Below are 114243 nucleotides of genomic sequence, written 5' to 3'. Positions count from 1 at the left end.
GGCTGCCAGAGGTTTCAGGGGCGGCGGAGCCGGCAGCGCAGCCGGCCAGCAGGGTTGCGGCGACGACGGCGGCAACCACGGTTTGGAGTTTGTGCACGATTGAGACCCATTTCTGAACTGGAACCGGAGCATTGTCCGGCAAGCCTATAGCGGCTCATGCCGATTGGGGCCGTTTATAGCTATCGATTCGATAAACTACTCGGCCTCGGCGTTCGAGTCTTGCCCGGCTGCCCCAACAGCACGCACCCGCGGCCTGAACACAGGGTGAACTTTCGGCCGGTTCCGGGGCTGGCTCAGTCCTGGGGGACGGTCTCGGTGAGGTGGTGCGTGGGGATGCGGTCCCGGTCGTAGGTGATCTCGGTGTAGCCGTGGGGTTCGGGCTTGCCTTGCGGGCTGAGGTTCACGAACACGATCTCCTCGATGGTGAGGATGCTTTGCCGGGTGATCATGTTCCGCACTTCGGCGCGCATAGTCAGCGATGTCCGGCCGAAGCGAGTGGCCGTCAGTCCCATCTCGATCAGATCGCCCTGCACCGCGGAGCTGACGAAGTTGATCTCGGAGATGTACTTGGTGACAGCCCGGCCGTTGCCGAGCTGCAGGATGGCGTAAATGGCAGCTTCCTCGTCGATCCACTTCAGCAGGCTCCCGCCGAAAAGTGTGCCGTTGGCGTTGAGGTCTTCGGGGCGCACCCATTTGCGCGTGCGGAAGGTGATGTCTGCCGATTCCATAATGCGAGATTAGCCGACGGCGGCCGGCTGGCCGCAGTATGACGACGACGGCAGCTGACTGCCGCCGTCGTCAGGCCATGGCCGTGTGGGCGGCGCTGTGCGAATCGATCGTCTTGGCGTAGCAGTAAGAGTGCTCCACCCCGATGTACGGGCCGAAATTCGGCACTTCGTCGAATCCGCAGCTTTGGTAGAAGTTCCGGCCGTCCGGCTGGGCCGAGCCCGCCTCGGCGGTGATCGAGGTGACGCCCATTCCGTAGGCGTGCGCCTCCAGGGCGGCGAGGATGGAGCTGGCAACACCCGAACCGCGGGTGTAGGGCAGGACGTACAGCCGCTTGATCTCAGCCGTTGTGGAGTCCAGCATCCTCAGGCCGCCGCAGCCTACCGGCTGTCCCGAACTCTTCTCGTAGGCCACCAGGAAAACGGCCGTATCCACTTCCGACGGTGGCGGGCCGGGCTCGTGGTCCTTCGTGCCGAAGCGGGCATCCAGCTCCGCTTGCTGGGCCGCGCGCAGGTCGGCGCCTACGGGGTTGGCCCAGCTGACCTGCCTGATGTTGAGCCGGGGGTTGGTCTGCATCGCTGCCTCGATTCGCCGAAGGGTTATGCAAAATAAGCCTAGGAGCCGGCGATTACCGTGATGTTTCCTGTGGGTAAGCGTCCGGAGAACTGTAGGGCAGCTGATGGGCCGGGCCGCTTGGGAGCCGCCGTGATGGCCGTCACGCGCAATTATATGTATGCTTACTAATCCGTGTTTTGGCCGGTTTGCATAAGGAGTCGTGTGGCAGTTGGTAACTCTCGCTGAATTTTCGGGGCAGGTCGCCGGGCCGGCGACGGCCGGAGCAGCACCGTCGCTTGGCGCGCCGCGCCACTGCGGCACCGCGATGGAGTGGACCACCCCCACTCCCGGGCCGACCGGCTTCGCCTACTCCTTCGAGGCCGCCGAGGCCCCGGCTGAACTCCCCGCGGTCTGGCGGTGCAGCTGCGGCTTCCAGCTCGATTCGCTGGTGAATCCGATGCGGGCCACGGCCTAGCTGCACCCTAGCGCCGGACCAGTGTCCGCAGGAGTTTGAGCGCCACCGAGATCGAGTGGATGTCAGTCTGTCCGGGTCTGGTGGCTTCCGCGAATGTGTCCTTGATCCGCACCAGTTGCTCCTGGTGTCCGCGTTCCCAGGCCACGATCCGCTCGATGGAATCGGCGCCTTCCGAGTCAGCGCCCCTGGTCATCTCCATGACGGAAATCGTCATGTCGGCAACGGCTGAATAGACATCGTCACGCAGTGCTGCCCGGGCGAGTGCCTCCCACCGGTTCTCCCGGGGAAGGGCAGTGATGCGCAGCAGCAGCTTGAGTGCGCCGATCCGCGCAAACACCGTCCAGTACAGGTCCATGATCCGTTCGATGGGTTCATCGATCCGTTCCGAAATCAGGGAGATGTCCAGCAGTCCGAAGCTCTCGAGGAGGTCGGCGGCGCGGCGGCCCAGGTCATGCGGCAGGCCTACGCCGTCCCAGTGCGCCTGCCGCTCCTCAACCAGGTCGATGCTGTCACTGCGCAGGAACTCCCGGGTCCTGTGCCGGAGTAGCTCCAGCGTGGGCATGATCCTGGCGAGGGCCTGGGCAACGGGCTGGTCACGATGGTCGTGCGTGACATACCAGCGGATGGCCCGGTCGAGGATCCGGCGCATGTGCACGGTCAGTTCTGCGGCTTGTTCGCTGGGGAACGATGGGGGAAGCTCGGCCACCCGATCCACGAACCGCTGCAGGTCGTAGGCTTCGCGGGTTGCGACGAATGCCCTCGCAACGGCTGCGGCGGTGGCGGTGGTTTCCTCGATGGTCCGGAAGGCAAAAGTGATTCCGCCGAGGTTGATCATGTCGTTGGCCAGAACGGTGCAGATGATCTGCCGGCGCAAAGGGTGGGCATTGAGTTCCGGGCCAAAGCGATCCGCGAGCTGGTGCGGGAAGTAGCTGCGGAGTACCTGTTCGAACCAGGCATCCTCGGCCACGTCGCTGTCGTTCAGTTCCTTGGCCAGTTCGATCTTTGCGTAGGCCGCCAGCACGGAGAGTTCGGGGGCGGTGAGGCCCTTACCCGTGAGCAGCCGGTCATGGAGCTGTTCGGTGCTGGGCAGTCCTTCCAGGCGCCGGTCAAGGTCGGAGGCGTTCTCCAGCCAGTCCATGGTCCGCTCGAAGCCAGGACTCCAGTTCAGGACCAGTGCCCGGTCATTGAGCAGCAGGGTGTTCTGGTCTTGGTTGTTTTTCAGCACGAGCCGGGCCACTTCGTCCGTGAGCGAGTGCAGGAAACCAGCGCGTTCGGAGGCTCCCATCCTGCCGGTGGCGATCATGCGGTCGATGAAGATCTTGATGTTGACCTCGTGGTCTGAGCAGTCCACTCCGGCCGAGTTGTCGATTGCATCGGTGTTGAGCAGGACGCCGCCCAGGGCGGCTTCAATCCGGCCGAGCTGGGTGACGCCAAGATTGCCGCCCTCGGCGATGATCTTTGCCCGGACCTCGTTGCCGTTGATCCTGATGGGGTCGTTTGCCTTGTCGCCCACGTCGCCGTGCGTTTCCGAGGATGCCTTGATATACGTCCCGATCCCGCCGTTGTAGATCAGGTCCACGGGCGCGCGCAGGATGGCCTGCAGCAGCTCGGGTGGCGTCATCACCGACGCCGCGCCCGGGAGCCCCAGTGCCGAAGCCACCGGGGCGGTGATGGGAACGGACTTGGCATGGCGCGAATACACTCCGCCGCCGGCGCTGATCAGCGAGGGGTCGTAGTCCGCCCACGAGGATCGCGGCAGGATGAACAGGCGGCGGCGTTCTTCCAGCGAGGCCGCCGCATCCGGAGTCGGGTCCAGGAAGATGTGCCGGTGGTCGAAGGCTGCCACGAGCCGGATGTGGTTTGAGAGCAGCATTCCGTTCCCGAACACGTCGCCGCTCATGTCGCCGATGCCGGCCACCGTGAAGTCTTCCTGCTGCGAGTCGATGCCCAGTTCGCTGAAGTGGTGTTTGACGGACTCCCAGGCGCCGCGGGCCGTGATGCCCATCTGCTTGTGGTCGTAGCCCACGGAACCGCCCGAGGCGAAGGCATCGCCGAGCCAGAAGCCGTAGTCCAATGCCACAGCGTTGGCCGTATCGGAGAATGCTGCGGTTCCTTTGTCTGCCGCCACCACAAGGTAGTAATCGTCGTCGTCGTGCCTCACCACGTTCTCCGGCGGAATCACCCGGCCGGGGGTCCCGCGCGAGGGGGACGTTCCGACGTCGGAGGTGTCCAGATTGTCCGTGACGTCCAGCAGCCCGCGGACAAAATCCTTATAGCTTTCCGCGCCTTCCGTGAGCCAGGCGGTGCGGTCGGAGACCGGACTGGGCAGCCGTTTGGGATAGAAGCCGCCCTTGGCTCCGGTGGGGACAATCACTGAATTTTTGACCGTCTGGGCTTTGACGAGGCCAAGGATCTCGGTGCGGAAATCCTCGCGCCTGTCCGACCACCGCAGCCCGCCTCGGGCTACAGGACCGAACCTCAGGTGCACGCCTTCCACACGGGGTGAATAGACCCAGATCTCGAATTTCGGCCGGGGGTAGGGTGCGCCGGGAATGTCGGAGGGCCGGAGCTTGAAGCTCAGGTAGGGCCGGTAGCGGAAGAAGTTGGTGCGGGTTGTCGCCTCGATGAGGTTCAGGAAGGCCCGCAGCAGGCGGTCAGCTTCCAAGGACGGAACGGCGTCAATCGCGTCGGCCACTGCTGCGCGGGCGGCGGCCGTCTCCTGGAGCCGCCGGGAAGGGGTGAGCTCGGGATCGAACCGGGCCCGGAACAGGCTGAGCAGTGCGTCGGTGGCGGGCACGTTGGCCAGCAGGGTGTCGGCGATGAAGCCGTAGGTGTAGATGGTTCCGAGCTGCCTCAGGTACTTGGCGTAGCTGCGCAGAATGACCACCTTCCGCCATGTCAGCCCTTCCCTGAGGACGAGGGCGTCGAAACGGTCCGACTCTTCGTCCCCCCGGACGGCTGCACCGAAGGCATCCGCCAGCAACTCGCTGGTGCTGGCGGGGTCCACCCCGGACGGATACTTGACGCCGAGATCGTACAGAAACAGCGGGCGGCTGTTGCCCCGCCGGACGTCGAAGGGACGCTGGTTCAGCACCTCCAGGCCGAGATTGTGGAAGAAGGGCAGAATCTGTGTCAGGCTCTGCGGTTCGGTCAGGTATAGCCGTATCCGGGCGTCCTCTGCCAGGGTGGGCGCGGCATCGGGGCGGATGTAGACAGCCAGCAGCGGGTCGTGCAGGTCCCGGCCGCCTGTGCCGTCGAGGTCGAACTGTTCAAACCGCCGGATGTCCTCCACCGCATCCTCGACCTCGAAATCGGCGCGGTAGCTGGCGGGGAAAGCGGCGGACCAAAGCGCCGACAACCGGCCGGCCTCCACGGGCGCCAGTCTGTCCCGGAGCGCTTCGTCCAGGCCCTCGGCCCATGTCCGCGTTGCGCTGATTACGGTCCGCTCCAGGGCGGCGGGGTCGACGTCGGGCGTCCCGCCGGCGGGCAGCAGGATCCGGAAGAACACGCGGGCCATGGGTGATTCGCCCAGCCTGACTTCGAATTCGAGCGAGGAGGCCCTGAAGGCCTGCTTGAGCTCCTGTTCGATCCGGACCCGGACAGCGGTGCTGTACCTGCGGCGGGGGAGGAACACCAGGGCCGTCATGAAGCGGCCGTAACTGTCTGCGCGCAGGAACACCCGCGTCTGGTGATGGGCCTGCAGTAGCAGGATTTCACGGCAGAGCCGGGCCAGTTCGTCCAGCTCAAGGTGGAAGAGCTCGTCGAGGGGAAAGGACTCGAGCACGGCCAGCAGCTGTTTGCCGGGATGGGAGTCCTCGGTGAATCCGAAGCGTTCCTGAACGGCCTGGACCTTGTCCCGGACAACGGGAATGCGCCGCACCGACCGGCCGGTGGCCCCGGGGGCGAACAAACCCACGAACTGCATTTCGCCCGTCGCCTGCCCGGTGCGGTCAAAGGTCTGGATGTGTATTTCATCCAGGTAGGCCGGCCGCGGGACTGATGATCTCATATCGGAGGTGGAGAGCGTAAACACCTGCTTGTGGGGAAGATCGGCAAGCGTTTGGAGGGCTTCCAGACGGGCTTCCTCGCGGCCCTCCCGGAGCAGGCCGAGTCCAGTCCCCGGCCGCAGCTCTGCCCCGCGCCGCTCTCCCGCTGCCGAGTACGCGTATTCGCAATAGCCCAGGAAGATGAAGTTGCCGCGGTCCAGCCAGGGCAGGAGTTCGCCGAGCTGCTCCGGAGTCGGAACCTTTCCGTGGGAAAACCGCTCCACCGCATCGACGGCATGCGCCAGCTTGGTATGGATGGCGGGGGTGTCGGCGGCCACCAGCTGGACGTCGGCCAGGACGCGCCGGACATTGGCGGTGAGCTCCCGGGTTCCCCGCGCCCCCGGCAGCCGGCCGATTTCCGCCGCCACCCAGGATTCGGACAACCAGCCGGGGGACGCACCGGCTGTGCCGGGCGGCTCTCTGCCTGCCTCAGCAGGTAATCCCTCGGTGCCCGGGATTCCTGCGGGCAGCCCGGACTGCGCTGCCCCCGGCCGCAGTTCCAGCACCTCGTGGGTCTGCGGATCGCGCCGGACCAGGAACGCGGGGTGGACCAGCAGGCGGATGGATTCGTTTTCGCGGGCCAGCTCGGCCGTGAGGGAGTGGAGCAGGTGCGGCATGGCGTCCGCAACCACCAGCAGTACGCTGGCGTCGCTTTCGTTCAGGACGTCGACGGCGGCCGTGCCGGGCTGGCGGCTGTCCGCCAGTTTCCTGTGGGCTGTGGCCCGCTCCTCCAGGTTTTCGGGACTGTAGCTTTGCAGGTCTTCCGGCGCCACGTGTTCGTAGTAGGCCGTCAGGAACGGCTGGTCTGGCGCGGTGGAGCGTGGGGCCGGAGCGGCCTCGCTGTGTACCGCCTTGCGTGACATGCCACTGCGCCTCCACAACGCGGGGAGCCGCCGCATGCCGCGGCGGACCATCCTGTCCCCCCGCCTGCTTTCATCATGGCTTCGTTCCGGGATGCAGTCCAGTGCCGGTTAGTGGCCGGGGTGTGCAGTCGCCGGTCAGGCCTGCTGGGCGGGCCTGCCCGTGGGATCTTCAGCGGTGGGGTCTGCCAGCGCCAGGCCGCCCACGGGGCTGTCATCCCAGTGGATGAGCTCCCAGCCGGTGTCGGGATCCCCTTCAAGCGCCACAATCCCGGTGTTGTCCAGCACGTGCCTGATGGCAAATTCGGGTTCGATGTTTCCGGCCCGCAGGCCCGCCCACACTCGGATGGCTGCGCCATGGCTGACCACGGCGACGGATCCGGAGTTGCCCGCTCCGTTTGCACGTGCCGCTATTCGGGCGATCGCGGCATCATAGCGTTCGAAGAAGTCCCGGCCGTTGGGCCCGGCGGGCATCCGGCGGTCCAGCTCGCCCCCGGCCCAGGAAAAAATGGTGCCCAGGTACCGCTTGTGCGATTCGTGGTCCGTCAGCTTCTCCAGCGCCCCGGCTTCGATCTCGTGAATGCCCTGAAGCACCTCTGTTTCCAGCCCGTGCACCCGGGCGAGGGGTGCCGCCGTGATCTGGGTCCGGATCAGGGTGGAGGCGTAGAGGGCATGGATCCGCTCGTTTGCCAAGGCACGGGACAACGCCTCAGCCTGGCGCTCGCCGAGTTCCGTCAGCCCGGGCCCCGGGTGCGCGGTGTCCAGCTGGCCCAGGACATTGCCGGGGGTCTGGCCGTGCCGGATGAGCAGGAGCCTCATTTCAGGTGGTCCACCAGCTGGTCGGCGATGCCGGTGTACTTGCCCGGGGTCAGGGCCAGCAGCCGTGCCTCGGCGTCCGCGGAGAGGCCAAGGCCCTGCACGAATTCCTGCATCCGGGCCGCGTCCACTCGCTGCCCGCGGGTCAGGTCCTTGAGCCGTTCGTAGGGGTTTTCCATGCCTTCGACGCCGGCAATCGCCTCGGCGCGCATCACCATCTGGATGGCCTCGCCCAGGACTTCCCAGTTGGTGTCGAGGTCGCCGGCGAGGACGTCCTCGGCAACGTCCAGGCGGTCCAGGCCCTTCGCGACGTTTGAAATGGCCAGCAGGGAGTGGCCGAACGCCACGCCGATGTTGCGCTGGCTGGAGGAATCGGTGAGGTCGCGCTGCCAGCGGGAGGTCACCAGGGTGGAGCCCAGGACGTCCAGGAGGCCCGAGGAGATTTCCAGGTTCGCCTCGGCGTTCTCGAACCGGATCGGGTTGACCTTGTGCGGCATCGTGGAGGATCCGGTGGCACCGGCAACGGGGACCTGCGCGAAGTAGCCGATGGAGATGTAGCTCCAGATGTCCGTGCAGACGTTGTGCAGGATCCGGTTGAAGCGGGCGACGTCGGCGTACAGCTCGGCCTGCCAGTCGTGGCTTTCGATCTGGGTGGTCAGCGGGTTCCAGGTCAGCCCCAGGCCCTCGACGAACGACTTTGCTACGTGCTGCCAGTCGGCGCCCGGCACGGAGGCCACGTGCGCGGCGTAGGTGCCGGTGGCACCGTTGATCTTGCCCAGATATTCGGTCTTGGCGATCCGGTCCAGCTGGCGGGTCAAACGGTGCGCGATGACGGCCAGTTCCTTGCCCAGTGTGGTGGGCGTGGCGGGCTGTCCGTGGGTACGGGACAACATGGGAACACTGCGGTTGTCGTCGGCCATCTGGCTGATCTGGGCCACCAGCGCCTTGGCCGCGGGCAGCCACACGTCCTCCACAGCGCCCTTGACACCCAGGGCGTACGAGAGGTTGTTGATGTCTTCCGAAGTGCAGCCGAAGTGCACCATCGCGGTCAGCCGTTCAATGCCGATCGCCGGCAGCCTGCGGCCGATGTAGTACTCCACGGCCTTGACATCGTGCACCGTTACGGCCTCGATTTCGGCCAGTTCGGAGACAGATGCGGAGTCGAACTCAGTCACGATGGCACGAAGCTGGTCCTGCTGCTCCGCCGTCAACGGGCCGGCGCCCGGCAACACATTGTTGCTGGTCAGGTGGATGAGCCATTCAACTTCCACAGCCACGCGGTCCCGGTTGAGGGCCGCCTCGGACAGGTAGTCCACCAGGGGCGCGACGGCGGACTGGTAGCGTCCGTCCAGCGGGCCAAGGGCAATCTGGTCCGGCGAAGCGGCAAGGGCCAGGCGTCCGGAAGGCGTACGGGTGTCAGCTGTGGGGGCAGTTTCAGGCATGTCCTGATTCTTTCACGAAGTCATGCCGCCCCTTAAGCGCGGTGTCCGTGTGACTTCCCCTCCTCAGCCTTGGCAGCCAACCCCGGCGTCCGGATTATCCACATGGACGACGCCGGCAGTTCCACACCGTGGTTGCGTTCCGTAGCGTCGGGACCACCGAATACGCCGGAACCGGCAGCCATTGAACGGAAATGAGCAGGGGGAAATGGAAATGAGCGGCAGCATCACCGCGGCGGACGCCAACGCGTGTGGCTCGCAGAGCTTCGAAGTGCAGCAACTGGCCTGGCGGGTTACCGACTTCGCCTACAGCCTCGATACCTCAATGCTCAGGTTCCGGCGAGTGCAGCTGGCCGAGTGGCAGTCGCCGGCAGGGCAGGCGTACCGCACCGCCATTTCGTTACAGGCGGCTGCGCTGGGGCGGGCAAGGGAGCGGCTGATGGCGGCTTCGGAAGCTGTGCTGCGCCACTCCCGGCAGGTCCCGGTCTCCTCCCAGCGGACGCCCGGAGGAGGTTACTGATGGCCGAGGCCACACCGTCCGGAAGCGGTGGTTCGCTGCTTCCGCTGGAACCTGCAACGGACGGGGACATGCGAATCCGCGGCGGGGTCGGAGGCATCTGTTTCCAGCTGGAGGAGCTCATGGCGGGTGCGGCTGAATTGGAGGGCCTGGCCGACGAAATCGCCGCGGTTGAGATCGGCGTCCGGCGGATCTGGGAAGAGCTGTGTCCCTACCAGTACGATCCTCGGCCCAGCGGCACCGCGGCGCTTATCGCTGTCGGTGAAGGCGGCCAGGCGGTCCGCGCCGTCCGGGAAGAGCTGCAGCACCTCAGCAGCCAGGTGCGGGCGACCCACCGCGACTACGAGGCCGCGGAGTCACGTGCTGCAGCAGGTATCCGCCAGCCCGAGGACGGCTGGGGCTTCCTGCCCCTGTTGTTTGTGGATCTGACTCAATCCAACTACCTGAGCAAGGATGCCGCCGAGGCCCTGGCAGTTCCCCTGTCGCTCGCAATGGCGTTGGGCATTGCCCCCAAGGAACTGGCACTTGCGTTGGCGGCCGAAATGGCCGCCGGACGGAATATTTCCGCCATCGGCCCGTTGATCCGCCGGCTTGCGGAAGGCTCCTTTCCCATGCTGAAGCCCCGGCCGGTCGCCGCGGTCGAGGAAGTCACCCGTGACGTCGCTGTTGACACGTCGCCCGCGGGCCTCCTCGCCAGGCTCCGTGAGGTGGATGCCGCAGGCCACGGAAAGATTGAGGTTGTCCAGGTTGAGAATGGCGGACGCAAGGCGTTCGTCGTCATCATTCCCGGCACCCAGCCCGGGCACCCGCCAGGGGGCACCAACCCGCTGGATGAGGCGGGGATCGCAGAGGCCCTGGGTTACGGCTCCGAACACTTGAATGCAGCCGTACTCTCTGCGCTGCACCAGGCAGGTGCCGCCAAGGGGGATCAGGTCGTGGCGGTGGGTTACAGCCAGGGCGGGGCGCATGCCATGAACCTCAGCAAAGATAAAGCGTTCCTGGCCGAATTCGACCTCAAATACGTTCTGACAGCCGGATCCCCGGTTGGTGGAATCACGCCGCAGCCCGGAGTCACCTCGCTCCATCTGGAACACCGCCAGGACTGGGTCCCCGGCAGCGACGGATCTCCCAACCCGGACACCCGGGACAGGGTCAGCGTGACACTGACGGGCAGGGCGCTCACCCTGCCGGGTGAAGACCCCGGGCTTGGACCTGGTCACAAACTCGCCAATTACGAAGCAGGGGCCAAGGCGGTTTCCGCGAGCGAAAATCCCTCCCTGGTAGCGAATACGGCCGTCCTGGCCGGTGTCCTGGGTGCCGGCGGAGCCGGGAAGGCGACGCGCTTTGCCGTCCACCGTGAAACGCAGCCAGCCGGGCCGAAGGCGGGCCCGGCTGACATCAGGCCCGCAGGAGGACGTTAGCCCGGCGGCGGGACCTGCGGGCAGCAACCGCAGCGCAGGATTTAGCGGCGGACTCCGGTGATCCTGCCGGCCACGAGGGAAACCACGGTGATGATGATGGCTGCCAGTACGGCAGTCCAGAAAAACGAGTCGATGGTGAAGTGCACCGGGGTGTAGCTGCTTAGCCAGGACGTCAGGTAAAGCATGGCTGCGTTGATGATGATCGTAAACAGCCCCAGTGTCAGGATGGTGATGGGCAGCGACAGCAAACTCACGATGGGGCGCACCAAGGCGTTGACCAGGCCGAAGATCAGGCCGATGAACAGGTAGGCAAGGACCACTCCCAACGGGTCCGTTCCCTGCGTGACGCCGCCCTGGGCTACGGCTTCCGTCGTCGCGGTGGTGGAGATGTCCAGGCCGGGCAGGATCCAGCTCGCGATCCAGAGGGCCAGGCCGTTAATGAGGACCCGCACGATGAAAGAAAACATGGCCCCATGCTTTCACACAGCTGAGGAAACCGGCAGGGACAGCGAAGTAGGCTAGTTGGCATGACTTCAGCAGAGAACGCCGCGGGGGGAATCAGGCCCCGGCCGGTTGTGGACAGGCTTCCCCGCTACGCCGCCGGCAAGCCTCCCGCCGCCGTGGAAGGCCTTGAGAGCTACAAGCTTTCCTCCAACGAGAATCCGCTTCCGCCCATTCCTGCAGTGTTGCAGGCCATCGCGGACCAGACGGACTTCAACCGCTACCCGGATCCGCTCAGCAGCAAGCTCCGGGGCGCTCTTGCGAAGTTCCTGGACGTTCCGGCCGAGGACATCGTCACCGGCGCAGGCAGCCTCGGCGCGCTCAACCAGTTGCTGGTGACCTTCGCCGGTCAGAACGACGACGGCAAAGCCGACGAGGTTATCTACGCCTGGCGGTCCTTTGAGGCCTACCCCATCTGCGTTGGGCTTGCCGGGGCGGAGAGCGTCCGGATCCCCCTGACCGCCGAGGGCCGCCACGATCTGGACGCCATGGCTGCCGCCGTGACGGCGCGAACCAAAGTCATCCTGCTGTGTACGCCCAACAACCCCACCGGTCCCATCCTTGAAAAGGGGGAAACCGAAACATTCATCCGCCAGGTACCCTCCGACGTCGTCGTAGTCATCGATGAGGCCTACCAGGAGTTCGTGCGGGCAGAAGAAGCCGTGGACGGCATCGAGATGTACCGCAAATACCCCAATGTGGTGGTTCTGCGGACCTTCTCCAAGGCGCACGGCCTGGCTGGCCTGCGCGTGGGATACAGCGTCTCCAACCCGGACCTTACGCAGCACCTCCGCGTGGCCGCCACGCCCTTCGCCGTATCCCAGATCGCCGAGCGGGCAGCCATCACCTCGCTGCAGAACTTCAGCCAGGTTGTAGAAAGGGTACAAAGCCTCGTCAACGAGCGCGACCGCGTCACGGCCGGACTGCGGAGTCTCGGCTGGTTTGTGCCGGACGCCCAAGGCAACTTCGTGTGGCTCGATCTGGGTGAAAACAGTGCGGAGTTCGCAGCGCTGGCGGGAGCGGAAGCCCTTTCGGTCCGCGCATTCGGCAACGAGGGCGTCCGGGTGAGCATCGGCGAGGTGGAAGCGAACACCCGTTTCCTCCAGCTCTGTGCAAACTATACAAAGCCGCCACGGCGTTCCTAGCGCTTAACATAGCGCCCGGCGCGCGCCTACTGCGGATAAAGTAAGGATCAGTAAGCCAAAATATATGCCGGAACGGGAATGTATTCCTGTCCCGGCATATATCCCAGCGATATTGCGACGCACTCAGTGCGGCAAGCGAGGAGACGGTATGGGCGCCACACATCTGCCCGCTACCGAGTTCGACGGAACCGGGGTAGACGACCAGCTCGAGGCGGAAGCCGAGGCTGCTCTGGGAGAGCCTTCAGCGCCCATGGTCCAGCTCTTGGGGCCGGACGGGACTCTGGGCGAGGATTCAGTGTTTTCCGAATACGCCAACCGCATCGACGCTGAAAAGCTGCGCGGGTTCTACGCGGACATGGCAGCTATTCGGCGCTTCGACCAGGAGGCCACCGCGCTGCAGCGGCAGGGCCAGCTGGCGCTCTGGGTGCCGCTCACCGGCCAGGAAGCCGCCCAGATCGGCTCCGGCCGGGCTAGCCAGCCGCAGGACTATATTTTTCCCACCTACCGTGAACACGGCGTCGCCCTGACCCGCAACGTTGACCTGGCGGAGCTGCTCCGCCAGTTCCGCGGAGTGTCCAACGGCGGCTGGAACCCCAAAGACACCAACTTCCACCTGTATACCCTGGTCCTGGCAGCCCAGACCCTCCACGCAGTGGGCTACGCCATGGGCATCCAGCGGGACCAGCAGCTCGCGGCGGCGTCGGATCCCGCGGGTACGGAACCTCCCGCCGCAGTCATCGCTTACTACGGGGACGGCGCCAGCTCCGAGGGCGATGTGCATGAATCCATGGTTTTCGCGTCCTCCTTCAAGGCCCCGGTGGTCTTCTTCTGCCAGAACAACCACTGGGCCATCTCCGTGCCCAGCACCGTGCAGACACGCGTCCCGCTGTCCAACCGGGCGAAGGGCTACGGCTTCCCGGGCATCCGCGTGGACGGCAACGACGTCATTGCCGTGCACGCCGTCACCGAATGGGCGCTGGATCATGCCCGCCAAGGAAACGGTCCGGTGCTCATCGAAGCCTTCACCTACCGTGTGGGTGCCCACACCACGGCGGACGACCCCACGAAGTACCGGCAGTCCGCTGAGGAGGACGCCTGGCGGGCTAAGGATCCCCTGGCCAGGCTGGAAAAGTACCTGCGTACGGAGGGCCTCGCCGACGACGCCTTCTTTGCCAAGGTCAAGGCCGACGGCGACGACCTTGCAGCGTATGTCCGGCGCACCACGCACCACCTCGAAACGCCGGACATCCGGTCCGCGTTCGCCAACACGTACGTGGAGCCGCACCCGCTCGTAGCCGAGGAACTGGCGTGGTTCGAGCAGTACAGCGCCGGCTTCGACGACGACGCCGGATCCGAAACTGCAGCAGGAGAGGCGGCGAACTGATGACCACCATGACCATTGCCAAGGCCATCAATGAAGGCCTCCGCGCAGCCCTGACGAACAACCCCAAGTCACTGCTCATGGGCGAGGACATCGGCCCGCTCGGCGGCGTCTACCGGGTCACGGACGGCCTGATCGCAGAGTTCGGCCCCGAGCGCGTTGTGGACACCCCGCTGGCTGAATCCGGCATCATCGGCACGGCAATCGGCCTGGCCCTGCGCGGCTACAGCCCCGTCTGCGAAATCCAGTTCGACGGCTTCGTCTTCCCGGGGTTCAACCAGATCACCACGCAGCTGGCCAAGATGCATGCGCGCAGCAACGGCAACCTCACCGTTCCCGTTGTCATCCGCATTCCGTACGGCGGCGGCATCGGTTCGGTGGAGCACCACTCCGAATCCCCGGAGGCGCTGTTCGCGCACACGGCGGGGCTGCGGATCATCACCCCGTCCAACCCGCATGACGCCTATTGGATGATCCAGCAGGCTGTCGAATGCCAGGATCCCATCATCGTCTTCGAACCCAAGCGACGCTATTGGCTCAAGGGCGATGTGGACGTGGAGGCGCCGGGCAGTGCGGAAGATCCGTTCAAGGCGCACGTGCTGCGCGAGGGGACCGACGCCACGGTGGTGGCTTACGGTCCGCTGGTTCCGGTGGCGCTGGCCGCGGCCAATGCCGCGGCCGAGGACGGCCACAGCGTCGAAGTCATTGACCTCCGGTCCATCTCGCCGATCGACTTCGACACCGTCACGCAGTCCGTGCAGAAGACCGGCCGCCTCATTGTTGCTCACGAGGCACCCACATTCGGCGGCATCGGCGGGGAAATCGCGGCCCGGATCAGCGAGCGGGCCTTCCTGTCCCTCGAGGCCCCGGTGATCCGGGTGGGCGGGTTCCACATGCCCTACCCCGTGGCCAAGGTGGAAGAGGACTACCTGCCGGACATCGACCGCATCCTTGAGGCGCTGGACCGCGCCCTCGCCTACTGATGACCACCTGCTGACGACTGCCTACTGATGACGCCTTCCAAACCGAGGACCCCATGACTGTGAACAAGTTCAACCTCCCCGACGTGGGCGAGGGACTCACCGAGGCCGAAATCGTTTCCTGGAACGTCAAGCCCGGCGACACCGTCGCAATCAACGACATCCTGTGCGAAATCGAAACGGCCAAGTCCCTCGTGGAGCTGCCTTCTCCGTTCGCCGGCACGGTCACCGAGCTGCTGGTGCCGGTAGGCGTGACCGTCGACGTCGGGACCCCGATCATCAGCGTGAGCGATGCCGTTTCCGGCGAAGACCCAACGCCGGCGGATGTGCCTCCCCCCGCGGTGCCGGCGACTCCTGCTGTCCCGGCGGCTCCGGTCGCTGAGGCGCCCCTCTACGGAAAGATTCCAGGGGACGACGGCGGGACGCCAGGTGCGCAGCCGGCAGCTGCCGGCAGCGCCGCCGGACCGCTGGTGGGCTCGGGCCCCAAGGCCGACGCCGTCAAGCGCCGCCCGCGCAAGGGTTCCCCATCCGCCGTCGCCTCGCCAGTGGCAGCCGCAGTGAAACCGCTGACCGAAGAGGCGATGCCGGCGGCCAGGCCCGCCCCGGTGGTTGAGCCGGTCGAGACGCAGGGCATCTGGATCAACGCCGGTGCGCCGTCCGCCCAGGATGCTGCGGCTACCACCCAGGAAGGCGCAGCCCGCGCCACCCTCGGCGGTACCATCAGCGGCCTCGTCAATCGGGTCCTGGCGAAACCTCCGGTGCGTAAAATCGCCCGGGATCTGGGCATCGATCTTGCAGACGTCGTCGCCACCGGCGCGCGGGGCGAAGTCACCCGGGAGGACCTGGTGAGCTACCAAGCGCAGCGCGACGCCGAGGTGGACAAGGCGGACACCTTCTGGGGTAAGTCCGGACGGCCGCAGGACCAGCGCATCGAGCGGATTCCCGTCAAGGGCGTCCGCAAGGCAACGGCCAAGGCCATGGTGGAGTCCGCGTTCGCGGCCCCGCACGTGAGCATCTTCGTGGATGTCGACGCCAGCCGCACCATGGAGTTCGTCAAGCGGCTGAAAGTGTCGCGCGACTTCGAGGGGATCAAGGTTTCCCCGCTGCTGATCCTGGCCAAAGCCGTGATCTGGGCGGCAGCCCGCAACCCGAGCGTCAACGCTACATGGGTGGACAGCCCCGACGGCAGCGATAGTGCTGAAATCCACGTCAAGCACTTCATGAACCTGGGCATTGCGGCGGCCACCCCCCGCGGCCTGATGGTTCCGAACATCAAGAACGCCCAGGACCTCTCGCTCAAGGAACTGGCCCTGGCACTCAATGATCTGGCCACCACGGCCCGCGCCGGGAAGACCCAGCCTGCCCAGATGCAGGGCGGCACCCTTACTGTCACCAATATCGGCGCTCTTGGCATCGACACAGGCACGCCGATCATCAACCCTGGCGAAGTGGCCATCGTGGCCTTCGGCACCATCAAGCAGAAGCCCTGGGTCCTGGACGGCGAGGTCATTCCGCGCTGGATCACCACCCTGGGCGGTTCGTTCGACCACCGCGTTGTCGACGGCGACCTCTCGGCACGCTTTATGGCCGACGTGGCAGCCATCCTGGAGGAGCCTGCACTCCTGCTGGATTAGGGCTTCCGGCCGGATAGGACCTCCCGGACCGGACTGGCCAAGCAAAAGGAACCCCGCCGCTGGAATTTCAGCGGCGGGGTTCCTTTGCGTCAGTCGCCGGAAGCCAGTCCGGCGGACCGGCCTAGTACGCAGGGTACGTCGAGAGCAACTGTGCCAGGGCAGGATCGGACGACATGCCGCTGAGGCCCACGGCCGCTGCGATCATCGCACCGGAAAGCCCGGTGAGGCAGGCCGTGACCACCGCGAAGAACTTCCAGTCGTTGCGCATGACGCTCCGGACGGTCTCGGGCAGGTCCAGGCCGGGCGTAATGAGGTTGGGTGCGCTGTCCGTAGAGCCGTCGTCGAGGAACGCGATCACCCGGTCATTGGCGCGGTCCACGCGCATGGTGCTGATGTGGTTGCCGTGGCGGGCAAGAAGGATGTCGTGGCCTACGAGCTGGCGCCGCTGAAGCGTAAGCATAATGTTCCCTTGAAGTCGTCGATACTCGGATGTCCGCACCATCGAGTACTCCTCAATTTTACCGTTGAAAACCGCGTCATTCCGCCGAAAACGGGGTGAGGCTGCCCACCCGGGGGAGTGACGCCGGTCTACCTGGATGCCCCCAAGGCTTGACATGCCGGACGTTCCGGTAAGCTCGGTGGGCTTCACGGCGCCCAACATGGAATGCCGCCTGGTGGACCCCCTCACGGCTTCCTGCACACCGGCGACATCGCGACCGTCCGCGCCGACGGCGTGGTGACCATTGTGGACCGGCTCAAGGAACTCATTAAATACAAGGGTTACCAGATCGCCCCGGCGGAACTCGAAGCACTGCTGTTGACGCACCCCGGCATTGCGGACGCCGCCGTCATCGGAACGCCCGACGCCGACGGTCAGGAAGTGCCCATGGCCTTCGTTGTGCGGCAGCCGGGAGAGCATGGGCAGGCGCTCGATGACGCGACCGTGATCGACTTTGTGGCCGCCAAAACGGCACCTTCAAGAAGATCCGCCGGGTGGAGTTCATCGAGGCCGTACCCAAGTCCTCCTCCGGGAAGAACCTGCGGAGGCTCCTGAAGGACGGTTAGTCGGCGACGTCCGTCTTGGCGATGTACACGTCGCACGGCGCGTTGTGGGCCACGCTGTTGGCGACACTGCCCAGCACCCGGCCGATCCCGCGCATCCGGCGGTTACCCACCACGATCATCTGGGCGTCGAAACGCTCGGCTTCCCTGATGAGGGCTTCCGCGGGCTTGCCCCGGGCCGAGGAATACGTGACCTTGAGGCCCTCCGAATGCAGCTTCGACGCAACGTCCTTGGCCACTTTCTCCGCCTCCCCGGCATCGGAGACGATCCAGCGGTCACTGCCGCTTCCGTAGACCTCTGTGCGGTCGCTGTCGAAGGCAGTGACCACGTGAAGGGTCGCCCCGAGGGACACAGCCAGCCCCTGCGCTGTTTCCGCGGCCCGCATTGCAGTCTCGCTGCCGTCAACGCCGACAACAATAATTCCGGTCATGCTCGTGCTCCTTAGGGATCGGTCAGTTTAGCCACTACGCATAGTGAATATGCCAGTGAATCATGGCCCTACCGAACCGATGCTCAGCGCCGTATGGCCATGATTCAGGCTACAGCGCCTCGATGGCGTCCCGTAGTACCGGTGCGAGTCTCCGCACTCCCTCGGCGATGGTTTCGGGGGGAACGGCGCTGAACGCGAGGCGCAGCTTGTTGGACGGTTCATCCGAATGGGTGAAAGCCGCTCCAGGGATGAACACAACGCCCGCGTCGATTGCCTTGCGCAGCAGTGGATACGTGTCCACGCCCTCGGGGAGCGTCACCCAGACGAAGAAACCGCCCTCGGGCCGGGTCCAGCTCAGCCCCTCCGGCATGTACTCCGCCAGGGCTGTGAGCATGGCCTGGCAGCGCTCGGCGTAAAGCCCGCGGTAGGTTTCGATCTGCCCCTTCCAGTCATACTCCCGCAGATAGGCCGAGACCAGCATCTGGTTCAGGGTGGAGGGGCACAGCGTCACCGCTTCGGACGCCAGGTAATAGCGGCGCTGAAGGTGGGCCGGCACCAGGGCCCAGCCGATCCTCAGGCCCGGGGCAAAGATCTTCGAAAAGGAGCCCATGTAAATGACGTCGTCGGGGTTCGCGGCCCGCAGCGGAGCCAGCGGTTTGCCGTCAAAGCGCAGCAGGCCGTAGGGATTGTCCTCCAGGACCAAAATATTCGCTCTGCGGCATATATCGACGATTTCCTGCCGGCGCTCCTCCGCCATGGTTATGCCGGAGGGGTTATTGAAATTGGGGATGGTGTACAGGAACTTGACGTTCTTGCCGGCAGTCTGCAGGGCGGCAATCCGGGCTTCCAGGAGATCCGGAATCAGGCCGTGCTCATCCATGGGGACGGTGGCCACCTCCACCTGGTAGGCCTCGAATGTGTTGAGTGCGCCAACATAGGTGGGGTCCTCCACCAGCACCACGTCGCCGGGATCGCAGAACACCTTGGTGGCCACGTCCTGGGCTGACTGGGAACCGGCGGTGACCACCACGTTCCGGGGATCGGCGTCGAGGATTCCCTCCGCCGCCATAACGTCGCAGATCTGGGTGCGGAGCTCTTCGGTCCCTTGGCCGCTGCCGTACTGGAGTGCCGTCATGCCCTGTTCGGCGATGATCTTCGCGGCCGTCTGGCCGAGCCGTTCCAGCGGAAGGGACTGCAGGTAGGGGCTGCCGCCCGCCAGCGAAACGAGGCCGGGGCGCAGGGAGATATCAAAGACATCCCGGACTGCGGACTGCTTGATGTTGGCTGCGCGCTCCGAGAAAAGTTCATCGTGGCGGTGGGCGGACGTGGCCGCTCGTTCGATTGCGTCAATTGCTTCGGCCGGCAGGACATCTGCCGCGGCATCAAGTGTTTCGTGGGTCACACTGTCAGGATACAGCCACATGTTGTCAATTAGGCAACGTTTGTTCACGGATCTTTCGGGAAACGTGTCCGGGCACGGCCAGCAATTGCTTTACCTTGGGCGACGCAGGGCATGGAATAGACCCATGACTATGCACAGCCACCTCACCCCCCTGGCCGCGGCCTTCCACGCACTTCACGCGGACGCTGCGCCGCTGGTCCTGGTAAACGTCTGGGACGTTGCGTCGGCCCGCCTGGTGGAGGAAGCAGGGGCGGCTGCGCTGGCCACCTCCAGTTCGGCTGTGTCCTGGAGCCTCGGCTTTCCGGACGGAAATCACCTGCCGCGTGAACTCGCCATGGCGGCTGTTCGCCGGATCGCGGCATCCACGGCATTGCCGGTGACGGCGGACATCGAGACCGGTTATGCGAACGTCGACGGCGCGTTCGATGAAGGGGAGCTGCGGGAGACCGTCCGCAGCGTCCTGGCTGCCGGAGCGGTCGGCGTGAATTTTGAGGACTCCGGCGAGGAGCCGCTAACGGGCGTTGAGGAACAGGCGCGCCGCATCGCCGTCGTCCGCCGGACAGCGGAGGAAGCGGGGATTGACCTGTTTATCAACGCGCGCACCGATACCTACCTGTCCGGCAGTTTTCCGGATTCAGCTTTCGCCGAAACCGTCCGCCGTGCGGACGCCTACCTGGCCGCGGGTGCCAACGGAATATTCGTCCCCGGGGTGCAGGATCTGCATGTACTCCACGACCTGTCCCGCCGGATTGCCGCGCCCCTCAACGCCTTGGCCGGACTGGGCGCGCCCTCCGTGGGTGAACTGCACGACGCCGGCGTCCGCCGGATCAGCATCGGCGGCAACACCGCAAAGGCTGCCTATGCCACCGTGTCCCGCGTGGCCGAAGATGTGCTCGGGGACGGCAACTGGTCCGAGTTGGCCGGGGCCCGAAGCCACGCGGCCATGGATGACCTGTTCCGGCGTGACTGACCTGTTTGTACGGCGTTGCTTGGCCGGCGAGCCGGGGAGCAGCATCCCGGCCATGCCGAAGGCCGCCGCGTACTGTGGGCAGCCCCGTCCTAGCGGAGGCTCAGGACCTCTGCCAGCCGCCGGCCGTCCACGTAGATCTCTGCCCGTGCCGCACCGACGGCCGAGACGGCTGTGTGCGTGAGCTGGGCTTCCAGGCGGGGGATGTCGCAGGTGCCGCCCGGCCGGATGGTGCCGGTCAGGTTCACCACCACGGTGGTGCTGTCGAAGTAGGCGGACACATACTCCAGGTCGGAGCTGTCCAGGGAGTTGTACAGTCCGGCCGGGGCGTCACTGCCGCCGAGCAGGATGGTGAGGGACGTCCTGAGCGGTTCGGCCGCCGCGGCGGGGCTGTGGAAAACGGCCACCAGGCTGTCGTTGCACCCGAAGCGCACGCCGGAAGTGCCGCCGTCGTCCAATGCTACGTAGTACACGGGCGTACCTCCGGGCAGCTTGCCGGGCAAGGCCGCCTGCCCGCCCGCTGCTGTTGCTTCCGGCGCGGGCACGGTTCCCGAGCCCGAGCTGCCCGAGCTGCCGGAGCTGCCCGAGGCGGCGCTGCCTGAAGCCGTTTCCCCGGGCAGCGGCTTTTCGCTGGCGGACCCGTCAACGGTCGCGGCGCCACCGCCGTTTGCGCCTGCCTGGGGTGCGACGCCGGCATCCGTAGGCTTCATCGCAGGGCCGGAAGCGGCGGACGGCACGGGCGTGGGCTCGAGGGACGGGGACGCAGGTGGCGGCGGCAGTGGCCGAGGTTCCGGCAGGCCGCCCGCCTGGGCAGCGGTGCTTTCCGTGGACGGGCCGTTCGGCAGGGAACACGATCCGAGCCACAGCGGAAGTATAAAAGCGGCAGCAGCCGCACCTGCCCGGATCCCAGGCGTGAACTTCATGAACGCACCGCACTTCCAGCTCTCGCACGTCCCCGTCTCAACGTTACGGCTGTGGTGCTGTGGGCGGAATATGTGCTGAGTGACGGTTTTGCGTCAGCTCAATCACGGAATGGTGACGCAAAACGCCCCCGGCAGTTGCCGGAGGCGTTTGGGGCGGACTGACGGGGAATGCCGGTCCGGCAAGTGCGAGGTTCCGCGGGCGATCAGGCTGCTTCGGCTGCAGTCCTGGCGACGGCCAGGGCGTCGAAAACTCCCTTGATCTGCTCAACAACCTCGGCGTCGTCCTTGGGGTGGACTTCGGCGAAGCGGACCATCGAGCCGGGAACGGCCAGCTTGGCATCCTCGAGGACCACCGCGCCGGCGATGCCTACCGCCTTGCGGGCCTCGTCCTGGGCCCAGACGCCGCCATACTGGCCAAATGCGGTGCCGACGACGGCGGTGGGCTTGCCGCTGAGGGCGCCGGCGCCGAACGGGCGGGACAGCCAGTCGATGGCGTTCTTGAGCGAGGCCGGAACGGTGCCGTTGTGCTCGGGGGTGACCAGAAGCAGGGCATCCGCATCATTCGCGGCGGCGCGGAGGGCAGCGGCGGCGGCCGGAACCTGGCCTTCGACGTCGATGTCCTCGTTGTAGAACGGGATATTGCCCAGACTTTCGTGGATAACAACCTCAACCTGCTCCGGCGCATTCAGCTGGATGGCTTCGGCGAGCTTCTGGTTGGTGGATTCGGCGCGCAGGCTGCCGACCAGCGTAAGTACGGTGCTCTTGGACATATGAACTCCTTGTGTCTGGCCGCGGGAGATCCGCCGGCTGATGATTCTGGAGGCCTGTTCGGGCCTTCACTGTGCTAAACGGACCGTGGTCCGCATATTATTCCCCGGGCCCAAAATCTTTTGGTGTGGCCTTCATCTCAAACCGCCCTTGGGTCGCCGCTGGACTAGACTCAAGGGCGGTCGCCTGCGCGGCAGCGGTTCATGATCACTGGGGAAGGGCTGCGTCCGAGAGGGTGCATCCCGCTGATAAGTTCCCCGCCTAGCCCACGGAGTCGATGTGCCCCACCCCTTGGAGATGGCCGAACGCCATGCGGCCGCGGCTCAGGGCCGTCCCAACCTGATGAGGAACCGCAAGGGCCTTGCTGCCTTCCTCGGGGTGATCGTGTTGGCCGGGTTCCTGCTGCTGGTCCAACTGCAGCCTCTCCACGGATGGTGGCTCCTGGCACTGACGGGCTTGCTGGCTATGGCGGTGCCGACCTCCCGCGGACTGTCCCAGCGGATAGTTGTCCTGGGCTGCCTGTACTTTGGAGCCGTCCCCTTGCTGTGGTGGGTCCCCGTCCCCCCGAATTTTCCGGGTTGGGGGCAGCTGCTCCTGGGATGCCTTCTATCCGGACTGACAATGTGGGTCGTTGGGTCCGACAACCGCAAAGTGGCGGTGGCCGCGCTCGCCCCCTCCGTGGGCAAGGCGGACTGCCTGCTTGTGGTCGCTGCAGCCCTGGGCGGAGCAGCGTTGTTGCCCTATTTTCTCGTCTTCACGGGCCCCGAGGCCTTGGGGCTGCTGCTGGCCAGCTGGGACAACTCTTCACACTTCAACATGTACAACATGCTCCGAAGCCACGGCACGGTCATCCCGATGGCCGGTCTTTCGGACACCGGCCATCCGTGGAGCTTCATTGAGTATCCGCAGGGATTCCATGCGGCCCTCGCAACCATGGCCGACCTCGTGGTGGGGCATTCGCCGGGCCCCCTGGGCATCGAACTGGTGAGCTACAGCCGGCTGAGTTCCCTCGCTGCCGTCGGAGCAACAGTGATGGTGACGGCCGGACTCACGTCGTTGCCGTGGATCAGGGAGCGGCCACTGATGTGTACGCCCTTTGTCGTACTGGCCATCACAGCGTGGTCCTTCGGCACCGCTTCCATAGCCACGCTGCACGCTTTCCAAAACTTCCTCGTTGGTGTTGCGCTGCTGGCTTGCCTGATGATCGCCGTATCCTTCGCCGAATCCCTGGCCAGGCCGGTGGTTTTCGCTACTGCAGCTGCCGCGGTGGTCGGAATGGCCAACACGTGGGCGCTTTTGCTGCTTCTGGTGGTGCCCCTGGCCATATTTGCCGTCTTCCCGTGGTCCCGGCAGCGGTGGCAGGGGACCCGGGCGGGGTGGTTAACGAACGGTGCGACGGCGGCAGCGGCCTTACTGGGCCTGCTCCTCGTTGGCCTGCAAATCTCCCGAATCCAGACCGGTACCGTTGTGACCGCCATAGGCCGGGTCCCGAGTTCCACCCACGGCGTCGAAATTGCCACATTTCTTGTCGCTCTGGCGGCGTCAATATTGCTGGTTCACGGAAACTTCAGGCTATTCCTCGCCGGTCAGGGAAAGCTGCCTGCGGCCGCCAGGCTCATTGTTGTCCCCGTTGTTGGCCTGGCATTGGTTGTTGCAGTCGGGGCCTATCAGATCATCAGTGCGGGAAAAGTCAATTACTATTCGCTCAAGCTGGCCTTGGCGATAGAGCTCATCCTGCCAATAATTGCCTGCGTCGCCGTGACCGCCCTTGTGGGCCGATGGCTTGCGTCGCAAAGGTACGGCCGGCCCAAGGGCCTGGCGGTTATGTCGGCTCTCGCCGCCCTGGCGTCCACGCAGGTGTTCGGGCTGACTGTCCAGGATACAAGGCCGCTAGGCATGGATCCGATGACGCCGTATCAGCAAGGGATGTCCACGATAGAGGCGCACACCAGCAAGAACGCTGAGGCCGCCGCGGAACTCTTCCGCGACGCAGAGTCCCATTCGGCGGACCGGGGAGATGCGATGTACATCATTAATTCCGAGCAGATCGATCCCCTTCTGGCAGCTACGTGGTACCTGTCGCTGACCGGTACCCTCAACCAAAATACGAACAGGCTGGTGGAGGAGTTGCGGCCCCTCCACGAGGGGTATGGCGGAAATCTTGCCGTAGTCGCGGAAAATGTCCTGGGAGCTGATCCCGACGTTTCCGTGGTCCTTGATCCGGCCCTACGCGACTTCCTTGCAGCCGAAGGATTGCCCCACGACCTGCTCGTGCGGACAATCAGCGCGAATTGAGTGAACTCCCCGATTTGGCTGATGCCGTGAATAATTCCTGCCCCATTTTGGGCTGCGGTCCGGGCATTAGCCCGGGGCTAGAATACTTCGTGTGAGCCTCATCCCAATCCGCTCCGGATCGCCACTCGGCGGGGAAACGGAACGCAGCGACGCCGCCCGCAACCGGGAACTGCTGCTCAGGGCTGCCCGCGAACTTATTGAAGAGTGCGGGGCGGACGGCCTCACTATGGACCGGCTGGCAGAGCGCGCGGGGGTGGGCAAGGGCACTGTTTTCCGCCGCTTCGGCTCCCGGGCCGGGCTGATGATGACACTCCTCAGCGACTCCGAGGCCGCCTTCCAGGGCAGGTTCATGTTCGGCCCCCCGCCCCTGGGTCCCGGCGCTCCTCCGCTGGATCGGCTGGTGGCGTTCGGTGCTGAGCGGATTGCGTTTGTCCTGGAGTTCGGGGAACTCGCCCGCGCTGCCGACTCGTCCGCCTATAACCGCTTCGACGTACCGGCTGCCGTGCTCTGGCACCGGCACATCGAGATGCTCCTGCGCACCGCCGGCGTAACTGCGGATCCGTGGCTTATGGCGATGTCGCTGAGCTCCACCCTGGACCCGGAGCGGCTGCTCCACGCCGTGCGGGTGCATCATGTGGCTCCGGAGCGGCTCGCGGAGTCCTGGCGTGAACTCGTCACCCGAGTGGTCAGCTGTCCCGAGCCGAGCCCTCAGGCGGACTCCACTTCACCGGGCGGGGATTAAACCGTGGGACGGCGTCCGGCCAGCCAAATCAATGCTCCGGAGTTGTTCATAACGATCCGGTACGGGCCTCCCAGTTTCCGCGGCCGGGCGCTCCGGAGAGATGGGCCAATGTGGTAGTTTCCTCTGGAATGTGACCCGCAACATAGTCCACCAGGGCAAGCCCCAAAAGGGCGCGCGGACCGGCCAGACACCCGCTGGCCATGATCCCGGATCGGCGGTGGAACCCCTGCCGGATGGGGGACGACGGAAGGATCGACTGCTGTGAATGTGGAACTGAAACCGGGCCGGGAGGCCATCTCCGAAGGGCCTCCGACGCTGCGCGGCGCGAAACTGGCAGCGGCGATCCAGAGCTAAACAGATATGTTCCGGTACCTCGCCAAACGCGCAGCCACCTACCTGCTCATGATCTTCCTGACCACGACGGCGGGATACTTCCTCGCCGTCAGCACCCTCCAGCCGGCGCTGCTGGAACAGGAACGCATTCCACGGCCCACCCCCGAGCAAGTGGCCAACTCCTTCCGACTCAAAGGCCTCGACCCGACGCTAACCCCTTGGGAACGCTACGTTGACTGGCTCACGGGGATCGTCACCCGCTGGGACTGGGGACGGAGCCCCAACGGCGCCTTCATCAACGCGGAGTTCGGTGACCGGGTGTGGATCTCCACCCGGCTCTTCCTGGCCTCCATCGTGCTCACCCTCATCATCGGGGTGGCGCTGGGCGTGTACACCGCCGCGCGGCAATACAAGTTCCAGGACCGCGTCATAACGTCCTACAGCTACCTCGTGTACATCGTGCCCGCGCCGATCGCTTACTTCCTGGTCCAGCTCGGTGCCATCAACGTCAACGAAACCATCGGCGAACGGATATTTTTCGTCACGGGCATCTCCACTCCAGGGCTGGAGGGGAACGCCTGGGTCCAGTTCGCCGACATGCTGGCCCACTACACCGTGCCCACGCTGGCCATCACCCTGGTGGGCTGGGGTACATACCAGATCGCCCAGCGCCAATACCTGCTGGACAACGTCAATGCCGACTTCGTCCGCACGGCCCGCGCCAAGGGGCTCACCCGCAACCAGGCCATCACCCGCCACGCCCTGCGCGTCTCGTTCATCCCCGTCGCGCAAAGCATCGCATTCACCATTCCGGCCATCTTCGCCGGAGGGTTCTTCGCCGAGAAGATCTTTGCCTGGCCGGGCGTCGGCTCGTGGAGTATCGACGCCATCGCCCTGCAGGACGTTAATGCGGCCACCGCCACGCTCGCGTACGGTTCAGTCATTTTCGCGATCGGGGCCATCCTCGCTGACTTCGCCACTACCCTTGTCGACCCCCGTGTGAGGGTGCAGTAGCCATGACCAATTTGAACGCGATCGACCCCGCCGCCGTCGTCGAGGAAGCACGGATCGAAAACGACGACGTCGTGATCGCCAAGTCCGCAATCATCCTGCGGCGCTTCCTTCGGAACAAGACAGCCGTCGCGGGCCTGGTCATTTTCCTCGCGCTCACCGTCCTCTCCTTCGTGGGCGGCTCGTTCTCCGCTTGGGACAAGGAAACCATCGACCCCTTCAACATCGGCATGCCGCCGTCCGCCGAGCACCTGCTGGGAACATCCCAGGCCGGCATCGATCTTTACGCACTCATGGTGGAGGGCACCCGGATCTCCATCCTCATCGGCCTGGTGGTCGGCCTCGTCTCGGTGCTGATCGCCGCCGTCTATGGCTGCACGATGGCCTACTTCGGCGGCAAAGTGGACAAAGTCATGCTGTTTGTCCTGGAAGCCCTCATCATGATGCCGGCGCTGCTGGTGGTGGCCGTTGCAACCAGCGGCGGCGGCAGCGGCCTGCGGGAGAACCTTCCCAGCTGGCTCCTGCTGATCATTGTGCTCCTGGTCTTCAGCTGGATGGGCACGGCCCGCCTGATCCGCTCCCTTTCGATGTCCCTGATGCAGCGTGACTTCGTCAAGGCCGCCCAGTACATGGGCATCCCCGCCCGCCGGATCGTCTGGCGCCACCTGGTCCCCAACATCGGCTCCCTGCTGGTCCTGGACATCACCCGCGGTGTCACCGGCGCCATCCTGGCCGAGGTCGCGTTCTCCTTCATCGGCATCGGCATCAAGGTCCCGGACGTGAGCCTGGGCGTCCTGATCAACCAGGCCACGTCCCAGGTCCAGACCTTCCCGTGGATGTTCTGGGTTCCGCTGGGGGCAATGTTCCTGCTGACAGGGTCGCTCGCCATGATGAACGACGGCCTGCGTGATGCGTTCGACCCCAGTTCCAGTTCCGGTGGCAGCGCCAAGAGTGCGAAGAAGAAGAACAAATGAGCAGTGACACCACCGCCGGCGCGGAAATGACCGCGGAGCACCTGCACATCGCCGGGCTGCATGCACCGGGTGATGCCCCTGCGGATGCAGTCCTGTCCGTACGGGACCTGAACGTCAGATTCAACTCGGAGAACGGCGTGGTCCACGCGGTCCGCGGCGTGGACTTCGACCTCCTTCCCGGCAAGACGCTCGGCATTGTGGGCGAGTCCGGCTCAGGCAAATCCGTGACCTCCCTGGCCATCATGGGCCTGCTGCCCGCGACCGCCGGGGTCACGGGTTCGGTCAGGCTGAACGGCACGGAACTGCTGGGCCTCAGTGACAAGGCCATGTGCCGGTACCGCGGCAACGACATCGCCATGGTCTTCCAGGATCCGCTCTCCTCCCTGACCCCGGTGTACACCGTGGGCCATCAGATCATCGAAGCGCTCACGGTCCACCACCCGAAGATGAGCAAACAGGCAACGGAGGCCCGCGCCGTCGAGCTCCTTGGCATGGTGGGAATCCCCAGCCCCAAGGACCGGCTGAAGGCGTTCCCGCACGAATTCTCAGGCGGCATGCGCCAGCGTGTGATGATTGCCATCGCGATCGCCAACAACCCGCGGGTGCTCATCGCTGATGAGCCGACGACGGCGCTGGACGTCACCATCCAGGCACAGGTCCTGGAGGTTCTGCATACCGCGCAGGAGGAGACCGGTGCCGCCGTCGTGATGATCACCCACGACCTCGGCGTGGTTGCCGGCATGGCGGACGACATCATGGTGATGTATGCCGGAAAGCCGGTGGAAACCGGCAGCGTTGACGACATCTACTACAACCCGCGGATGCCCTACACCATGGGCCTGCTGGGCGCAGTGCCCCGCGTGGACGTGGCGGAAAAGGCGTCGCTGGTGCCCATAGACGGCATCCCGCCGAACCTCATCCACACGCCCACCGGATGCTCCTTCGCGCCGCGGTGCCCGCTCGTGAGCGACGCCTGCCTGCACGGGGAGCCGGAACTGTGGCCGGTCACGGGGCCGCGGCGAACAGGGAACGGATTGCCCGGCAACGGAACCCACAAGGCCGCCTGCATCAAGACGGACACCCTCGGCGCCGACGTCAACGTCCACGAGATCTTCCGGGCCCCTGCCGTTCCGGTATCCCGCTTCGACGCGGTGCCGCGGCTGGAACGCAGGACTGTCCTGGAGCTCAAGGACATCCGGAAGCACTTCCCGCTGCTGAAAGGATCGCTCATCAAGCGGCGGATCGGCACCGTGAAGGCCGTGGACGGGCTGAGCTTCGACATCCGCGAGGGCGAGTGCTTCTCGATTGTGGGCGAGTCCGGCTGCGGGAAGACCACCACCCTGCTGGAAATCATGGAGTTCCACAAGGACCAGGACGGCGAGGTGACCATCGGCGGGCTCAGCAACAAGGCAGCCTCCGACGCCAGGACCAAGAGCGCCATGCGCAAGGAACTCCAGATGGTGTTCCAGGACCCCACCGGCGCGCTGGATCCGCGTTTCACTGTCTTCGAAGTGCTGTCCGAGCCGCTTGAAAACGCCGGCATGGCCAAGCCCGCCATCCGGAAGCGCATCATGGAGCTGATGGAGCTGGTGGGCCTCCAGCCGGACCACGTCAACCGGTTCCCCAACCAGTTCTCCGGCGGCCAGCGCCAGCGCATCGGGATAGCCCGCGCCCTCGCCGTCAATCCCAAGCTGGTAGTCCTCGACGAACCCGTATCCGCACTGGACGTCTCCGTGCAGGCCGGCGTGATCAACCTCCTGGACAAGCTCCGCGCAGAGCTGGGCCTGAGCTACCTCATGGTGGCCCATGATCTCTCCGTGGTGCGCCACATCTCCAACCGGGTAGCCGTGATGTATCTTGGCAAGATCGTGGAAATCGGTGATGTGGACAATGTCTTTGACAACCCCCGCCACCCCTACACCCGGGCCCTCCTGTCCGCGATCCCCGTGCCGGACCCCCGGCTGGAACGGACCCGTGAACGCATCATCCTGCAGGGCGACCTCCCGTCACCTCTTGATGCGCCCAAGGGCTGCAACTTCGCGACCCGCTGCCCCGTGTTCGCCGCGCTCCCGGCCGCCAAGCAGGAAAAGTGCCTGACGCTCGAGCCGCCCCTGGAGTCCGTTCACTCCCCGCAAGCGGCCCCCGCGGCCGCAGCGGGGCCGGACCAGCAGTTCGCCTGCTTCTTCCCCGACGGCGAACTCGATGCGGACATGCTCGTCGTCCACGAAAGTCCATGACCCGCCCCATCCCCACAGCACCAATCTCGCACCAAAAATGAAGGGAAAACCATGAAGAACCTGACCAAGATTGGCGGGGTGGCCGCCGTTGCGGCAGCGCTCGCGCTCACGGGCTGCGGCGGAGGCGGGACCCCCTCCGGGCCCGACGCCGGCAAGGGCCAGGACGCCGGCAGCGACCTCACCAAGCTGATCAGCATCAACGCCAAGGACGCCAAGGACCTGGAACCGGGCGGTACCGTGACGCTACCGCTGGGCAGCATTGGACCGGTCTTCAACGGCTTTTCCAACACGGGCAACAGCGGGGACAACACCGCGCTGCACCGTCCCATCGACGGCGCGGGCACGTGGGGCTGCTGGAACTTCGACTTTGACGGCACGGCCACACCGAACAAGGACTTCTGCGAGGAGGTCAAGAGCGAAGTCAAGGACGGCAAGCAGACCATCACCATCAAGGTGAACGAGAAGGCCACGTACAACGACGGCACACCGATCGACGTCAAGGCCTTCCAGAACACCTGGAACATGCTCAAGGGCGAGAACAAGGACATCGACGTCGTCACCTCAGGCGCGTACGAATTCGTTGATTCCGTCAAAGCCGGGTCCAGCGACAAGGAAGTCGTGGTCACCACCACCCAGCCGGTGTACCCGCTGGACGCCCTCTTCTCCGGCCTCATCCACCCGGCCGTGAACACGCCGGAAATCTTCAACACCGGCTTCACCGGTGAGCTGCACCCGGAGTGGATGGCCGGACCTTTCAAGGTGGACAAGTACGACAGCGCCGCCAAGACTGTGACGCTGGCCAAAAACGACAAGTGGTGGGGCGCCAAGCCCGTGCTCGACAAGGTGGTGTTCCGCCAGCTGGAGACCAGTGCCCAGATTGCAGCGTTCAAGAACGGCGAAATCGACGGCGTCTCCGCCAACACCATCACTCCGTACAAGCAGCTCGAGGGCACCAAGGATTCCGAGATCCGCCGGGGCCAGCGGCTCTTTGCCGGCGGCCTGAACCTCAATGCCCAGAAGGCCCCGCTGACCGACGTCGCCATCCGCGAGGCGATTTTCACCGCGGTGGACCGCGAAGCCCTGCGCAAGGTCCGCTTCAATGGGCTGAACTGGGAAGAAACCAGCTCCGGCTCGATGATGCTGCTCCCGTTCTCCAAGTACTACCAGGACAACTACCCGGCCACGGAAACCGGTCCTGAGGCCGCCAAGAAGGTCCTGACCGATGCCGGCTACAAGCCCAATGCCGCAGGCATCATGGAGAAGGACGGCGTTCCCGCCGCCTTCAAAATCAGCAACTTCGGTGACGATCCCACCACCCTTGCGTTCGCACAGACCCTGCAGAAGCAGCTCCAGGCCGGCGGCATGGACGTAGGAATTGACCAGCGCGCCTCCGCCGACTTCGGCAAGGTCCTGGGCAGCCGCGACTTCTTCCTGAGCGTCTCCGGTTACGGAGTGGCCGCCGACGCAACGGACACGGTCAAGCAGTTCTATGACTCCAAAACCAACGAAAACGGACTCGGCGATGCCGAACTCGACGCCGAGATCAAGAAGCTCAGCTCGATCGAGGACAACGCGGAGCGCAATAAGGCAGCCATGGAAGTCGAAAAGAAGCACATGGCCAAGTACTTCTCCATGGGTGTGGTGATGAACGGACCACAGATCTCGTTCGTGCGCAGCGGCCTGGCCAACTACGGACCGTCCCTGTTCAAGAGCGCTTCGCAGGTTCCGGACTGGACCACCATCGGCTGGGAAAAGAAATAGCTGCAGCCCCGTAGTCCCCGCATATAGCGACGGCAGCACTGCGTCGACGCAAAGGCCGGCATTCCCGTGATCTCTTCTCACGGGGGCGCCGGCCTTCGCCATCCCCGGCTCAGCTGCCGACCCTCTCTCACTTCTCGCCGCTTTTTTGGCGACCCTCTCTCACTAGTTGCCTGATTTTGGACGATCCTCTCTCCCTTCCTGCGCGATGCGGCGCATGAGGTGAGAGAGCGTTGGGCCGCCATCTGCAGGAAGTGAGAGAGCGTCCGGGGGTAGCGTAGGTCCATGAGCACAGAAGCAAACCCCAGCGCCGCAACAACTAAGCCCGGGATCCGCACGGCAGTAGCCGGTTATGGATTGTCCGGCCGCGTGTTTCACGCGCCGCTGATCGCCGCCAACCCGGCGTACTCCCTGGACGTGATTTCGACGTCCGACGCCGGGAGGCAGGCCGAAGCGGCCGGCAGCCACCCAGGTGCGAAGCTTGTTGACACCCCCGATGACATCCTGGCGCTCGCCGGAGACCTTGACCTCGTAGTCCTCGGGACGCCGCCGGCCACCCACTATCCGCTGGCGAAGGCCGCCCTGAAGGCGGGTCTCGACGTCGTCGTGGATAAGCCGTTTGCGGTGCGGAGCGCCGAGGGCCGGGAATTGATGGACCTTGCGGCGCGGCTGGGCCGCGTGCTCACGGTATTCCAGAACCGTCGCTGGGACGGTGACTACCTCACGGTAAAGGGCCTGGTGGCAAGCAGCGCCCTGGGCGCTGTGACCCGGTTCGAGTCGCGGTTCGAACGCTGGGCTCCGGAAGTCTCCAAGGCCTGGAAGGCGGACGCCACGGCGGATGAGGGCGGCGGCGTCCTGTTCGACCTCGGGACGCACTTGGTGGACCAGGCGCTGCAGCTCTTCGGACCTGCCGTCGTGACGCATGCGGAACTCCTGGCCCGGCGGCACGGAGAAAAAACCGATGATGACGTGTTCGTGGCCCTGCGGCATGAGTCGGGCGTGGTAAGTCACCTGTGGATGAACATGCTCTGCGCCCAGCAGGGGCCCCGCTACCGGCTCCTCGGATCAGCGGGCGGCTACACCAAGCACGGAATCGACCCGCAGGAGCCGTACATCGTGGCCGGCGGCAGCCCGCTCGACGCCGAGTACGGCGTTGAGGACAAGGACTGGGCCGGCCTCCTGGGCCGGGACGGCCACCTGGACCGCCTGCCCACCGAACGCGGCGCCTACCCTGAGTTCTACCGGATCCTGGCAGACAAGATCAACGACGGCGGAGCAGCCTCGCAGCTCCCGCTCCCAGTAGACCCGGCAGGCCCGGTCGAAGTCCTCAAATTAATAGAAAAAGCACGCGAACTGGCGAGGCATAACCCTGTTAACGCCTGAACGGCGTCCATCCGGAAGCGTGCTCCCCACCAGCACCCTAGCCTCGCAAGCTCGGCCAGGGAACCCTTCTGGCGTGGGCCCTGCGACGAAGGAGCAGCACGCGGGGATGGACGCCGTTCAGGCGTTAGGTCACGAGTTACGCCGAGACCAGTTCGTGCCAGTCCGCTACGAGGGGCAGGTCGTGCGCTTCGGAGACGGAGTGGTGTGCCACGTGTCCGGCAGCGATGTTGAGGCCGGCCGCGAGGGCTGGGTCCTTCTCGAACGCGGCCTTCACGCCGAGGTTGGCCAGGGCCACGCCGTAGCGCAGGGTCACGTTGGTGAGTGCGTACGTGGACGTGTTGGGGACGGCGCCGGGCATGTTGGCCACGCAGTAGAAGATGGTGTTGTGCACCTTGTACGTGGGTTCCTGGTGCGTGGTGGGGCGGGTGTCTTCGAAGCAGCCGCCCTGGTCCACGGCGATGTCGACGAGGACGGAGCCGGGCTTCATCCGGGAGACGAGCTCGTTGGTGACCAGCTTGGGTGCCTTGGCCCCCGGGATCAGCACGGAGCCGATGACCAGGTCCGCGTCCACCACGGACTTTTCGATCTCGTACTTGTTGGACGCGACGGTCTTCAGGCGGCCCTGGTACTGGGCGTCGAGTTCGCGCAGGCGGTTGATGTTGATGTCAAGGATGGTGACGTCGGCGCCCAGGCCCAGGGCCATGGCGGCGGCGTTGGTGCCGGCAACACCGGCACCCAGGACAACCACCTTGGCCGGGCGGACGCCGGGGACGCCGCCGAGGAGCACGCCTTTGCCGCCGGCGGGGGCCATCAGGGAGGTGGCGCCGACCTGGACGGAGAGGCGTCCGGCAACCTCGGACATCGGAGCCAGCAGGGGAAGGGTGCGGCCTTCCTGGACGGTTTCATAGGCGATGGCGGTGACGCCGGAGTTGATGAGCTCGCGGGTGAGCTCGGGCTCGGCGGCGAGGTGGAGGTAGGTGAAGAGGATCAGGCCCTTGCGGAAGCGGTGGTATTCCGCGGCGATGGGTTCCTTGACCTTCATGACCATGTCGGCGCGGGCCCAGACCTCGTCAGCGTCGGCGACGATCTCGGCGCCTGCGATGGCGTATTCCTCGTCCGTGATGCCCGAACCCAGGCCGGCGCCGCGTTCGACCAGGACAGTGTGGCCGTGGGTGCGGAACTCGTGAACGCCGGCAGCGGTGATGGCGACGCGGAATTCGTTGTTCTTGATCTCTTTGGGGACACCGATGATCATTTTTGGCTCCATCGTTGGGGGCTTTGTGGGCCGGACGTGCGGGTAATCTGTACTTCCAGAATAAATCCGCATGTGAGGTACCTGACAGGATGGGCCCGGTCAGGCAGGGGCAGGTTCCGCGTGTTTCCGGGGTTTTTGGTTTTCCTGGTTCGACATCTGTCGAGCCGTGAAGCGTCAGGTGTCGCCTGGTGTCCGTTCACGATCCGGCGGCGCCGGGCAGTAAGGTGGCAACCATGCACCAGCAGGATGTGGAACAGCTCGTTGAGCAGGTAGCACTGAAGCTCGGCCGGGGACTGTCTCTCGAGGATCTCGACGGGGTTTTGCTTGCCTACAGCTCCAACCAGTCGCACGCGGACCGGGTCCGGGTGAACTTCCTCCTCAGCAAACGCGTGCCGGTGGACGTGAAGGCGTGGCAGCTGTCGCACGGCATCGCGACGGCGGTGCGGCCCGTCGTCGTCCCCGCCAACGAGGAGCTGGGCATGCTGGGACGAGTCTGCGTGCCGCTGCTGGTCCGCGGTTTCCGCGTCGGCTACCTGTGGGTGCAGCAGGACATTGAGGACCAAAGTGCGACGGCCATCCTCACCCAGCTGCCCGGCGTCCGGGACGAACTCGAGCTGCTGTCCGGGCTGCTCCTTGAATCGAACACGGCCGAGTCGGAATTCCGGCGCCGCAGGGAACAGGAGTTCCTGAGCGCCTGCGGTGGCGAGGCCAACGCGGTGGCCGCCGTGGCCGGCTGGAAGGAAGTCCAGGGGCGCGGACCGTGGCAGCTCGTGACCGTGCTTGACGCCGACGGCTGGGCGGAGGGCTCCGATCCCATCGCGTCCACGCTGATTCACCGCTCATCCGCCCTGCAGGCCACCATCGGCGTGGATGCGGCGCTCTTCAGCGCGGGCACGGAAACACACGCCGTCATCCTGTTCCGGGAGTCTGTTGGCCGTGCGGCCCATGCGCAGGTTCTGGTGCATTACCAGCTGGAGCTCGCCAAACGGTCAGGGCGTCCGGTTCACCGGATCATCCTGGGGACGAGTGAGGGGTTCGCCAAGCCGCGCGAACTCGCGGACGCCTACCGGCAGTCAAAGCAGGCCGCCCAGGCTGCCGCAGTGGACCCCCAGCTGGGCGAGCTCGTGGACTGCAGGGCGACCGGCATGTACCAGCTGCTGGCCTCGGCCGGAGGCGGCGCAGGTGCCTGGGCCGACGCCGGATCCGTGTACTCGCGCATCCTGGAGGACCACGACCGGAACGGCGAGCTGCTGCCCGTGCTGGAACTCCTCTACGACAATGACGGTTCGGTCCAGGACGTCGCCACCAAGCTGCACCTGCATCGGAGCAGCATCTACAACAGGCTGGGCCGCATCCGGCAGGTGCTCGGGGTGGATCCGCTCAAGGGCATGGTCCGGCTGGAACTCCACGCCGCGCTCAAGGCCCGTCGCTGGTCCGGCCGGCCGCGGATCTAGCCGAGCCCACACACCTGTCTACTCGCCGAACACCTTCCGCGCCAGGAAGTCGTTGCGGAATTTGTGCTCCGGGTCCATCCGCTCCGCGAGGTCTTTGAAGTCGGCAAAGCGCGGGTACAGAGCGGCTACGGAGGCGGCGTCCGCATGGAACAGCTTGCCCCAGTGCGGCCGGGCGCTGAACGGTGCCAGCGCCTCCTCCATTACGGGGAGAAGCTCCTCCACTTCCGGCTGCAGCTGCTTCCAGGTGAAGTGGAACCCCACTGAATCCTGGCCGTAGGCCGTGCTGAGCCATAGCTGGTCCGCGGCCACGGTGCGGATTTCTGAAACGTGCAGCAGCGGGGTGATGCGGGGCGAGAGGGCCCGCAGCTCCGAAATGGCCGCCACGGCGTGTTCGCGGCGGACGAAGAATTCGCTCTGGAGCTCGTCGCCGCTGCTGGGCGTAAACGCCATCCGGAAGTGTGCCAGGCGCTCGGACCACGGTCCGGGGACACCGAGCTGCTCAGTGCAGTTCTCGGCGGAGACGCCGGGCAGCGGATGCCGTGCGACGGTGGCCCGTGTGCCGCCGAAGTGCGTGTCACCGGCCCAGGCGGCCGCGCCGCCGCCCGCGCCCGGAACGCGGCTCTTCAGCCAGGACTGCGCCACGGCATCGCCGCTCCAGTCCGTAAACAGGCTGACGCTGTAGGCGCTGGAGGTGGCGGCGTCGAAATTCTCCAGCACTGTCTGCCAGGGGAGCGCTTCAAAGACGTCCTGCCGCACCGCGAACGTGGGTTCGATGTCCAGGGTTACCTTGGTGACGACGCCCAGTGCGCCGAGGCCGACGACGGCGCCGTCAAAGTCGGGCGAGCTGCCCCGGCCGAGGTGGTGGACGGTACCGTCCGCTGCCACAAGTTCCAGCCCGGCGACGGAGGTCGCCAGGTTTCCATTGGCATCCCCGGAACCGTGGGTTGCGGTGGCGATGGCGCCCGCAACGGAGATGTGTGGGAGGGAGGCCAGGTTGGGCAGCGCAAAGCCGTTGGATTCCAGCTTTTCCGCGAGTGTTCCGTAACGGGTTCCGCCGGAGACCGTGACGGTCCGCGCGGCCGCGTCGATGCGGATACCGGGGTCCAAATTTTCCAGCGAGATCAGCGACCCGGGGGAGTCGGCGATTGCGTTGAAGGAGTGCCGGGAGCCGAGTGCGCGGATTTTTGAGGCGCCCGCCACCACGTCCTGGACTTCCTCGAGCGTGCGGGGGCGGTGGATCGCAGCCGCCGCATAGCGGTAATTCCCGGCCCAGTTCAGTTCCGGCGCGGTGCCGCCTGCTTCCGTGGAGCTGCCGGTTGCGATGGCAACGGTTTCGGTGTGGCCGGGGCGGCCGTTCAATCCGGTCATTTCGCTGATCTCAGTGCGCATGGCATCCCTTTCGCGCCGGACCAACGGGTCGGCAATGTGTTATCGCTAACAATTCTGCTGACGTGGTTCCATCCGTGTCAATGGCAATCCACGGAGCAGAAAGTCGGGTCGCAGGCCTTCAGGCCCTGCCGTCCCGTTCTGACTGGTCTGCGTCAAGGGCGCTGGGCGGTGCCCCGCGGCCTGATCCGGGAAGGCGGGTGGCAGCTTCCCGGCGACGCCGGGCGAGATGGCTTTCCATGCCTTTGGAGACGGCCACAAACGCCACGCAGCTGGCCATGAACGCGGCAGTGTTGTTCAGGCCCATGGCCGTTCCGAGGGCGGCAGTGAGCAGCATGGCGGCGAACCCCGCCACGATGTGCCACCCTCTGAATTTACCCACAAATAAAGGGTAACCCCGGCCTTTGCGGGCTTTTGGCGGTTACAGGGGATCGTTGCTTGATCCTTATCACTGCTTCACAAATGGTGTACCCACGCTAAATCAAACCCGCGAGTCGCCGGCGTCGGGGGCCTTGCTTTTCTTTTGCGTCTCCAGCCATTCCATGATGGCTGCCAGCCGGATTCGCCGGTGCGTGCCGCGGTATTCCACCGGGATTTCGCCGCGATCCGTCATATTGCGAAGGTACGTGTGCGAGATCCCGGCGAGTTCCGCGGCCTGGGAAGTGGTGAGGACTTCCTCAACGCTGCTGACGGTCACCGCTTCGCCGCGGCTGAACCGGCTCAGGAGGTCCACGACGGCGTCCCGCGCCTGGGGCGGCAGCCGGTGCACCGTGCCGTCCACGAACACCGTGATGTCGTGGCTGCCGTTGAGCGCATGTTTCAGTTTCAGGGCTTCGTCGCCGGGGAGCCCGGCCGTCACGCGGGGAGCAATCAATGCCATGCGGAAATCCTAGCGTCCCCGCGCGCCGTTCAACCGTCGATCCGCGACACCGCTGCTGACCGGCGCCCTGGGCCGCTACTCGGCGTCGAGGTCCGTCTCCAGGAGCTTGACCAAAGCGTCCAGCGCCTCATCGGCGCCGTCACCGTCTGCCCGCAGCACTACGACGTCTCCCTTGGCCGCCCCCAGCGTCATAAGCGAAAGGATGCTCGCGGCGTCGAGCGCTTCGTCCGCCGGTTCCCCCTGCATGGAAATGGTGACGTCAACGCCGGCATCTCCTGCCGCTTCGGCGAACAGTGCGGCGGGCCGGGCGTGGAGGCCGGAGCGGCTGGCGATGGTTGCGGTACGTTCGGGCATTACTTCTCCTGGTGATGGTTTGATCGGTGGGCTGCGGCGCTTAGAGGCCGAGTTCGTCGAGCACGGGCAGCTTTTCGCGAACCCAGGCCCGGGCCTCGGTGGCGCTCGGCGCGGACAGGGCCAGCTTTGCCAGCTGCTGCGCTTCAGCCAGCGTGACGGTCTTGAGCACCGCTGCCACGGCAGCGAGCGAGCGTGCGGTCATGGACAGGGTGGTAACGCCCAGCCCGGTGAGCACGACGGCGAGGGCCGGGTCCGCCGCTGCCTCGCCGCAGACGCCAACCGGCTTGTTGTGGCCTTCAGCCCGGGACCCTTCGACGGTGAGGCCCACGAGGCGGAGCACGGCCGGCTGCCACGGGGTGTTGAGCGCCGCCAGCGGGCCGAGCTGCCGGTCGGCTGCCATGGCGTACTGCGTCAGGTCGTTAGTGCCCAGGCTGGCGAACCCCACTTCGCGCAGGATGGCCTCGGCGGTGAGCGCCGCGGACGGCACCTCCACCATCACGCCGGGGGTCTTGATGCCGGCGTCGGCGCACATGGAGGCGAAACGGGCCGCTTCTTCCGCCGTGGAGATCATCGGAGCCATGACCCACACGTCCGCTTCGGACTGCTTCTCGGCCAGGGCGATGGCTTCCAGCTGGCGGTCCAGGACGCCGGGCGTGGTGAAGTCCGTGCGGTAGCCGCGGACGCCCAGGGCCGGGTTGGGCTCCGTGGAGTCGGTCAGGAACGGAAGGGGCTTGTCGGCGCCGGCGTCGAGGGTGCGCAGAACCACCTTCTTCCCGGGGAAAGCATCGAAAACGCTCTTGTAGGCCGCAGCCTGTTCCTCCACGGTGGGCTCGGAGTCCCGCTCCAGGAAGCAGAATTCGGTGCGGAACAGACCCACGCCCTGGGCGCCCAGCTTGGCGGCCGCCTCGGCGTCCTTGCCGCCGCCAACGTTGGCGAGCAGGGGCACCAGGTGACCGTCCGCCGTCGTGCCCGTGCCGCTGAACTCAGCCAGCAGGGAAGCCGTGGCCGCCCAGGCGTCCGCTGCGGCACGCAGTGAATCGTCGGGATCGGACGTGATGGTGCCTGCGGCGCCGTCCACATAGACTTCCGTGCCGTCCGGAAGTTCGTCCACTCCCACCGCGGCCACCACGGCCGGCAGGCCCAGCGAACGCGCAATGATGGCGGTGTGGGACTGCGGGCCGCCGCCTGCTGTCACCAGGGCAAGCACCTTGTTCGGGTCCAGGGTGGCCGTGTCGGCCGGCGCGAGGTCCTCGGCTACCAGCACAAAAGGCGTGCTGGAAGAGGGGATGCCGGGGGCAGCGACGCCGCGAAGTTCCGCCACGATCCGGGCGCGGACGTCCAGGACGTCGGTGGCGCGTTCGGCCATGTAGCCGCCCAGGTTGTGAAGCATCTCGGAAACTGAGGAGCCGGACTCCCAGATGGCGCGCTCGCTGGAGAGGCCGCGGGCCACGAGCTTGGCCGCGCCCTTGATCAGCATGGTGTCCTTGGCCATCAGCGCCGTGGCTTCCAGGACAGCCTTGCCGTCTCCGGTGGCGTGCGCGGCGCGGCCCTTCAGTTCGTCGTGGACAGCCTGTGAGGCTGCCTTGAGTGCTGCCGTTGCATCCTCGGGCGTGACGCCGGCGGCCAGCTGCTCGCCTGCGGGGGGTTCACTGATCGGTTTGGGCATTTGGCGGACGGTGCCGATGATGCGGCCGGGGCTGACGCCTACTCCTGGGAAGTTCTGCACTGAAGGTCCTCATTCTCTGCCGGTAAGCAGGCCCCGCCATTCGTTGCCTGGGCGATTGCCCAGATCGCCGCGACTGCTACGTCCGACGATGTTTTGCGGTGCCTGAAAAAATTGTATGTGATGCACTTCATATAGCGTTGCTATAGGTGCTAGGGTAGCGGTTATGAGTTTCGATGGCCAGCTTCCGCCTAAAACACGGCTGCTCCGAGCAGCAGCCGAGTTGCTGGCCAATTCCGGGGGAGCGGCCGTTTCCACCCGCCAGATCACACAGTTGGCAGGGGTCACAGCGCCCACGCTTTATCACCACTTCGGTGACAAGGAAGGGCTGTTCGACGCGGTTGTCGCGGCAGGTTTCGAAGAGTACGTGGCCGGTGAACGCGACTTCGCCCCTTCCGGACATCCGTTGGAAGACATCCGCCGGATGTGGGATAACCACGTCCAGTTCGGGCTCAATCAGCCGGAACTGTACTTGGTAATGTTTGGCAACATTCGCCCGGAGAGCCGGCCGGCCATCGTCGCCGATGCCGAGGCTCTCATGGAGGAAATGCTGAACAAAGCTGCGGTAGCAGGGCAGCTGAACGTCCAGCCGCGTGAGGCAGCCAGGAGCATCCTGGCGGCGAACGTGGGTGTAACGCTCATGCTCATTGCCGAGACTGCGGCCGAACGGAACCTTGAACTTTCCACCATGACCCGGGACGCCATGATTTTCGCGGTGTCCGCGGACCAGGCCAGCGGCACTCCCGAAGACTCCGGAAAGTCATCGGTGGTGGTGGCAGCGATCGCCCTGAACGCCGCGCTCCAGGCGTCGCACTCGGACCAGCTCTCCAGCTCGGAACTCAAGCTCTTTCTCGAATGGCTCCACCGGATCTCCAACAGTTCCACCAGCTAGTCGTCGAAAATATCGGACCAACCTGCGGTGCAGCAGGAATCACGGTTAGGAAATCACATGGCAACAGAGACAGTTGCAAAACCCCGCACTAGCCTGCGGGTTGGCGTCCAGAAGTTCGGGACGTTCCTGTCCGGCATGATCATGCCCAACATCGGGGCCTTTATCGCCTGGGGCCTCATTACCGCGCTCTTCATTGAAAAGGGCTGGATCCCGGTCCCGGCGCTGGGCGGCTTCGGCACCAACGCCGAGGGCGCACCGAACGTTGGGCTCGTCGGCCCCATGATCACCTACCTGCTGCCTCTCCTGATTGGCTACACCGGCGGCAAGATGGTGCACGACGTCCGCGGCGGCGTCGTTGGTGCCATCGGCACCATGGGCGTGATTGTCGGTGCAGGCATTCCGATGTTCATTGGCGCCATGATCATGGGTCCCCTCGGCGGCTGGACCATGAAGAAGCTCGACGCCATCTGGCACGGCAAGATCCGCCCCGGCTTTGAGATGCTGGTGAACAATTTCTCCGCCGGTATCTGGGGTGCACTCCTGGCCATGCTGGGCTTCTACGGCATCTCGCCGCTGGTCACGGCCTTCAGCACGGCCGCGGGCAACGTGGTCCAGTTCCTGGTCAGCAACGGACTGCTGCCGCTGACCAGCATCTTCATCGAACCGGCCAAGGTGCTGTTCCTCAACAACGCCATCAACCACGGCGTGCTGACGCCACTCGGCATCCAGCAGTCGCTAGAGCAGGGCAAGTCCATCCTGTTCCTGCTTGAAGCCAACCCCGGCCCCGGCCTCGGTATCCTGCTCGCCTACATGTTCTTCGGCAAGGGCCTGGCCAAGGCATCGGCGCCCGGCGCAGCCATTATCCACTTCTTCGGCGGCATCCACGAGATCTATTTCCCCTACGTGCTGATGAAGCCGATCCTCATCCTCGCCGCGATTGGCGGTGGCATGACCGGGATCGCGACCCTGGCCCTCACCAACTCCGGCCTCGTGGCGCCGGCTGCCCCGGGATCCATCATTGCGGTGGTCGCCCAGACAGCCCGTGACAGCTACTTCGGGGTGATCCTTTCGGTCCTGCTCGCCACGGCTGTCTCCTTCCTGATCGCTTCGGTCATCCTCAAGGCCAGCAAGACCCCGGTGGGTGAAACCGAGGAGGACAGCCTCAGTGCCGCCACCTCCAGGATGGAAGCCATGAAGGGCAAGAAGAGCTCCGTCTCCTCCGCCCTGGTGGGTGCCGGTGGCACTGCCGTGATGGCCGGCCCCATCAGGAACATCGTGTTCGCATGCGACGCCGGCATGGGTTCCAGTGCAATGGGCGCGTCCGTGCTGCGCAACAAGATCAAGGCCGCCGGCTTCCCGGAGGTCAACGTCACCAATGCGTCCATCGCGAACCTTACGGATACCTATGACGTTGTGATCACGCACCAGGACCTCACCGAACGGGCCAAGCCGGCCACATCGAGCGCCGTGCATGTCTCCGTGGATAACTTTATGAACAGCCCGCGGTACGACGAGGTCGTGGAACTGGTCCAGCACAGCAACTCCGCCGGAGCCGCCGACGCCGGTACGTCCGCAGCTGCGGCGCCCGCCGCCGCGGCACCTGCTGAGGCCGTCCCGCCGTCGGACATCCTGGTGGCTGACAGCGTCATCCTCAACGGCACGGCGACCACCCGTGATGCGGCCATCGACGAAGCGGGCCGGCTGCTGCTGGACCGCGGCGCCGTGGACAGCGGCTACATCGACGCCATGCACGAACGCGAGGAATCCGTGTCCACGTACATGGGCAGCTTCCTGGCCATCCCGCACGGCACCAACGCCGCCAAGGACCACATCATGAAGTCCGCCGTGTCCGTGATCCGTTACCCGAACGGCATCGACTGGAACGGCAAGGAGGTCAAGTTCGTGGTGGGCGTCGCAGGCATCAACAACGAGCACCTGCACATCCTCTCCTCCATCGCGAAGGTCTTCACCAACAAGGCACAGGTGGCCCAGCTCGAGGCAGCCACCACGGTAGACGAAGTACTGGAACTGTTTGGGAAGGTCAACGCATAGTGAAGGCTGTTCATTTTGGGGCCGGGAACATCGGCCGCGGCTTTGTGGGACTGCTGCTGCACCAGGCAGGCTACGAGCTCGTGTTTGCCGACGTCGCCGAAGATCTGATCTCACAGCTCGCCGCCGCGGACAGCTACGACGTCCACGAAGTGGGGGAGAACCCCACAGTCCGGACCGTGGACAACTTCCGGGCGCTGAACTCCGGCACCCAGGAGGCAGACGTCGTGGCGGAAATCGCGACGGCGGACGTCGTCACCACCGCCGTGGGGCCGCATATCCTGAAGTTCGTGGCGCCGGTGATCGCCAAGGGCATCGCCGCGAGGGCTGCCGGGCTGGCACCCCTCCAGGTGATGGCGTGCGAGAACGCCATCAACGCCACGGACATCCTGCGGGACGAAGTGGCGGCCCAGTGGGACTCCGCGGCCGGCGACCTCGGCGCCGCGGCCGTGTTCGCGAACACGGCCGTGGACCGGATCGTCCCCAACCAGGAGCCGGGCAAGGGCCTGGACGTCACCGTGGAGACCTTCTATGAGTGGGTCATCGACCGCACGCCCTTTGGTGATGCTGCGCCGGTCATTCCGGGGGCGACCTTCGTGGACAACCTGGAGCCCTACATCGAACGGAAGCTCTTCACGGTGAACACCGGGCATGCCTCGGCGGCCTACTTCGGGTTTGAAGCCGGCCTCGGCAAGATCTCGGAGGCCATGGCCGATCAGGACGTTGCCGCGGACGTGCGCGCCGTCCTGGACGAGACCAAGGAACTGCTGATCCACAAGCACGGCTTCAACCGCGAGGAGCAGGAAGCCTATGTCGAGAAGATCCTGGGCCGCTTCACCAATCCGCACCTGCCGGACACTGTGAACCGCGTGGGCCGGGCACCGCTGCGGAAGCTCAGCCGGCATGAGCGGTTCATCGGCCCGGCCGCCGAGCTGGCCGAACGTGGAATCGTGCCTGAAGCGCTGCTGGGAGCCATTGCGGCCGCCCTGCGCTTCAACGATCCTGCGGATGCCGAAGCGGCCGAGCTGGCGCAGATCGTGGCAACGTCCACGGCTGCGGAGGCCACCGAGAAGGTGACCGGCCTGACCGCCGGACATCCGCTCTTCGAGGCTGTCGCGGCTCTTATGGAGGAGGCCAAGGCGGAAGTCAAGGCTTAGGACGCTCTCTCACTTCAGCCGGTTTTTGGCCGACGCTCTCTCAGAAACTCACCCTCTGTCGCCTGGCGAGCCGTAACCCGGGACAGCCTGCGGGTGCAGATAAGGCCCATGCTCGTCATGAACATGGGCCTTACCTGTCCGCTCGCGCAGAGCGCAGAGCGCCCAGCACGGGAAACGGGGCGCGGGGCGCCGGACGCTTAGACCTTGACGGTCCCCTTCGGCACGAAGAGCGTCTCCGCCTGTTCCAGTGACATGCCGTTGGTTTCCGGCACCTTGAACATCACAAAGAAGAACGACGCCGCCGCGAACAGCGCGTACATGGCGTACGTCAGCGGCAGCGAGCCTGCCGCCATGACGGGGAAGCTCAGGGTGATGGCGAAGTTGGCGATCCACTGGGCAGCCGCCGCCAGGCCCAGGGCGCGGGCACGGATCCGGGACGGGAAGATCTCGCCCAGGAGCACCCACACCAGCGGTCCCCAGGAGGCGCCGAAGCTGATCACGAAGACGTTGGCGGCCACCAGGGCAACCGGACCCCAGGCGCCGGGCAGCGAGATTTCCTCACCGGATCCGGTGGCCGAGGCGAAGGCCAGGGCCATGGCACCGAGCGAAACGGCCATGCCGATGGAGCCGGCCAGCAGGATGGGACGCCGGCCGATGCGGTCCACCAGGGCGATGGCCACGAGCGTGACCAGGATGTTGGTGACGGAGGTGGCCACGGAGATGGTGAGCGAGTCCTTCTCCTGGAAGCCGACGGCTTTCCACAGCGTGGTGGAGTAGTAGAAGATCACGTTGATGCCCACGAACTGCTGCAGCACGGACAGTGTGATGCCAATCCACACCACGGCCTGCAGGCCAAAGACCTTGCCGCGGAGCGAACCCTTCTGGCCGGCCAGCTTGTCCTCCTCGATCGCGGACTGGATCTCGCGGATGTGGCGGTCAGTGTCCTCGGACGGCGCGATGGTTTCGAACACCTTGCGCGCCTCGACTTCCTTGCCCCTGAAGACCAGGAAGCGCGGCGATTCGGGCAGGGTGTAGGCGATCCAACCGTAGACGACGGCGGGTACGGCCCCGGCAAGGAACATCCAGCGCCAGGCTTCGATGCCGAGCCAGAGCGCCTGGTCCGCACCGCCGGCCGAGGTGGCGAACAGGGCGTCGGAAAGAAGGGCGGCGAAGATGCCTGTGGTGATGGCGAGCTGCTGGAGCGACGCGAGCCGGCCGCGCACGTGGCGCGGCGAAATCTCCGAGATATACGCAGGGGCAATTACCGAGGCCAGGCCGATGCCGAGGCCGCCCACCAGGCGCCAGAAGATCAGGTCCCAGACGCCGAACGCGAAGCCGGTGCCGAGCGCACTGACGAGGAACAGTATGGCGCCGAGCTTCATGGCGGGAATGCGGCCATACTTGTCGGCCACCTTGCCTGCCAGGTAGGCGCCGGCCGCGCAGCCCAGGAGCGCGACGGCCACGGCGAAGCCGGTGACGGCCTCGCTCAGGGCGAACTCGTCCTTGATGGCGTCCACCGCGCCGTTGACAACGGAGGAATCGAAGCCGAAGAGGAACCCGCCCACCGCTCCCGCGATTGCGAGGCCGATCACCTTGCGGGGAACGCCGGGGCGGCCTTCGGTGCTGGATGTGGACATGGATCTCCCTCGGGATTTTTTCTGCGTTGGTTTTTTAGCTGTGCGGACATCGTTGACCACGGAACCGGCCCTGCTGGCCGGCGCACACGCGCTAAACAGTGTGCCACTTCACGCTGTGAGGTTCCACTTGGGACGGAGGACGACGACGGCGGGACGTCCCGCCGTCGTACTGCTGTGCTGGACGCTGCGGGCCGTCACGCAGCGCAGGCTTTTGCCGCCCAAGGCGGGGCGGAGCCCGGGAATCCGAGGAACAGAAACGGCAGGCAGTCCAAAAGACTGCCTGCCGTGACGTGTGCGCGAACGAGTGGGCTAGTGAGCCGCCACCGCTTCTTTTGAAGCGGCCTTCGGGTCCGTCAGCTTCTTGTTCGGCAACGCGAAGCTGATCAGGAAGGCGATGCCGGTGAGCACGGCCGCGGTGAGCATCACGGCGTCGATCGACTGCGCGAAGCCCTCGGTGATGGGCCGGGTGAGCACAGGGTTTGCCGTGTGCAGCCAGCTGGTGTCGTTGAGGGAATCGTTGGTGGCGCCGTTCCGGAAGAACTCGTAGAGCTTGGCGTTGGCGGGGTCGGCGGCCACAGCGGGGTCCTTGAGCACCTGCAGGTACTCAGCGTTCTGCATGGCCTCCTTCATGCCCGTGGCGATGCGGTCCGCCGCCATGCTGAAGAGCAGGGAGATGAAGACGGCGGTGCCCACGGCGCCGCCCATGGACCGGAAGAACGCGGCGGAGGAGGTACCTACGCCCATGTCCTTCGGCGGAACCGAAACCTGCATGGCCAGCGTGAGCGGCTGCATGCAGAAGCCCAGGCCCAGGCCGAAGAACACGGCAATGACGCCCGGAACCCAGAGCCCGGTGTCCACGCCCAGCGAGAAGCCCATCACCGTGGCGGCGGCGGTCAGCACGGCCGTGCCCATAATCGGGAAGATCCGGTACGTGCCCGATGCCGAGATGGTCCGTCCGGCGGTGACGGAACCGGTGAGGATGCCCACCGTGAAAGTGATCATCATCAGGCCGGCCTCGGTGGGGGTGAGTCCCTTGACCAGCTGGAGGTACATCGGGAGCATGGCGATGGCGCCGAACATGCCGATGCCGATGATGAAGTTCAGCAGCGAGGACAGGCCGAAGGTGAGGTTCCGGAAGAGCCGGAGGGGGATCAGGGCGTAGTCGCCGGCGTGCTTCTCGGCCAGCAGGAACGCGATGATGCCCACGACGCCCAGGCCGATGCACAGGAGGGACGCCGCGGAGGTCCAGCCCCAGCTGCGGCCCTGCTCGGCCACCAGGAGCAGCGGAACGATGGCCAGCGTGATGGCGGCCGCGCCCCAGTAGTCGATCTTCTGCTTCACGTGCTTGGCGGGCAGGTGCAGGTAGAGGAAAACAACAGCCAGGGCAGCCAGGCCGATGGGCAGGTTGATGAAGAACACCCAGCGCCAGCCGTCGAAGCCCAGGATGTTCGCCGAGCCGGCGAAGGCGCCGCCCACCACCGGGCCCAGCACCGAGGAGATCCCGAAGACGGACATGAAGTAGCCCTGGAACTTGGCCCGGTCCTTCAGGGCCACAATGTCGCCGATGATAGTCAGCGCAAGGGCCAGCAGGCCGCCGGCGCCCATGCCTTGGATGCCGCGCGCGATGGCCAGTTCGGTCATGGAGTGCACTGATCCCGCGTACAGGGAGCCCGCCAGGAAGATCACGATGGCGGCCAGGTAAAGCGGGCGGCGCCCGAAGATGTCACTGAGCTTGCCGTACAGCGGGGTGCTCACCGTGGAGGTGATGAGGTACGCCGTGGTGGCCCAGGCCTGCAGCGAGAGCCCGTCCAGGTCGTTGGCAATGGTGTAGATCGACGTGGACACGATGGTCTGGTCCAGCGAGGACAGGAACATGCCGAGCATGAGACCCACCATCACTGTGATGGTCTGACGCTTCGTCAGGACGTCCCCGGCTACGGGCCCGGCGGCGGTTTTGGACATGACTGCTCCATTACGAAGAAAAGGGAATTAAGCTTGATAGTTGCTTTCAGTAACTATCTTACTTTGCGATTTGTTCCCTTGCTCCGGCCAAAACCCTGCGAAACGAAGAATTAACCTCTGCGCTCCACCAGGATCCCGTCCGGATCGCACCAGATCATGGCTCCGGGCCGCACCGTGACGCCGTCGATCTCCAGATCCACGTCCGTCTCGCCGGCACCCTCCTTCGCGCTCTTGCGCGGATTGCTGCCCAGCGCCTTCACGCCGAGCGGCAGGTCGGCCAGGACCTCGCGGTCCCGGACTGCGCCGTTGATCACGACGCCGGCCCAGCCGTTCGCGACGGCGCTCGCGGCGATCATGTCCCCCATCAGGGCGGTCCGCACGGACCCGGCACCGTCGACCACCAGCACGGCGCCGCCGCCCGGGGTTCCCAACGTGGACTTGACCAGCGCATTGTCCTCGAAGCACCTGATGGTGCGCACCGGGCCGCTGAAGTGTGTGAGCCCGCCCAGGGACTGGAACTGGAGCGCGAAGGAATCCAGTTCCTCACCGCGTTCGTCGTACAAATCGGCCGTATTGATGCTGCGGCTGGCAGCCGTGGGAGAGGCGTCCGGGGTTTCCGGCGTGCTTGCGGGGGAATCAGTCATTGGTCCTCCTCGAAATGGGTGTGGACAACCCGGGTACGGGCCGTGCTGCTCACGATAGTCTGAAACCACACCGACCATCAGTTCATGGGGGAGCCGCAATGAGCCTGTCCGACCTGCCGGGGCACGTCCCAGACCCTTCCGCCGTTGCCGCGTCCTCCGGGGGTGGCTCGACGGCGGCGCTCGCTGAACCGGAGCGGAAGGTCACCGCGCGCTGGGTCACCGGCCTGGTCCTGGTCAACGTCGGCATCAATGCCGCCTTCTTCGGGCCCATCAACATCTTCATTGGCCAGCAGGCCATCAGCATCGATGCGCCCAGCAAGGAAGCGATCTTTTCGCTCGTCACCGGCTGCGGCGCTGCGGTTTCACTGGTGGCCAATCCGCTCTTCGGCGCCCTGTCCGACCGCACGGTCTCCGGCTTTGGCCGGCGTGCCCCGTGGATCCTGGCCGGAGCCATCCTCGCGGCGGCGGCGCTGCTGGCGATGTCCGGAGCCACGACCGTTGCCATGATGCTGCTGTTCTGGTGCCTGGTCCAGCTCGGCGCGAACGCCGCGTACGCCGCCATCACGGCAGCCGTTCCGGACCGCGTTCCGGTGCCCCAGCGCGCCACCGTTGGCGGGTTGGCCGCCATGGGCCAGACTGTTGGCATCCTTCTGGGCGCCGTCTTTGGTGCGGTGGTCTCCGGGAACTACATGGTGGGGTACTGGCTCTGTGCCGCGGCCCTCGTGCTGTCAGTTTTGCCGTACCTGTTCCACCGGAACGATCCTGTGCTGCCACTGTCCGCACGCCCGCCGTTCCAGCTGAAGGCCTTCGCCCGGGGTTTCTGGATCAGCCCGGCACGGCACCCGGACTTTGCCTGGGCCTGGCTTACGCGCTTCCTGATGAACGTGGGCAACCAGCTGACCATCGTTTACCTGCTTTTCTTTCTCCGTGACAGCATCGGCCACGAGAACCCGGCCGTGGGCGTGCTGGTCCTTACCGGCATCTACGCAGTCCTGGTGATTATCACCGCCGTGCTGGCCGGACCGTGGAGCGACCGGGTAGGCAAGCGCAAGCCCTTCGTGATCGGGTCATCCGTAGCCATCGCCATGGCAGGACTCATCATGGCCTTCTTCCCTGTCTGGCCCGGTGCACTGGCCGGCGCTGCCGTGCTGGGGATCGGCTTCGGCGCCTACCTGGCGGTGGATTTTGCCCTGCTGACGCAGGTCCTGCCGCAGGCCGCGGACCGGGGCAAGGACATGGGCGTCATCAACGTGGCCGCCTCCCTGCCGCAGGTGTTTGCCCCGACGCTCGCCTACCTGGCCATCCAGTATTTCGGCGGCTATGTTGCACTGTTTTCCGCTGCCGCGGTCATCGGCCTGCTGGGCGCCGTGTTCGTGGTGAAGATCAAGGGTGTGGCCTAACGCGGCACGCCCGGCCGCGTCCGGGAGCACATCGTTTTGAGTTACCGGCCCACGGATTGGCTCAAGAAGGGTGCCGTATAGTGGACTCGAATTGCTGCGGCAGTGCTGTGATGGGGATCGCCTGACCGCTGTACGAAACCCACTCCCGGAACGCTGCTGATGCTCGAACTCAATTCGGAACTTCCGCCCATGGCCGCCCCGCCGACCCTGCCCAGGCAGCAGATCCGCTATGCCCGGATCCTCGATGCCGCCGCCGGATTCGCCCGCAAGGGGCTTGATTCGGTAAGCCTGTCCGAAGTGTCCGCCAAAGCCAATGTCCCGCTGGGAACCCTGTACCGGTACTTTCCTTCCGCCACCCACCTCATGCTGGGGCTGTACCGGAAACAGCTGGGCGAGCTGCAGGTGGGAAGCTGGCCGGAATCAGGGACAACGCATTCGCTGGCCGGAGTGGTGATGGAAATTTTCCACATGCGCCTTATGCAGCCGGCCGTGGAGCAGTGCCTGAGCCAAAGCGTTTACGCGAAGGACAAGGACACCACCGTCCTTCTCCGGGAGATCGACGTCATCGCCGAGCAGGCCGTCACAGTGGCAAGCGGCGACGCCGCCAAGTCCCGCGTGCTGTTGCTGACCGTTTCCGGCCTGGTCCAGGCAGTCCGCTGCCGCCGGCTATCGCTCTTTGAGGCCGAAGAAGACCTGAAGAAAGCCTGTTCGCTCCTCACCCGGTGTTAGCAGCGAACCGAGTAACCGGTCTAGACCACCAAGGGGCTTTTGAGGAACCTTTTGTGTGATCTGAATCACTTCGATTGGCGAATAAACGTTTTATCACGGCGGGTGGTCGGCCCACCGTCCATTCGGCCGGCGCGCGACTGTTTACCATTGCAGGACCGGAGTGGTTAGCAGCCCGTACTTCGCAGGAGCTTCATCGCGGTCCCGCCATCCCTTGGACCGCAGAATTTCCCGCCAGTCCATCTTGAGCCTCCTATGTGCTTGAGCTTCATTGTGCCGTGCGCCCACGGCTAGCCCCAGGAGACAACGACGTGTCCATTGAAACCATCACTGCCGCTGACAGCCTTTCCGCCGGTACCGCTTCCGCCGAGCCGTCAACCGTGCTGACGGACCAGGAGATCTTCGAAGCCCACCAGGGCGGCAAGCTGTCCATCGCCAGCACGGTCCCGCTCGCCAGCAAGCGCGATCTGTCCATTGCCTACACTCCGGGTGTTGCCCAGGTCAGCCGGGCAATCCACGCCGAACCCGAACTCGCCAAGACCCTCACCTGGGCCCAGCGCCTGGTAGTTGTGGTCAGTGACGGCACCGCCGTGCTGGGCCTCGGCAACATCGGCCCCAGCGCCTCCCTGCCGGTCATGGAAGGCAAGTCCGCCCTGTTCAAGTCCTTCGGCGACCTCGACTCCATCCCGCTGGTGCTCAACACCACTGACGTGGACGAAATTATCGAGACCCTGGTCCGCCTGCGCCCCAGCTTCGGCGCCGTGAACCTCGAGGACATCTCCGCTCCGCGCTGCTTCGAGCTCGAGGAAAAGCTCATCGAGGCGCTGGACTGCCCGGTCATGCATGACGACCAGCACGGCACCGCCGTTGTGGTCCTGGCCGCGCTGACCGGTGCTGCCAAGGTGACCGGCCGCGAGCTCGAAGGGCTCCGCGTGGTTGTCTCCGGTGCGGGTGCCGCTGGCATCGCCGTCGCCGAAATCCTGCTGACCGCAGGCATCCAGGACGTTGTCCTGCTCGACTCCCGCGGCGTCATCAACAAGGAGCGTGCGGACATCGCCGCCGATCCCGCCAGCAAGAAGGCGCAGATGGCGCAGCGCAGCAACCCGCGCGGCATCAGCGGCGGCCCCGGCGAGGCACTGCTCGGCGCGGACGTGTTCATCGGCGTCTCCTCCTCGCAGCTGGCCGAGGAGCACCTGAAGCTCATGAACCACAGCTCCATCGTGTTCGCCCTGTCCAACCCGGACCCCGAAGTCCTGCCGGAGGTCGCATCCCGCTACGCCGCCGTTGTGGCCACGGGACGCAGCGATTTCCCCAACCAGATCAACAATGTGCTCGCCTTCCCGGGAATCTTCCGTGGCGCGCTGGATGCCGGTGCCCGCCGGATCACGCCCGCCATGAAGCTTGCCGCCGCCCGTGCCATTGCTGAGCTGGCCGAGCCGGAGCTGTCCGCCGACTACATCGTGCCCAGCCCCTTGGACCCGCGCGTCGCACCGGCTGTTTCCGCCGCCGTGGCAGCAGCGGTCGAAGCGGAGTAACTGCGGAGTTTCTCCGCCAGGAAGTTCGACGGCGGCGCCTCCCGTGCTGGGGAGGCGCCGCCGTCGTTGTTTTACGCCGCTGTCCTGAAATCAAAGTCGTCTTGGAGAAACCCTAGACTGAGGGGCATGAACCCCGAGATCCTCGTGACCGTCCTCTGCGGCCTGGCCATCCTGGTGGGCGTGGCCGGCACCGTCATTCCCGTGCTCCCCGGCAGTATCCTCATTGGCCTCAGCCTGCTGGCCTGGGCCATCTGGGGCGGCGCCGGGACCGCAGGCTGGGTGGTATTCGGTGTGGGCATGGCGTTCGTGCTGGCCGGAATGGCCGCCAGCGCGGTGCTCACGGGACGCAAGCTCAGGGAACACCGGATCCCCAGCCGCAGCGTGGTGGCGGGGCTGGTCTTGGGCGTCGTGGGCATGTTCCTTATCCCGGTGGTGGGGCTCTTTGTAGGGTTCGCCGCCGGACTGCTGCTCAGCGAATCCCACCGCACGCGAGATTTCCGGACTGCCATGACCACCAGCTGGGCGGCCCTGAAGGCCACCGGCCTGGGCATGCTGGTGGAGTTCGGCCTGGCCTGCCTTGCCGCCAGCACCTGGGTGATCGGCGTCTGGGTGGCCGCAGCCAGCTAGCCCTTCCAGCTGCTGCCGGGCGGGCACCACTAGCATGGAAGCATGAGCGCCGGACAGACCTCAGGACCGATCTATCGCGACAACCGGGACCTCACCCCGTTCGGCAATGCGCTGGTCCGCACGCCGGTGCGCGACATCGCCGACGGCGTCGGCGGGATCCTGCACAGCGCCCTGGGCGGCCGGGGCGGCGCGCTCCTGAGCGTGGACGGCCCCATCCCGAGGCTCAAGCGGCTTCCCGGGAAACCCGCCAAGGCTGTCTATGACGCGATCTTCCACAACACCGAGCCCAACCGCCTGATCGCCACGGGCCGTGACTATCCGGGCTGGGCCGGGCTTTGCTACGTGATGGCCGGGTTGCTCGCCTACAAGCAGGGCGGCTACCTGCGCGCGGCCGAGCTGCTGCAGCGGGGCCTCACTATCAGGAACGACGACGACGCCAACCAGTTCGCCTCCGGCTACCTGATGCGGGTGGTCACCAGGGTCGAAGTTGCCGAGCGCATCGAGGTGCCGGTGCTGTTCAGCGAGGAAGCGGTGTTCCTGGCACTTTCGCACTCGCTGCGGGAGACGGGCCACCTTGAAGCGGCGCTGCAGACGGTTTCCTCGCTGCCACCGTCACTGCCTGCCGCGCTTGCGCGGTGCTCGCTGGCGCACGCGCTCGGCCGGGACAAGGAGGTGGTGGTCTGGACCGAAGGGCTGCTGAACGCCGATGACCTCTCTGCCGCGCTGCTGCTGATCAGGGCGCGTTCGCTCCGCAAGCTTGGTGCCCACACGTCCGCGCAGCAGGCGCTGAAGGAGGTGCTTCGGCGCCGGAAGACCGACCTTGCCCTGAGGAACGACGCTCTGACCGACCGTGCCCTGCTGATTTTGGACAACGGTCGAAAATCCCTCAATCCGCGCGACTGGCTGCGTGGGCGCCCGGCGGAACTCGAAACTTTCGAGGTGATCCGCAAAGACGTGGAAGAGCGCAGGCTCTGGGAACAGGAATGGAAGCAGCTGGACCGGGAATAATCCCTTGTGGGCGCTGGCGGGCCGCGGTACAACGGACCAATGAGCGATGCAATCAGGCAGTGGATGGAAAAGTACATCACGGCGTGGACCACCAATGAGCCGGAGGATATCCGGGCGCTGTTCACCGAGGACGCGGTCTATGCCACCCGGCCCTACGACCCGGATGCATGGCGCGGACACGGGCAGATCGTGGAACGCTGGCTGACCGCAGCGGATGAGCCCGATGAGTGGACCTTTGAGTGGTCGCCGCTTGGCTCGGACGGCGACCTGCATTTCGTCCAGGGGCGGACGACGTATCTGGGGGACCGGCCCAGTTACGAGAACCTCTGGGTAGTCCGGCTCGGGCCGGACGGGCGTGCCTCCGCCTTCACCGAGTGGTTCATGGAACGGACGCTCTGAAAGACACTCAGAGGCGCCGGCCGGAAGTTACTGTCATGCGAGCCCGGCCACCACGGGAATCAGCTGCTCGGACAGCAGCACCGTCCCCAATGCCATCATGATGATCCCGCTGGTGAGGGTCACCCGCCGGGCAGCCCCGGGCCGCGAGTGGAGCAGCTTCCGGGAGAGCAGCGCCACGCAGGTGTACACGGCGCCTGCCAGCAGGACGAACGTCAGGCCCAGCAGCCCGGACTGCACCGGGACGGGCAGGGCGGCTTCCGGGCTGACGAACTGCGGAACCAGGGCCACGAAGAACAGCAGCCCCTTGGGGTTGATCCCGCTCGTGCCCACGCCTTGGAGGAAGCTGCGGAACTGGGTGGACTCGGCCGGTGCGGCAGAGATCGAAGCCGGGCCTCCCGCCGTCGAACCTCCCGCCGTCGAACCTCCCGCCGTGCCCTCGGCAGAAGCCGGCCCGGCGCTGAAAGTGGCGCCGCGCCACGAACGGATGGTGCCGAAGCCCAGCCACAGCAGGTAAGCCGCGCCGGCGACAGTTAGCCAGCCGAGAACACCCGGAAGGCCGGCGAGCAGGGCAGCCAGCCCGGCCACCATGAGTGCCGTGTGCAGAACGTAGCCGCTGCACAGGCCAGCCACGGCAGGGACGAAGCTTCGCTGTTTCAGGCCCGCCGCAATGGAATAGGCCCAGTCCACGCCAGGCGTGCAGGCCAGGGCGCCTGCAACCACCAGGAATGCAAGGAATAACTGGGGATTCAAGGCGGCCTCCTACGGTGTTCTGATAAGAGAAACTCTAGGAAAAATACGCGCATAAGTGTTCCCTGATTTACTCAGAAAACGCGTCAACTGGGTAAGATATTTGCGTGATTGACCATATCGACAGGAATATTTTGCGACATCTCAAAGAGGATGGCCGAATGACCGCCACCGCGCTTGCCGCAAAGGTGGGATTGACGGTGGCGCCGTGCCATCGGAGGCTGCGGGATCTGGAGTCCTCGGGGGTCATCAGGGGATACCGGGCGGACATCGACCCGTCCGCCGTCGGGCTCGGATTCGAGGCGATCGTTTTTGTCACCCTGCGGCAGGTGGACCGGCCCACCATGGAGATCTTCGAGAACCGTGTGGCTGACAATCCCAATATCGTCGAGGCGCAACGGCTGTTCGGCTCGCCGGACTACCTGCTGAAGGTCATCGCCGAGGACCTGCCCGCGTACCAGCGCTTCTACGACGCCGAGCTCACCTCGCTGCCAGGTGTGGAGCGGCTAACGTCAACCCTGGTCATGAAGAATCTGAAATCGAATGCCGGGCCGCCGGTCTAGGCTGCCAGGGTTCCGTCAGTCCTGCTTAGGGCTTGCCCGTCGAAGCGATACCGGCCTTGGCATCCGGCGTGTAGTACTTCCCTGCGAGGTGCGCGGAGTAGATGAAAGTCATCCGACCGGTGTCGTGGTTGGAAAGGATCTCGGCGGAAAATACCGTTCCAGTCTTGTTGCCCATGCCCGGATACCACTGTTCCTTGCCTGAGCCGTCCGTGAAGTCAGCCCCAATTGGTTCGGCGTCCTGAAGCAGGACCGTGCCGAGCTCATCTGAAGCGCGCCGGATTTCCTGATTGGCGTCCTGGGCGTCAGGGTAGTTGATGAAGATGTCGATGTGATCCACAATATTGTCCGCGCCGGGACGAACCCGGATGGTGTCCGTCTCCATCTCGACCACACCGTTGGGCGTCGTCATGCTGACCTTCATCCGCTGGTCTGTGTCCGTTGCGACCAGTGCTCCGTCCGACCCTTCGGCAAACCCGAGGGCGGACATATCCATTGGCGGCGACGTGAAATCGAAGCTGACCGTCCGGCTTGCTTTCATCGCCTCGATGCCGCTTTCGGTGAACTGCGAGTTGCCGTTGACGACTATCGGGTCCTTGACCGGGGACGGGACCCACGTGCAGCCGCTGAGGAACAGCGCGGCCATCAGCGCTGCCATTCTGTTCGCAGCGGTCCCCATGCCTTCCGCCTACGCTGCCGGGCGAACGTGGACGATGATCACCTGGGTGTCCTTGCCGCCGTCGTACCGGAGATCGTAGTTCACGTCCAGCCCCGTCGACGTGCCGGAGGTGATGGAGAAGTCGCTCTTTTTGGCGGGGTCCGCTTCCGTGGAGGCAATCCACCGTTCGGCGGAGGCACCGTTGATTCCATACCGCTGCACGCCGTCCCGGATGAGCCCAAAATACTCGTCCGCCGAGTCGGCGGTGAGGAAGTAGGTCACTTCGCTGAAGTCCGGCCGCCTGTCGGTGGTGTTGAAGCGGATCCGATCGGTTTCTCCGGTAATTTCGCCGGTAGGTGCGGCAATCGTCAGCGTGATCTTGCCCGAGTCGCGGGTGTTGATCTCCGGGCCGTAGCTGTCCTCGGTAACCCGAACATCCGCCTTCATCAGCGACCCCGAACTCATGTCCAGCCGGGCAGTCCTGGTGGCGCGGATCTGGTCCACCCCCGCGGCGTCGAGTGTGGAGAATTCCGAGCTGCTCATGGTGCTCCCTTGTGAGGTTGGTTCGGTGGTGGTGCCGCGGATCTGGCAGCCCGCCAGGGCGAGGCTACCGGTGAGGGCAAGGAGGACGACGGCGGCCTGCCGCCGGAATCGCCGCGCGGACGTCACTGGTGCACCTCCGCGTCAAACCCGGAGACGAAGCGGTCCATGATGCCCGGAATATTGTTTGTGGGCCGGTACTGGTCCACGCGGTCGTTGAAATCGGAGGCGATGATCTGCTCGGCCCGCGCCGGATCGGTGGCCAGCAGGTTCTGGTACGCCGGCAGCGTGTCCTGCTGGATGAGCGCCCAGCGCTGATCGGCATTGGCGATGTTGCCGTCCGGGAAGCCCGTGGTGAAATCGGTGCGGAACTGGGTGGGGTTGTCCCAGTTCGTGAACGGCACGTTTTCCGGTCCGGGGCTTTCCACGCTGAACTCGTACGGGAACACCTCCGGGTAGCTCTTGGCTCCTGGTATGGACGGCTCTCCTGCCAGGGTCACCATGTAGGTCACCGCCTCCCCGCCGGGGTGGCTGCGCATGTTGTCATAGTCGTCGGCGATGATTTCGTTCTGTTCACGGTAGAGGAGCGACGTGTTGCCTTCCCGCACCTGCGCCGGGTCACCTGAGTCGATCTGCGCCCAGGACTCTGCGGTGGCGGGATCGATGGCACCGGAGTCGCGGAGCCGGTTGATTTCGTCCAGGCCGCCGTTCATATAGGCCTGATGCTGCCGGGCCTGGTCCAGGAAGATTTCCTTGTTCATGTCCAGCATGCTGGTTTCGTAGAACTTGATCTCCTGGTCCGTCATGCCGGCCAGCTGCTCAATCTGGTCCAACACCGGCAGCGGTATGTCCGACGCCGGGTTGTCCGCGATCTGCTGGGCAAGGTCCCGCATCACGGCCATGTCCTTGAACCCGCCGGCGAACGAAGGGCCGATCATGTTGGCCATCCCGGCCCATTGGAGGTCCGGGTTGGACAGGTAGGCCTGGCCGTAGAAGTCGTAGACCTTCTTGATGGTCTCCCAGTTGTACTCCGTGCCCTTGGATGTATCCCAGTCGGCCGGGTCGATGCCCATGTCCTGCATGGCCTGCTGGTTCCAGTAGTCGGTGAGGAAATCCGAATACTCCGGAGAATTCTTGTCGATCAGCCCGGAGTCGGCGGCGGCGTCCAGGGCGGCCTTCGCGGCGTCCGGGTGGTCCAGCGCCCACTGTTTGAATTCGTCGCTGTTCAGGTAAGCCGCGCGTTCTGCAGCGGTCATGCCATTAAGCCGGTCCGTCAGTTCCCCGGCCGCGCCGTCAGTCGGAGCGTTGCCGCTGCTACCCGGACCGCCGCTGCCGCCGCCGGCTGACCCTGTGCTGGCCCGGTCCTGCTGCTCCGCGTTCTGCAGCAGTGCCTTTGAAGCCTGTCGGATGCCGCTGGCGGCAGCCCTGAGCGCCTTGGCGTGAATGCCGTTCCAGTCGCTGCGGAAGCGCTCGGCGTCATTGCCTTTCCAGGAGCTGGAGGCGATGGAGCTGCCCAGTTGCTGTCCCAGCTGGTCCAGCCGGCCGGCACTGCTCGCCAGATTTTTTGCGAGCCGGCGCAGCTGTGCAACGTCTGCACCGTAGAAATTCCCCGCCACTTTTTCCCCTTGGTTGAAGTCCACGGCCAGCCTAACGGCTTTGCCCGGGGGCAGCGATGGGGAGGAGTCCCCGTCTATGCGGCCTCAGGCGTCGAGCAGGCCGGTGGTGCGGTAGGGAATGACTTCGCGCAGGAACATGCTGGTGGACGTGCGGACAATGCCGGGGCAGAGCCGGATTTCCTCGGACACCCTGTAGAGGTCGTCCGGACTCTTGGCAACCACGCGGATCAGGAGATCGGTGTCGCCGGCAGGGGCATGGCATTCGAGGACTTCAGGGATCTTCCGCAGCGCGGCGATGGCCTCGTTCAGGTGGCTCTGGTCCAGTTCCGCGCTCACCGCCGCGGCCACGCCCCGGCCAAGCGCGGAGGGCAGGACCCGGCTGCTGTTCGGCCGGAGTGCGCCCGATGCCGCCATCCGCTCCAGGCGCGACTGCACGGTCCCCCGCGCCAGGCCCAGCTTCTGCGCGAGGACCATGATGGGCACCCGGGGGTCATCGTCCAACGCGGCAAGGATCCGCCGGTCGGTGGGATCGAGTTCCTGCAATCTGATCACTCTCTGCCTTCATAGCACTCCGTGACTGATCAGTCTGACCAGGGAAGCACTTGCCCGTTGCGCCTACTGTAGGACTTCTGTTGAAATAGTGGCAACAAGGGACAGTGGCTACCGCCGGATCCCGCAGGCTACAGGAGCCCCGGTACACCACCCGGTCCCTGGAACAGGTTTCCCGCAAAGAGGCCGCCGCTGATTGACACTTGTTCACGCATCGTCATTCCGCAAGCAGTGCAAGGGGTCCGGAGCTATGCTCCCGGACCCGGCACGGCAAGAGCCCCTGAGCCACCGACGCCGGATCACCGGAGTGTTCGGTAGCTGAGGGGCTCTTGTGTTTCATCGCCGTGTTGCTTCGCGCGCCGCTGGTCGGCCTAGGCTGGTGCCATGACATCAGCCGGCCGCTTCGCCCCGAGCCCCTCCGGCGAACTTCACGTGGGAAACCTCAGGACAGCCATCCTGGCCTGGCTCTTTGCCCGCTCCACCGGCCGGCGGTTCCTGATGCGGGTGGAGGATCTGGACCGGGCACGTGCGGGGGCGGAGGCGGAGCAGCTCCGCGATCTGGCGGCCATCGGCGTAACTTGGGACGGCGGCGTCGTGCGCCAGACTGAGCGCGAGCCGCTCTACACGGCAGCAATCAGCCGCCTGGCCGCGGCGGGGATGACCTACGAATGTTTCTGCACACGGCGGGAAATTCAGGAAGCGCCGTCCGCTCCCCACGCCCCGCAGGGTGCGTACCCCGGGACGTGCCGGAACCTCGACCCTGCGGAACTCGAATTCAAAAGGACAATCCGGCCCGCCGCCATCCGGCTCCGCGCGGCGGCGCCCGACTGGACGGTGCAAGACCGGCTGCATGGCCCGTACACGGGCGTGGTGGACGATTTTGTGTTGCGGCGCAACGACGGTGTGACCGCCTACAATCTGGCCGTAGTAGTGGATGACGCCGCGCAGGGGATTGACCAGGTGGTCCGCGGCGACGACCTCCTGCCCTCCACCCCCAGGCAGGCCTACCTCGCTTCGCTGTTGAATATTTTCGTTCCGGAATATGCCCACGTGCCGCTCGTGGTGAATTCCAACGGCGTCCGGCTGGCCAAGCGCGACGGCGCAGTGACGCTGGCGGACCTGGCCCATACGGGGCTGGATGCGGGCCGGGTCCGGGACACCATCCTGGAATCCCTGGGGTTGCCCGCCGGGCCCCTGGAGAAGGCGCTGAGCCTGTTCGATCCCGCCGCGCTGCCCCGGGACCCCTGGGTGTGGCCGGGGGCGGGGCAGGCAGGCGCGTAGGCTGGAACCATGTCAGAAACAGGAACCACGGACGCGAACCCCTCCCAGCCACGATTCACTGTGGATACAGCCCGGGTTCTCGCCGAGGTGGCCCACAACCGCCAGAAGGACAAGCTCAAGCGGCCGTACCGGGAACATGTTCTCGCTGTCGGCGATGCCCTGGAGGATTTCGACGACGACATCCGGATCGCCGGCTACTTGCACGACATCGCCGAAGACACCCCCATCACCCGGCAGGCGCTGCTGGACATGGGCGTTTCCGAGCGCGCCGTGGGCATCATCGAGCGCGTCACCAAGCGGCTGCACGACAACCCGGACGACTATCAGGCCGGTATCCGGTTCATCGCTGAAGACCACGACGCCGCCCTGGTCAAGATTGCGGATAACGCCCACAACTCCATCCCTGAGCGCGTGAGGGCCCTGGCCGAGAAGTGGCCGGACAAGCCGCCGGTCACACGCTATGACGAGGCCCGGCCGGTGCTCTACGACGCCGTCCCGGTGGAGGAGGTCCGGAAGATCCTGGCCCGCGTGAACCCGTGGCTGCTCGAGGAGCTCGACGACCGCCTGGATGAGGCGGACGACACCGACTACGAGAACCTCTCCTATGACGATGCGACGGCTGAAGGGGCCCCGGCGGGCGTGCCTGCCGAGACTTCGGAATCGGCGGACGGCCGCCCGGACGGGAAGGCTTAGGCTCGGGCTTTCAGCTCCTCCAGTGCCGTGTTCATACGTTCGGTGCCGCGCTTTTCATCGATGACAATCGACACGCCCAGCGCGAGCACAATCAGCAGCAGGCAGACGGGCACCGAGACCCCGGCCGCGGCGAGTCCCACGCTGCCCGCAAGAGCCGCCAGTACCCCGGCTGCCACGGAAATCACGGTGCGGTCCACGCAGATCATCACGCTGAACAGCCAGGTCAGGGAGAGTTTGAACAGCCCCACGGGTATCGCGATGCTGGCCACTGCCACGGCGGCACTGATGTGGGCCTCATGGTCGATGTAGTAGGCGGCCACGTGCAGCCCGGCGCCGGTGGCGGCAATGGCCGCGAAGACGGGCATGTGCCCGTAGCCGAAGAAGAATGAGCGGTGCCGCTGGAGGTGCAGGGCCGGGCCGGCGGGCAGAATGAAGTAGATCCACCACATGCCGAAGGCCAGCGCTGTGCCGCCGAAGCCCACCAGCGCCGCGTCGACGCTCCAGCCGTGGTTGGCCACGATGGCGCGGAGGGTTTCGATCGCACCGATCAGGCATTCGCCCAGGGCGATGATGGCCAGCAGGCCGTAGCGCTCGGCGATATGGTGCGCGTGCCACGGGGTCCGCATGCTCCGCTCCGCGGCGTAGGGCGTGGCCATTTCCAGAATGAACAGGGGCGCAGCAACAAGGAACGTGGTCAGGATGTCCGCCTCAATGATGAGCACCGCGATCCAGCCGAGCTGCACCACGCCGAGGTACAGCGCGTAGCGCCGGCAGGTCTGCCGGCGCGCCGGATCCTGCCGTGCCGCGCGCAACCACTGGAAAACCAGGGCGAGGCGCATGATCACGTAGCCGCCCACCATCACGGCGTTGTCCACATGGTCGCCCTCCACCAGCGAGTGGAACATCGGCTCGATCCCCATGGCCAGGATCAGCACGCCAATGAGCTGGACCATGGTGACCACGCGGAACACCCAGTCGTCGGTGTCGTAGGCGCTGGCAAACCACGTGAAGTTGATCCAGGCCCAGATGACGGCGAACATCGCGAAGGAGAATCCCAGCAGCCCGGCACCGAAGTGGGCTTCGGCAATCTCGTGGGCGAACTGGCTTCCGGCCACACCGAAGGCAATGACAAACGTCAGGTCGAAGAACAGCTCCAGCGGCGTGGCGGCCCGGTGCTTCTCATGCGGGTCACGGCCGCCCATGCGGGCCATGGCGTGCCGGAGGGGATTGTTGGACATGGCTCAAAGAGTACCGCCGGGGGCCGCAGCGGCTCCAGCGCCGCCCGTTATGCGTCAGAGGTGGGAGGTGCGCGCAACAGCCGAAGCTGCCCGTGCCCGCCAGATCAGGCCGATGTAGGCGAGGTCAAAAATGCTGCAGAGCGCGCCGACGCCGAGGATCAGCAGCGAGTTGCCGAGCCAGCCGAACACGATGGTGGGAGCCAGCGTCCCGATCCATTTGGCCACGGCTATCAGAAGCGACTGTCCCCGGGCGCCGCCGCGGGCAATGAACATGGCGATGAACAGCCCGGACATCAGCAGGTTCTGCAGGAACGCCGAGTAGCGCGGTGCGGCCTCCCAGCCGAACTCTGCGACGAACAACAGCTGCACGGCGAAGGCGGTGACGCCCAGGAGGAGCGCCCATCCGAGGAAGAGCTTCCGCGTCACCCAGGCCGGGAACTCGGCCCGGCCGAACCTGAAGAACGTGTACAGGATGGCGACGTCGGCCAGCGCCCAGACGATGTTGATGACGCCCTGGACGGACAGTGCGGTGGCGGCAGAGCGCGAGGCATAGATGGCCTCCCAGGCGAAGTTCAGCGCCAGGGCTGCGGCGGGAATGGCATAGCTCCGGTCCCTGAAGCCGACCCGGACTGCCTCAACGTACACCACCGTCCAGGCGATGCCGCTGACAACAGTTAGGAACAGGATCATCGAACGCGCGGCGGGTGCTACACCCGGCCCAACGCGTCGATGTCCTCAAGGAACAGCTCGTAGACCTCTTTGCTGACCGTGGTCCGGGTGTCCCCGATGGCGTCGAGGTAATCCTGCGTGGCGGGTCCCTTCCGGACGGCCTCGCGGACGGAGACGGTGCCCCCGGAAGCCAGCCCGCCGTCGTCGTACACGGCCTTCTCCAGCGCCCGCTGGGAGGCGCTCCGGGCCGCGTATTCGATGTCGGCGGGAGAGAAGCCCTCGGTGCGGTCCACCAGCAACTCAACGTCCACGTCGTCCACCACGGTGGCCGGGATGAAGCGTTCCCACATGGCGCGCCGAGCCTCGGCGTCCGGGAGTCCGATGGGGATCACGTAGTCGAACCGGCCGTGCCGCAGGAAGGCGGTGTCCAGCGCGCGGATGAAGTTGGTGGCGCACACCAGCAGGCGTCCGGGCTGTTCACGGAATGCGGGGATGATTTTGAGGAGCTCATTGGTGACGCCCTGCAGCGGCGACGGCGGTTCGCCGGACCGCTGGGACGCGATCTCCTCCACCTCGTCTATGAACACCACGGCATGTTCCAGCTCAGCGATCTCCAGGAATGTTTCCCGAAGTGCGCCCGCCAGGCCCTTCGGATCGGCGGCGAGCCTGGAGGGGAATACTTCCACGAACGGCCATTCGAGTCGGGAGGCGATCGCCTTGGCAAACGTCGTTTTGCCGGTGCCGGGCGGACCGAAGAGCACGACGGCGCGCGGCGGCACCACGCCGAATTCGTCCGCAAGGTCTGCTTCCGCCAGGGGAAGCACCAGCCGCCGTTCCAGCAGTTCCTTCTCGTTGCGCATGCCTGCCACGTTCTCCCAGAGATCGCGGGCCAGGATGCGGCCGCCGAGAAGGCCGAGGGGCTCGAGTTCCTGGCGCTGCACCGGAATGGTGCGCTCAAAGTACCGGAGGTTTTTCTTGAGCACGAAGCCGCGGCTAAGGAACGCCTCCACGCGGGTTTCCGACTCCGGCATGAGTGCGGAGAGCTTGTTCAGCCCATGCGGGGCCATCCGGTTTTCCACCGCGGCCAGCAGCGAAGTGCCGATCCCGCGGCCGCGGAATTCGGGGAGCGTGGCCAGGAAGACAATCCAGCCCTGGTCGTGCGCGGCACGTCCGACGGCGGCACCCACCACCTGGTCGCCCTGCACCGCCACGACGGCGTGGTCCTTTTCGCACGAGGCCAGAACCTCGGAGAGCGCGTAGACGGGCTCCACGTTGGTGGCCTTGAGCGACTCCCAGAGGTGCAGGATGCCGTCAAGATCGGCCGAATGGAAATCCCTGATCCGCCAGGTGGTCATGAGCGTTACTCCTGTGGTGGTTCGTCGTTGAGCCAGCGTGAACTTCTCTGCTGAGCATATGCGAACCGGCCCCTGCGGGGGTTGCAGCGGCGTTGCATTACGCCGGCTCCGGTTAAGCGCGAATGGACACTTGCGGCCTTTCCATCCGAAGACTTCAGGGCCGCAGGTGTCCGTTCGCGCCAGGAGGAGAGTGCTAGATCTTTTCCTCGGCACCGCGGGTCGGGAGGTTGGCCACCACCGGGGACATGCCGGTGTAACCGTCGCGGGCTTCGGCGATCTCATGGATCTGCTTCCGGCACATGTACCAGCCGACCACCATCAGGGCGCAGGCGATGAGCGTCACCAGGAGGGTCAGGGGTGACTCGATGAAGACCATGACCAGGACCCCGACAAGGAACAGCAGCGAGAGGTAGCCGGTGTACGGCGCGCCGAACATCCGGAAGGAGGGGCGCTTGAGCCAGCCCTTGTCCGCCCAGCGCTTCAGCTGCATCTGGCACAGCACGATGGTGGCCCAGGTGACGATGATGCCCACGGAGGCGACGTTCAGTACGATTTCGAAGGCATCGGAAGGAACGAGGTAGTTCAGCGGAACGCCCAGGAGCGAGACGCCGGCGGTGATGGCGATGCCGCCGTAAGGGACGCCTGCCTTGTTCATGCGCTGGGCAAACTTCGGGGCGGAGCCGGCCACGGACATGGAGCGCAGGATCCGGCCGGTGGAGTAGAGCCCGGCGTTCAGGGAGGACAGGGCGGCGGTGAGGACCACGAGGTTCATGATGACGTCCACGCCCTGGATGCCGATGGAGCCGAAGAAGGTCACGAAGGGGCTGACGCCCTTTTGGTAGGAGGTGTAGGGCAGCAGCAGGGCCAGCAGGATTACGGAGCCGACGTAGAACACGGCGATGCGGAAGACCACGGAGTTGATGGCCTTGGGCATGATCTTCTCAGGGTTTTCGGTCTCGCCGGCGGCGGTGCCCACCAGCTCGATCGAGGCGTAGGCGAACAGCACACCCTGCATCAGGATGATCATGGGCAGGATGCCGTTGGGGAAGATTCCGCCGTTGTCGGAGATGAGGCTGAAGCCCACTTGCTGGCCGTCCACGGGGGTGCCGAAGATGACGAAGTAGCTGCCGATGACCAGGAACGCGACCAGGGCGGCGACCTTGATGATGGCGAACCAGAATTCCATTTCGCCGAAGACCTTCACGGAGACGAGGTTCAGGCCCAGGACGACAACGAGGGCGATCAGGGCCCACGCCCACTGCGGGACGTCGGCCATCCAGGGGACGTAGTTGCCGAAGAAGTTCATGTAGAGGGCGGCGGCGGTGATGTCCACGATGGTGGTGGTGGCCCAGTTGATCCAGTAGAACCAGCCGGCGACGAATGCGGCTTTTTCGCCGAAGAATTCGCGGGCGTAGGAGACGAAGGAGCCTGAGGAGGGCCGGTGCAGGATGAGTTCGCCCAGGGCGCGCAGGATCAGGAAGGCGAAGAAGCCGCAGACGGCGTAGGCGATGACCAGGGACGGGCCCGCGGCGTTGAGCCGGCCACCCGCGCCGAGGAACAGGCCGGTGCCGATGGCCCCGCCGATCGCGATCATCTGGATCTGCCGTGGCTTCAGGCTCTTGTGATAGCCCTTGTCCTCCGCGTGCAGCAGGCTCTCAGTGGCATGGGCCTGAGGCGGGACGGTGTGGTCTGTGATGGCCGCGGTATTGACTGCGCCCTGTTGGGGGTTGGGCATGGGGGATCCTTTGGTTTCCGTAATCGGTGGTCGAGCCTGTCGAGGCTTGGTTTCGGCGGGTTCAGCCAGCGGTTTGGTTGGGGATTTTGCTGAGGTTGGCCAGGCGTTGGGGGCTGAGGAGTTCCTGGAGTTGTTCGGCGGTGAGGAGTTGGTGTTCGAGGACGAGTTCGGCGACGCCTTTGCCGGTGGCGAGGGCTTCCTGGGCGATCGCGGTGGCGGTGGCGTAGCCGAGGTGGGGGTTCAGGGCGGTGACCAGGCCGATGGATTGTTCGACCGTGAGGCGGAGGTGTTCGGTGTTGGCGGTGATGCCTCGGATGCAGCGTGCGGTGAGGGTGCGGCAGGCGGCTTCGAGGTGGGAGATGCTCTTGTGGAGGCTGTGGACGATGATGGGTTCGAAGGCGTTGAGCTGGAGTTGGCCGGCTTCGGCGGCCATGGTGATGGTGACGTCGTTGCCGATCACTTCGTAGGCGACCTGGGAGACGACTTCGGGGATCACGGGGTTGATTTTGCCGGGCATGATGGAGGATCCGGACTGCACGGCGGGCAGGTTGATTTCGCCCAGGCCGGCGCGGGGGCCGGAGGAGAGCAGGCGCAGGTCGTTGCAGATTTTGGAGAGTTTCACGGCGACGCGTTTGAGGACGCCGGAGAGGTGCACGAACGCGCCGACGTCCTGGGTGGCTTCGATCAGGTCCGGGGCGGTGACCAGGGGCAGGCCGGTGATCTCGGCCAGGTGCTGGCAGGCTGCCTCGGCGTAGCCGGGAGGGGCGTTCAGGCCGGTGCCGATGGCGGTGGCGCCGAGGTTGATTTCGTGGATGAGCAGGTCCGCTTCGGCGAGGCGGAGCCGGTCTTCGCCGATGGTGACGGCGTAGGTGCCGAATTCCTGGCCGAGGGTCATGGGCACGGCGTCCTGGAGCTGGGTGCGGCCCATTTTGACGATGGTGCGGAATTCGGCGGCTTTGGCGGCGCAGGCTTCCTCGAGTTCGGCCAGGGCGTCGAGGAGTTCGCGGGCGGCGAAGATGGTGCCGAGTTTGACCGCGGTGGGGTAGACGTCGTTGGTGGACTGGGAGAGGTTGACGTGGTCGTTGGGGTGCAGGCGGGTGTAGTGGCCTTTGGGGTGGCCGAGGATTTCCAGGGCGCGGTTGGCGATGACCTCGTTGGCGTTCATGTTTGAGGAGGTTCCGGCGCCGCCCTGGATGACGTCCACGACGAACTGTTCGGCGAGGTGCCCGGCAAGGATTTCGGTGCAGGCCGTTTCGATGGCGGTGGCGCGTTCGGCGTCCAGCAGGCCGAGTTCGCGGTTGGTGCGGGCGGCGGCGAGTTTCACCGCGGCCAGGCCGCGGACCAGGTACAGGTTCGTGGAGAGCGGCTGGCCGGTGATGGGGAAGTTTTCCACCGCGCGGAGTGTGTGCACGCCCCAGTACGCGGCGGCGGGGACGGCCCGGTCACCGAGGAGGTCGTGTTCGGAGCGGGTGTCCGGGGCAGGATCGGTAATGGTGGTCATGGGGGTCCTCACAGGGCTTCGTTGACGGGCGCGGACAGGAAATCGGTGGCCTGCAAGAGGCCCACGGACCGTCCGCCGCCGAGGACAGCGCCGATGGCGATGCCGGCGAGCGGTGCGGTGTCGACGTCGAGCGCTGCCAGCGCGCGGACGGTGACCGGCATGCGGGCGCGGTCGCCGCCGTCGGAGATCTTCACTGCCACGGCGCGGCCGTCCGGCAGTCCCACCAGCTGCACGCCTTCGAAGCCGTCTTTGGCCAGCAGTCCGGGCATGAGGCGCATCAGCTCGGTGACATCACGCCCGGCGCCGGCCACCATTTCGGGGTGTTGCATCATCGCCCGGCCGACGGCGGCTTCCGGGCTGTCCGGGTCGGTCGCCACTGCGGACGTCATCCGGCCGAATGCGCCGGCCATCCCGCGGAGGGTGAGGGCGAACAGGGGAGTGCCGCAGCCGTCGGTGCTGGTGCGCGCGGGTTCTTCTCCGGTGAGTTTCCGGACCGTGGAGGCCACGAGCTGCTGCAAAGGGTGCGCCGGATCGAGGTAGCCGCGCACCGGCCAGCCGTTGATGACGCAGGTTGCGGCCATGGCGGCGTGCTTGCCGGAGCAGTTCTGGGCCAGCTGGGTGGCGGTCCCGCCGTTGCGGAGCCATTCGGCCCGTTCGTCCGGACCGTAGGGGAGGTCCGTGCTGTTCTCCAGGGCATCCTCAGTGAGTCCGTGCATTTCGAGGATGCGGAGGGCGCCGTCGCGGTGCATTGCCGCTCCGGAGTGGCTGGCAGCCGTGAGGGCCAGGAGGTCGGCGGGAAGCTCGAGACCGGCACTGACCATTGCCACGGCCTGCAGCGGCTTGAGCGACGAACGCGGGTAGAAAGGGGCCAGCGGGTCGCCCGCGGAGAACAGCGTGCGGAGGCCTCCCGCGGCGGATGCATCCGGGGCGGTGGCGATCACCGAACCGTAGTGGATGCTCTCCACAAGCCCGTCGCGGGTCTGCGCAGCCAAAGCCGTGTGCTGCGGCAGGGCCGTGAGGTCCGGGGTCTGAACCGGAGTCTGGGCATGGACGGGCAAGGCTGGGGAGAACATGGGGTCCTTGGGTTTAGGTGCTGTGAGTCGGTACTGCGGGTCTGTTGCTGGGAGCTATTGGCTGAGGATTGAATTGAGCGCCACGCCCACGGCATGCAGGTGCTCCTGCATGGCGGCGCTGGCTTCGGCGGCATTTCCCGTTTCTATGGCGGCCAGGATCCGCTGGTGTTCCTGGTCGGAGGCGTGCTGCCGGTCCGCCACCATGTTGAGCGTTTCAGACTGGTGTGCCAGGGCGTCGCGGATGTCGGAAACGACGTTCTCGAACACCTTGTTGTGGCTGGCCCGGGCGATGGCGGCATGGAAGCTCGAGTCGAGGCCGACCCAGGCTTCGGGGTCGTCCTCGGCTGCCATTGCGGCAACGATGTCCCGCAGCCCTTCAAGTTCCTCGGGAGTGCGCCGTTCGGCCGCGAGTGCTGCTGCCGGGACTTCGATGTGCGGCCGGGCCTCAGTGAGGTCCAGGGCCGAGTACTGGCCGAGGACCAGGTCCTTGGCCACGCTGTTGGCCACCACGAACGTGCCGCGGCCGGTCTTGGTCGTTGTCAGGCCGAGGGCGTTGCAGGAGCGCAGGGCCTCCCGGACCACCGAACGGCTGACACCATACTGCTGGGCGAGAGCGGCTTCGGAGCTCAGTTTGGCGCCGACCTCGAGCTTGCCGGATTCTATGTCCGTGCGGATGACGTTGAAGACGGCCTCTGCCGCACTGAGGCGGGCGAGGGGCTGTCCGGCTGTCCGGCTGTCTGACAGGTTCACTCCTTCAATATGGCACGGGTCACACGGCGTGTCAATTGTTTTCCCTGACAGGATTGCAGCCGAGCAGGCTGGCGGTACGTTCGTTCCGAATTTCCTCTTTCTCATGGCCGGAACCCGCCGTAAGATGGTGACCTGAGCGAAATCGGTACGTTCGTTCCTATCGGGAGGTTGGAATGGTGGATGCGTTCACGACGGCGCTCGCGGCCGAGGTTCGGGCACGCCGCGCTGCCCTGCGGCTCACTCAGCATGACCTGGCCCAGCTCGCCGGAGTGTCCGAACGCTTTGTTCGTTTCGTTGAGCAGGGAAAGCGCAGCGTGCAGCTGGATTCACTCCTGGCGCTGCTGGAGACGCTCGGGCTGGAGCTGCAGCTCACCACCCGGACACGTGTCGCGGCCCGCGCCATCGACGGGCACCGCGCCATCGACGGGCACCGCGCGATCGATGGACAGCGCGCCATCGACGGGCATGGAACCGCCGGCCGTCGGCCTGTGCAGGACCAGTCGCTGCCGGAGAGCGGGCCATGAGGCACCGCATCGCCGACGTCTATAAGGCGGGCGTGCTGGCCGCGCGGCTCGAACGGCATGAGGGCGGCACCAAGTTCAGCTACCTGCCCGGGTACCTGGCGGCGGGCGGTCCCGCCGTCGCCAGTTCCCTGCCCCTCACAGACAGGCCGGTACTGTCCGCGGCGGGAGCCGCGCCACCCTACTTCACGGGGCTCCTGCCGGAGGGCAGGCGGCTGAATGCGCTGCGGCGCTCGGTGAAAACCAGTGTGGATGACGAGCTCTCGCTCCTGATCGTCGCCGGTGCCAACCCGGTGGGGGACGTTCAGATCGTTGGCCATGGCGAGCCCCTGGACCCGGATGAGCACGCGGTCGAGCTGAATCCGAAGACGCCGGTCGACTTCGACGCGCTGCTGGGTGATTCGGGCCTGATTGACCCCGTTGCCCTTGCGGGTGTGCAGGACAAGCTGTCCGCCGGGATGATCTCCATGCCTGTGGCCAGTGCCGGGCGGCGCTACATCCTCAAGCTCAATGCACCGGAATTCCCGCATGTGGTGGAGAACGAGCTGGTGATGTTCCGGTATGCCGCCAAGCTGCGGCTTCCGCTGAGCAAAGTCCGGCTGATCCGGGACGTCGCTGGACGGCCTGGGCTGCTGGTGGAGCGCTTCGACCGGATCCCGCTGGCAGGCGCGACCCACGGCGCGGTGCAGCGGCTCGCCGTTGAGGACGGTGCTCAGGTGCTGGGGCTTTATCCCGCGGATAAGTACAACGTGGGCTACGGGCAGGTGTGCCACGCCTTGGCGGAATACTGCGCGGCGCCTCTGCCGGCGCTGCGGAATCTTGCCATCCAGGCGGCCTTCGCATGGCTGAGCGGGAACGGCGATCTTCATGCCAAGAATGTGTCCATGGTGCAACAGCCGTCAGGGGAGTGGTCCGTCGCGCCGGTGTACGACATTCCCTCCACGGTGGTTTACGGGGACAAAACACTGGCCCTGACACTGGACGGCAAGCGGACCGGGATCTCACGGAAGCATTTCCTCGCCTGGACCGTCGGCCTGGGGCTGACGGAACGAGCGGCGGTGCAGGTACTGGAGCTGGGACTGAAAGCGTCCGGCCCGCTGGTGGCTGACCTGGAAACAGGTACGGCCTTCGCAGGAGCGAACGACGACGGCGCCTCACCGTTTTCGGCGATGGTCACCAGGTCGTGGCTCAAGGAACTCAAGCACCGTCGCCGGCTGCTGGAGGCGTAAGGCACGCCGCGTCGCGAAGCTGAGTCCCGGCGTCGGGAGTCACTCCGGTTGGGGCATTATTCGGGTGGGCGGTATCTAGAGGTGCTGGATGCCTGCGCGCTGCATGGCGTCCTTGTAGATCTCGACGCTTTTGCTCAGGAGCTCTTCCTGCTTGTTCGCGGAGACCGCAAATGCGCGGCCGCCAAGTGCGCTGGCCTTGTAGACCTTGATTCCGGAGTTCTTCAAGGACTGGTGGTACGTCTTTTCGAAGAGGGTCAGGAAGGTCTGCGCGTCCGTGCCGTGGGCGATGATGGCGGAGACGCGCTTATTGATCTTGAGGAACTGGCGGAAGGGCCTGAGACCGTCCGTCTTTTCCTGGACGTTGAGGGCGGACGGCAGATCCGGGTCGCGCACCCAGGGATAGGCGTTCCACGGCATTACGTAGCGGGGGTCGAGTTCCACGATTTCGTAGATTGAGGTGGCCCGACGGGCTGCTTCGTCGTCGTTGAAGTGCGAAACGAAGCCAGATTCGGTGCCCTTTCCGGGACTGACATGGAGACTGACGATCCGGCACTCGTCCTCGTCATGGACGGGGTCGATGTACGGGACTATGGAGCCCGGCTTCTTTTCCATCAGTTCGTCGCAAAGCTGGGTTACAGCAGCGATGTTCGGTTCCTGCAGCAGGGCCTTTTTTTCGTCCCAGTCAATCGTCACGATTTCTCCCTCAGCACACGGCGTCCAGAATCAGGCGTCTGGTTCCACTCTACGCTTTTGGCCGGGGTTGATGTTCAGCGGTTTTTTAAACTCTTGCGCTCCACTTGCGGCCCAAAGCCCGTAGGTTACCCGGGTCCGACGGCTCAGGGGAACGGCCCGAACCTGCCTGACTGCTGCAGGGCGGGCCGTTCCGAGAGGGATAACGCAGCCCTAGTGCTGGCCGAGGCTTCCTGCCGCAGGCGGGAGGCCGCCGTCGCGCTTTTCATCGGCGCGCCGTTCAGCCTCGCTTCTTGTGTCGCTTGCCGCCGTCTCGTCGGAGTCGCCTTCAAAATCGACCAGTCCGTTGGTCTGGTCGAAGGGCTTGGCAATCCGCTCGTCACTCAATGCGGAGCCGGTCCCTGCTGTTGTGCCGGACCCCTCGGCGGCACCGATGTAGCCGGATGCGTTGGTGGGAGGTACGGCTGGAACCGTCCTATCGGCGAGGGGCGCCGTAGTGGTTCGGGCGGTGTCGGTGTCCTTGTCCCGCATGCTCGCGGCGACCCCTGCGGCAGCTACAGCGGCGACTCCTACTCCCGCCGCGACCTTTCCCGAGACGCCGGCCTTGCCGGAATCGCCGCGCGAAGCTGCCGCAGCGTCCACTCCGGGAGTCCCCGGGGCGGCGCCTTCGTTGAGGGTCCCGCGCCAGGCACCGCTTGCATAGCCTTCGTCCTCGATGAAGTCCTTGAACCTCTGCAGGTCCGCTTCTACCTGGCGGTCGACGACATTGAGCTTGTCGCCCAGGGTCTCCACGATGCCTTCAGGTTCGTATTCGAGTGAAAGCTGCACCGACGTCTGGCCCCCTCCGACATCTTCGAAGGTCACGGTCCCCGCATTGGTTGCACCTTCCGTCGCTGCCCAGGCCACTTTGCGGTCCGGCACCTGCTCCAGGATTTTGGCCTCCCACTTCCGGCGGACACCTGCGATTTCGGCAACCCATTCAAGGCGATCGTCGCTGAGTTGCGTCACGCTCTTCACGCCGCCCATGAAGTGCGGAAATTCCTCGAACTGGGTCCACTGGTTGTACGCCGTGCTTGCCGGGACGTTGACCAGAATGCGTTTTTCGACCTTCGTGCTCATGGTGTCTCCTTTGACTGGAACGGGTAGTTAATGGACTGACCACGACGGAAATCCCGCGAAGTAATCAGTATGCTTACTATAACGTCGACGACGGCGTCCGGCTAGAGTTTCATTGGCGGCCGCCCGCCGTCCTACGTGTTCACGAACCAAGGACCCCCACCATGCAGGTCAACAGGAATGCGCTCCGTGAGGACGGTTTCGCCGGCTTCAGGGCCTTCGACGAACTGGAAATCAACCGGATTCCGCAGGCGCCGGGGATCTTCGCCGTCCTCAAGCCTGACGACTTCCAGGTGCAGTTCCTGGCCAAGAGCACGGCCGGCGTGTTCAAGAAGAAGAATCCTTCCCTGACTCAGGCGGCGCTGGCTGCCGAATGGGTCCACGGCGCCGATGTCCTCTACGTGGGCAAGGCCGGACCCGGCAGCAAAGGCAACCGCGGCCTGCGCCGACAGATCCAGGAATTCATGGACTTCGGCCAGGGAAAGCCGCCAGGCCATTGGGACGGGCGGCTGATCTGGCAGCTCGCCAACGCCAAGTCCCTCATCATCGCCTGGAAGGAGCTTCCTGCCGTCGGGCTGAGCCAGGCGGAGGCCGACTATCACCGAGGCTTCCGTGAGGAATTCGGCCGCTTGCCCTATGCCAACCTGGTCCAAGCTCGGGTAAAGGGATAGCGCCTTAAGGGAATATGCCGGGGCTTGGGCCTCAAGTGTCCGTTCGCGCTGGTTAGCGGGCGGACGTCACCGCGCCCACGCCGTCGTACGTGAAGGCGCCGCCTACGAGCGTCGCCGCCACCGGCATCGATGCGAAGATCCTGTCCGGCGCGTTGAGCGGATCGGCCTCCAACACGGCGATGTCCGCCGGATCTCCCACGCGGATCCCGGCCCGTCCCCGGGAAGACGCCACCAAGGCTTCCGCCCGGGTGATGGCCTGTTCCGGGTGCCAGGCTCCGCGTCCGTCCAGGGCAGACCTTGTGGTCGCGGCGGACATGGCGGTCCAGGGATCCAGTCGAGCCACCGGAGCGTCTGAGCCAAGTGCCAGCGTGGCACCGGCGGCCAGCAGTGACCGCAGCGGGAACGCCCGGTCGGCGCGGGCGCCCCAGTTGGCGTCCGCAGCGTCCCTGTCGTCAAGGGCGTGGGCCGGCTGGACACTCGCGGTAATGCCCAGCCGGCCAAAGCGGGCGAAGTCCTCCGTCCGGACAAACTGGGCATGTTCGATCCGTCCCCGGATGCCGGCGGTTTGGAACGCGTTCAGCGCCACCTGGTTCGCGGCGTCGCCGATGGCATGGACCGCAGGAACGAAACCGGAATCGCAGGCCCGGACCAGCAGCGCCAGCAGTTCCGCTTCGCTGACGGTCAGCAGTCCCCGTCCACCGTGCGGGTACGGATCCACGCAGTAGGCGGTCCGGGTGTTGAGCGAACCGTCGATCAGCACCTTGAGCGGCCCCACCCTGAGCAGGCCGTTCCCGTCCGGGATGTCCTCTCCCGTCTGCATGCCCTCGAGCAGCGCCCGGTCCAGGTGCTCCGGATAGACGCCGGCGTCCACCCGCAGCGAGTCGAAGCCGCCGGTGATGCGCCTGAGCCACACATCGCGGTTCCAGGTCATCTCGAAGTCCACAATGCCCACCACTCCGCGGGAGGCGGCCTTCCGTGCCGCCTCCCGGACCCAGGCGTCCACCACGGAGTCCGGCAAGCGGCCGAGTTCGCGCGTCAGGGCAAATGCCGGGTCCTCGCGCAGCAGGCCGCTGGCATCCACCTCAACCCCGAAGCGTTTCGCGGCCGCGCTGTTCACCCACACACAGTGGAGGTCGTGGCTGATTAGCGCCGCGGGCACGCCCTGCGTCACGGCGTCGAGCATCGCCAAGCTGGGAGCGTCCGCCCAGACGGCATCGCGGAACCCGACGCCCACCAGCGTCGTCCCGACGTCGCCGGCGACCGGACCGCCGCCCCCGTCGTCGCCCCCGCCCGTGCGGGCGACCCGGGACCGGATGATGTCGACGGCTTCCCGAGCTGAGGCGGCATCCGACAGATCGATCCGGTTGGCCGCCATGGCCCACTGGGTCATGTGCACGTGCTCATCCCACAAACCCGGAATGACGTACCGCCCGTCGAGGTCCACAATGCGCGCACCGGCCGGCCGCTCCTCCGCCGCCGCTATCCGGGTAATAACCCCATTGTTGATGTGAACGTTCCGGGGCGCGGATTCTCCGGGCTGCCGGACGGAGGCAAGAACGAGTTCAGGGGCAGCGTGTGACATACGAACAGGCTACTAAGCCGCGATGCCTTGCCGCATACGGGACTTTCGTCCCTTACCGGTTCAACCGCGGACAGCCATTCTTGTTGTGGGGCATTTCACGTATGCGATAAAACCGCACGCACCTTGGGGGTGGGAGATGCTTCGCCGCAGGGCAACAGGTCTCGCTACATCATTGGGGAAGGGCTGGCGCGGTGCGCCTCCCGGACATAGCAGGAGACCACGGCCTCATGAACCATCAGACGCGTACCGTCCCGGGTACCCGAACCTCCGTCGTCGCCCGTCATGGAGCCGCCTCCACCACGCATTATGAGCATTCTGAACATCGGCTGAAGATCGTGGTCCGTATTGCAGCGGACCTGGAGGCTGCCGGCATCGAGGTCCGTGGAGTTGTCACCGGCGCCAGCCTCCGGGCGCTGTATGTGGTCGCCCGGCGCACCACGTCGCTGCTGCACGGCAAGGAGCTCACCATCGATCTGTCCCGGGCCCGGGTTACCGAGCCGGTCCTTGAGCAACTCCACGAATGCGCCCGCCTGTCCCGGCTGTCATCCGGAGTGGACAGCTCGGAAGTGCCCTGCCGGGTGAAAATCGTGGATCCGGTTTTCATCCACCGAGTCAAAGAGTACGTATGAACACCCTGGTCTCCAAACCTTTGTCCTTCTACGTGAAAGGCAGTGAGTGCCCGCCCCGCAGCGGCGACCTTGAAAAGCGGCCATCTTGGCCGGGAACCTGCTCAAGAGAGCGGGTCGGTAGCCGCCGGGGGAAGGCATAAGCAAGAAAGGACTGCGGCCATGAGACCAGGCCGGATAGTCATGCTGGTGCTTGGCACCCTCGCTGCCCTGATGGGGCTCGGACTGCTGACAGCCGCCGCCGGAGTGGGATGGGTCAACTTCCAGCAGCGCGACAACGGATTCTTCACCACACCCACCGAGCGCTACGACGTGGCCACACGGGCCATCACCTCGCCCGGCCTGAATGTCCTGGTGGACGAGGAGCTGCCGGATATCCTCCCGGTGGACAGCGCTGGCCGGGTGCTCCTCCGCGGCACGGCGGCCGCCGGACAGCAGATCTTCATCGGCATCGGACCGCAGGAGGAGGTGGCCCGGTACCTCGCCAACGTCAGGCACTCCGAGCTCACCGAAGTGGACTTCTCCCCGTTCCGGGCCCAATACCGGGAAGTTCCCGGCGACGCCGTACCTGCTGCTCCGGGGACCCAACCGTTCTGGTCCACGTCCGCACAGGGAACAGGTACCCAGCAGATTGAGTGGGACCTGCGCACCGGCCGCTGGGCCGTGGTGGTCATGAATGCCGACGGCGGTACCCCGGTTTCCGTGGACCTGCAGGCGGGCGTCCGCTCCGATCTGCTGTTGCCCGTGTTTATCGGGCTCCTAATCAGCGGCATCGCACTGCTGGCCGTGGGCGTGCCGCTGATCATCGCCGGTGCCGCCGGCCTTGGGAAGCACGGCCCGCCCCCGCACCGCCCGGCAGCCGGACCGGCAGCCCCGGTAACGGGACCGCTAGCGGGACCAACTGGCGTGCCATACGCAGCTACGCCGCCCGCGGGCGTTCCGCCGTCCGGGGTCAGCGCTCCCGGGGCAACCGAGCCCCTGCCCTGGGACTCCGCCACCTATCCGGTGCGGCTTAGCGGCTACCTCGATCCCGCCCTGTCCCGGGGGATGTGGCTGATCAAGTGGTTCCTGGCCATTCCGCACTTCATCGTCCTGTTCTTCCTGTGGTTCGCACTCATCGTCACCACCATCGTGGCCTGGTTCGCTATCCTGTTCACGGCCAGTTACCCGCGCTCGCTGTTCAACTTCAACGTGGGCGTGCTGCGCTGGAGCTGGCGGGTCTCCTTTTACGCCTTCACGGCGATCGGAACGGACCGCTATCCGCCGTTCACACTGGCCCGCACCGACTATCCTGCCGACTTCGACGTCGACTACCCGGAACGCCTCTCGCGGGGCCTGGTGCTGGTCAAGTCGTGGCTGCTGGCCATTCCGCACCTGCTGATCGTTGGTGTCCTCGCGGGCACGACGCGCACCTGGGTGGCGTCCGACGACGACTGGTCGGGTTACGGAGCCCGCTACGCCTCGGGCGGCACCCTTTCGCTCATTGCACTCCTGACCCTGATCGCCGGCGTCATCCTGCTCTTCACGGGCAGGTACCTCCGCAGCCTGTTCGACCTGTTGCTGGGCCTGAACCGCTGGGTATACCGCGTCACCGCCTACGTTGCACTGATGCGGGACGAATACCCGCCGTTCCGCCTGGACATGGGGCCGACGGACCCCGCCGACGCCCCGCCGGGAGGCTATCCGCCGCCGGGAGGCTACGAGCCGCTGCCCGGAGGCTACCCTCCTCCGGTCCCCGCCCGCCCTGAAACGCCGACCCCGAAAGCCGAACCATGAAACTCGCGGTCAACACGTTCCTGACCCTCGACGGCGTCATGCAGGGCCCGGGCGGCAGGGAGGAAGACACCAGCGGCGGATTCGAATTCGGCGGCTGGCTGGTCCCGCACGTCGACGACGACTTTGGCCGGATCGTTGACGGCTGGTTCGCCGAAGCCGACGCCATCCTCCTTGGCCGGACCACTTACCAACTGTTCCACCCCTACTGGGAAAAGGTCACCGACCCGGAAAACGGGGTGGCCGCCGCGCTCAACAGCCTGCCCAAGTACGTGGTTTCCAACACCCTCAGCGAAGCGGCGTGGAACAACACCACCATTCTGTCGGGCAACTTCCTGGAAGCCATCGACGACCTGAAGTCCGGCCCGGGCCGCGAACTGCAGGTGCATGGCAGCCACCATCTTGCCCGCGCCCTGCACGATGCAGGCCTGGTGGACGAATACCGGCTCATCGTCTTTCCCGTAGTGCTCGGCCAAGGCAAGCGGCTCTTTGAATCAGGTGCCGCGCCGTCCGCTTTCACCCTGGCCCGGAGTAAAGCCACGGCGTCCGGTGCCGTCTACGTCGTCCTGGAACCTGCGGCGTTTGGTGCCGGCGACCTTGATGTGGGGGACTTTGAGGTGCAGGACGGGCGGGACCAGGTCAAAGAGTGACCCGCCAGGCTTGATCCTTCTGTCGAAGTGGAACACTTGCCACCTTGCGCCCGCGAGAACATAGTGGAGGGATTCACCACTCCGGGGCAGGAGGCCCGCAATGCTGCTGGGAAACGGGACGGGGTCACATGGAAACGGGCCGGACGGGACGGGGCCCGGCGGCCTGCTCCGGGGCCGCACGGCGCTTGTTTACGGTGCCGGCGGACCGATCGGCGGTGCAGTGGCCCGGGCTTTTGCCGAGGAAGGTGCCGATGTCTTCCTTGCCGGCCGCACTGAATCACGCCTGCAGAAAGTAGCCCGGGACATCCGTGAGGCGGGCGGCAGCGCCGAAACCGCCGTCGTCGACGCGCTGGACGAAACACAGGTGAACGCCTTCGTGGACCAGACTGCAAAGAAGACCAAACGCATCGACATTTCCTTCAACCTGATCTCCTACGGGGATGTCCAGCAGCCCCTGATGGAAATCTCCGCCGAGGACTTCAGTCAGCCCGTGCACGCCGCGACCCGGACCCACTTCCTCACCACCCGTGCCGCCGCGCGGCACATGATCCGGCAGCGCTTCGGCGTCGTCCTGATGTTCGGCGGCTCCGGCCCCCAGACGCTGGCCGGGCTGGGCGGGTTCAAGATCGCCCTGGACGCCATGGAAGGACAGCGCCGGCAGTGGGCGCTGGAGCTCGGCAAGGCCGGCATCCGGGTGGTCACCCTCGTTACGGGCGGGATCGTGGAGACCATTCCCTGGCAGGCCGAGGGGCGTGAGGAGATCGTGGAGGAAATCACCCGAACGGCGCACCTGAACAGGACGGCCACGCTCGCTGACGTGGGCCACGTGGCCGTGTTCATTGCCTCGGACCGGGCCGGTGCCATCACCGACGCCACCGTGAACATTTCCTGCGGCGCGATCGTGGACTACTGAGGCAGGACCCGAGGCGCGGCGAACAGCGGGAGGACGGGCAGGTTGGCCCAGGCTACGCCACCAGGTTGTCCGCTGCCGTGTCCATGTGTTCACGGATGGTCTTGCGGGCCAGGGAGGCGTCGCCGGTTTCAATGGCGGCCACGATGTCGTGGTGCCGGTCCACACTCATGTTCGAAACGCCCTTTTCCTGTCCGGCGAACATGATGGACATCCTGATGGAGCCCTCCAGCGATTCCCAGGAGTGGAGCAGTGTCTCATTGCCCGTGAGACGGCACATGGTGCGGTGGAACTCGAGATCGGATTCGATCCGCTCCTCGAGGCTGCCCTTGGTGGCGGCTTCCATGGCGTCGATGGCGGCACGGAGTGAGCCGATGACCTGCTGGCGTTCCGGAAGTTCGCACAGGGTCCGAGCGGCCAAGGATTCCAACGCCGCGCGCACGGAGTAGATATCCCGGATCTCCTTGGCATCCAGGTGCCGGACGGAAAGGCGGCCCCGCGGGCCGGCGGACAACAGGCCTTCCTGCTCAAGCTGCCGCAGCGCTTCCCGCAGGGTTCCCCGGCTGATCTGCAGCATGTCCGAGAGTTCAGTTTCCACCAGGTGCCGCCCGGGTTCCAGCTCGCCGCTGGTGATGGCCGTACGCAGAGCGGAAAGTGCCTGCTCGCGGAGGCTCTTCTTTTGCAGTCCGAGCAGGGGTGCTGTTGCTCCGGCCATTGGGGTACTCCCTCACTGTCAGTGGTCGACTGTTTACAGTCAGTGTGTTAACTGTTGATGTTACGCCAGAAAGCGCGGAACCGGCGTGTGCCCGTCCCGCGCTTCGGCCGTGCGGCTCGGCTTAGCCGAGTTCCGCGAGTACTTTCGCCACAATCCGCTGCACGGAGAGGCCGTAGCGCTCGTGCAGGGTGGGCAGTGCACCGGCGTCGAGGAACTCGTCCGGCAACGCGACGGGAACCACTCTTTTGCCGAGTCCCGCACTGACGACGGCGGATGCAACGGTCTCGAACAGGCCGCCGATGACGCTGTGGTTTTCCAGGGTCACCGCCAGCCGGTCGGTGTTGATCTCGGCCAGGACAGTTTCGGCGTCGAAGGGTTTGATGGTGGGGGTGTGGACGACGGCGACGTCGACGTTGTGCCCGGCCAGCGCCTTGGCGGCCTGCAGGGCGCGCATGGTCATCAGGCCGCTGGAGATGAAGACGACGTCGTTTCCGCCGCGGAGGACCTTGGCCTTGCCGAGTTCGAAGGTATAGCCGTATTCATCCAGCACGGTGGGAACGTTGCCGCGCAGCAGCCTCAGGTACGTGGGGCCTTCGCTGGCCGCGAGCTGGGGGACGGCCTGTTCGATGTCGATCGAGTCGCAGGGATCCACGATGGTCAGGTTGGGCATGCCGCGGAAGATCGCCATGTCTTCGGTGGCCTGGTGGCTGGGACCGTACCCCGTGGTCAGGCCGGGCAGCCCGCCGACGATGTTCACGTTGAGGTTCGGCTCGGCGCTGTCCAGGCAGAGGAAGTCGTACGCACGCCGAGCGGCGAACACGGAATAGGTGGAGGCGAACGGCACCAGTCCGGCCTCGGCGAAGCCGGCGGCGGCACCGAAGAGCAGCTGCTCGGCCATGCCCATCTGGAAGAACCGCTCCGGAAAGGCCCGGGCGAAGATATGCATGTCCGTGTATTTGCCGAGGTCCGCGGTGAGGCCAACGATTTTGTCGTTCTCCTGTGCGGCCTTCACCAGGGCGTGCCCGAATGGCGCGGATGCGGTCTTCTGGCCCGGATCGGCGAAGGACGCGATCATGGCCGAGGTTTTCAGCTTGGGGGCTGCGGCTTTTACGGCTGTGGTGGTGCTCATGCTGAAGCGGTCCCTTCGTATCCTGCGGTCAGTTGTTCGCGGCATAGCTGCCATTCATGTTCTTCGATGCGCATGAAGTGCGCCTTCTCGCGCTGTTCGAGCAGCGGCACGCCGCGGCCCACCTTCGTGTCGCACAGGATCACGGAAGGACGTCCGACGGTGGAGGCCTGGGCGGCTGCGTTGTCGAAGGCCTGCAGGAGCTCGGCCATGTTGTTGCCGTCCACCCGCTGGGTGTACCAGCCGAACGATTCCCATTTTTCCGTAACGGGCTCGGTGCGGAGCACGCTGTCCGTCTTGCCGTCCGCCTGGAGCGCGTTGATGTCCACCATGGCGGTGAGGTTGCCCAGCTGGTGGTGGTGCGCGCCCATGGCGGCTTCCCAGGTGGAGCCTTCGTCCAGTTCGCCGTCGGAGAGGAAGTTGTAGACCCTCGCCGTGGACTCCTGGTAGCGGAGGCCCAGCGCCATTCCGACGGCGATGGTGAGGCCGTGGCCCAGGGAGCCTCCGGAGATTTCCATGCCGGGGGTGTAGGTGGACATCCCGGACATGGGCAGCCGGGAATCGTCCGAGCCGTAAGTCTCGAGCTCCTCGACCGGAACGATGCCGGCTTCGGCAAGGGCTGCGTAGTGCCCGATGGCGTAGTGCCCGGTGGAGAGCAGGAACCGGTCCCGCCCGTCCCATTCGGGGTCCTCGGCCCGGAACCGGAGCTGGTCCGAGTAGACGGCTGCCAGCATGTCTGCCGCGCCAAGCGCCTGGCCGACGTAGCCCTGTCCCTGGACCTCGCCCATGTTCAGGGCGTGGTGCCGGATGCGGTACGCGGCAGCGGAGACACTGTCGACGCGGTCAGTTGTAGTAGTAGCCATGGTTTCCTGTGTGGCAGTCATGTGGGTTTCTTCGGTGGACGTGGTCATCAGACGGTCACCGACTGGGGGGTGCTTTTGGTGGCCTCATCTGCAAGCTTCCGTTCGCGCTTGCCCCAGGTTTCCCGGGTGACGAGGGCGGCCCAGAGGCCGATTGCTGCGTAGAAGCTGAAGAGGAGCGCGGGGCCCATCCAGCCGAGGGCGACAAACAGCAGCGTGGTGATGAAGGGCGTGAACCCGGAGACCATGGCGGAGATCTGGTAGGCCAGGGAGGCTCCGGAGGAGCGGGTCTTGGCCTGGAACAGCTCGGGGAACCAGGGGCCCTGGGCGCCGGCCAGGGAGTTCTGGCAGACGGCATAGGAGATGACGATGGTGGCGATGACGAAGATGAAGAGTCCGGTGTTCACCAGCAGGAACATGGGCATGCCGAATAGGAGTGCGAAGGCTGTGGACCAGATGTACAGGGGGCGGCGGCCGATCCGGTCGGTGAGCCTTGCCCAGGCCATGGTGGCGAAGATGCCGATGAACGAAGCGATGCAGAGGGCGACGAGGGTCTGGGTCTTGTCGGCGAGCTGCTGGGTGTGGAGGTAGGAAATCATGTACGTGATGGAGACGGCGTAGCCGGCGGTCTCGGCAATGCGCAGGCCGATGCCGCGGACGATGCTGCGCCAGTCGGTCTTGATGACCTCGATGATGGGGGACTTGACGATCGAGCCGCTTTCCTTGACCTCGTCGAAGACCGGGGACTCCGGCACCTTGGAGCGGATTATCAGGCCGACGGCGACGAGCACGATGCTGGCCAGGAACGGAACGCGCCAGGCAAGTTCGCCGCCGAGGTTCACGCTGACAAGGAAGACGAGGTTCGCCAGGAGGAGGCCAACGGGGAAGCCGGCCTGGACGATGCCAGTGTACTTGCCCTTGGACTTCCAGGGTGCGTGTTCATAGCTCATCAGGATGGCACCGCCCCACTCGGCGCCGAAGGCCAGGCCCTGGACGACGCGGACGAACACCAGCAGGGCGGGGGCCAGCAGGCCCACCTGCTCGTAGGTGGGCAGGAGGCCGATGAGGAACGTGGCCACGCCCATGAGGATCAGGGAGGCCACCAGGACGGGCTTGCGGCCCACCTTGTCGCCCAGGTGCCCGCCGATGATGCCGCCGATGGGGCGGGCGGCGAAACCGACACCGAGGGTGGCGAAGGCTGCCAGTGTTCCCGTGACGGGGTCGCCTGTCGGGAAGAACGCCGTACCGAAGTACAGGGCCGCGGCGGTGCCGAAGCCGATGAAGTCATAGGTCTCAATGACGGCGCCAACACCGGAGCCGATGGCGACGCGCTTTGCGTCCTTTGTGCCGTGGACGTGGCCCCGCATTTTCAGAGCTTCGTTGCTCATAGGTGAATCCCTTTCGATTAGCGACGGAAGCCTCGGGCTCCAGCACTGTCGACTGTTAACACATGATACGACAAGTGTGACCTGCGTCATTGTCTATGTCAACAGTCAATGTTGGAGGTTGACTGTTGACATTAAAACACTCTACAGTGATTCACATCACCCCGCTCGTACAGAGGATCAATGAAGATGTTCAATTCCCGACTCGGCTGCTCGTCCATCAGCTTCAGGCACCAGGACCTGGGCGCTGCGCTGCAGACCATCAGCGGCCTGGGCTTCGAAGAAATCGACTTGGGCGCCCTGCCGGGCGTCTGCGACCATGTCCCGTATGACCTGGATGCGGCCGCCGTCGCGGCTGTGACTGCCGAGGTTGCCGCCTCAGGGCTGCGGGTCCGTTCGGTCAACGGTGACATCGGGGACCTGAACGCAGTGCTCGACGCCGGCGGCCAGGCCGCTCGGGAACGGCACCTGGAGGCGCTGCTCGGGCTTGCCGCCAACACCGGTGCGAAGGCCCTGGTCCTGCCGTGCGGCGCTTTGGGTCACGACTCGGTCCGGAGTGTTGACGAGGATCTGGACGCCGTCGCTGCACAGCTCATCCACGCGGGGCAGCGCGCCGCGGAGTTCGGCGTCGAGCTCTGGACCGAGTCGCTGCACTTCCTCCGGTTCTGCTGGAACCTGGAACGCGCGGAACTGCTGGCCCGGCGGCTGGCCGGTTCCGGCGTCGGGATTGTCATGGACTTCAGCCACATCGTCGCAGCCGGCGAGGACCCGTTGGCATACCTCGGACGCCACGAGGGACGTGTTGCCCATGTCCATCTTCGCGACGCCGTACCGGGCAACATCAACCTCAGCATCGGAAACGGCCACGCGGACTTTGCCGCCGGGCTGCGCTCGCTGGCCGCCCAGGGCTACACCGGCCACTTCTCACTGGAACTCGAAACCCGCGACGTTACGCACGACGAACGCCCGGCGGCCGCCGCCAAGGCGGCCAGCTTCATCACTGACCTCATCTGACCATCGATTGCTCCGCAAGCGCCGTTTTGGACCGTCAAAACGGCGCTTGCGGAGCAATCGATTCCAAAAATAGCCACACCAAGCAACCCAAGGAGCATCATGACCACCATCCAGCGCACCGCCGTCCTCACCGGAGCCACCTCGGACCGCGGCATCGGCATCACCACCGCACGCCGCTACGCCAGCCAGGGCTGGGGAGTGGTGATCCTGGACCTCGACGGCGAGAAGTCCGCCAAGGTCGCCGCCGAAATCGGCAACGAATTCAACGTTCCGGCCTTCGGCTACGAGATCGACGTCGCCAACGAGGACTCCGTGAACGCGGCCTACCGCGCCGTAAAGGCCGAAATCACCGCCGGCACCCTTCCGCCCGTGGGCGCCCTGGCCAACATCGCCGGCATCACCTCGCCGGTGCCATTCCTCGAAACCACCCTGGATCTTTGGAACAAGGTCATGGCCGTGAACGCCACCGGGACCTACCTTGTCACCAAGGCATTCCTGCCGGACATGATCGACAACGGCTGGGGCCGGATCGTGAACATGTCCTCCGTCTCCGCCCAGCGCGGCGGCGGCGTGTTCGGCAAGGTGCCCTACTCTGCAGCGAAGGCCGCCATCCTCGGCTTCACCAAGGCGCTGGCCCGCGAAATCGGCTCCACCGGAGTGACAGTCAACGCCATCACCCCGGGCGCGGTGGACACCAACATCCGTGTGGGCAGCACCGAGGAGCAGGAAGCCGCCATCAACGCCGGCATCCCCCTGGGCCGCAACGCCACCACCGAGGAAATCGCCGCCGTCATCACCTTCCTGTCCTCCGAGGAATCGGCCTACCTCACCGGAACCACCATCGACATCAACGGCGGAAGCCACATCCACTAGCAGTGCTCCACCCAGAAGACTGAGCCCGAGTCAGAGAGCCCACCATGACAAGAATCTTCAACGATCCCTCCGATTTTCGCCGAAGAAGCCCTCGCCGGCGGCGGTTCGGCCGCTATCCGCCTCCGCAGGCAAGGTCAAGGTCCTGACCGATTTCGAAGGCTGCTGACGCGGGTTAGGACACGTCCACCTTCACGCGCTGCACCACATTGTTGCCCATGCCCTGATAGTTCCAGGCCTGCTCCAGCGGCTGCTTGGACCCTGTGGAGTCGGTGGCCCGGCAGGCGAGCTCATGCTCGCCTTGATCTGCCACCCACGGGAACGTCCACTCGCACCAGGCAAACGGGCCGGCGGGATGGCTTAGGTGCGCCGGAACCCACTTCCCGTCGATCCCCACCTCGACGCTGACCACGGAACCTTCACCGGACCAGGCCCTGCCCTTGAGCATCACCGGCCCGGCGGAAAGGACCCTGCTGCGGGTGAAGAAGTCCGGGATTCCGGGCGGAACCATCAGCGAACGGACCTTGATACGGGTGACCGGTGTGCCGGGGTCGTCCGCGTCCTTCTGGTAGCGGTACGCCACTGACTGCTGAAAGCCGTCATAGGGGTGGGTCACCACCTGGATGGATTCCAGCCACTTCACGCTGGCCATTCCGTACCAGCCCGGGACTACCAGCCGCAGCGGGAAGCCGTGCTGCGGCGGCAGCTCGCGGCCGTTCATCTCGTACGCAACCACGACGTCGGGTCGCATCGCCTCCTTGATCGGCAGGCTGCGCCCGTACTTATGCCGGACGCCGCCCTGGATGCCGGCGTCGGCGCCTGTGAACACCACTTCGACGGCGTCCTCGTCGACACCGGCCTGGGCCAGCAGGTACGCCAGCGGAACACCTGTCCATACCGCGGTGCCCACCCCTTCGAGCCGCCAAGGCTGGCTCAGCGGGCGCGGCCGGAGGAGCGACCGGCCGTTGCCCGCGCATTCAAGTGTGACGGGAATGCTGATGGCGGGGTCGCGGCGGAGCGCCCGGAGGTTGATTTCGACGGCCCGCTGCACGGCCCCGCCAATCCGCAGGTGCCAGGCGTCGGCGTCAATGAACGGGATGTCGAAGTGCGTCAGGACGTAGTGCAGCCCGGGCGGCGTGGTGTCCTCGCGCAACGCCTCCAGCGGCATCGAATGGTTCCTGACTGCAAGCTGCAGTTCCTCTGCGGTGAGCGGGCCGTGCGTGGGTTCTCCGGTATGCGCCGTGGGCTTTGCGGTCTGGCGGCGCCGGGAAATCTGGTTCGTCATGGCACTGCGATTCTGGGTCTGGGGCTGATTCCGGTTAGGGCCGGATTCTGCTGTGGATGCGGATGCTGCGCCGGGCGGTGCCCGTGTTCACAGGTTTACGCCCGCCTCCACGCGTGCGTCAAGGGCGGCCCCGGACGCCTTGCAGTTAGAGGCGGTGCGCCTCCTTGAGGAAGTCCGCCAGTCCCTGGGGTTCCCTGCCCGTGAGTTCAAAAACGTCCGACGTCGGGCCCGCCAGTTCGCCGTTCGCGATGGCCGTGTAGGTGCTGACCCAAGCGTCCACCTGCCAGGGGGGTGCGCCGTATGAGGCACGGGACGCGTACGCTTCCGCCAACGTTTCATGGTGGTAGCTGATGCTCCGGCCGGTGCCTTCGGTGAGCAACCGGGCGGCCCGCTCCAGGGAAATGTCCTCCGGTCCGGTCAGATGATAGGTCCGGTCCACGTGCATCCCCGGATCCCGCAGCACGGCAGCGGCGCTCCGGGCAATATCGCCACGGGCCACGGCCGCCATCACACCATTGCCCGCCGGGCCGCGGATGACGCCGTCGTCTCCCACCATGAGGGGCAGGAAGTCGAGGTAGAAGTTGTCCCGGAGGAACGTGTAGTCCATGCCGGAGGTCCTTATCCGCTCTTCGGTGGCGTAGTGGTCCCGGCCCAGCGTGAAAGTGCAGTCTGCGGAGGCACCGAAAAACGACGTATAGACAATGTGCTGAACCCCGGCCGCCGCTGCCGCGTCCACGAACGCGAAGTGTGTCTGTAATCTGTCCTCGGCTTCCGCCGCTGACACCATGAAGAGGGTCTTCACGCCCGCCAGCGAGGACTTCGCCGGCACCGGATCTGCATACGCTGAGACCACCGCATCGGCACCCGGAAGTTCAGGCGCTCGGGCGGCATCCCGCACCAGCAGCCGCTGCCGCTGGCCGGCATCGGCGAGGATCCTGGCCACGAGGCCGCCGAGCTGCCCGGTGGAGCCGGTGATAGCCAAGTCGGGCAGCGATCCGCCGGAGCCTGCGGCCGTCCCGCTGCCTGTCTCGCTTCCTGTCTCGCTTCCTGCGGAACTTCCCGTGTCCGCCATGGCTAGGCCTCGCGCGACGCGGGCGACTTGGTCTGGGCCGGGTCGCGTTCAGCCAGGGACCCGATGGCTTCGTCAATCCTGTCCATGATGGCCTCGTCCAGCTTCACGCCGGCGGCTGCCACGTTGCCGGCTATCTGCTCGGGGCGGGACGCACCCATGATGGCCGAAGCGACGTTCTTGTTCTGCAGCACCCATGCGATGCTCAGCTGCGCCATGGTAAGCCCGGCGTCCGCAGCGATCGGCTTGAGTTTCTGGACACCGCTGAGCACCTCATCGGACATCCAGCGTTCGATCATCCTGGCGCCGCCCTTGGAGTCCGTGGCGCGGCTTCCCTCCGGCGCAGGCTTTCCCGGCCGGTACTTGCCGCTGAGCACGCCTTGGGCAATCGGGGACCAAACGATCTGGGACAGGCCCAGTTCTTCGGACGTCGGAATCACCTCGGCCTCGATGACCCGCCAGAGCATGGAGTACTGCGGCTGGTTCGAGATCAGCTGGAAGCCCAGGTCCCGGGCCAGGGCGTGGCCGTCCCGGATCTGGTCGGCTGTCCATTCGCTGACGCCGATGTACAGTGCTTTGCCCTGCCGGACGATGTCTGCGAACGCCTGCATGGTCTCTTCCAGCGGCGTCTCATAGTCGTAGCGGTGCGCCTGGTACAGGTCCACGTAGTCGGTCTGGAGGCGGGTCAGGGAACCGTCGATGGACTCCATGATGTGCTTGCGGGACAGCCCCACGTCGTTGTGGCCCTTGGGTCCGGTGGGCCCGAACACTTTGGTGAAGATCTCCAAGGACTGGCGGCGCTCGTCTTTCAACGCTTCGCCCAGTACCGTCTCAGCTGCCGTGTTGGCGTAAACATCCGCGGTGTCGAACGTGCTGATTCCTGCGTCCAGCGCCGCCCGCACACATTGGGTGGCTACATCGTTCTCCACCTGGGAGCCATGCGTGAGCCAGTTGCCGAAGGTGATTTCGGAGATCTTGAAACCACTGTTGCCGAGGTATCTGAATTCCATGGTTTTCACCGTAGCCCACTTGGTTGCTCAGGGTAAGGGCTTTCCGGCGGCTGCCTGGGGCTTACCGCCGGCGCAGTTCGGCGTATTCCAGGGACGGGACCACGGCGCCGGCGTCCCGCTCCACGAAGTTGGTGCCGGGAGGCACCAGTTCGTCGATGGCATCCAGCACGGTTTCGTCCAGCACCGTGTCCGCAGCCTTCAGGTATGCCTGCAGGTGTTCTTCACTGCGCGGGCCGACGATCACACTGCTGACCGCCGGATGGTTAAGGGCGAAACCGACCGACAGGTCCACAAGCGGCAGTTCCAGCTTGTCTGCGAGCCGGGCCAGGGAGTCCGCGGCGAGCAGCTTGCGTTCGCTCGCGGGTCCGGAGATGTCGTACCGCCCGGGCAGGGAGTGGACCCGCGTGGGAGGTTTCCCGGCGTCCAGGACAAAGCTGCCGGACAGCCAGCCGCCGGCCAGCGGACCGTACGCCAGCACGCCCAGGCCGTACTGCTGGGCGATCGGCAGGACGTCGCGCTCGGTGCCGCGGACCAGCATGGAATACGGCACCTGGTTCGCTACGGGCGGGATGAGGTGATTCGTGGTGGCCAGCCACTGGGCTTCCACCAGCTGCGCCGGTGTGAACACAGACGTTCCGTAGTAGAGGATCTTGCCCTGGCGGATCAGGTCGTTCAGCGCGGTGATGGTTTCCAGGACGTCAGTGTTGTAGTCCGGACGGTGGGCCTGGTAGAGGTCGATCCGGTCAGTCTGCAGCCGGCGGAGGCTGCCTTCCACTGCCTGCATGATCCACCGCCTCGAGTTGCCCGAGTGCGCGGGGTTGGCGCTCATCTGGCCGTGGAATTTTGTGGCAATGAATACGTCGTCGCGGCGGCCCTTCAGGGCGCGGCCCACGACCTGTTCGCTCTGTCCCTGCGAATAGACGTCCGCCGTGTCCACAGCGGTGATGCCGGCGTCCAAGGCCGCGTTGATGATGCGGATACTCTCGTCCGCCCCCGTGGGCGCATAGCCGTGGGCGGTGCTGACTGGTGCGCCAGCATCCGTTGCGAACGAGCCGGCGGGCGCGCCTTCGCCGAAATTCATGGTGCCCAAAGTGAGCGGGCTGATCAGCGTCCCGCTGCGCCCGAACACCCGTAGCTGGTTGAGGCTCATCCCGGTTTTCCTCACTTTTGACTCCCACGCTGATTGCTGTGGATCGTCACGAGGCTACACAAAATCGGCGGTGCGCAGGCCGTTGGCGAAGCACTTCTTAGCTTTCCGTAGTCCGGGGTAACGCAAGAGTTCCCAATGACGATTTGTGAACCATGTTTGGCCGCCAATCAGCCGGTGCCAAAGCCAGCCGGCGCCTAATTCAGCCGGCGCGGCGCTGCTCCGGCGGCAGGGTGCCCCGCAAGGCGGCGGGGTGGCCGGCCAAACAGGCCAGCGATCCGGTGTCCAGCATGGCCATTCGTCCGGGCCCGGGCGGCTTCTCGAAGGAACGCGGAATTGCCCTGACGGCGGCGTGCTGGTCCGTGGCGGACTCCACCAGCGGAGCCACAGACCTGACGTCTTCCACCGGGGCGTCCGGGCTGGGGAGATCACGGACGGTGACCTTGACCTCGGGCGCCGCTGCAGCCTTGGCCCTGACTGCAGCCCGCGCATCCGCCCGGGCAACCGCTTCGGCCCAGTCGTCGGCCAGGGCCGGGGCTTCTTTGCGCACGGCGCGTTTCCGCGCGGCTTCTTCCAGCTTGGTGCGCAACGCGGCTTTGAGGGAGGATGACGCCCAGGCCGTCTTCAGGTTGAACGTCCGGCGTGGTGCGCGGGCCGGGCGGGCACGGGGTTCGGACTTGGCGGGGCGCCGGCCGAACAGGGTCATGACCGTAACGCCCACCAGCCGGCCCAGGCCGGCGATCAGCAGGGTGGCCACGAAAACCAGGAACAGCCCGATGAACATGACGAACGCCACACCGAGCGTGCCAAAAAAGGTCAGGTTCAGGGCAATGGTGGTGGGATCTTCCATTTACCTCTCCTAATGGCCTGCAGCACCCGCTCGCCGGTGGTGATCACCCGGCAATGGCACCCCTTAACAATACGGACTTTTTTGGCCAACACGCCCGCATTACAGGTTCGCCGCAGGGTTGTGTCGAAGCTGTTATCCGATATGACACAGCGGTTTCCATGCGCTTGGCCCCTATAGTCGGAAGCAGCCAGGCTGACGCCTTCCAATAGCCCCGAAAGGACGCTCCGTGCCGCAGCAGACCGACCCCCAACAACCTCAACCACAAGCCGGCGGAGACAGTCCGGACAGCAGCCCCGCGGGGTCCTCCGGGAACTGCCCGTGCCTGTCCGGCGAGCAGTATGAAGACTGCTGCGGCCGGTTCCACCGGGGCGACTCCGCAGCCCCGACGGCGGAACAGCTGATGCGCTCCAGGTACAGCGCCTTTGTGCTGCGGGACGCCGCTTATCTGCTCCGCACCTGGCATCCGGACACCCGGCCGCGGGAGCTCAAGCTTGACCCGGCCATGGAGTGGCGTCGGCTGGACATTGTTTCCACCAGCCGCGGCGGTCCCTTGGACTCGGAAGGGACGGTGGAGTTCAAGGCCCATTTCCGGCACGACGGCGAGCGGGGTGTCCACCACGAAACCAGCCGGTTCCTGCGCGTGGACAGGCGCTGGTACTACCTCGACGAGGCTGCCTCCTAGCGTTCCGGGACGGCGGCGGAAATTCAGCTTTCCGCGTCGGCTTCCAGCGGCGTGAATCCGGCACGGTCCACCTTGCGGTGGAAGCGCATGCCGGCCATGCCGCCAAGCACTGCACCGAGCAGGGCAACAAGGGCCACCACGACGGCGGCGATGATGCCTGTGGTGGTCAGCTGTCCTTCGTTGACGGGAATGCGCGGGAAGCTGTTCAGGCTGGCGAGGATATTGAAGCGTTCCCCTGCGATCATGGCCAGCAGTGCAATAAGCACGGCGAAAATCACGGCCCAGACCCACACCATGAATCCCTGCTTGGCGCCGCTGAAACGTGCCATGCGGCCGGCCACGTAACCGCCGCAGTAGTACGCCACGAAGAGGACGGCCAGCAGCACGATGACTCCCGTCCATCCCACAGTCTGGTCGGAGGATGCCTGGTTGACTGCCTCATTGACGTCAGTGTTGGTCGCAAGCCCAACCGCCGTTCCGGCCGCTGCAACCAGGGCAGTCAACAATACGGCCATTCCCGTCGCGGCGAGCCAGCCAAAGAAGGCCGAGCCGATCTTGATTCCGCCGAACTGCTCCTTCTCGCGGGCCGCTACGGTCTCGCGGGTGGCGGCATTCGCGTCTGCAAACGCGGCGGACTCGGCCGTAGGCGCCACCGCATAGGCGCGGGTGTCCTCGTAGTCCGTGCCGGCGTCGTAATTCCCTGTGGCCCGCGGAGCGTCGGTGTAGCTGCGCCGGCCCTCCAGCCGGCCTTCCACATTCCTGTTTTCAATGTCACCGGTGCCGGTCCCGGGGCGGGCGCCGTCCATGCGGGTGGTGTCGGCGCTCCGGGCGGCGCGGCGCGACTGTCTGTCTTCGGGCCCTACTGTGCTGCTCATCAGGGGTTCTCGCTTTCATCGATTGAACCGATCCCGTTGTTGGGGCCGGCCACCGCTATGCGGAGACCTGCATGATGGTCTCTTCTCCACCTAACCACGGCGCAACAGCGGTAGCAAGGGTGCTTAGCATCGATGGCGGGACGAAAAAAACCCTCGAATCAGCGGTATTTGCGGTGCAGGTTCTCCTTCACGGTGGCCCGGGGAGCAGCGTCGGCAATCCATGGTCCCGTGCCTTCGGACTGGTCCAGGACGCCTTCTTCAAGCCACCTGTAGTCCCCGGCGAGCACCTTTTCAGTGAGCCCGCGATCGGCGTCGTCAGTGTTTCGCCACAGCTGGTCGAAGTACTCGTCCACCCGGACCCGAGCGTGCTCACAGTACGCCTCCGCCAGTTCGTAGGCGGTGGCAGCCCGCTCGGGATTCGTGTGGAGCATCCCCTCGGCGCGTGAACAGCAGGCCGCCATGGCGAACAGTTCGGCGCCGATGTCCACGATTCGCCCCAGGAATGCCTGCTTGTGCTCGAGTTTTGCCTGCCACCGGCCCATGCCATAGAACGTCTGCCGTGCCAGCCGCCGCGAAGACCTCTCCACGAACCTCAGCTGTTTGGCGAGCCTGCCGAACTCCGTGTAGGACCGCGGGTCCATCCCGGCGCCCGCCACAAGCTTGGGCAGCCACTTCGCATAGAAGCCGGAAGCGCCGACGGCCGCCCGCGCCTTGTCTGACAGGCTGGCATCCGCGGAGGCAAGGTCTCCGGCGGCGGCGAGGTGGGCGTCCACGGCTTCGCGCGCGATCAGGAGCTTCATGATTTCCGAGGAGCCCTCGAAGATCCGGTTGATCCGGAGGTCCCGGAGCTGCTGTTCGGCCGCAACGGCCCGTTCGCCGCGTTGCTCCAGGGAATCCGCCGTTTCAAAACCGCGTCCGCCCCGGATCTGCACCAGTTCGTCCGCGATCCGGCAGCTGATCTCCGTGGACCAGAGTTTGGCCAGGGCCGCCTCGATCCGGACATCCTTTTGGCCGGCGTCGGCCATCTCGGCGGAGAGCTCGAACACGGCGTCCAGGGCGAAAGCACTTGCCGCGATGAAGGCGATTTTCTTGCCCACGGCCTCGTGCTTGCCTACGGGCCGGCCCCATTGGGTGCGTGCGTTGGACCATTCACGGGCGATCTTCAGGCTCCACCGTCCGGACGCCACACAAAGGGCCGGGATGGAGAGCCGTCCCGTGTTGAGGGTGGTGAGTGCGATCTTCAGGCCCTGGCCTTCGCGGCCGAGCCGGTTGGCTGCGGGAACCCGTACCTGGTGGAAGCGGGTTACGCCGTTCTCAATGCCTCGCAGACCCATGAAGGCATTGCGGTTTTCCACCGTGATGCCGGGGGAGTCCATTTCCACCACGAACGCGCTGATGCCGCCCTTGTGGACAGTTCCGTCGGAATCGGTGTGCCCCGGAACCAGCGCCATCACCACTACCAGTTCGGCGATCACGCCGTTGGTGGTCCACAGTTTCACGCCGTCCAGGATGTAGGCGTCGCCGTCTTCCGTGGGGACGGCGGTGCTTCCCATCCGGGCGGGATCACTGCCGACGTCGGGCTCGGTCAGCAGGAACGCCGTAATGGCACCGGCGGCGCAGCGCGGGAGGTACTCCTCTTTCTGCTCCGGCGTACCGAAGACCTTCACCGGCTCGGGGACGCCGATGGACTGATGCGCGGACAGCAGGGCACCGAGGCTGGGATGCACAGATCCCAGCAGTGCCAGCGCCCGGCCGTAGTAGACGAGGGAAAGGCCGAGGCCGCCGTATTCGCGGGGGATCTTCATGCCGAAGACGCCCAGGTCTGCCAGCCCGGCGAGATACTCGTCCGGGATTTTGGCGTCCCGCTCGATCAGGCGGCCGGACATGGTTCGGCAGTAGGCGGTGAGGCGTGCCATGAACTCCTCGCCGCGTTCCACATCCTCGGTCCTGGCCTCGGGCCAGGGGTGGATCAGGGAAAGGTCGAAATTGCCCAAGTACAGACCCTTGGCAAAGCTGGGCCTCTCCCAGGCGGTCTCCCGGGCGGCCTCCGTGATGGCCCGGGCATCGGCCTCGGTGGCGCCCGGCCCGATCTTATCGGGGGCAACGGGAACGTCAGCGGCTGGACTGTCAGTGGCAGAGCTCACGGGGCATCTCCTCTAACCGGGGTGGCCGGCTCGAGCCCTGGGTCCGCCTCGGGTGGAGAACCCTTCAGCTGTCCCTCAATGCTACCCGCGGGTAAGTTCCCGTGCTAGGGGCCGGCTGCCCCTGGAAGTCGCCGGGGAGCTCAACGGTGGAGGCATGGTGCACCAGGCGGTCCCACAGGTGGTTGATGCCGTGGACCAGTCCCAGCAGGGTGCCGGCAACGATGAACCAGGCGAACCGGCCCACCCCCACGACAACCATGGCCAGGAAAGCGGCCGTCATCATGAAACCCACGATCAGCAGGCCAAACACGAGCGTTCCGATGAACACGAAAGTGCCTGTCTCTACTGCGCTGAGATCGAACTGCATGGTTTCCCCCTGCGTCATTGCCTGGTTGGATCAAGTAGCACGAGCGTAGGGTGCCGGCGGCGCGTCAGCCAGAGCCCGGAGGCCGTGGCGCGCGTGTCGATACGGGATCGAAATGCTACCGGACCGTAGGTCACGGGACGGTCACTTAAACCCCATCAGTAACACCCGTAACAAGATCTTCGTGGCCTCCCAGGGCGCCTAGACGGCCGAACGGCGTCAGCCCGGGCGCTCGGTGGTCGGGGGCAGGCCAGCCGGACGGGCTCCCCGGGCTACTGCGTTAACCTTGTAGTTGGCAGTTTTCGGGTTTTCCGCTGCCCGACGAGTCCTGAGGCAGCTGAAGGAGAGTGTGTGTCCCGCTCCGCCCCGTCCTCCGCGGACGTGATCAGTGCCCGGCTCCGGGACCTGGAACTCCTCACCAAAGGACCGGCCTGGGCGCTCACCCGGTCCGCTCCGTGGGTCATCGCGGTCCTGCAGGCCTCCTTTACCCGCACCCGTCCGCAGCTTCCGCTGGAAGAATTCCATGCCGACGTCGACGCTTTCCTGGAGCAGCTCCGCCGGCAGGAACCGGGGCTGGGTGGTGCAGCCAACGGTAAGTCCTTCGGCGACGAATGGACCCGCAAGAACTTCCTGACCCGCCGCAACCAGTCAGGCCAGATCGTCTACGAAGTCACTGAGCCGGCGGCCCGTGTGCTCGCCTTCCTGGACAGCCTGTCCAGCGAACGCTCCACCCTGAACGGATCGCGGCTTGGGACGCTGCTGGGCGACGTGGAAAAGCTCGCCAATGAGACAAACCCGGACCAGACCGCGCGGCTGGAATCCCTCGAGGACGAGATCGAGGAACGGCAGCAGCTGATCCAGGACATCAGTTCCGGCGACTTCGACGGGCTCCTGGACGACGACGAAGCGGTGGAAGCCGCGGGAAACATCCTGGACCTCGCAGCAAGCCTGCCGGCGGACTATAAGAAAATGCGTGACCGGATCGAGGAACTGGTGGGCGAACTGCGCAACCAGATCATCGAGGAGTCCCTCAGCAAGGGCGCCACCATGGCCCAGGTGCTGGAGGCGGACAAACGGCTCCGGCAGAGTCCGGAGGGCAGGACATTCCGCTCATTCACGGCGTTCCTGGAGGACCCCCAGCAGCAGCTGCGGTTCCGGTCCGCGATCGGCGAGGTGCTCAGCCGGCAGTTCGCGGACGACCTCAGCCACGAAGACCGGGAGACCCTGAAGAATCTGGTGGCCGAACTCCGAACCCAGCACAGCCAGATCCAGCGGATCTACGGCAAGCTCAGCGAAAGCCTCAACACCTACGTCCAGAGCGACGATTTCCGCCAGTCGGTGCGGCTGCGGAAGGTGCTCCGCGAGGCTGAGCAGGCCATCCGCTCGCTGCCCTACGAGCGGGAACGCCCGGGCCTGGTGCCGGGCCCGGTGCTGTTCAACGCCGGCTTCGAGTCCTTGTCCATGGTCAAGCTGTTCGACCCTGACGAGTTCGCGGCGCCGCCCAAGCTCGCCGACCCCATCGCCTTCAGCGACTCCGACCGCGTGCGTTCGCCGCGCACGGGGAAGGCCAAGCCGGCGGCCATTCGCGCCGCGCTCGCCGGAGCCGCCACCCTGCCGGAGGCATGGGAGCAGCTTCCGCCGGAGGAACGCCACATTAACTCCATCCGCGCGCTGCTGTCCCACGCACTGCACGACGGCGCCGGCTTTGACCGCGCCGGCTGGGACGCCATCGACTTCGAACAGATAGACGGCACCACTCGCAAGGCTTTCCTGCCGGTGGTCACCCTCAAGAAGGATTGACGATGACTGAAGAGATTACGACGGCGGGGACCCAGGCGGTCGAGCCCGTCGAGACCCAAGACGCCGGGATTTCGACAAGCTCAATCACCGGTGGCGTCACCCCGCGGGACACCTTCGTGGACGGCGCGGCGCTGTTTCCGGGGGATACCGGTGTGCTGCCCATGAAGGTTCGCCAGGCTTTGGTGAAGCTGCTGAAGGGGCCGTACATCGACGGCGGCCGGGACGAGAAACTGTGGACAACGCTGCTGGACAACCAGCTGATCCTCCGCAGCCGCCTGTCCGAGCTTTTCCTGACGCTTCAGCTTGACCACGAACGGAAGGTGGCAGTGCTCCGCCCGGTCGATCCGGAGGCCATCGGCGGCAGCACCCGCTCCAGCATCCTGCGCCAGCAGCGTGCGCTCAGCAGGGTGGAAACCATCGTCCTGCTGCGTCTGCGGCTCCTGCTGGACCGCCACGTCACAGCCCAGACGGATCCGACGATCACCAAAGAGGAAATCGCGGAGCTGATCGCGCACTACCAGCCGTCCGGGCAGCAGGACGCACTGCGTGATTCCGACGTCGTCAACCGCGCCATCACCAAGCTCCTGGCCCGCCAGCTCCTCATCACCACCGGCCTCGACGACGTCTACACCATCTCCAACGCCCTCCCGCTGGCCCTCCCCTTCGAAAACATCGGCGACATCCCGGCCCACATAGAAGCCCTGGTGGCAGCAACAGCAGACCCCACCGGGACGGAAGCACTGATAGAGCTCGACGGGGACAGTTCCACTAGCTCAGATGACGACACTGAAGAGGATGATTCGGTGACTGACCGCAGCGACGACGCCGGGGACATGCGGCAGCGTGCGTCTAAGCGAGGAACCAGCGAGCATGCAGAGCATGTGTCCGGTGGCGTTGCGATAGGTGACCAGAACGAAGCGGAGGAAAGCCAGTGAGCATCGCAACCATGCTGCCGATGGGCGAGCTCACCAACCCGGGCCAGATGCGGCTCGCGCTGGTCCAGGTGGTCAACTGGGGTACGTTCCATGGCGCCCACACCATGCATGTGGACCGCAACGGCACCTTGCTGACGGGAAACTCCGGCGTCGGCAAGTCCACGCTGTTCGACGCCATGCTGCGCGTGTTCGACGCCCGGCCACGCTCCAACGAGGCCGCCGCGCAGCGCTCCGGTGCCGTGGAGGACAAAAGGACCACGTTCACGTACATGCGCGGCAAGGTGGGCGACAAGGCCGTGGGCGAGGGGTCGGCCAGTGCCTTCCAGCGGCCCGGTGCCACCTGGTCCGCCGTCGCCCTGACGTTCGATAACGCGGCGGGCACGAAAGTGACCGTGTCGGCTTTGTTCGACCTGCCGAAGAACGGCACTGAGTCGAGCGTCGGACGGTATTATCTGATCGACAACAAGCCGCTGGACCTCGCCGCGATCGAGGGCATTGCGGAGAAGCGCTTCACCAAGGCCGCGCTGGATGCGATCTTCCCGGACGCACAGGTGTTCGATGTGCATAAGGCGTTTGCCGAGCGTTTCCGCCGGCTCCTGGGCATCAACTCGGACCAGGCATTGCCGCTGCTCCGTGTGATCCAGGCCGGCAAGGGGCTGGGCGGCAGCGTCAACACCTTCTTCCGGGACCAGGTGCTTGATGCGCCCGCGACGCTGGCCGCGGCGGACGACGTCGTGGAGGAATTCAGCAACCTGATGTCCATCCGGCAGCGGCTGGAGGATGTGCGCCAGCAGCGCGACCAGCTGGCCCCGGTGCCCGGCCTGAACAAGGAATATGCGCAGTCCCTGCTGGACGCGAACCGCCTGCGGGAGCTCGCCGGCGAAGAGTTCGACGCCTACAAGCAGCAACTCGCGGTTACGGTCCATGAGAAGACCCTCGTTCGATACAAGGAACGCGCCCAGGCAAAGGCCAAGGAGCTGGCCGCGGAACGTGCGGTCCGGGACGGCCTCGCCAAGGACCTGCGGCAGCTCGAAGCGGACTACAACAACCAGGGCGGCAACGCCATCTCGGCCATCGAGCAGTCCCTGGAGAACGCCAGGGTGGGGCTCAAGCTGCGCCAGCAGGTCGAGGACGCCGCGCGCCAGGCCTTGGCCGAGGCGGGACTGGACCTCGACTGGACGGCCGAGGGCTGGGAGCAGGCCCACACGCAAGCAGCCGCACGTTCGGCGGAACTTGAAGACGACTCCGCGGCGCTCAAGGAGCTGCGCTTTGAGGCGTTCGACGGCCACGCCACGAAGAAACGTGAACTGGCGGCAGCCCAGCAGGAGCTCGTCTCACTGAAGACCCGCAAGTCCCTGCTGCCGCCGTCGAGCATTGAAAACCGGACGGCGATCGCGGCGGCGACCGGCGTGCCCGAAGAGCAGATGCCGTTCGGCGGGGAGCTCATCGACCTCGCCGAGGGGGAGGAAAAGTGGCGGCCCGCCGCCGAGCGCGCGCTGCGGAACCTAGCCACGACGCTGCTGGTTCCGGGCGAACACTTCGGCGCCGTCACACGCTACCTGAACAACAACTCGGTCCGGGGCGCACTGCGCGCGGTTGACGTGTCCAAGCCGCTCGCGGGCGGCGCGCTGGCCGTTGAGGACGCGGCCGACGGCGATCTGCTGACCAAGCTGGACATCCTCGCCACCGGGCCTGCGGCCGACGCCGGGCAGTGGATCCGGGAACGGATCGCCGTCGACTTCGCCTACCCGTGCGTGGAGGACCCGGACGAACTGGCCAGGCTGGACAAGGGCCTGAGCCTGGGCGGCGTGGTTAAACGCAACCGCCACACCGTGGAAAAGGATGACCGCTTCACCAGCAGGCAGGACTACGTCCTGGGCTTTGACAACGCCTCGAAGCTGGAGCTGGTGGCCGCGCAGGCGGAGGATCTGCGGCAGGAACTCGCGAAGGCCGCCGAGCTGGCGCGAAGCCGCGAAGAGTCGCACCAGGGAATGACCCGGCAGCTGGAGGCCCTGCGCCGGATTGCCGAGGACCACCGGCCCTGGGAGCAGGTTTCCGCGGCAGTGGCGGAGGACGAACTCGGAAAGATCGAGCAACGCCTCAGGGACGCCCTCGCCGCGCAGGCTGACTTGGAGCCCTTGCGCGCTACCATCGAGGTGGCCAGGCAGAAGCACCAGGCCAGCACAGAGGCCGCAGCTGTCCTGCAGAGCGAATATAAGGCATTGGACCAGCAGCTCACCGCCGGGGACTCGCTGCTGGAAGCCGCCCGCACCCGCTTGGGTCAGGCCCCGCCGTCGGACTCCACCGTTACAGCGCTGGAACCGTATTTCACCGGCTTCGGCGACGTCACCGAGATGCATGAGCTGGACAACCTGGCCAACCAGGTCCGGACCACGCTCCTCGCGGAACTGCACACGGCCGAGTCCCGCGGCCAGGCCACCTCGGAGCGCCTGACCCGTATTTTCGAGGGCTTCGTGCGTGAATGGGGCACGGCGATTTCCGCGGACCACGGCACGTCCATCGGCGCCGCGGGGGAATTCGAGGCCCGCTACCACGCCATTGTCAGCGACGGCCTTCCCGCGCAGGAGGCCGAGTTCCGGCAGTTCTTCAACCAGCGCACGCACGAATCCTTCAGCACGCTGCTGCACCTGCTGGACGAGGAACGCCGGTCCATCACCAGCCGTATCCTGCCGCTGAACGGGATCCTGTCGGAGGTCAATTTCCATGAGGGCAGCTTCCTGGAGCTCGACATCAAGCAGACCCTGCCACCCACGGCGAAGCAGTTCAAGGACGCCATCCAGAACGCGCTGAAGACGCGGCACACCCGGCATGCCAGGTCGGCGGCCGCGGGGGCGGAAACGGACGACGACACCGAGCTCACCAACCGCTACAAGTCGCTGGAAACGCTCGTAAAGCGTTTGGGTTCGCAGACACCGGAGGACCGGCGCTGGCGTGCCGAGGTGCTGGATGTCCGGGGGCACCTGTTCATCCAGTGCAAGGAGCACCGCGAGGTGACTGGCGCGCCGTCGGGCAAAAAGGCGGGCAAGCGGACCGACGTGTTTATGCACGCGGACACGGGTTCGATGTCCGGTGGCGAGCGGCAGCGCTTCACTGCGTTCATCATGGCAGCTGCGCTGAGCTACCAGCTGGGCATCGCGGAACAGGGTTTCACCACGTACGGCACCGTGATGATGGATGAGGCGTTTGTCCTGGCCTCGGAGGAATTTGCGGGTGCGGGCATCAAGGCGCTGCACGAATTCGGCTTCCAGCTGCTTCTGGCCGCCCCGGAGAACGTGATCGACCTGTCCCGGCACCTCGGCTCCGTCACGGAGATCCTGCGGGACAAGCGCACCAACCGCTCCGGCGTGCTCACTGCTCCGGTGATCGGGCCGCGGTCCGGTGCCGGTGCCGCGGGGCAGTGGAGGTCCGAGGCGAACCCCGTGGACATCGTCCTGCGCTAATCCCCGCGCGGATAACGAGGGACCTCAGCCCGGCCCGCCCATCAGGACGCTCTCTCACTTCCTGCAGCGAAACAGCCGACGCTCCCTCACTTTTCGCAGGGTTCCCGCCGATGCTCTCTCACGTGAGGTGAGCGAGCATCGGCGAGTGAGGCGGAGGCAGCTGAGGCGCTACCGTCCCTGCACCCGGTCCAGGAACATGCTGGTCCGGGCTGTCAGTCCATCGATCTGCCGAAGGACGACGGCGGCAGGGTCCGGGTTGATCTCATTGGCCGGTGGTTCCACGCGGACGTTGCCGCAGCAGAGGAAGTCAGCGCAGATGAGCGTTCCCACGGTGTTGCCGTCCCTGCCGGACTGTCCGGCCCGTTTGGCAACCCACATCAGCACGTCATCTTTGGAGAACACGTCGCGGCAGAGCTCGCAGAGCACGGAACGGCTCTTCTTTGCTCCGCCTTCAGGCGCACGAAGCATGATCCCGGTGAGGCCATCCGGCCGAGGCAGAACGAGATACCCGCGAAGCGGCATCTTATGGTCCCGCCACCCCAGGAAGTCCAGGCTGTCCCAGTTCAGCGTGTCGAAGTCCCGGGGCAAGGTCAGCTTGGCAGCCTCGGAACGGCTGGCATTTACGAAGGATGAACGGATCTGCTGGGCAGTGATTTTTTGCATGGTGGTGAGCTTTCGAAGTCGTGTGGTCCCCACAGGGGAAATGACGGTCCGTGTCAGCAGATTCCGCGCACACTAAAGAAAGCCCATCCGTGGGCATTGCTTTTCGGGTCGGCTAGAGGCAGATCCGAGGCGGGAAGGCTGACGTCGCTGCGGACGCAAAGCAGGCCACTGCGGCCGCCTCGCTTCCCGCGACTGCGATGACCTCAGCGGTCTTCAGCATGCTCATCCCCTCGTTCCCGGCCGATCATATTCGAACCGCCTGTTAGCCGGGCGCCAGTGGCCCGCCTCGCCATCCTCCCAAATCCGAGACATCTCGGCAATGCGGCCACCACCGGGAAGTGAGAGAGCGTTCGGGAAAATGGCGCAGGATGTGAGAGAGCGTTGGGGAAAAGCGTGCAGGATGTGAGAGAGCGTTGGGGAAAAGCGTGCAGGAAGTGAGAGAGCGTTGGGGGTGTCAGCGGCAGGCAGCCTGGCAGGCGTCCACCTGCGCCTGGACGATCGCCCCGTAGTGGGCCACCAGTTCGTCGAAGTCCCAGCCTTCGAAAATGGCGAGGGTGCGCACGGCCTCGCCAAACCCGGTCATGAGCGCCACCACGGTGGAAGCGTAACGCCGCTCCGGCGTCGTGTCTTTCAGGAGGCCGGCAACGCTGGAAAGGTACCGTTCGCGTGTTTCCGCGCGGGCGTCGTCGGGCGTGGGCGAGTCCTGGATGATGAAGGGGAGCATGGCCCACGGCTCCTTCAGTCCGCGTTCCCGGCGCATCAGCACGCGGAATACAAGGGCGCTGCCGAGTTCTGCGACTGGAACGTCGAGGTCGGACAGGAGTGATTCGTCCGGCTTGGCCCGGGCGAACAGTTTTTCCTTGGAGCTGTACAGCTTCATCACCAGCGCAGCGGAAACTCCGGCGTCGGAGGCGATGTCGCGCACCGTCACGCCGCGGTAGCCACGCTCCCCGAACAGCCTCCCGGCGGAATCCAGGATGGCTTCGCGGCTGGAGACGCCGTCGCGGCCGGCTCCGGCACCTCCTGCGGGCAAGTCCGCGCTCATGCGTCCACCAGCTGTCCGGCCGGAGCTTCCATCGCCAGGTCCGCCGTCACCGAGCGGTTGTCCACGGCAAGTTTCCGGGCCATGGCCTGGTGTGTTGCCGGGTGCAGCAAGGTCACGATGTAGCGGCCGGCCAAGGGCAGCGGCAGCGAATACCGGCCCCGGGAGTCTGTGCTGGTGGTCGCCACGTGTTCGCCGGAGGCCTGCAGCAGGGTCACCACGGCGTCCGGAAGGACTGTTCCTCCCACGGTGGCAGTTCCGGCCAGTTCCAATCGGTGGTCAAGGTGGAAATTCTGCTGAAGCGTACGGCCGTCGAAGTCGAACACCTCCGCCATCGGTGCCCAGCCGGCGGCGTTGGCCACCATCAGGTACTTGCCCGCTCCCGGCAGCGCCACGGAATAGTTGCCATCGCTGTCCACCCGGCTCCAGTCCACCGGTTCGCCGCTGGTCTGCAGGACGGTGACGACGGCGGGAGTGACGGTACGGCGGTCGGATGTCAGGACCCGGCCCTGCACTACCAGTTCGGTGGCAGCCGGCGCCGGAACCACGGTCTTGGCGACGGCAGCGGCCCGTGGAATGAACACGGCGGCCACCATGGACGCCGTTGACGCCAGGGCAGCCATCCAGAAGACGTCCTTAAATGCCTCGAAGGACGGCAGCCGGGCGGATCCGACGGTGATGGTCACGGACGTGAGGACCGCGGCGACGGCAGCACTCGACGTCGAGGTTCCGATGGAGCGGACCAGGCTGTTGAGGCCGTTGGCCGAGGCTGTTTCGGTGATGGGCACGGCACCCATGATCAGTGTGGGCATAGCCGCATAAGCGATTGCCGTGCCGATGCTCACCACAGTGGAACCGATGATTACCGACGCGATGGAATCCCAGAAGAAGACGCGGCCAACGTAGCCCACCACCATGACGGCCGCGCCGGCGATCAGGGCTGACTTGCCGCCGAACCGGCGGATAATACCTCCGGAAACGGGAGCAAAAACCACCATTGCCAGTCCGGACGGGACCATGCAGAGGCCGGCAGTAATGACGCTCAGCTGGAAACCGTAGCCGGTGGAGGCAGGCAGCTGGAGCTGTTGAGTTGTGAGGAGCATGTTGGCGAACATGGCAAAGCCGACCAGGAGGGAGGCGAGGTTGGTCAGCAGGACAGGGCGACGGCCCGAGGTGCGAAGATCCACCATCGGCTGGCTGACCTTCAGCTCGTACGGTACCCAGGCGGCGAGGAGGACCGCGGCGGCGAGGAACAGCAGCAGCACCGGCTCGGAACCCCAGCCCCACGAGCCGCCCTTGGAGATGGCCAGGAGCAGTGCCGCCAGGGCCGCGGAGAGCACCACGGCGCCGAGGTAGTCGAACCTGCCAGGGGTGCGCACCTTGGATTCGGGGACCACCAGGACGACGGCGGCGAGCAGCAGGGTGCCGGCTGCGGCAGAGACCCAGAAGATGGACTCCCAGCCAAGGCCTTCGTAGAGCAGCCCGGCCAGCGGGAGGCCCATGGCGCTGCCGATGCCCAGGGTGGCGCTCATCAGGGCTACCGCGGAGCCCATTTTTTCCTTGGGCAGTTCGTCGCGCATGATGCTGATGCCTACAGGGATCAGGGCTGACGAGAATCCCTGCAGTGCCCGGCCGACGATGAGCCAGAGGAAGCTGCCACCGACCGCGGCCACGATGGAGCCGGTCACCATGATGGCCAGGCAGATCACCATCATCTTCCGCTTGCCGTACATGTCCGCGCTGCGGGACACGATCGGTGTGGCCACGGCGCTGGAAAGCAGGGTGGCGGTCACCAGCCAGGAGGCGTCGTCGGCTGTTACGCCAAGGATCCCCGGGAAGTCCGGAAGCAGCGGCACCACCAGGGTCTGCATCAGTGCCACCACGGTTCCGCTCAGTGCCAGGACCGCCGTAATGGCGCCGGGGGACAGGGGTCTGCTGCGGGGGTGGGTCATGGGGCGGGGGCCTTCTGTGACGTGGAGGCGGACACAAGGGGTGAACGCGCGTTTACTCTCCTAAAAAGTGAACCATTGTTCACCCTGCGCCATCAAGGAATTTCACCGTGTGACGCGTCACCTTGGCCGCCCAAATGCAAGCCCATGACCCATTGAGACAATTACGTTACGCAAACCTTCCGTAATTGACCGGAGGATAGGCTAGCCTTACTTGAGTTCGCACCACTTACTTAAGGAGTCACGTGGCTACCCTTCTCCCACGCCGCGCCCTGCTCAAAACCGCAGGCACCGCGACGGCCGCCCTGGCCGCCGTCGCCCTTTCACTGACCGGTTGCTCCACTGGACCCGCCACCAGCGCTCCCGCGTCGTCCGCGGCCGCATCGGCCGCCTTCCCCGTCACCATCAAGCATGTTTTTGGCGAAACCACCATCGAGTCCCAGCCCCAGCGCGTGGTCACGGTGTCCTGGGTTAACGACGATGTTGCCCTGGCCCTGGGCGTTGTTCCCGTGGGCGTCCCGAAGAACGAGTGGGGCGGCAACGACAAGGGCTCCACACCGTGGAAGGACGCCAAGCTGGAAGAGCTCGGTGCCGGCTTCGGCACCGCGAAGGCTCCCGTCCAGTTCTCCGAAGCTGACGGAATCAACTTCACCGAGATCGCCAAGCTCAACCCGGACGTCATCCTGGGCGCCTACTCCGGCCTGACCGAAGAGGACTACAAGAAGCTCAGCGAAATCGCGCCCGTGGTTGCCCACCCCGAGATCGCCTACGGCACCTCCTGGCAGGATTCCACGAACATCATCGGCAAGGCCCTGGGCAAGGAAGCAGAGGCCACCAAGCTGGTCTCCGACACCGAAGCCACCATCAAGGACAAGGTCTCCAAGTACCCGCAGCTGGCCGACAAGAGCTTCATCTACGGCAACTTGGAACCGGCCAAGAGCGACGGCGTCAACGTCTACACCGCCAATGACAACCGCCCCCGCTTCCTGAGCGAGATCGGCCTGAAGCTGGCCCCCGTCGTTGAAGACAACTCGAAGGGCTCCAAGGAGTTCTTCATCCCGTGGTCCGCCGAGAAGGCGAACGAACTCGAATCAGACATCTTTGTCACCTGGGTTCCGGATGCCGCCACGACTGATTCCATCAAGGCCGACCCCCTGCTGGGCCAGATCCCGGCCATCAAGAGCGGCGCCCTGGTTGCTGACTCGGACAACACGCTCACGCTGTCCATCTCGGCTTCTTCGCCCCTGAGCCTGCCGTGGTCCCTGGATACGTTCCTGCCGCAGCTGGCTAAGGCCGCGGACGCAGTGAAGTAACAGCAGTTCCATGACGAAAAGTACGACGACGGCGCCCGCCGGCAGTGCGCTCAACGCACCTTCGGCGCCCGGCACCACGCGCGAACGGGCACTTGAGGCCCCGGGCACGGCAGCAGCCGCCCCCGGAAGCGGGCCTCGCGTCACCGTGCGCGCCGCGTGGCTGCTGGCCGCCGTCGTCGTACTTGTTGCTGTTTCCGCAGTGTCGCTGGCCGTTGGTGCCCGCGAAGTTCCGCTCGAAACCGTGTGGCAGGCGCTGACCCGGTTCGATCCCGCCAACGGCAACCATGCAGTGGTCCATGCCCGCATCCCGCGCACGGTCCTCGGCCTGCTCGCCGGCGGCGCCCTTGGCCTGGCCGGGGCCGCCATGCAGGGCGTGGCCCGCAACCCGCTGGCCGATCCCGGCATCATGGGCGTCAACGCCGGGGCCGCGCTGGCCGTGGTCACCGGCATCTATGTTTTTGGAATCTCTTCCCTGACCGGCTACATCTGGTTCGCCTTCATCGGTGCCGCGGCCGCCGCCGTCGTCGTTTATCTCGTCGCTTCGCTGGGCCGGGACGGTGCGACGCCGGTGAAGCTCGCCCTCGCAGGAGCCGCACTGAGCGCGGGACTCTACTCGCTCATGAACGTCATCCTCGTCTCGAGCCAGGACACCCTGGACCGGTTCCGGTTCTGGCAGGTGGGCGGAATCGCCGGGCGCGACTGGTCAGTGGTGCTGCCCGGCCTGCCGTTCCTTGTTCTCGGCGCCGGCATTGTGCTGGCCACCGGCCGGATCCTGAACAGCCTGGCCCTGGGTGACGACATCGCCCGCGGCCTGGGACAGCGTGTGGGCCTGGCCCGCGGCATTACCGCCCTCGGCGTCGTCCTGCTGTGCGGGGCCGCCACCGCCCTCGCCGGGCCCATCGGCTTTGTGGGCCTCGTCATTCCGCACGCCGTCCGCTTCCTGACCGGGCCCGACTATCGCTGGATCCTTCCTTTTTCCCTCATCCTGGCCCCGGTGCTCCTGCTGTCCGCCGACATTCTGGGCCGCGTGATCCTCCTGCCCGGCGAAGTCCCGGCGGGAATCATGACCGCCCTGGTCGGCGCCCCCGTCTTCGTGTGGCTGGTCCGCCGCGGAAAGGGGGCCGGGCTGTGAGCAAGTCGGACCTCGCCTCCGTCGGGCGCGAGCTGGGCGAAAATGCACCCGGCACAGGGCGCGAACCGGCAGATAAGGCCCTCAAAACCGCGAAAACAGGGCATTATCTGCCCGTTCGCGCGGAAGGGCTGCGCCGGACCGTCCTGAACCGGACCGCCGTCCTGGCGTTCGCCGTCGTGGTCCTTTTCGCCGTCAGCGTGCTCCTGGGCAGTTACACCGTCACGGTCCCCGACTTTTTCCAGATCGTGTTCGCCCACCTTACCGGCGGCCAGAAAATCCCCGGGGCAAGCTTCATCGTGATGGAGAACAAGCTTCCCCGCGCGGTGATCGGCACTATGATCGGTGCCGCCTTCGGCCTGGCCGGCGCGCTCTTCCAGACCATGCTCCGCAATCCGCTGGCCAGCCCGGATGTCATCGGCATCAGCTACGGGGCCAGCGCCGCCGCGGTCACGGCCATCGTTGTTTTCGGCGCATCCGGCGCAGTGGTTTCCGGTGCTGCCCTCGCCGGCGCACTGGGCGTCGCGGCGCTCATCTACGGCATCTCCCGGGGCGGGTCACTGGGATCGGGCGGCGGGAACCGCGGCAACGCGGCCGGCAGCCGGCTGATCCTGGCAGGCGTGGGCATCGCCGCCGCGCTTCATGCCGTGGTCAGCTTCCTCATGACCCGGGCAGACATCCGCACGGCAGCCGACGCGCTGGTGTGGCTGAACGGCTCCCTGAACTCCGCCAGCTGGGACCGCGCCGGAGTCCTCAGCCTCTCCCTGCTGGTCCTCGTCCCCGCCGTGGCGGTGCTGTCCGGCCCCCTGCGCATCCTGGAACTCGGCGATGACGCCGCTGCCGGGCTCGGCATCAGGGTCGGCTTCACCCGCCTCGCCGTGGTGATCGTCGCCGTCGCCCTCGCGGCGGTGGCGACGGCGGCAGCAGGCCCGGTCGCGTTCGTCGCCTTCCTGGCCGGACCCATCGCCCGCCGCTTCACCGCAAAAGCCAGCCTCCCGGCGTCGGCCTTCGTCGGCGCACTGATTGTGCTGGCAGCGGACTTCTTCGCCGCGAACGTCGCCCCCATACTGTTGGATGGCACTGTCCTGCCGGTAGGCGTGATCACCGGCGCCCTTGGCGCCCCGTTCCTGCTGTGGCTGCTGGTCACCTCCAACCGAAAGGATGCCTGAGATGGCTGTTCTGCGCGCCAATGACCTCACCCTCAAATATGCCCAGCGGACCGTGGTTGAAGGGCTGCAGGCGGAGATCCCCGAAGGCAAAGTGACCATGATCGTGGGCGCCAACGCCTGCGGAAAGTCCACCCTGCTGCGGGGACTTTCCAGGCTCCTGAAGCCGGCCGCCGGGACGGTGACACTGGACGGCAAGGACATCCACAGCCGCGCCGCCCGCGACGTCGCCCGGACCCTGGGCCTCCTGCCCCAGCACCCCATCGCACCGGACGGCATCACGGTCCGCGACCTGGTGGGACGCGGCCGCTACCCGCACCAGGGCTTCTTCCGCAGCTGGTCAACTGACGACGACGCCGCTGTGCAGCGCGCGCTCGAAGCCACCGAAACGCTGGAACTCGCCGCGCGCAACGTGGACGAACTGTCCGGCGGCCAGCGCCAGCGGGTCTGGATCGCGATGGCACTCGCGCAGGAGACCGACGTGCTGCTGCTGGACGAACCCACCACCTACCTGGATCTGGCCCACCAGGTGGAAGTGCTGGACCTGATCACTGACCTCAACCGCAAGCGCGGCACCACCGTGGCGATCGTCCTCCACGACCTGAACCTCGCGGCGCGATACGCGGACCACGTGATCGCCATGAAGGGCGGCCGGATCGTGGCCGAGGGCGCCTCCACCGACGTGGTCACCGAGGACCTGGTCCGGGACGTGTTCGGCCTGGACTCGCGGGTGCTGCCGGACCCCATTTCCGGCACACCGCTGATCATTCCGCTCGGCCGGCACCACATTGATTTCCCAAAAGCCGAAACAACAACCCTGGAGTTGGTCCAATGACGGCAGTTAACAGCAATGCAACCGACGGCAACGCAGTAGACATCAGCCAGGCACGGGCACGGCGGGCAAATTCGGCCCGTGGGAACTCGGGCCGCCCGAATTCGGCGGGTGCAAATTCCGCGGTCAGGGACCAGCCGGCCACCGAGCCCATGACCCTGGCGTTCGACGTGACAGTCTCCGCCGTGCAGGAACTCGGCCCCAACTTCCGCCGCGTCACCTTCGGCGGATACTCCCTGCGTGACTTCGGCGTCCACGGCGGAACGCTGGACCTTCGCATCAAGCTGATGATCCCGTCCCTGGCCGAAGACGGCTCGCAGCTGCCGCTTCCGGTATTCCAGATGGAGCAGTCCGGCTGGTACCGGGAATGGCTCGCCATGGATCCCGCGACCCGGGGTTCCATGCGCACCTACACCGTGCGGCAGGAACGGCTTGACGCCGTCTATCCCGAGATCGACGTGGACTTCGTGCTGCACTTCGACTCCGCAGGCAACGGCGGCCCCGCGGCAAACTGGGCCCTGAACGCCAAGCCCGGGGATGCGCTCACCATCATCGGACCCAACAACCGGGCCGCGCACTGCGTCACGGCCGAGATCTACTCCGGCATCGAATGGCGGCCCGGCCTCGCCCAGCGCGTACTGCTCGCAGGTGATGAAACCGCTGTTCCCGCGATCAGCGCCATCCTGGAAAGCCTTCCGGCCTACATGAGCGGGCACGCGTTCCTCGAGGTCCCCGAGGCCGGCGACTTCCTGGACCTGAGGACGGACGCCGACGTCGAGATCACCTGGCTGGCGCGCGGCGCCTCCATCGGGCGTTCACGTCCGCACGGCGAACTCCTGCAGGATGCCGTCCGCGCCGCTGTTCCCGAGCCGGGCTGGGTGGGCATCAAGTCCGCCGCCGGCGGGGCCGGCCCGGAACCGGAAGACGTGGACGTGGACCAGGACATCCTGTGGGAAACGCCCGCGAGGATGGAAACCGCGGCCATCGCCGCCACGAAGAACCCCGGCATGCCCGCAGGTGCCATGCCGTTCTACGCCTGGATTGCCGGCGAAGCCGGAGTCATCAAAGACCTCCGCCGCTATCTGGTGCGCGACGTCGGCATCGACCGCAAGCAGGTTGCCTTCATGGGCTACTGGCGTCAGGGGAAAGCCGAGCTGTAGCCCTGGCGGGTTCGGTTCGCCGTCGGCGCTCCTTTGCCGTCGCTTAGCGGTTGGACCCTGCCCAAACTTCGCAAGCTCAGTTCGGGGCCCTCGGGTCCGCCCTTCCTCCCGCCGCTTCCCTCGGCCGCGGGCGGCCTCACTGCGCTCTGGTCGGCGATGCGCTCCTTGCAAAGCAGCGCCGCCGGCAGCGCCGTTTCTCACCTTGGGTTAACCCTCCCTTTCCCTGACGGCTTTTTGGGTTGGTTAGGGTGCCGGGGTGGGTTCATTTCCTTTGCTTCCGGACCGGGGAGGGCGGCGGGTCTTTGTTGCCTTGGGGGATTCGTTCACCGAGGGAGTGGGGGACCGCAGCAAACGGCTGCCCAATGGCGTGCGGGGCTGGGCTGACCGGGTCGCGGAGAAGCTCGCCAAGGCCGAGCCGGGGTGGGAGTACGCGAACCTTGCCATCCGCAGCAAGAGGCTTCGCCACATCATCGACGAGCAGCTGGAGCCGGCGTTGGCGATGGAGCCCACGCTGGTGACCCTGTACGCGGGCGGAAACGACATCCTCGACTTCGGTACGGATGTGGATGCGCTCATGGCCGAGTATGAAACGCTGGTGTCCCGGCTTGCCGCCACGGGTGCCACGGTGGTGCTGTTTACCGGGTTCGACGTCAAGGTGTCAGCTGTCCTGGAGCCCCTGAAGAAGCGCAATAACGCCTATAACCGCCGGGTCCGGGAGATAGCGGCCAAGTACAACGCCGTGCTGGTGGACTACTGGTGCTTCGATGCGTTCCATGACCGGCGAATGTGGGATTCGGACCGCCTGCACATGTCCAAGGCAGGCCACAAATACCTCGCCGCGCAGGTCCTGGACCATCTGGGCGTGCCGCACAAGTTCAGCCCCCTGGAATGGGAGCCGCCGGCAAGGCTGAGCCTGCGGGAGTGGGAGCTGCGGCAGCGGCGCTGGGTCCACGACTGGGTGCTGCCGCTCTTTGGCCGCAAGCTGCGCGGCGTGACCCTCGGTGACAGACTCAGCCCGCGCTGGCCGGAACCTGTGAAGGTGCCGCGGAAGGGCGGACTGAAGAAACTGACGGCAAAGTCGACGCCTGAGCCTGCGGGACCGATGAAGAGCTAGCTGTCCAGCAGGTTTTCGTAGCCCTGCGCCACCCTGCCCGCATGGAATTCCTCGACGTCGAACTCCGCCACCCCGTTCGTGTAGAAGGGGTCCTTGACCAGCGACGCGTCCAGGCTGGCGCGATCCGCGTTGGACAGCAGCAGCGCGCCCGTGCGCGGGATTTTCCGGCCGGCAACAATGAAGATGCCCTGGTCGAAAGCGTCCTGCAGCCACTCGACGTGCGCCTTCAGATGGAAATCGACGATCTCTTCGGGGACCTTGTAGGTCAGGGAGACAACGTACATGCGGTCAGCCTACCGGTTCCGCAATCTAGGATGTATCCATGACCGAAACGCGCTGGCTCAACGCCGACGAACGCCGTGCCTGGCTGGCACAACTCAGCATCAACACCTTGCTGCCGGCTGCGTTGGACACGAAGCTGCACGCGGCGGGCAAGCTTTCGCTCTTCGACTACAACGTGCTTGCCATGCTGTCCGAAGCGGAAGGACGCTTCCTCCCGATGAGCGAACTCGCCGCGCGCACCAGCGCCTCGCTGTCGCGGTTGTCGCATGTGGTCACCAAGCTGCAGAACCGCGGCTGGGTGGAACGCCAGCCGCATCCGCGGGACGCCCGCGTCACCACCGCCCACCTGACCGACGACGGAATGGCCACCATTGTGGAGCTCGCGCCGGGCCATGTGGAGGCCGTCCGCTCCCTGTTCCTCGATGCCCTGTCCGAGCGTGACGTTGCTGACCTGGCCCGAATTGGCGAGAAAATCGTGGGCCGCCTGGATGCCGATCACTGGATCCTGCGCGAATCCTGACCAGCCTGCAGGATATCTTGCCAGGCGGGGCACGGCCGCCGCGCTTTGTTGCTCCCGGCAACAGGTGGCAGACTATCGACATGGACTTTGCCGCCCGCTACGTAGCCCTGGGAGATTCGTTCACGGAAGGCCTCGGCGACGACGATCCGGGCCGACCCAACGGCGTGCGTGGCTGGGCGGACCGGGTGGCGGAGCAGCTGGGCGCGGCTGACCCCTCCTTCGGCTACGCCAACCTCGCCATCCGCGGGAGGAAGCTCCGCCAGATCATGGCCGAACAGGTAGACGCCGCCGTCGAACTCAAGCCCACGCTGGTGACCATTTATGCGGGGGCCAACGACATCTTCCGCCCCACGATCGACATTGACGGCCTCTTGGAGGAGTACGACGCCGGCGTCCGCAAGTTGAGCGCCACGGGCGCCACGGTGGTGATGTTCACCGGCTTCGACGCCCGCGGTTCCAAAGTTTTCGGCACCATGCGGGGCCGCACCGCCATCTACAACGAGCTGGTGCGCGGCATCGCAGGAGACCACGGGGCGCTGTTGGTGGACTACTGGCGTTTTAGCGAGTACTACGACTGGGGCATGTGGGCGAAGGACCGGATGCACATGTCCGCCGCCGGCCACGCGAACATGGCGAAACGGGTCCTGACCGTCCTCGAGCATGACCACTCCATCGAAGTGCCGCCCATGACACCAGTGCCCGAGCTCAGCCGTGCCGAAGCCCTCCGGGCGAACGCGCGCTGGGTGCGCGAGCACGCCGGCCCGTGGGTGATGCGCCGAGTCACGGGGAGGTCCTCCGGTGACGGACTCCAGCCCCGGTACAGCCAGCTCACCAGGCTCTGATTTCCCCGGTATCCGACGTTGCCTGCTACCACCGGAAGCCCGGCGTCGCGAGCAGTTCGCCGTCAGTCCGGCCTTCGCGCTGGCGGCGCGGGCATCTTCCCGCACGGTGCGTGCCACCGGCGGCCAACGCGGGCAGGAGCTCTGTGTTCATGCCTCGAGGTTGGGACTGCACCCTTTCAATCTGCTGTGAAAAGAGTGCGGCGCCGATGTGACCTCGGAACGGTGAGGGTGACGGGCTTATACACCCGCGGCCGGCAATGACGGCTACCCGATTGGCCTTTAATTAGTCAAGCTCGTAGACTTGGTAGGCGCTAGGTGGCGCGGAGCGTGTGCAATTGCTCCGGTTGGCGGGATCTGTCCTCAATGATGGCAGTCCTTAAGGCCGGTAGTTAGGGGCTCAAGTTGCGTGCACTCCTGTATTCGCCCAGCATCCCGGTACTTCGCAGTGGATTCCTCTGCCCGGTACTCGTGGCCAATCATCTTCGCCGCAGTGCGGAAACATCCGGCTTTCGCCGGATGTCCACGCCTGCGGAACGCCGGATATGTGAACGCTGGATGCGGACGCCGCCTGTCGCACGGTACGCGGAACGCTGCGGACCGTTTCATTTATTTTCATGAGGAGAGTCGTCATGGCAGCACACTGCCAGGTGACCGGAGCCGAGCCGGGCTTTGGACACAGCATTTCGCACTCGCACCGCCGCAACAAGCGCCGGTTCGACCCGAACATCCAGAAGAAGCGCTACTGGGTTCCGTCCCTGCGCCGTAATGTCACCCTGCAGGTCTCTGCACGTGGCATCAAGACCATCGACGTACGTGGCATCGACGTTGTCGTAGCCGCCATCCTGGCACGAGGAGTGAAGCTCTAGTGGCAAAGGACAAGGACGTACGTCCGATCATCAAGCTCAAGTCGACCGCTGGCACGGGTTACACCTACGTCACGCGCAAGAACCGTCGTAACGACCCGGACCGCCTGGTTCTGAAGAAGTACGACCCCCGCATCCGTAAGCACGTCGAATTCCGAGAGGAGCGCTAAGCACTATGGCTAAGAAGTCAATGATCGCTAAGAACGAACAGCGTAAAGTCATCGTCGAGCGCTATGCTGCAAAGCGCCTCGAACTGAAGAAGGCCCTGGTTGACCCCAACTCAACCGACGAAGCACGCGAAGCTGCACGCCTCGGCCTGCAGAAGCTGCCCCGCAACGCCTCCCCGGTTCGTCTGCGTAACCGCGACATCATCGATGGCCGTCCCCGCGGTACCTTCCAGAAGTTCGGTATCTCCCGTGTTCGCTTCCGCGACATGGCTCACCGCGGTGAGCTCCCGGGCATCACCAAGTCTTCCTGGTAATTCAACACTGCTGCTAAGCCAGCACTGCTGATTCCAGTGGTCTAAGAAGGACCGGCAACCTCACGGTTGCCGGTCCTTCTTGCGTTAACCCCGGACCGGCGGCGGACAGGTTCCCGTGCACCGCTGGTCCCGGGCTCCCCGCCGGCGGATTCCTGCGCCGGGTCCGGCGCGGTGACGCAAACCACAGAAACCAAGAACGACGCCGGCGCTCCAGATAGCGCCGTCAGCCCCCGTTCAGGCCCGGACTGGCGGGGCCAGGCGACCATACGGGGGAGGGTTTGCGGTGGGGCCAAAGTAGGTGTATTGTTTTCTAAGTCGCCGAGAGGGGGCCGGCGAGAAGCTGGTTACCGAAGGCGGCCAAAACCCCTTCTAAACAGCCTGAAAAATGGTTCGCCACTTGGCGTGCTGTGCGAGGGCGGGGATGGTCTCGATGACCGGCAGATAGCGGAAACGCTGATTTGCTTTGAGTCTTGAAACCGGGTAAGTTTGGAAAGTTGCTCCGGAGCGATCCTTGACCGAATTGTTGGTTGTGGTGGTGCCGGGTGTGTCTGTTGTTTGAGAACTCAATAGTGTGCCAAGTTTGTTGATACCAATTTGTTTATATGGATTGGTTGAATTGGCCAGGTTATGCCACCCCGTGGTGTGGTCTGGTTGTTTTTCAGCTGGTTTCAAATTTTGTGCAGCCATTTTCT

At 65.6% G+C, this 114243-nt stretch carries 106 protein-coding genes and 1 pseudogene (1 of these 107 only partly in view); 53 read left to right on the top strand and 54 right to left on the bottom strand.

Annotated elements, in window-relative coordinates:
• The 3 genes from J2805_RS00535 to J2805_RS00525 all read right to left on the bottom strand — a co-directional run.
• On the bottom strand, window positions 1–97 hold the beginning of the coding sequence (locus J2805_RS00535; protein ID WP_309967576.1) for an extracellular solute-binding protein. Its footprint begins 983 nt before the window's first position; 97 of the gene's 1080 nt are visible here — the first part of the coding sequence; its start codon is at window positions 95–97; its stop codon lies beyond the left edge, outside the window.
• 196 nt (window positions 98–293) lie between these two features.
• Window positions 294–728 (bottom strand): acyl-CoA thioesterase, encoded by a 435-nt coding sequence (locus J2805_RS00530; RefSeq protein WP_309967574.1) that lies wholly within the window; start codon window positions 726–728, stop codon window positions 294–296.
• A gap of 70 nt (window positions 729–798) precedes the next feature.
• Window positions 799–1302, bottom strand: a complete 504-nt coding sequence (locus J2805_RS00525) for a GNAT family N-acetyltransferase (RefSeq protein WP_309967571.1) — start codon at window positions 1300–1302, stop codon at window positions 799–801.
• Window positions 1303–1501: 199 nt separating this feature from the next.
• On the opposite strand from J2805_RS00525, the gene J2805_RS00520 reads away from it, so the two are divergent.
• Window positions 1502–1756 carry a hypothetical protein gene (locus J2805_RS00520; RefSeq protein WP_309967569.1) on the top strand — a complete coding sequence of 85 codons (255 nt, stop codon included), beginning with the start codon at window positions 1502–1504 and terminating at the stop codon, window positions 1754–1756.
• A 7-nt stretch (window positions 1757–1763) separates the two neighbouring features.
• Here J2805_RS00520 and J2805_RS00515 read toward each other — a convergent pair whose 3' ends face one another.
• The 3 genes from J2805_RS00515 to purB all read right to left on the bottom strand — a co-directional run bounded on the left by J2805_RS00515 (window position 1764) and on the right by purB (window position 8920).
• Window positions 1764–6665 (bottom strand): NAD-glutamate dehydrogenase, encoded by a 4902-nt coding sequence (locus J2805_RS00515; RefSeq protein WP_309967565.1) that lies wholly within the window; start codon window positions 6663–6665, stop codon window positions 1764–1766.
• A 135-nt stretch (window positions 6666–6800) separates the two neighbouring features.
• The gene (locus J2805_RS00510) at window positions 6801–7481 is read right to left on the bottom strand and encodes a histidine phosphatase family protein (RefSeq protein WP_309967562.1); all 681 of its coding nucleotides are present in this window, start codon (window positions 7479–7481) and stop codon (window positions 6801–6803) included.
• Window positions 7478–8920, bottom strand: coding sequence for an adenylosuccinate lyase (purB, locus tag J2805_RS00505; RefSeq protein WP_309967559.1), 1443 nt, complete (start codon window positions 8918–8920; stop codon window positions 7478–7480). Before purB ends, J2805_RS00510 begins: the two co-directional genes overlap by 4 nt.
• 211 nt (window positions 8921–9131) lie before the next feature.
• On the opposite strand from purB, the gene J2805_RS00500 reads away from it, so the two are divergent.
• Together J2805_RS00500 and J2805_RS00495 are read left to right on the top strand one after the other, a co-directional pair.
• Complete coding sequence (locus J2805_RS00500) at window positions 9132–9437, top strand: hypothetical protein (RefSeq protein WP_309967557.1); 306 nt, start codon at window positions 9132–9134, stop codon at window positions 9435–9437.
• Entirely contained in the window at window positions 9437–10855 is a 1419-nt protein-coding gene (locus J2805_RS00495; RefSeq protein WP_309967554.1) for an alpha/beta hydrolase family protein, read from the top strand. The genes J2805_RS00500 and J2805_RS00495 overlap by 1 nt, the downstream gene beginning before the upstream one ends.
• Before the next feature lie 41 nt (window positions 10856–10896).
• Here the strand turns inward: J2805_RS00495 and J2805_RS00490 are convergent, their stop codons facing one another.
• Entirely contained in the window at window positions 10897–11322 is a 426-nt protein-coding gene (locus J2805_RS00490; RefSeq protein WP_309967551.1) for a phage holin family protein, read from the bottom strand.
• A 60-nt stretch (window positions 11323–11382) separates the two neighbouring features.
• On the opposite strand from J2805_RS00490, the gene J2805_RS00485 reads away from it, so the two are divergent.
• The 4 genes from J2805_RS00485 (at window position 11383) to J2805_RS00470 (ending at window position 16496) form a co-directional block, all read left to right on the top strand.
• The gene (locus J2805_RS00485; RefSeq protein WP_309967548.1) at window positions 11383–12501 is read left to right on the top strand and encodes a histidinol-phosphate transaminase; all 1119 of its coding nucleotides are present in this window, start codon (window positions 11383–11385) and stop codon (window positions 12499–12501) included.
• 148 nt (window positions 12502–12649) lie between these two features.
• Window positions 12650–13885 carry a pyruvate dehydrogenase (acetyl-transferring) E1 component subunit alpha gene (gene pdhA / locus J2805_RS00480; RefSeq protein WP_309967545.1) on the top strand — a complete coding sequence of 412 codons (1236 nt, stop codon included), beginning with the start codon at window positions 12650–12652 and terminating at the stop codon, window positions 13883–13885.
• Complete coding sequence (locus tag J2805_RS00475; RefSeq protein WP_309967543.1) at window positions 13885–14865, top strand: alpha-ketoacid dehydrogenase subunit beta; 981 nt, start codon at window positions 13885–13887, stop codon at window positions 14863–14865. The genes pdhA and J2805_RS00475 overlap by 1 nt, the downstream gene beginning before the upstream one ends.
• A 53-nt stretch (window positions 14866–14918) precedes the next feature.
• Window positions 14919–16496, top strand: coding sequence for a dihydrolipoamide acetyltransferase family protein (locus J2805_RS00470; protein WP_309967540.1), 1578 nt, complete (start codon window positions 14919–14921; stop codon window positions 16494–16496).
• A 121-nt stretch (window positions 16497–16617) separates the two neighbouring features.
• Here J2805_RS00470 and J2805_RS00465 read toward each other — a convergent pair whose 3' ends face one another.
• A complete protein-coding gene (locus J2805_RS00465) occupies window positions 16618–16956 on the bottom strand; it encodes a hypothetical protein (protein WP_309967538.1) in 339 nt (112 codons plus the stop codon).
• A gap of 228 nt (window positions 16957–17184) precedes the next feature.
• On the opposite strand from J2805_RS00465, the pseudogene J2805_RS00460 reads away from it, so the two are divergent.
• Window positions 17185–17561 (top strand): annotated as a pseudogene (locus J2805_RS00460) (AMP-binding enzyme); the annotation flags it as partial.
• On the opposite strand, the gene J2805_RS00455 reads toward J2805_RS00460, so the two are convergent.
• Window positions 17558–17989 (bottom strand): universal stress protein, encoded by a 432-nt coding sequence (locus J2805_RS00455; protein ID WP_309967535.1) that lies wholly within the window; start codon window positions 17987–17989, stop codon window positions 17558–17560. The pseudogene J2805_RS00460 and the gene J2805_RS00455 overlap by 4 nt on opposite strands.
• 109 nt (window positions 17990–18098) lie before the next feature.
• Entirely contained in the window at window positions 18099–19391 is a 1293-nt protein-coding gene (locus tag J2805_RS00450) for an aminotransferase-like domain-containing protein (protein ID WP_309967532.1), read from the bottom strand.
• Between the two features lie 124 nt (window positions 19392–19515).
• Here J2805_RS00450 and J2805_RS00445 point away from each other — a divergent pair, with 124 nt between their 5' ends.
• Window positions 19516–20361 carry an isocitrate lyase/PEP mutase family protein gene (locus J2805_RS00445; protein WP_309967529.1) on the top strand — a complete coding sequence of 282 codons (846 nt, stop codon included), beginning with the start codon at window positions 19516–19518 and terminating at the stop codon, window positions 20359–20361.
• An 89-nt stretch (window positions 20362–20450) separates the two neighbouring features.
• On the opposite strand, the gene J2805_RS00440 is transcribed toward J2805_RS00445, so the two are convergent.
• Together J2805_RS00440 and J2805_RS00435 are read right to left on the bottom strand one after the other, a co-directional pair.
• Entirely contained in the window at window positions 20451–21281 is an 831-nt protein-coding gene (locus tag J2805_RS00440; RefSeq protein ID WP_309967526.1) for a GerMN domain-containing protein, read from the bottom strand.
• A 203-nt stretch (window positions 21282–21484) separates the two neighbouring features.
• Window positions 21485–22051 (bottom strand): NAD(P)H-dependent oxidoreductase, encoded by a 567-nt coding sequence (locus tag J2805_RS00435; RefSeq protein WP_309967523.1) that lies wholly within the window; start codon window positions 22049–22051, stop codon window positions 21485–21487.
• 277 nt (window positions 22052–22328) lie between these two features.
• Here J2805_RS00435 and J2805_RS00430 point away from each other — a divergent pair, with 277 nt between their 5' ends.
• From J2805_RS00430 to J2805_RS00400, 7 genes are all read left to right on the top strand, one after another.
• Window positions 22329–24344, top strand: coding sequence for a hypothetical protein (locus J2805_RS00430; RefSeq protein WP_309967520.1), 2016 nt, complete (start codon window positions 22329–22331; stop codon window positions 24342–24344).
• A 91-nt stretch (window positions 24345–24435) separates the two neighbouring features.
• Window positions 24436–25086 (top strand): TetR/AcrR family transcriptional regulator, encoded by a 651-nt coding sequence (locus tag J2805_RS00425; RefSeq protein WP_309967517.1) that lies wholly within the window; start codon window positions 24436–24438, stop codon window positions 25084–25086.
• A gap of 360 nt (window positions 25087–25446) precedes the next feature.
• Entirely contained in the window at window positions 25447–26433 is a 987-nt protein-coding gene (locus tag J2805_RS00420; protein WP_309967514.1) for an ABC transporter permease, read from the top strand.
• Between the two features lie 2 nt (window positions 26434–26435).
• Entirely contained in the window at window positions 26436–27404 is a 969-nt protein-coding gene (locus J2805_RS00415) for an ABC transporter permease (RefSeq protein WP_309967511.1), read from the top strand.
• On the top strand, window positions 27401–29641 hold the full coding sequence (locus J2805_RS00410; RefSeq protein ID WP_309967508.1) for a dipeptide ABC transporter ATP-binding protein: 2241 nt from the start codon (window positions 27401–27403) through the stop codon (window positions 29639–29641). The genes J2805_RS00415 and J2805_RS00410 overlap by 4 nt, the downstream gene beginning before the upstream one ends.
• A gap of 51 nt (window positions 29642–29692) precedes the next feature.
• Entirely contained in the window at window positions 29693–31402 is a 1710-nt protein-coding gene (locus tag J2805_RS00405; RefSeq protein ID WP_309967506.1) for an ABC transporter family substrate-binding protein, read from the top strand.
• Window positions 31403–31684: 282 nt separating this feature from the next.
• A complete protein-coding gene (locus J2805_RS00400) occupies window positions 31685–32782 on the top strand; it encodes a Gfo/Idh/MocA family protein (protein ID WP_309967504.1) in 1098 nt (365 codons plus the stop codon).
• A 136-nt stretch (window positions 32783–32918) separates the two neighbouring features.
• Here the strand turns inward: J2805_RS00400 and ald are convergent, their stop codons facing one another.
• Entirely contained in the window at window positions 32919–34037 is a 1119-nt protein-coding gene (gene ald, locus J2805_RS00395; RefSeq protein ID WP_309967501.1) for an alanine dehydrogenase, read from the bottom strand.
• 233 nt (window positions 34038–34270) lie between these two features.
• On the opposite strand from ald, the gene J2805_RS00390 reads away from it, so the two are divergent.
• Window positions 34271–35491 (top strand): PucR family transcriptional regulator, encoded by a 1221-nt coding sequence (locus J2805_RS00390; RefSeq protein ID WP_309967498.1) that lies wholly within the window; start codon window positions 34271–34273, stop codon window positions 35489–35491.
• A gap of 18 nt (window positions 35492–35509) precedes the next feature.
• On the opposite strand, the gene J2805_RS00385 is transcribed toward J2805_RS00390, so the two are convergent.
• From J2805_RS00385 to ptsP, 5 genes are all read right to left on the bottom strand, one after another.
• Entirely contained in the window at window positions 35510–36880 is a 1371-nt protein-coding gene (locus J2805_RS00385) for an FAD-binding protein (RefSeq protein ID WP_309967496.1), read from the bottom strand.
• 118 nt (window positions 36881–36998) lie between these two features.
• Window positions 36999–37259: a hypothetical protein gene (locus J2805_RS00380; RefSeq protein ID WP_309967492.1), complete on the bottom strand. Its 261-nt coding sequence runs from the start codon at window positions 37257–37259 to the stop codon at window positions 36999–37001.
• 99 nt (window positions 37260–37358) lie between these two features.
• The gene (locus J2805_RS00375; RefSeq protein ID WP_309967489.1) at window positions 37359–37757 is read right to left on the bottom strand and encodes a helix-turn-helix domain-containing protein; all 399 of its coding nucleotides are present in this window, start codon (window positions 37755–37757) and stop codon (window positions 37359–37361) included.
• A gap of 75 nt (window positions 37758–37832) precedes the next feature.
• Window positions 37833–38111: an HPr family phosphocarrier protein gene (locus J2805_RS00370; RefSeq protein ID WP_309967486.1), complete on the bottom strand. Its 279-nt coding sequence runs from the start codon at window positions 38109–38111 to the stop codon at window positions 37833–37835.
• Window positions 38112–38151: 40 nt separating this feature from the next.
• Complete coding sequence (gene ptsP / locus J2805_RS00365) at window positions 38152–39837, bottom strand: phosphoenolpyruvate--protein phosphotransferase (RefSeq protein ID WP_309967483.1); 1686 nt, start codon at window positions 39835–39837, stop codon at window positions 38152–38154.
• A gap of 163 nt (window positions 39838–40000) precedes the next feature.
• Between ptsP and J2805_RS00360 the strand changes: the two genes are divergently transcribed.
• Genes J2805_RS00360 through J2805_RS00350 form a run of 3 tightly spaced genes read left to right on the top strand, consistent with a single transcriptional unit; the run spans window position 40001 to window position 43932 of the window.
• Complete coding sequence (locus J2805_RS00360) at window positions 40001–40726, top strand: TetR/AcrR family transcriptional regulator (protein ID WP_309967480.1); 726 nt, start codon at window positions 40001–40003, stop codon at window positions 40724–40726.
• 57 nt (window positions 40727–40783) lie between these two features.
• Window positions 40784–42778, top strand: a complete 1995-nt coding sequence (locus J2805_RS00355) for a PTS mannitol transporter subunit IICBA (protein ID WP_309967477.1) — start codon at window positions 40784–40786, stop codon at window positions 42776–42778.
• Window positions 42778–43932, top strand: coding sequence for a mannitol-1-phosphate 5-dehydrogenase (locus J2805_RS00350; RefSeq protein WP_309967472.1), 1155 nt, complete (start codon window positions 42778–42780; stop codon window positions 43930–43932). Before J2805_RS00355 ends, J2805_RS00350 begins: the two co-directional genes overlap by 1 nt.
• Before the next feature lie 197 nt (window positions 43933–44129).
• Here the strand turns inward: J2805_RS00350 and J2805_RS00345 are convergent, their stop codons facing one another.
• The 3 genes from J2805_RS00345 to rraA all read right to left on the bottom strand — a co-directional run bounded on the left by J2805_RS00345 (window position 44130) and on the right by rraA (window position 48175).
• Window positions 44130–45569: a sugar porter family MFS transporter gene (locus J2805_RS00345; RefSeq protein WP_309967469.1), complete on the bottom strand. Its 1440-nt coding sequence runs from the start codon at window positions 45567–45569 to the stop codon at window positions 44130–44132.
• 309 nt (window positions 45570–45878) lie between these two features.
• On the bottom strand, window positions 45879–47531 hold the full coding sequence (locus J2805_RS00340) for an MDR family MFS transporter (protein ID WP_309967466.1): 1653 nt from the start codon (window positions 47529–47531) through the stop codon (window positions 45879–45881).
• A 110-nt stretch (window positions 47532–47641) separates the two neighbouring features.
• On the bottom strand, window positions 47642–48175 hold the full coding sequence (gene rraA, locus J2805_RS00335; protein ID WP_309967463.1) for a ribonuclease E activity regulator RraA: 534 nt from the start codon (window positions 48173–48175) through the stop codon (window positions 47642–47644).
• 98 nt (window positions 48176–48273) lie between these two features.
• On the opposite strand from rraA, the gene J2805_RS00330 reads away from it, so the two are divergent.
• The 6 genes from J2805_RS00330 (at window position 48274) to J2805_RS00305 (ending at window position 53870) form a co-directional block, all read left to right on the top strand.
• Window positions 48274–49575, top strand: coding sequence for an MFS transporter (locus J2805_RS00330; protein WP_309967461.1), 1302 nt, complete (start codon window positions 48274–48276; stop codon window positions 49573–49575).
• Window positions 49576–49734: 159 nt separating this feature from the next.
• Complete coding sequence (locus J2805_RS00325) at window positions 49735–50304, top strand: TetR/AcrR family transcriptional regulator (protein ID WP_309967459.1); 570 nt, start codon at window positions 49735–49737, stop codon at window positions 50302–50304.
• Between the two features lie 308 nt (window positions 50305–50612).
• Window positions 50613–51836, top strand: a complete 1224-nt coding sequence (locus tag J2805_RS00320; RefSeq protein ID WP_309967456.1) for an NAD(P)-dependent malic enzyme — start codon at window positions 50613–50615, stop codon at window positions 51834–51836.
• A gap of 126 nt (window positions 51837–51962) precedes the next feature.
• Window positions 51963–52463 (top strand): DUF456 domain-containing protein, encoded by a 501-nt coding sequence (locus tag J2805_RS00315; RefSeq protein WP_309967453.1) that lies wholly within the window; start codon window positions 51963–51965, stop codon window positions 52461–52463.
• Window positions 52464–52505: 42 nt separating this feature from the next.
• A complete protein-coding gene (locus J2805_RS00310; RefSeq protein ID WP_309967450.1) occupies window positions 52506–53471 on the top strand; it encodes a hypothetical protein in 966 nt (321 codons plus the stop codon).
• A gap of 39 nt (window positions 53472–53510) precedes the next feature.
• Complete coding sequence (locus J2805_RS00305; protein WP_309967446.1) at window positions 53511–53870, top strand: YybH family protein; 360 nt, start codon at window positions 53511–53513, stop codon at window positions 53868–53870.
• A gap of 33 nt (window positions 53871–53903) precedes the next feature.
• Here J2805_RS00305 and J2805_RS00300 read toward each other — a convergent pair whose 3' ends face one another.
• On the bottom strand, window positions 53904–54620 hold the full coding sequence (locus J2805_RS00300) for a LysE family translocator (protein ID WP_309967443.1): 717 nt from the start codon (window positions 54618–54620) through the stop codon (window positions 53904–53906).
• A gap of 104 nt (window positions 54621–54724) precedes the next feature.
• Here J2805_RS00300 and J2805_RS00295 point away from each other — a divergent pair, with 104 nt between their 5' ends.
• The gene (locus J2805_RS00295) at window positions 54725–55180 is read left to right on the top strand and encodes an Lrp/AsnC family transcriptional regulator (RefSeq protein ID WP_309967440.1); all 456 of its coding nucleotides are present in this window, start codon (window positions 54725–54727) and stop codon (window positions 55178–55180) included.
• A gap of 25 nt (window positions 55181–55205) precedes the next feature.
• On the opposite strand, the gene J2805_RS00290 is transcribed toward J2805_RS00295, so the two are convergent.
• The 4 genes from J2805_RS00290 to J2805_RS00275 form a co-directional block, all read right to left on the bottom strand.
• On the bottom strand, window positions 55206–55856 hold the full coding sequence (locus tag J2805_RS00290) for a hypothetical protein (RefSeq protein WP_309967437.1): 651 nt from the start codon (window positions 55854–55856) through the stop codon (window positions 55206–55208).
• A gap of 9 nt (window positions 55857–55865) precedes the next feature.
• Window positions 55866–56504, bottom strand: coding sequence for a hypothetical protein (locus tag J2805_RS00285; RefSeq protein ID WP_309967435.1), 639 nt, complete (start codon window positions 56502–56504; stop codon window positions 55866–55868).
• On the bottom strand, window positions 56501–57991 hold the full coding sequence (locus J2805_RS00280; RefSeq protein WP_463675093.1) for a WXG100 family type VII secretion target: 1491 nt from the start codon (window positions 57989–57991) through the stop codon (window positions 56501–56503). Before J2805_RS00280 ends, J2805_RS00285 begins: the two co-directional genes overlap by 4 nt.
• An 84-nt stretch (window positions 57992–58075) precedes the next feature.
• On the bottom strand, window positions 58076–58534 hold the full coding sequence (locus J2805_RS00275; protein ID WP_309969036.1) for an Lrp/AsnC family transcriptional regulator: 459 nt from the start codon (window positions 58532–58534) through the stop codon (window positions 58076–58078).
• A gap of 390 nt (window positions 58535–58924) precedes the next feature.
• Here J2805_RS00275 and gluQRS point away from each other — a divergent pair, with 390 nt between their 5' ends.
• Together gluQRS and J2805_RS00265 are read left to right on the top strand one after the other, a co-directional pair.
• Entirely contained in the window at window positions 58925–59821 is an 897-nt protein-coding gene (gene gluQRS / locus J2805_RS00270; RefSeq protein WP_309967429.1) for a tRNA glutamyl-Q(34) synthetase GluQRS, read from the top strand.
• Between the two features lie 9 nt (window positions 59822–59830).
• A complete protein-coding gene (locus J2805_RS00265; RefSeq protein ID WP_309967426.1) occupies window positions 59831–60514 on the top strand; it encodes a phosphohydrolase in 684 nt (227 codons plus the stop codon).
• Here J2805_RS00265 and J2805_RS00260 read toward each other — a convergent pair.
• From J2805_RS00260 to J2805_RS00230, 7 genes are all read right to left on the bottom strand, one after another.
• Window positions 60511–61752 (bottom strand): low temperature requirement protein A, encoded by a 1242-nt coding sequence (locus J2805_RS00260; RefSeq protein WP_309967423.1) that lies wholly within the window; start codon window positions 61750–61752, stop codon window positions 60511–60513. The two genes, J2805_RS00265 and J2805_RS00260, sit on opposite strands and share 4 nt — an antisense overlap.
• Window positions 61753–61806: 54 nt before the next feature.
• Window positions 61807–62442: a transmembrane-type terpene cyclase gene (locus tag J2805_RS00255; protein WP_309967420.1), complete on the bottom strand. Its 636-nt coding sequence runs from the start codon at window positions 62440–62442 to the stop codon at window positions 61807–61809.
• Between the two features lie 17 nt (window positions 62443–62459).
• Window positions 62460–63776 (bottom strand): ATP-binding protein, encoded by a 1317-nt coding sequence (locus J2805_RS00250; protein WP_309967418.1) that lies wholly within the window; start codon window positions 63774–63776, stop codon window positions 62460–62462.
• Between the two features lie 193 nt (window positions 63777–63969).
• Window positions 63970–65511, bottom strand: coding sequence for an amino acid permease (locus J2805_RS00245; RefSeq protein WP_309967416.1), 1542 nt, complete (start codon window positions 65509–65511; stop codon window positions 63970–63972).
• Window positions 65512–65572: 61 nt separating this feature from the next.
• On the bottom strand, window positions 65573–67012 hold the full coding sequence (locus J2805_RS00240) for an aspartate ammonia-lyase (RefSeq protein ID WP_309967413.1): 1440 nt from the start codon (window positions 67010–67012) through the stop codon (window positions 65573–65575).
• Between the two features lie 8 nt (window positions 67013–67020).
• Window positions 67021–68085, bottom strand: coding sequence for an asparaginase (locus tag J2805_RS00235; protein WP_309967411.1), 1065 nt, complete (start codon window positions 68083–68085; stop codon window positions 67021–67023).
• A 54-nt stretch (window positions 68086–68139) separates the two neighbouring features.
• The gene (locus J2805_RS00230) at window positions 68140–68835 is read right to left on the bottom strand and encodes a FadR/GntR family transcriptional regulator (protein ID WP_309967408.1); all 696 of its coding nucleotides are present in this window, start codon (window positions 68833–68835) and stop codon (window positions 68140–68142) included.
• Window positions 68836–69008: 173 nt separating this feature from the next.
• Here J2805_RS00230 and J2805_RS00225 point away from each other — a divergent pair, with 173 nt between their 5' ends.
• Window positions 69009–69359 (top strand): type II toxin-antitoxin system Y4mF family antitoxin, encoded by a 351-nt coding sequence (locus J2805_RS00225; RefSeq protein WP_309967405.1) that lies wholly within the window; start codon window positions 69009–69011, stop codon window positions 69357–69359.
• Window positions 69356–70585 (top strand): type II toxin-antitoxin system HipA family toxin, encoded by a 1230-nt coding sequence (locus tag J2805_RS00220; RefSeq protein ID WP_309967402.1) that lies wholly within the window; start codon window positions 69356–69358, stop codon window positions 70583–70585. Before J2805_RS00225 ends, J2805_RS00220 begins: the two co-directional genes overlap by 4 nt.
• A gap of 75 nt (window positions 70586–70660) precedes the next feature.
• Here J2805_RS00220 and J2805_RS00215 read toward each other — a convergent pair whose 3' ends face one another.
• Window positions 70661–71278, bottom strand: coding sequence for a uracil-DNA glycosylase family protein (locus tag J2805_RS00215; RefSeq protein ID WP_309967399.1), 618 nt, complete (start codon window positions 71276–71278; stop codon window positions 70661–70663).
• 210 nt (window positions 71279–71488) lie between these two features.
• Window positions 71489–72394: an SRPBCC family protein gene (locus J2805_RS00210; protein WP_309967397.1), complete on the bottom strand. Its 906-nt coding sequence runs from the start codon at window positions 72392–72394 to the stop codon at window positions 71489–71491.
• A 161-nt stretch (window positions 72395–72555) separates the two neighbouring features.
• Between J2805_RS00210 and J2805_RS00205 the strand changes: the two genes are divergently transcribed.
• Complete coding sequence (locus J2805_RS00205) at window positions 72556–73062, top strand: hypothetical protein (protein ID WP_309967393.1); 507 nt, start codon at window positions 72556–72558, stop codon at window positions 73060–73062.
• Between the two features lie 52 nt (window positions 73063–73114).
• On the opposite strand, the gene J2805_RS00200 is transcribed toward J2805_RS00205, so the two are convergent.
• Window positions 73115–74644 (bottom strand): amidohydrolase, encoded by a 1530-nt coding sequence (locus tag J2805_RS00200; RefSeq protein ID WP_309967390.1) that lies wholly within the window; start codon window positions 74642–74644, stop codon window positions 73115–73117.
• 227 nt (window positions 74645–74871) lie between these two features.
• Here J2805_RS00200 and J2805_RS00195 point away from each other — a divergent pair, with 227 nt between their 5' ends.
• The 4 genes from J2805_RS00195 to J2805_RS00180 all read left to right on the top strand — a co-directional run bounded on the left by J2805_RS00195 (window position 74872) and on the right by J2805_RS00180 (window position 78606).
• Window positions 74872–75273, top strand: coding sequence for a hypothetical protein (locus J2805_RS00195; RefSeq protein WP_309967387.1), 402 nt, complete (start codon window positions 74872–74874; stop codon window positions 75271–75273).
• A 159-nt stretch (window positions 75274–75432) separates the two neighbouring features.
• Window positions 75433–77046 carry a DUF4389 domain-containing protein gene (locus tag J2805_RS00190; protein ID WP_309967384.1) on the top strand — a complete coding sequence of 538 codons (1614 nt, stop codon included), beginning with the start codon at window positions 75433–75435 and terminating at the stop codon, window positions 77044–77046.
• Window positions 77043–77693 carry a dihydrofolate reductase family protein gene (locus J2805_RS00185; RefSeq protein WP_309967381.1) on the top strand — a complete coding sequence of 217 codons (651 nt, stop codon included), beginning with the start codon at window positions 77043–77045 and terminating at the stop codon, window positions 77691–77693. The genes J2805_RS00190 and J2805_RS00185 overlap by 4 nt, the downstream gene beginning before the upstream one ends.
• Before the next feature lie 100 nt (window positions 77694–77793).
• Window positions 77794–78606, top strand: a complete 813-nt coding sequence (locus tag J2805_RS00180) for an SDR family NAD(P)-dependent oxidoreductase (protein WP_309967378.1) — start codon at window positions 77794–77796, stop codon at window positions 78604–78606.
• Between the two features lie 52 nt (window positions 78607–78658).
• Here the strand turns inward: J2805_RS00180 and J2805_RS00175 are convergent, their stop codons facing one another.
• The 4 genes from J2805_RS00175 to J2805_RS00160 all read right to left on the bottom strand — a co-directional run bounded on the left by J2805_RS00175 (window position 78659) and on the right by J2805_RS00160 (window position 82692).
• Window positions 78659–79318 carry a GntR family transcriptional regulator gene (locus J2805_RS00175; protein ID WP_309967376.1) on the bottom strand — a complete coding sequence of 220 codons (660 nt, stop codon included), beginning with the start codon at window positions 79316–79318 and terminating at the stop codon, window positions 78659–78661.
• Between the two features lie 121 nt (window positions 79319–79439).
• On the bottom strand, window positions 79440–80447 hold the full coding sequence (locus J2805_RS00170) for a transketolase family protein (protein ID WP_309967372.1): 1008 nt from the start codon (window positions 80445–80447) through the stop codon (window positions 79440–79442).
• Window positions 80444–81328: a transketolase gene (locus tag J2805_RS00165; protein WP_309967369.1), complete on the bottom strand. Its 885-nt coding sequence runs from the start codon at window positions 81326–81328 to the stop codon at window positions 80444–80446. Before J2805_RS00165 ends, J2805_RS00170 begins: the two co-directional genes overlap by 4 nt.
• A gap of 26 nt (window positions 81329–81354) precedes the next feature.
• Window positions 81355–82692 carry an MFS transporter gene (locus J2805_RS00160; RefSeq protein ID WP_309967366.1) on the bottom strand — a complete coding sequence of 446 codons (1338 nt, stop codon included), beginning with the start codon at window positions 82690–82692 and terminating at the stop codon, window positions 81355–81357.
• Window positions 82693–82878: 186 nt separating this feature from the next.
• Here J2805_RS00160 and J2805_RS00155 point away from each other — a divergent pair, with 186 nt between their 5' ends.
• Together J2805_RS00155 and J2805_RS00150 are read left to right on the top strand one after the other, a co-directional pair.
• Entirely contained in the window at window positions 82879–83703 is an 825-nt protein-coding gene (locus J2805_RS00155) for a sugar phosphate isomerase/epimerase family protein (protein WP_309969033.1), read from the top strand.
• 99 nt (window positions 83704–83802) lie between these two features.
• Window positions 83803–84576, top strand: a complete 774-nt coding sequence (locus J2805_RS00150; RefSeq protein ID WP_309967363.1) for an SDR family NAD(P)-dependent oxidoreductase — start codon at window positions 83803–83805, stop codon at window positions 84574–84576.
• A 172-nt stretch (window positions 84577–84748) separates the two neighbouring features.
• Here J2805_RS00150 and J2805_RS00145 read toward each other — a convergent pair whose 3' ends face one another.
• From J2805_RS00145 to J2805_RS00125, 5 genes are all read right to left on the bottom strand, one after another.
• Window positions 84749–85858 (bottom strand): sulfite oxidase, encoded by a 1110-nt coding sequence (locus J2805_RS00145; protein ID WP_309967360.1) that lies wholly within the window; start codon window positions 85856–85858, stop codon window positions 84749–84751.
• Window positions 85859–86003: 145 nt separating this feature from the next.
• Window positions 86004–86930, bottom strand: a complete 927-nt coding sequence (locus tag J2805_RS00140) for an SDR family oxidoreductase (protein ID WP_309967357.1) — start codon at window positions 86928–86930, stop codon at window positions 86004–86006.
• 2 nt (window positions 86931–86932) lie between these two features.
• Window positions 86933–87937, bottom strand: coding sequence for an aldo/keto reductase family protein (locus tag J2805_RS00135; RefSeq protein WP_309967354.1), 1005 nt, complete (start codon window positions 87935–87937; stop codon window positions 86933–86935).
• Window positions 87938–87998: 61 nt separating this feature from the next.
• Window positions 87999–89087 (bottom strand): aldo/keto reductase, encoded by a 1089-nt coding sequence (locus J2805_RS00130; protein ID WP_309967352.1) that lies wholly within the window; start codon window positions 89085–89087, stop codon window positions 87999–88001.
• Between the two features lie 199 nt (window positions 89088–89286).
• Window positions 89287–89934 (bottom strand): hypothetical protein, encoded by a 648-nt coding sequence (locus J2805_RS00125; protein WP_309967350.1) that lies wholly within the window; start codon window positions 89932–89934, stop codon window positions 89287–89289.
• 226 nt (window positions 89935–90160) lie between these two features.
• Between J2805_RS00125 and J2805_RS00120 the strand changes: the two genes are divergently transcribed.
• A complete protein-coding gene (locus J2805_RS00120) occupies window positions 90161–90616 on the top strand; it encodes a YchJ family protein (RefSeq protein WP_309967348.1) in 456 nt (151 codons plus the stop codon).
• A gap of 23 nt (window positions 90617–90639) precedes the next feature.
• Here the strand turns inward: J2805_RS00120 and J2805_RS00115 are convergent, their stop codons facing one another.
• The 3 genes from J2805_RS00115 to J2805_RS00105 form a co-directional block, all read right to left on the bottom strand.
• Entirely contained in the window at window positions 90640–91491 is an 852-nt protein-coding gene (locus J2805_RS00115) for a YrzE family protein (RefSeq protein WP_309967345.1), read from the bottom strand.
• Window positions 91492–91649: 158 nt separating this feature from the next.
• Window positions 91650–93635, bottom strand: a complete 1986-nt coding sequence (locus J2805_RS00110; RefSeq protein WP_309967342.1) for an acyl-CoA dehydrogenase family protein — start codon at window positions 93633–93635, stop codon at window positions 91650–91652.
• Between the two features lie 64 nt (window positions 93636–93699).
• Window positions 93700–94002, bottom strand: coding sequence for a hypothetical protein (locus tag J2805_RS00105; protein ID WP_309969030.1), 303 nt, complete (start codon window positions 94000–94002; stop codon window positions 93700–93702).
• A 348-nt stretch (window positions 94003–94350) separates the two neighbouring features.
• Here J2805_RS00105 and J2805_RS00100 point away from each other — a divergent pair, with 348 nt between their 5' ends.
• The 3 genes from J2805_RS00100 to J2805_RS00090 are packed head-to-tail and all read left to right on the top strand — an operon-like array spanning window position 94351 to window position 100195.
• Entirely contained in the window at window positions 94351–95799 is a 1449-nt protein-coding gene (locus tag J2805_RS00100; RefSeq protein WP_309967338.1) for a DUF3375 family protein, read from the top strand.
• A gap of 2 nt (window positions 95800–95801) precedes the next feature.
• Window positions 95802–96734, top strand: a complete 933-nt coding sequence (locus J2805_RS00095) for a DUF4194 domain-containing protein (protein ID WP_309967335.1) — start codon at window positions 95802–95804, stop codon at window positions 96732–96734.
• Entirely contained in the window at window positions 96731–100195 is a 3465-nt protein-coding gene (locus tag J2805_RS00090; protein WP_309967330.1) for an ATP-binding protein, read from the top strand. Before J2805_RS00095 ends, J2805_RS00090 begins: the two co-directional genes overlap by 4 nt.
• Before the next feature lie 168 nt (window positions 100196–100363).
• On the opposite strand, the gene J2805_RS00085 is transcribed toward J2805_RS00090, so the two are convergent.
• From J2805_RS00085 to J2805_RS00075, 3 genes are all read right to left on the bottom strand, one after another.
• Window positions 100364–100858, bottom strand: coding sequence for an FBP domain-containing protein (locus tag J2805_RS00085; protein WP_309967327.1), 495 nt, complete (start codon window positions 100856–100858; stop codon window positions 100364–100366).
• Window positions 100859–101312: 454 nt separating this feature from the next.
• Window positions 101313–101903, bottom strand: coding sequence for a TetR/AcrR family transcriptional regulator (locus tag J2805_RS00080; protein WP_309967324.1), 591 nt, complete (start codon window positions 101901–101903; stop codon window positions 101313–101315).
• Window positions 101900–103852, bottom strand: coding sequence for an MFS transporter (locus J2805_RS00075; protein ID WP_309967322.1), 1953 nt, complete (start codon window positions 103850–103852; stop codon window positions 101900–101902). Before J2805_RS00075 ends, J2805_RS00080 begins: the two co-directional genes overlap by 4 nt.
• A 242-nt stretch (window positions 103853–104094) precedes the next feature.
• Between J2805_RS00075 and J2805_RS00070 the strand changes: the two genes are divergently transcribed.
• From J2805_RS00070 to J2805_RS00045, 6 genes are all read left to right on the top strand, one after another.
• On the top strand, window positions 104095–105162 hold the full coding sequence (locus J2805_RS00070; RefSeq protein ID WP_309967319.1) for an iron-siderophore ABC transporter substrate-binding protein: 1068 nt from the start codon (window positions 104095–104097) through the stop codon (window positions 105160–105162).
• A 10-nt stretch (window positions 105163–105172) separates the two neighbouring features.
• Complete coding sequence (locus J2805_RS00065) at window positions 105173–106294, top strand: FecCD family ABC transporter permease (RefSeq protein WP_309967316.1); 1122 nt, start codon at window positions 105173–105175, stop codon at window positions 106292–106294.
• A 107-nt stretch (window positions 106295–106401) separates the two neighbouring features.
• Window positions 106402–107460, top strand: coding sequence for a FecCD family ABC transporter permease (locus J2805_RS00060; RefSeq protein ID WP_396134194.1), 1059 nt, complete (start codon window positions 106402–106404; stop codon window positions 107458–107460).
• Window position 107461: 1 nt separating this feature from the next.
• Complete coding sequence (locus tag J2805_RS00055) at window positions 107462–108292, top strand: ABC transporter ATP-binding protein (RefSeq protein ID WP_309967313.1); 831 nt, start codon at window positions 107462–107464, stop codon at window positions 108290–108292.
• Between the two features lie 149 nt (window positions 108293–108441).
• Window positions 108442–109449, top strand: coding sequence for a siderophore-interacting protein (locus tag J2805_RS00050; RefSeq protein ID WP_309969024.1), 1008 nt, complete (start codon window positions 108442–108444; stop codon window positions 109447–109449).
• 256 nt (window positions 109450–109705) lie between these two features.
• On the top strand, window positions 109706–110563 hold the full coding sequence (locus tag J2805_RS00045; RefSeq protein ID WP_309967310.1) for an SGNH/GDSL hydrolase family protein: 858 nt from the start codon (window positions 109706–109708) through the stop codon (window positions 110561–110563).
• On the opposite strand, the gene J2805_RS00040 is transcribed toward J2805_RS00045, so the two are convergent.
• Window positions 110560–110847, bottom strand: coding sequence for a YciI family protein (locus tag J2805_RS00040; RefSeq protein WP_309967307.1), 288 nt, complete (start codon window positions 110845–110847; stop codon window positions 110560–110562). The genes J2805_RS00045 and J2805_RS00040 overlap by 4 nt on opposite strands.
• Window positions 110848–110885: 38 nt before the next feature.
• On the opposite strand from J2805_RS00040, the gene J2805_RS00035 reads away from it, so the two are divergent.
• Both J2805_RS00035 and J2805_RS00030 read left to right on the top strand, forming a co-directional pair.
• A complete protein-coding gene (locus J2805_RS00035) occupies window positions 110886–111365 on the top strand; it encodes a MarR family winged helix-turn-helix transcriptional regulator (RefSeq protein ID WP_309967304.1) in 480 nt (159 codons plus the stop codon).
• Between the two features lie 80 nt (window positions 111366–111445).
• On the top strand, window positions 111446–112207 hold the full coding sequence (locus J2805_RS00030) for an SGNH/GDSL hydrolase family protein (protein ID WP_309967302.1): 762 nt from the start codon (window positions 111446–111448) through the stop codon (window positions 112205–112207).
• A 25-nt stretch (window positions 112208–112232) separates the two neighbouring features.
• Here J2805_RS00030 and J2805_RS00025 read toward each other — a convergent pair whose 3' ends face one another.
• Window positions 112233–112358, bottom strand: coding sequence for a hypothetical protein (locus J2805_RS00025; RefSeq protein WP_309967300.1), 126 nt, complete (start codon window positions 112356–112358; stop codon window positions 112233–112235).
• A gap of 478 nt (window positions 112359–112836) precedes the next feature.
• On the opposite strand from J2805_RS00025, the gene rpmB reads away from it, so the two are divergent.
• From rpmB to rpsN, 3 genes are read left to right on the top strand one after another with little or no spacing between them, the layout of a single operon-like run.
• Window positions 112837–113073 carry a 50S ribosomal protein L28 gene (rpmB, locus tag J2805_RS00020; RefSeq protein ID WP_011693744.1) on the top strand — a complete coding sequence of 79 codons (237 nt, stop codon included), beginning with the start codon at window positions 112837–112839 and terminating at the stop codon, window positions 113071–113073.
• Entirely contained in the window at window positions 113073–113240 is a 168-nt protein-coding gene (rpmG, locus tag J2805_RS00015; RefSeq protein ID WP_144672488.1) for a 50S ribosomal protein L33, read from the top strand. Before rpmB ends, rpmG begins: the two co-directional genes overlap by 1 nt.
• 5 nt (window positions 113241–113245) lie before the next feature.
• Window positions 113246–113551 carry a 30S ribosomal protein S14 gene (rpsN, locus tag J2805_RS00010; RefSeq protein ID WP_043485315.1) on the top strand — a complete coding sequence of 102 codons (306 nt, stop codon included), beginning with the start codon at window positions 113246–113248 and terminating at the stop codon, window positions 113549–113551.
• A 369-nt stretch (window positions 113552–113920) separates the two neighbouring features.
• On the opposite strand, the gene J2805_RS00005 is transcribed toward rpsN, so the two are convergent.
• Window positions 113921–114243 (bottom strand): hypothetical protein (locus J2805_RS00005; protein WP_309967293.1); only part of this gene is annotated, 323 nt, incomplete at its 5' end.

The sequence above is a fragment of the Arthrobacter oryzae genome (genome assembly GCF_031454875.1).
In the GTDB taxonomy this organism is placed as follows: Bacteria; Actinomycetota; Actinomycetes; order Actinomycetales; family Micrococcaceae; genus Arthrobacter; species Arthrobacter oryzae_D.
This window is presented reverse-complemented; position numbering and strand designations above follow the sequence as displayed.

Coding starts and splice junctions, on each gene's coding strand:
- J2805_RS00205 (WP_309967393.1), top strand. CDS start 72,556: ATGCAGGTCAACAGGAATGCGCTCCGTGAGGACGGTTTCGCCGGCTTC.
- J2805_RS00400 (WP_309967504.1), top strand. CDS start 31,685: ATGAGCACAGAAGCAAACCCCAGCGCCGCAACAACTAAGCCCGGGATC.
- J2805_RS00050 (WP_309969024.1), top strand. CDS start 108,442: ATGACCCTGGCGTTCGACGTGACAGTCTCCGCCGTGCAGGAACTCGGC.
- J2805_RS00470 (WP_309967540.1), top strand. CDS start 14,919: ATGACTGTGAACAAGTTCAACCTCCCCGACGTGGGCGAGGGACTCACC.
- J2805_RS00250 (WP_309967418.1), bottom strand. CDS start 63,776: ATGACCACCTGGCGGATCAGGGATTTCCATTCGGCCGATCTTGACGGC.
- J2805_RS00190 (WP_309967384.1), top strand. CDS start 75,433: ATGAGACCAGGCCGGATAGTCATGCTGGTGCTTGGCACCCTCGCTGCC.
- J2805_RS00375 (WP_309967489.1), bottom strand. CDS start 37,757: ATGGCATTGATTGCTCCCCGCGTGACGGCCGGGCTCCCCGGCGACGAA.
- purB (WP_309967559.1), bottom strand. CDS start 8,920: ATGCCTGAAACTGCCCCCACAGCTGACACCCGTACGCCTTCCGGACGC.
- J2805_RS00455 (WP_309967535.1), bottom strand. CDS start 17,989: ATGACCGGAATTATTGTTGTCGGCGTTGACGGCAGCGAGACTGCAATG.
- J2805_RS00465 (WP_309967538.1), bottom strand. CDS start 16,956: ATGCTTACGCTTCAGCGGCGCCAGCTCGTAGGCCACGACATCCTTCTT.
- J2805_RS00255 (WP_309967420.1), bottom strand. CDS start 62,442: ATGATCCTGTTCCTAACTGTTGTCAGCGGCATCGCCTGGACGGTGGTG.
- J2805_RS00125 (WP_309967350.1), bottom strand. CDS start 89,934: ATGGAAGATCCCACCACCATTGCCCTGAACCTGACCTTTTTTGGCACG.
- J2805_RS00185 (WP_309967381.1), top strand. CDS start 77,043: ATGAAACTCGCGGTCAACACGTTCCTGACCCTCGACGGCGTCATGCAG.
- J2805_RS00485 (WP_309967548.1), top strand. CDS start 11,383: ATGACTTCAGCAGAGAACGCCGCGGGGGGAATCAGGCCCCGGCCGGTT.
- J2805_RS00245 (WP_309967416.1), bottom strand. CDS start 65,511: ATGCCCAACCCCCAACAGGGCGCAGTCAATACCGCGGCCATCACAGAC.
- J2805_RS00495 (WP_309967554.1), top strand. CDS start 9,437: ATGGCCGAGGCCACACCGTCCGGAAGCGGTGGTTCGCTGCTTCCGCTG.
- J2805_RS00130 (WP_309967352.1), bottom strand. CDS start 89,087: ATGAGCCTCAACCAGCTACGGGTGTTCGGGCGCAGCGGGACGCTGATC.
- J2805_RS00195 (WP_309967387.1), top strand. CDS start 74,872: ATGAACCATCAGACGCGTACCGTCCCGGGTACCCGAACCTCCGTCGTC.
- J2805_RS00220 (WP_309967402.1), top strand. CDS start 69,356: ATGAGGCACCGCATCGCCGACGTCTATAAGGCGGGCGTGCTGGCCGCG.
- J2805_RS00265 (WP_309967426.1), top strand. CDS start 59,831: ATGTCAGAAACAGGAACCACGGACGCGAACCCCTCCCAGCCACGATTC.
- J2805_RS00180 (WP_309967378.1), top strand. CDS start 77,794: ATGCTGCTGGGAAACGGGACGGGGTCACATGGAAACGGGCCGGACGGG.
- J2805_RS00340 (WP_309967466.1), bottom strand. CDS start 47,531: ATGTCCAAAACCGCCGCCGGGCCCGTAGCCGGGGACGTCCTGACGAAG.
- J2805_RS00025 (WP_309967300.1), bottom strand. CDS start 112,358: ATGAACACAGAGCTCCTGCCCGCGTTGGCCGCCGGTGGCACGCACCGT.
- J2805_RS00105 (WP_309969030.1), bottom strand. CDS start 94,002: ATGCAGTTCGATCTCAGCGCAGTAGAGACAGGCACTTTCGTGTTCATC.
- J2805_RS00500 (WP_309967557.1), top strand. CDS start 9,132: ATGAGCGGCAGCATCACCGCGGCGGACGCCAACGCGTGTGGCTCGCAG.
- rpmB (WP_011693744.1), top strand. CDS start 112,837: ATGGCAGCACACTGCCAGGTGACCGGAGCCGAGCCGGGCTTTGGACAC.
- J2805_RS00210 (WP_309967397.1), bottom strand. CDS start 72,394: ATGAGCACGAAGGTCGAAAAACGCATTCTGGTCAACGTCCCGGCAAGC.
- J2805_RS00290 (WP_309967437.1), bottom strand. CDS start 55,856: ATGGGGACCGCTGCGAACAGAATGGCAGCGCTGATGGCCGCGCTGTTC.
- J2805_RS00360 (WP_309967480.1), top strand. CDS start 40,001: ATGAGTTTCGATGGCCAGCTTCCGCCTAAAACACGGCTGCTCCGAGCA.
- J2805_RS00370 (WP_309967486.1), bottom strand. CDS start 38,111: ATGCCCGAACGTACCGCAACCATCGCCAGCCGCTCCGGCCTCCACGCC.
- J2805_RS00140 (WP_309967357.1), bottom strand. CDS start 86,930: ATGGCGGACACGGGAAGTTCCGCAGGAAGCGAGACAGGAAGCGAGACA.
- J2805_RS00420 (WP_309967514.1), top strand. CDS start 25,447: ATGTTCCGGTACCTCGCCAAACGCGCAGCCACCTACCTGCTCATGATC.
- J2805_RS00355 (WP_309967477.1), top strand. CDS start 40,784: ATGGCAACAGAGACAGTTGCAAAACCCCGCACTAGCCTGCGGGTTGGC.
- J2805_RS00435 (WP_309967523.1), bottom strand. CDS start 22,051: ATGTCCAAGAGCACCGTACTTACGCTGGTCGGCAGCCTGCGCGCCGAA.
- J2805_RS00440 (WP_309967526.1), bottom strand. CDS start 21,281: ATGAAGTTCACGCCTGGGATCCGGGCAGGTGCGGCTGCTGCCGCTTTT.
- J2805_RS00240 (WP_309967413.1), bottom strand. CDS start 67,012: ATGACCACCATTACCGATCCTGCCCCGGACACCCGCTCCGAACACGAC.
- rraA (WP_309967463.1), bottom strand. CDS start 48,175: ATGACTGATTCCCCCGCAAGCACGCCGGAAACCCCGGACGCCTCTCCC.
- J2805_RS00325 (WP_309967459.1), top strand. CDS start 49,735: ATGCTCGAACTCAATTCGGAACTTCCGCCCATGGCCGCCCCGCCGACC.
- J2805_RS00510 (WP_309967562.1), bottom strand. CDS start 7,481: ATGAGGCTCCTGCTCATCCGGCACGGCCAGACCCCCGGCAATGTCCTG.
- J2805_RS00415 (WP_309967511.1), top strand. CDS start 26,436: ATGACCAATTTGAACGCGATCGACCCCGCCGCCGTCGTCGAGGAAGCA.
- ald (WP_309967501.1), bottom strand. CDS start 34,037: ATGATCATCGGTGTCCCCAAAGAGATCAAGAACAACGAATTCCGCGTC.
- J2805_RS00085 (WP_309967327.1), bottom strand. CDS start 100,858: ATGCAAAAAATCACTGCCCAGCAGATCCGTTCATCCTTCGTAAATGCC.
- J2805_RS00145 (WP_309967360.1), bottom strand. CDS start 85,858: ATGACGAACCAGATTTCCCGGCGCCGCCAGACCGCAAAGCCCACGGCG.
- J2805_RS00055 (WP_309967313.1), top strand. CDS start 107,462: ATGGCTGTTCTGCGCGCCAATGACCTCACCCTCAAATATGCCCAGCGG.
- J2805_RS00225 (WP_309967405.1), top strand. CDS start 69,009: ATGGTGGATGCGTTCACGACGGCGCTCGCGGCCGAGGTTCGGGCACGC.
- J2805_RS00065 (WP_309967316.1), top strand. CDS start 105,173: ATGACGAAAAGTACGACGACGGCGCCCGCCGGCAGTGCGCTCAACGCA.
- J2805_RS00405 (WP_309967506.1), top strand. CDS start 29,693: ATGAAGAACCTGACCAAGATTGGCGGGGTGGCCGCCGTTGCGGCAGCG.
- J2805_RS00040 (WP_309967307.1), bottom strand. CDS start 110,847: ATGTACGTTGTCTCCCTGACCTACAAGGTCCCCGAAGAGATCGTCGAT.
- J2805_RS00515 (WP_309967565.1), bottom strand. CDS start 6,665: ATGTCACGCAAGGCGGTACACAGCGAGGCCGCTCCGGCCCCACGCTCC.
- J2805_RS00030 (WP_309967302.1), top strand. CDS start 111,446: ATGGACTTTGCCGCCCGCTACGTAGCCCTGGGAGATTCGTTCACGGAA.
- J2805_RS00410 (WP_309967508.1), top strand. CDS start 27,401: ATGAGCAGTGACACCACCGCCGGCGCGGAAATGACCGCGGAGCACCTG.
- J2805_RS00330 (WP_309967461.1), top strand. CDS start 48,274: ATGAGCCTGTCCGACCTGCCGGGGCACGTCCCAGACCCTTCCGCCGTT.
- J2805_RS00165 (WP_309967369.1), bottom strand. CDS start 81,328: ATGACTGCCACACAGGAAACCATGGCTACTACTACAACTGACCGCGTC.
- gluQRS (WP_309967429.1), top strand. CDS start 58,925: ATGACATCAGCCGGCCGCTTCGCCCCGAGCCCCTCCGGCGAACTTCAC.
- J2805_RS00530 (WP_309967574.1), bottom strand. CDS start 728: ATGGAATCGGCAGACATCACCTTCCGCACGCGCAAATGGGTGCGCCCC.
- J2805_RS00315 (WP_309967453.1), top strand. CDS start 51,963: ATGAACCCCGAGATCCTCGTGACCGTCCTCTGCGGCCTGGCCATCCTG.
- J2805_RS00310 (WP_309967450.1), top strand. CDS start 52,506: ATGAGCGCCGGACAGACCTCAGGACCGATCTATCGCGACAACCGGGAC.
- J2805_RS00385 (WP_309967496.1), bottom strand. CDS start 36,880: ATGCGCACTGAGATCAGCGAAATGACCGGATTGAACGGCCGCCCCGGC.
- J2805_RS00075 (WP_309967322.1), bottom strand. CDS start 103,852: ATGACCCACCCCCGCAGCAGACCCCTGTCCCCCGGCGCCATTACGGCG.
- J2805_RS00390 (WP_309967498.1), top strand. CDS start 34,271: ATGCACCAGCAGGATGTGGAACAGCTCGTTGAGCAGGTAGCACTGAAG.
- J2805_RS00235 (WP_309967411.1), bottom strand. CDS start 68,085: ATGTTCTCCCCAGCCTTGCCCGTCCATGCCCAGACTCCGGTTCAGACC.
- J2805_RS00150 (WP_309967363.1), top strand. CDS start 83,803: ATGACCACCATCCAGCGCACCGCCGTCCTCACCGGAGCCACCTCGGAC.
- J2805_RS00115 (WP_309967345.1), bottom strand. CDS start 91,491: ATGAGCAGCACAGTAGGGCCCGAAGACAGACAGTCGCGCCGCGCCGCC.
- J2805_RS00475 (WP_309967543.1), top strand. CDS start 13,885: ATGACCACCATGACCATTGCCAAGGCCATCAATGAAGGCCTCCGCGCA.
- J2805_RS00200 (WP_309967390.1), bottom strand. CDS start 74,644: ATGTCACACGCTGCCCCTGAACTCGTTCTTGCCTCCGTCCGGCAGCCC.
- J2805_RS00305 (WP_309967446.1), top strand. CDS start 53,511: ATGAGCGATGCAATCAGGCAGTGGATGGAAAAGTACATCACGGCGTGG.
- J2805_RS00135 (WP_309967354.1), bottom strand. CDS start 87,937: ATGGAATTCAGATACCTCGGCAACAGTGGTTTCAAGATCTCCGAAATC.
- J2805_RS00175 (WP_309967376.1), bottom strand. CDS start 79,318: ATGGCCGGAGCAACAGCACCCCTGCTCGGACTGCAAAAGAAGAGCCTC.
- J2805_RS00525 (WP_309967571.1), bottom strand. CDS start 1,302: ATGCAGACCAACCCCCGGCTCAACATCAGGCAGGTCAGCTGGGCCAAC.
- J2805_RS00035 (WP_309967304.1), top strand. CDS start 110,886: ATGACCGAAACGCGCTGGCTCAACGCCGACGAACGCCGTGCCTGGCTG.
- J2805_RS00490 (WP_309967551.1), bottom strand. CDS start 11,322: ATGTTTTCTTTCATCGTGCGGGTCCTCATTAACGGCCTGGCCCTCTGG.
- pdhA (WP_309967545.1), top strand. CDS start 12,650: ATGGGCGCCACACATCTGCCCGCTACCGAGTTCGACGGAACCGGGGTA.
- rpsN (WP_043485315.1), top strand. CDS start 113,246: ATGGCTAAGAAGTCAATGATCGCTAAGAACGAACAGCGTAAAGTCATC.
- J2805_RS00160 (WP_309967366.1), bottom strand. CDS start 82,692: ATGAGCAACGAAGCTCTGAAAATGCGGGGCCACGTCCACGGCACAAAG.
- J2805_RS00155 (WP_309969033.1), top strand. CDS start 82,879: ATGTTCAATTCCCGACTCGGCTGCTCGTCCATCAGCTTCAGGCACCAG.
- J2805_RS00345 (WP_309967469.1), bottom strand. CDS start 45,569: ATGTCCACATCCAGCACCGAAGGCCGCCCCGGCGTTCCCCGCAAGGTG.
- J2805_RS00260 (WP_309967423.1), bottom strand. CDS start 61,752: ATGTCCAACAATCCCCTCCGGCACGCCATGGCCCGCATGGGCGGCCGT.
- J2805_RS00170 (WP_309967372.1), bottom strand. CDS start 80,447: ATGAGCACCACCACAGCCGTAAAAGCCGCAGCCCCCAAGCTGAAAACC.
- J2805_RS00445 (WP_309967529.1), top strand. CDS start 19,516: ATGACTATGCACAGCCACCTCACCCCCCTGGCCGCGGCCTTCCACGCA.
- J2805_RS00080 (WP_309967324.1), bottom strand. CDS start 101,903: ATGAGCGCGGACTTGCCCGCAGGAGGTGCCGGAGCCGGCCGCGACGGC.
- J2805_RS00095 (WP_309967335.1), top strand. CDS start 95,802: ATGACTGAAGAGATTACGACGGCGGGGACCCAGGCGGTCGAGCCCGTC.